This is a genomic window from Ruegeria sp. EL01, assembly GCF_900313035.1.
In the GTDB taxonomy this organism is placed as follows: domain Bacteria; phylum Pseudomonadota; class Alphaproteobacteria; order Rhodobacterales; family Rhodobacteraceae; genus Ruegeria.
Window position 1 is genome coordinate 57672 of the sequence record NZ_OMPS01000045.1, and the last position, 115105, is coordinate 172776.

Sequence of the window (115105 nt, forward strand, 5' to 3'; positions counted from 1 at the left end):
GCATCTTGGCCCGCTGCGTCAGCTATTGGAACGGTATCCAACGATGCGGGTCGTAATCGACCATGGCGCGAAACCGGCAATCCGCGATGGTCTGATTGATGACTGGGCGGATGGCATTGCCGCATTGGCCCATCAAACCGAAACCTATTGTAAGCTGTCGGGTCTGGTGACCGAGGCCCATCCCGACTGGCAGGCCGACGATCTGCGCCCTTACGTGCAGCATCTTCTAGAGACGTTCGGCCCATCCCGCCTGATCTGGGGCAGCGACTGGCCGGTTTGCACCCTGGCCAGCACCTATGAACGATGGCTGGACACCACAGACACGCTGTTGGGCGCTTTAACCAAAACCGAGCGCGATGCAATCCTTGGGGGGAATGCGGCGCGGGCTTATCATCTCAGGGATTGAACGAATGACTTTGAACCTCGATCCTGCCGGGCTGTGGCTCGGGCGTATTGAACGCTCGGGGATCGGCCCATGCGTTGTGGTGTTGCGCGACGGTCATTTGCTGGACATCACCTCAAAAACCGCGCCGACCACGCGTGATGTGCTTGAGCGTGATGATGCAGCGGACTACGTCAGCAGCGCGCCAGGTGAAGCCATTGGCGCACTTGAGGTCGGGCACCATTGGTTGGCGCCCTGTGATCTGCAACCGGTCAAAGCCTGCGGGGTCACCTTCGCCGGTTCGATGGTTGAGCGCGTGATAGAAGAACAGGCCGCCGGCGATCCTGCCAAGGCCGAGACCATTCGCGCCTGCATCGGTACACGGGTTGGTGACAGCTTGAACGACATTGTCCCCGGTTCGGACGCGGCCGCCGATGTGAAACAGGCGTTGATCGAAGAGGGGCTGTGGAGCCAGTATCTGGAAGTTGGCATTGGCCCGGATGCCGAGGTGTTTTCTAAAGCACAGGTGCTGTCTTCGGTGGGCTATGGTGCCGAAGTTGGCCTGCACCCGATCTCAACCTGGAACAACCCCGAGCCCGAAGTGGTTCTGGCGGTCAGTTCGCAAGGCATGATCAAAGGCGCCACCTTGGGCAACGACGTAAACCTGCGCGATGTCGAAGGGCGGTCCGCGTTGCTGCTGAGCAAGGCCAAGGATAACAACGCCTCGTGCGCGATCGGGCCAATGATCCGCCTGTTTGATGACAGGTTCACATTGGATGACGTGCGCAAGGCTGAACTGACGTTGACCGTCACTGGGCCAGATGGGTTTGTCCTGAACGGCCGATCATCGATGTCCCAGATCAGTCGCGATCCTGAGGATCTGGTGCAGCAGACCATCGGGCGTCATCACCAATATCCCGACGGGTTAATGCTGTTTCTGGGCACGCTTTTTGCGCCGACACAGGACAGGGATAAATCGGGCGGCGGGTTCACCCACAAGCTGGGTGATGTCGTAACGATTGCCAATGATCAGTTGGGCGCGTTGACCAATACCGTTCGCCTATCCACCGAATGCCCCGAATGGCGGTTTGGGGCGTCCCATCTGATGCGAAACCTGGCCCATCGTGGCCTGATTTGAGAGAGATCATTCTATGTTGACCGGGAAACACCTGATTTCTGGCGAATGGGTCGGCTCAGACGCCACCTTCGCGTCGGAACCTGCCCACGGCCCCAGCCACGACTTTGCCGTAGGTACACCCAAACTGGTGGATACTGCAGTTGACGCGGCCGAAGACGCCTTTGCGACGTTTGGATGGTCTAAGCGCACCGAACGTGCGGGTTTTCTGCGCCTGATTGCTGACGAGATTGACGCCCGGGGCGATGCGATCACCGAGATCGGAACGCAGGAAACCGGCCTGCCCGCAGCGCGCCTACAGGGCGAGCGTGGTCGCACCGTCGGTCAGCTGCGCCTGTTTGCCAATCACATTGAACAGGGTGATTATCTTGACATGCGTCACGACTCGGCGCTGCCGGACCGCGCCCCGATGCCGCGCCCCGACTTGCACATGATCCAGCGCCCTCTGGGCCCCGTCGCTGTGTTTGGTGCATCAAATTTCCCACTGGCCTTCTCGGTCGCAGGAGGCGACACCGCCGCAGCGCTGGCCGCAGGCTGCCCGGTCGTGGTCAAGGGTCACTCGGCCCATCCCGGCACCGGCGAGATTGTCGCGCAGGCCATAGATGCGGCAATCAAGGCGGCTGGCTTGCATCCGGGTGTGTTTTCATTGGTGCAAGGCGGCAAACGCGACGTCGGCACGCGGCTGGTACAACACCCTTTGATCCGCGCGGTGGGGTTCACCGGCAGTCTGGAGGGTGGTCGTGCACTATTTGATCTGTGTGCACAACGTGATGAGCCCATTCCCTTCTTTGGTGAGCTGGGTTCTGTCAATCCGATGTTCGTCCTGCCGAATGCAGCCGCTGCGCGCGGGGGTGATATTGGTGCGGGTTGGGCGGGATCGCTGACAATGGGCGCGGGTCAGTTCTGTACCAATCCCGGAATCGCCGTGGTGATCGACGGGCCGGATGCGGATAAATTCCAGTCTGCGGCGCAGGACGCGCTGTCGACTGTTGCCGCCCAGACGATGTTGACCGATGGCATTGCGGATGCATATCGCTATGGCGTGGCCCGCGTTGCAGCAGGCACTGGTGTCACGCAGGTCATCGGCACCAGCTGTGCCGCACGCGATGCAGCCCCCTACCTGTTTACGGTCTCGGGTGATGATTGGTTGGCCAATCACAAGCTGCAGGAAGAAGTTTTTGGACCGCTGGGGATTGTCGTTCGCGCTCGTGATTTTGAACAGATGCAGCAGATTGCCCGCGGCATCGAAGGCCAATTGACCTGTACCCTGCAACTGGACGACAGCGACAAAGTCCCGGCGCGGGTTTTGTTGCCGCTGCTGGAGCGCAAAGCAGGCCGTCTTCTGGCGAACAGTTTCCCGACCGGGGTCGAGGTTTGTGACAGCATGGTGCATGGCGGGCCGTATCCGGCATCAACCAATTTCGGCGCCACATCAGTCGGTACCCTGTCAATCCGCCGCTTTCTGCGGCCGGTCTGCTATCAGGATATCCCGATCGATTTGCTTCCGGAAAAAGTGTGAAGGACAAAACAGGTATGACACAGTTTACCCCCTCAAATCGCTTGTCGGGAAAGACCGCTTTGATCACGGCTGCGGGGCAAGGCATTGGCCGGGCAACCGCCGAGCTTTTTGCCGCCGAAGGTGTGCGGGTGATCGCGAGCGACATCAACGATGCATCACTGGCCGAACTGGAGGCTATCGACGGTGTCAGCGCGCTGAAACTGGATGTCACCAATGCGGCGGCGGTAGAGACCGCCGTGGCGAGCCTGCCCAATCTGGATATCCTCTTCAATTGCGCGGGCTACGTTGCGGGTGGGTCGATCCTGGACTGCGAAGAACAGGACTGGGATTTCAGTTTTGATCTGAACGTCAAAGCCATGTACCGGCTGATCCGGCTAACCCTGCCGGGGATGCTTGAAAATCGCGGCGGGTCGATCATCAACATGTCTTCGGTGGCGTCCTCCCTGAAAGGGGTGCCAAACCGGTTCGCCTATTGCGCCTCGAAGGCGGCCGTTATTGGCCTGACCAAATCGGTTGCCGCCGATTTCGTCACGCAAGGTATTCGCTGCAACGCGATCTGCCCCGGTACAGTCGACAGCCCCAGCTTGCATGGCCGTCTTCGGGCAACCGGCGACTATGAACAAGCGATGACCGATTTCATCGCCCGGCAACCGATGGGACGCATTGGAACTGCAGGCGAGATTGCAGAACTTGCGCTGTACCTCGGAAGCGACGCCAGCAAATACACATCCGGACAGCCCTTCGCCATCGATGGCGGCTGGACGATCTGAATTGAAAGGGACCACGATATGAAACTTCTACGCTATGGCGCACCAAGTGCGGAAAAGCCCGGCCTCTTGGATGATGACGGTGCGATCCGGGACCTGTCGGGCGTAATCGATGATCTTTCGGGTGATGTTCTAAGCGATGAGGGGTTGGAGAAGCTGCGCCAGCTTGACCCGAACAGCCTGCCCCTGGTCGAAGGAAACCCTCGACTTGGCGCCTGCGTGGGCCAGGTGGGCAAGTTCGTCTGCATTGGCCTGAACTATGCAGATCACGCCGCCGAGGCGGGTATGGACCTGCCAGCGGAGCCGGTGATTTTCTTCAAGGCGACCTCGTCGATCATGGGGCCGAACGACACAATCGAAATCCCGCGCGGGTCGGTTAAAACCGATTGGGAGGTTGAGCTGGGCGTCGTCATTGGGAAAGAGGCAAAATATGTTTCCGAGGCTGATGCCATTGATCATATTGCGGGGTATTGCGTGATCAATGACCTGTCTGAACGTGACTTTCAGCTGCATCGTTCGGGCCAATGGGTCAAGGGCAAGTCGGCGGACACGTTCGGCCCGATCGGGCCATGGCTGGTCACACGGGATGAGGTCAATGATCCACAGAACCTGCCAATGTATCTTGAGGTGAACGGCCACCGGTATCAGGATGGCTCGACCCGGACGATGCATTTCGGGGTCGCCACCGTGATTTCTCACCTGTCCCAGTTCATGTCCTTACAGCCGGGCGATATCATCTCAACCGGTACACCGCCGGGTGTTGGCATGGGTCAAACCCCGCAGACCTATTTGAAACCCGGTGACAAGGTGGAGTTGGGTATCGAGGGGCTCGGGGTCCAGCGACAAGGCGTTATCGCTGGCTGACAGTTCCGGTTCGCAGAGTTTTCTAGTCCTCTGCGAACCTGTATTGTTCCGTGTTCGGGCCGGGTTCATCGATTCATCCTTGGACCTCTCGAGCCGCATCGGTTTCTGAAAGCCCTGCAGTACGTTTGGTCCCGAACCGACTGTTGTTGATGGTGTTCTTCGCAGATGCCATGGGATGCCATATCAGGCGGCCGTTGTTTTCCTTCACGAAGTTCGAATCGATCATGGCGTGGTTTCAAGTGACTGTGGGTGTGTCAGGGAACTGGCCCAAGTGGCGTCGACATTGCTGGGTAAAGTGCCGCCCCAGTTGCGGCTGATCACACCTGCGCGCATGGATCGGCACGATCGAATGGGGTCAATCCTTGCAGAAAAGATATGCTCTGCAATTGATCAGGGTCGTTGTCCCGCGGTGGGCCGATCTAATAATGTCGTCAGGACAAAGGTCTTTGTGCAGGATCGAAGGCCCGAGGTCCGTTTTTGAAGCTTGTGGTCTGGGACTGTTTGGCCAATCATATCAGATCGATATCAATGAAAATCGACGACCAAAGTTCACCGTTCAGCAAATCCCGTCGCCCAGTTGATTTCATTAAGCCGAATACTTGTTTTGGGAATGCCGGATATCCACTGTTTCAAGCAAGACGCTCTTGATGGGTTTGGCATGCGCATGTTTGAATTTCTGTGCTTGGCAGGCAAACAGGCTGCAAGCAACAAACAAAAACAGAAAACACAAGTGTTTTCGACAAAACCAAAGCGCCTGGCGGTTCTGATCGACCGAAACTGAGCGCTACACAAGTCCAACGTGGAGAACTCGAATGAACAAAATTTCGATGCTATTGGGTGGCGCTTCTGTTGTGATCGCCATGCCGGCATTTGCGGCTGACATTGTTATTGGCGTGCCCAACTGGCCGTCCGTTAATGCGACCGCGCATATCCTCAAAGTCGCGATTGAAGAGAACCTCGGCCTGGAAGTAGAGCTTCAGAACGGCACGAACCCGATTGTTTTCGAAGCTATGGATTCGGGGCGATGCATGTGCACCCCGAGGTCTGGATGCCAAATCAGCAAAACCTGCACGATACCTATGTCAAAGACAAAGGCACAGTAACATTCAATGGCAACGGCGTTGAAGCATTCCAGGGCATGTGCGTGGACAAAGCCACTGCCGAGGCCAACGGGATCACATCGATTGATGACCTGACGAACCCGGATATTGCGGCTTTGTTCGACAGCAACGGGGACGGTCAGGGTGAGTTGTGGATTGGCGCGCCAGGATGGGCGTCGACCAATGTCGAAAAAATTCGCGCGAAATCCTATGGCTATGATCAGGTATTCGAACTTACTGAGATCGATGAAACGGTTGCTTATGCCAACCTCGACAATGCGATCAAAGCCGGGGATGCATGGGTCGGCTTTTGCTACACCCCGCACTACGTGTTCGAATTGCATGACCTGCAAGTCCTGGAAGAACCAGCATATGACGAGGCCAAGTGGACTGTGATTCAGCCAACGGACGATCCTGACTGGCTTGCCAAATCCGATGCGGGTGTCGCATGGGATCTGGCGTATCTGCATCTGCATTATGCGAAATCGCTGGAAGAAGAGTATCCGCAGGTTGCCACCATGTTGGCAAACATGAAGCTTGATACCGATACAGTGTCAGCCATGACCTACGCTCTGGTGATCGATGGCAAAGAACCATTGGCATATGCCCAGGAATGGGTCGGAGCAAACGAAGATGCCGTTCTGGGTTGGATGTCTGAGTGATCTTACCCGATCAGAACTGAAACAAATTCAGGCCGCCGGACGAAACCGGCGGCCTGTTGTGCATCAAAGGGACAAGTATGACCGAAACAGTCGTGAAGCTTACCGATGTCTGGAAGATATTCGGGGCGCGCACCGAAGAAGCCATGGCCGCCGTTCGAAGCGAAGGCATTGGAAAGCCCGAAGTTCTGGAAAGATTCAACTGTGTCGTTGGCGTACAGGGCGCGACATTCGAGGTGCCAAGGGGCGAGATTTTCTGCATCATGGGGTTGTCGGGTTCCGGCAAGTCCACCCTGGTCCGACATGTGAACCGGCTGATCGAGCCGACAGCGGGCAAGATCGAAATTCTCGGCCATGATGTCTCGAAAATATCCGAGGCAGAGCTACGACGTATTCGTGCCCAGCAGATCGGAATGGTGTTTCAACACATGGCGTTGATGCCGCATCGCTCGGTGCGGGACAATGTGGCGTATCCGCTTGAAATTCGTAAGGTTTCGAAATCGAAAAGATGGGCCGTTTCTGATCATGCGTTGGGATTGGTTGATCTGACGGGTTACGAGGATCGGCTGCCCAAGGAATTGTCTGGTGGGATGCAGCAGCGTGTGGGGATCGCACGTGCGCTGGCGTCGGATCCGGAAATTCTATTGATGGATGAACCCTTTTCAGCGCTTGATCCGTTGATCCGATTGCAACTGCAGGATCAGTTCAAGGCTCTGGTCGCTCAGCTAAAGAAGACGACGCTGTTTATCACGCACGATCTGGACGAAGCCATTCGCATTGGGCACCGGATTGCGATCATGAAGGACGGCGTCATTGTGCAGATAGGCACACCGGAAGACATCGTGATGAACCCGGCCGACGACTATGTTCGCGAATTTGTGCAGGGCATATCGAAGCTGAAGCTTGTGAAGGCACATTCGATCATGGCGCCGATGGACAGCTATTCCGGCTCGTTGGACGGTGCGACCCGTGCAGATGAAGGGGCCGATCTGGACCAGCTTATCGACCTCGCGGTTAATACAGACATGCCGGTGGTCATAACCGATGCAGGCCAGGATATAGGGGTTGTGACCAAACCACGTCTGCTGCGCGGAATCCAAGGGGGCAAAAATGACTGATACAGCAAGTGAAATCCAGGTCACAGCAGCCTCGGATATTGAAGTCGATCATGAAACGCTGGACCGTTCTATCCACGAATTCGCAGGCCCCAATGGGGATTACTACGTCAAGGCGTTTCACAAGATTCATGATGCCACCAGCGCGGTACCCAACACTTTCAACAAATGGGCCGCGGTTCTCGGGCCGTTTTGGTCTGCATCTCGGGCGATTTGGGGGATGTTCTGGACGTTCCTGATCCTTGAAATCATTGCGTGGGTTCAGATTGGGCGTGGCGCCTGGGGCAATCCCGGAGCCGATTTCGCCGAACGGGCTGCGCGTCAGCAAGACCGCGCAAATGAGCTATTGGCGCGGGCCACTGAAGCCACTGAAAAAGCGGACATCGATCGCTTTACCAAGCTGGCAGAAAACATCCAGAAGGCGGCGGATTCCAGCATGGAGAAGGCGCTGTCCGCGCAATCCGAAGCGGTTGGAATTCTGGTTACAGGGCTTCTGATGCTGTTGGTCTTCAAGTTGGTTCAAGGTTTCTATTCGGACAGGGTGTATGAAAAGCAGTACTCCAACTGGCGGACTGATCCCAAAAGCACGGAAAGCGGCCGCTCGATGCGAAACATGGTTCTTGGTGCTGTGTTGGTCGCTGCAATTGGCCCGCTGATTGTGTATAAATTCACCGTCAATTCTTCTATGGCCATGCTGGATGCGTTTCCCGAACTTGCGGTGTCAGAGCTGATTTTGGGCGAAGGGAATGGTACGTTGTTTTCTGCGCTGGCCTCTTGGATGGAAGCCCAGATCGATGCAGCCGCCGCCGCTGGCGGGGATGTTTTCGATGGCATCGTGGCTGGTGTGCGATCGGTTCTTGATGCCCTGACCATTGCCTTGATCGGATCACCATGGCCGGTTGTGATGCTTGTTATCTGCGTGACCGCATGGAGGGCTGCGGGTCCACGCGTGGCAATCTTCACGGCCTCTTCCTTGGCCTACATCGCGCTGTTGGGATATTGGGAAGTCGCCATGGAGACGGTCGCTTTGGTCGGAGCCGCGGTATTTTTATGTGTTGTCTTCGGAATCCCGCTGGGGATCTGGTTTGGCAAGTCCAAACGCGCGTACCGAGCAGCCGAGCCGGTGCTGGATCTGATGCAGACCCTTCCCGCCTTTGTGTATCTGATCCCGATTATCGCGTTTTTCGGAACCGGCAATCCACCCGGGATTTTGGCCACGATCATCTTCGGTATGCCACCGGTCATTCGATTGACCGCGTTGGGTATGCGCGGGGTCCCGGACAGCATCAAAGAGGCCGCCGTGGCCTTTGGCGCGTCCAAATGGCAGTTGCTGAAAGATGTCGAAATACCGCTTGCTTTGCCATCGATCATGACCGGTGTGAACCAGACCATTCTCATGTGTCTGTCGATGGTCGTTATCATCTCGCTGATTGGCGGCGGTGGGTTGGGCAAAGAGATCCTTGAAGCGCTGCAATATGCGGCCAAGGGACCGGGCCTGCTGGGTGGTTTTGCGATCCTCTTCCTCGCCATGGTGATGGATCGGATCGTACAAGGCGCATTCAGGCGCGAAGACGAGAAAATCTAAAACGTTCGGCGCCTCCGGGTTCTCCGGGGGCCCCTTTTTTGTTTTCTGCTGAGGCCAATCATGACAGACCGTTACGAAAAATCCATGATGGACAATCTTTATTGGTGGGGGGTGCCGACATTGTTCAGATGCCCTAATGTGGGGCCTGAGGATCAGGACATTGCGCTGGTTGGCGTTCCACATTCGACCGGAAACGGCACGACCGAGCGCGACCAGCATCTGGGACCCAGGGCTTTGCGACATGTCTCTGCCGTGCAGCGCCGGGTTCATTCGGTGTTCCAGATCGACCCTTGGAACAGTGCCCGGATTGCGGATGTAGGGGATGTCCCGTTTCCGCGCGCCAATGACAACGAAGATTGCATTAAACGGATCACAGCCTTCTACAAAGATATCGACACGGCAGGTGCACGCCCGGTTTCCATCGGTGGGGATCACTCGATTACGGGCGGGATTGTTCAGGCGCTTGGGGGCGGCAAGCTTGCTGGTGGTGAGCCGGTCAGCTTTCTGCATTTTGATGCCCACACGGATGTGTTTACCAAGGTCGACCACTTCCTGGGCGCCAAAAAATCTGCAGCGCATTGGGGGGCTTACCTGGCCGATCAGGGCCAGGTTGATCCAACCCGCTCGATGCAGATCGGACTAAGAGGTCACCCGCGCAGTCTGGATTGGCTGCAACCGTCATATGACTACGGTTACAACATCGTGACGATGCGGGAATTCCGTCAACGCGGTCTGGAAGATGTCGTTGCGCAAACGCGCGAGGTTCTGGGTGACCGCCCGGTGTATATCACGTTTGATCTGGATTGCCTTGATCCCACTGTCGCACCTGCGGTGTCAAATCTGGAACCCGGCGAGAAAGGCTTTGATATCGATGAAGCGGTTGGGTTGCTGCGCGCGGCGCGGGGTCTGAACATCGTCGGAGGAGATGTTGTGTGTATGATGCCGACCAAAGACAGCCCCAACAATATCACGGCGCTGACCGCTGCAGCCGTCATGTTCGAAATGATTTCGATGATCGCCGAGAATGTAAGCGCTAGGTAGATCGGCGCGCATCCACCGCCTGCGCCAGCACACACAGCAACTCGAACATTAACGAGATACCAAGCCACGCAGTGCCGCCATTGGGATCAAAAGGTGGGGACACCTCAACCAGATCGGCCCCGACAAGGTTTAGCGCGGACATCTTGCGAATAACCTGCTGGGCCTGAAAACTGTTGGGCCCACCAATCTCAGGCGTTCCGGTGCCCGGAGCGTAGGTCGGGTCGACAAAGTCGATATCATAGGTGCAGTAGCAAGGCGCAGACCCGACGATGCGGTGTACTTCCGCCATGACATCATCGATACCCCTGTCAAACAGCTCTTCAATACGGATGATGCGTATACCTTGGGCCTCACCCCATTCAATGTCTTCGGTATTGTAGGCGGTCCCGCGAATGCCAACCTGAACAAAGCGCTTGGGGTCAACCAGACCTTCCTCAACTGCGCGCCTGAACGGTGTCCCGTGGGTAAATTTGTGCCCGCCAAAGTAGCTGTCAAAGAGGTCTGTGTGACTGTCGAACTGGATCAGTCCCAATGGCCCCGATGCCGCCAATGCGCGCAGAACGGGCAGGGTTGTCAGATGGTCACCACCAGCGGTCAACGGAGTGATGCCCCTGTCGCACAGCCCGTTATAGAAAGCCGTGACACGCTCCAACGTATCGTCGATGTCCACCGGGTTCGGTGCGACGTCGCCCAGATCTGCGCAGTTGATCAGGTCGAACGGGCTGACACCTGTGACTGGGTTCATCGCCCGGATCATTGTCGAAAAGTCACGCAGTTGCCGTGGTCCGTGACGCGCACCTGGCCGGTTGGTCGTGCCCCCATCCCAGGGGATGCCGACAATCCCCAGATCAACCTCGTTGAACCGCTCATGATCCGGTGTCAGGGCGGGCAGGCGCATAAACGTTGGTACACCGGCAAAACGGGCAAGCTCCATCGCCGATACCGGTTGAAAGAAGGAATTGGCCATGCGTACCTCGTGCCCCTTTTTGCGTCGGCCGACCCTATCGGGTGAATTCCGCAAAGGGAATGATTTTGCGGGCGTCAGATCAGAATGCGGTACTTGCTGCGGATTTCTGCATCTTGCGAGGGGGTCAGATATTCGGGGCGATGGGTATCCAGAATTTCGCGCGCCCGGTCGCGTGCAGTGGTCCAGGCGTCCTTGGCGCCGTCCATTTCCCATGTCCTGGGTTCGCTGCGGTCTGCAAGAGACGGATAGAAATAGTCCCGCTCCATCGCAGCATAGGTATGTGTGCTGCCTAGAAAGTGACCGTCCCCCAAAACAGATTGGCAGATGGCTTCAAACCCCAGGTTTTCTGCACTCACTTCGATCCCGCGCAACGCGCGATAGGTATGTGAATGCATCTCATCATCCAGAACAAAGGCTTCGAAACTTGCCCCCAAAAGCGACGCGGTCATGCCCGAGCTTTCGTAGATCAGATTGCCGCCCGCCAGTGCCGCCGCCAATGACGTCATGCCTTTTTCCGCCCCGTATTGCGCGTCGATCGCCTTGGCGTCGGTCATCGATGAGGCGACGCCAGATGGCAGACCTAGCCAATTGATGATCTGTGCCGAAGCCGCGTTCAGAATAGCGGTTTCACCACTGCCCCCTGCAAAAGACCCGGTGCGCAGGTCCACGATGAACGGCCAATTTGAGAAAACCATCGGAAAGCCCGTTTTGATGGCGTTGACCATCACAAGGCTGGCCAGCGTCTCGGCCAGGGATTGCGCCAGGAATCCGGCCAGCGTTGCCGGTGCGGTCGCGCCGGCCTGAGCCGCAGTGATACAGGACATCGGGATGTTGTGCCTGACACACTCATAGACAACGTCCACCGCATCTTCCCCATACCGCAAAGGTGAGATGACCGGGCTGATGTGGGCTTTCAGAAAGGGGCGTTCCGAGAACTTGCCCGGGCCTCCGGCGACGATGTCCAGCATGTCCACGATGGGGGCGACGTGTTCCGCCAGCGTAAAGGATGTTGCGATCGGCTTGGTGGTATTTCTGACCAACGCGTAGACTGTATTCATATCCAGATCAAAAACGTCGGGCACATCCGTGGCGACGCAGCATCTGGTGAACCAACTTACGTTGCTAAGCGTGTCTTGCAGGCGCGTGAAATCGCGCAGATCCGCCAGCGTGGAAGGTCGATAAAGGCCGGTATCCAGATCCAGCGTTTGTACCGCGGCGCCCCCTGTTCCAAAGAACACACGATCACCACCAACCTCAATCGAACGACTTTCGTCCCGGCCATGCAGCACAAAGGTCTTCGCCGCCATGCGAACGGTGTCTTCGACCATGGCCCGCGGAAAAATGACTCGGTCCTGTTTGCCATCAAGCGCGCCTGCCGCCAGCAGGTCCTTGCGCAGCCTCTCGGGTACTTCGCCCATGCCCAGAGTCTCAAGTAGTCTCAACGCTGTGTCGTAGATCAGACCAATCTCGGCCTCGGTCAAAGGCTTGAAGGCTCCACCGATCTGACCGGGCGAGCACGGGTCAACTTCCGGTTTGGCTGCGCGCTGCACCAATCGGGCTTTGCGCCCGCTTCTCCGGCTATTGTCAGACGGCATTCTGTGGTCTCTCCTGCCTCGTTTCTGCCAATACGATAGGCGTGGTGTTGGCCGACCGGCAAAAGCCGCTGTGAAAATTTCGAAATCTAAAATCGCAGTTTCGATTTTCCGAAACCGGCATTTGCCGCGTTGCCGAAGGGTCGGGTTTGTTCCCAAGACTAAACAAAACAAACGGGGACGGTTTAGATGAAAACGCGTACTAAAGTTGTTGTCATCGGTGGGGGCATTGCCGGGTGTTCTACTTTGTACCACCTGACCCAAGAAGGGTGGACTGATGTGGTTCTGGTTGAACGCAACGAACTGACATCGGGTACCACTTGGCATTCAGCTGCGCAGGTGACCAATTTCGGTATGAACCAGACGATGGTCGGGCTGAAAACACACTCGATCCAACTGTATAGAGAGCTGGCCGAAGATCCGGACTATCCGATCAACTATCATCATGGGGATGGCGGAATCCGCTTGGCGAATACCGAGGCGCAGATGCAAGGCTACCACCATTTCGCGTCCATGGCTCGTGGAATGGATGTGCATTTCGAAGTGATCGACGCCGAAGAATGCGCCCGCCGTCATCCGCTGATTTCAACAGAAAACCTTATAGGCGGATTGTGGGATCCGTTGGACGGTGACATTGATCCGGCGCAACTGTGTCAGGCGCTGGCACGCCATGCGCGAAAGGCCGGGGCGGAAGTGTATCGCGACACCCCGGTCACGGGGTTGACGCAGCATAGCGATGACACCTGGACCGTTCAGACCGAGCATGGGGACATCGACTGCGACATTGTCGTCAATGCGGGCGGATACCGCGTGAACGAAGTGGGCGCGATGATGGGTGTGCATCATCCGGTCGCATCGATGGAACATCAGTATTTCCTGACCGAAGACATCCCCGCCATTCGTGATGCGGACCACCGGATTCCGCTGCTGAGATGCCCCATCAGCGACTATTATTGCCGTCAGGAAAAGAACGGCTTGCTGCTGGGGTTCTACGAACAGGATTGCAAAACCTGGGGTATGGACGGGATCAATCCGAATTTCGTCAATGCTTTGTGCCCAGACGATCTGGATCGGGTGACAGATGTTCTGGAAGGGGCCTTTGCCCGGATGCCCGCGTTGATGGAGGTTGGCATTCACACGGTGGTCAACGGGCCCATTACGTATACAATCGACGGGGCGCCCCTGGTTGGCCCGATCCCGGGTAAGCGCAACGCGTTTTGCATCATTGGATTGCGCGCGGGGCTTGGCGAGGGCGGTGGGCACGGATGGTTGTTGGCACAGCAGATCGTACACGGTGAAGCCTGCTATGACACCTGGTGCCTCGATCCCCGGCGGTTTGCCGGGCATGCCAATGTCGAACTGACGGCACTGAAAGCCATCGAGGATTACCAAAACGAATTTCGGTTCCACTTCCCTCATGAGCATCGCCCGGCTGGCCGGCCGGCGAAAACAACACCTTTGACACCGGTGCTGGCCGCGAAAGGTGCGGCATTCACTGTCGTCAACGGGTGGGAGCGGGTCGAATACATCAAGCCCCATCCGGATTTCACAACCTCTCTGAGTTTCGATTTTGACGAAGCTTTTGATCTTGTGGCTGCAGAAGTGCGGAATGTGCAGACAAATGTCGGGCTTGCTGAGGTCAACGGATTCAACAGGATCGAAATCACGGGTTCGGATCGCCACAGTTTTCTGGATCGGATGATGTGCGGAACCGTTCCCAAACGCGATGGCCGGATCGGGTTGGGATACCTATTGAACCACCATGGCATGGTTAAATCTGAGGCGACAGTCGCCAACATTCCAGCCAGCCATCGGGGTCAAGCGCGTGTTTGGTACGGCTCGGCTGCGGCCAGCGAAGGCCATGATATGGACTGGCTGTCACACCACCTGAAACCTGACGAAGACGCACAAATCCAAAGCCTGACAAACGATCAGACGGTCCTTGTTCTTGCAGGCCCCCAAGCCCGGAAAGTGTTGTCCGCGTGCGCGCGTGGCGACTGGTCGCGCGAGGCGTTCCCATGGCTCAGTGTTCGAGAGTGTTTCGTTGGTATCGCCCCAGCCACGGTGACGAATATCAGCTTTTCTGGTGAGCTGGCTTATGAAATCCATGTTCCAAATGCGTCACTGTACGCGGCCTATCTGGCGCTGGAAAAGGCTGGAGAGGCGTTCCAAATGGGTTTATTCGGTGCGCGCGCGGTCGAATCCATGCGGATGGAGAAAGGGTTTCTGCATTGGAAAGCGGACCTGATCACCGAGTATGATCCGTTTGAAACGGGTTTGGGGCGGTTCGTAAAACTGGAAAAGGGCGATTTTGTTGGTCGCCGGGCGCTTCTTCAGCGGCAGGAAAGCGGGTTACGAAAGCGTTTGGTCACACTGCACATTGATGCCACACACGCGCCTGCGTATCCCGGGGCGTCACTGATGAATGGGGCTGATGTAGTTGGCACAGTGACGTCTGGTGACTGGGGCCACCGAACCGGATTGAACTTGGCCTATGCTTTCGTAGACACGCCCTTTGCGGCCAAAGGAAACACATTAGAGATCGACATGTGTGGGCATCGTGCGCGCGCCGAGGTTATTGAACCGTCGCCGTATGATCCAAAGATGAGCAATGTACAAAGCTAGAACTGGTCAGAGGTTCCCTTACAGCGGAGGGGCAAATACAGACGGATTGCGACCGAAGAACCTGACCTGAAGGGTGGGTTTAGTAGATTTAGGATTGCCGCAACGAAGATAATCTGTTTCGATTTTTTCGAATATGTCGAAACATCAGGAAACGAGCAATTGCCAAAATCCCTGAGCCTCCGTTGGCTGGAAGTGTTCCAATTGATCGCCAAGTCCGGATCTATCCAAAAGGTCGCGTCCGAGACGGGGCTGTCGATCAGTACTGTGTCCAACCATATGCGCAGCCTGGAAACCGCCTTGGGTGTCGAATTGGTGGATCATAGCCGCCGCCCCATGGGTCTGACCCCGGCGGGTGAAGTCTTTTCCCGATATGTAAGAGAGGGGCTGACAGCGCTGAAACGTGGCGAGGCGGAAATTCGATCCGGGAACTGGCAACATGCGACCGCCCTCAGGCTGGCTTTGATCGATGAATTCGACAATCAGGTCGCGCCCGAGCTGTTTCGATTTCTGGCGCATGCCTTGCCGCGGTGTAACTTTCGCCACTTTACCCGCCCTAGTCATGAGATAACGGCCAAACTTCAGGAACATAAATTGGATGCCGGGGTGGCCTCGCGACCTGCTGGAAAAACGGAGGGGTTGGTTGAATATCCATTGTTGCGCGATCCGTTTATCGTGATCCTTCCCGAAAGCTTCCAAGGGGGCGCCGAGGATGTGGTGGCACCCGATCGGACCTGCCGTTCCTGCGCTATTCGCGAGACTATACAATCGGCAAGCAGATTGAGATACAGCTGACACGCAGTAAGTTCAGCCTGCCAAACCGGTTCGAACTGGAATGCAATCATTCGATTGTTGGACTTGTCGCCGAGGGCAGCGGTTGGGCCATAACCACGGCTGCCAGCTATCGGCGCGCTGAGCGGTTTCATAGCAACGTAAAGGCCCTGCCGTTTCCAGGAAGAAACTTCGTGCGCACAGTGTCGTTGTTTACAACAGACGTTTACCCGGCCTCCACCTCTTTGCTGATTCACAAGGTGCTGAGCCGTTTGATAAGGCAGAACTTTTGCGATCCAATGAACGCAAAGCTACCGTGGTTGGAAAACGATTTCCGTACATTGGAAAGTGGTTTGGCGTGACTACGAAATCGCTACTTAAGTTCGCTGGTTTTCCCCATGATCAAATGATGAATCCGCTTTTTGATGGGTGCGGGGAGGCCCGTGAAAGGGCGAAAAAACGCGATGATCAATCACGGCGCGGGCCGCGTCGCGCGTGATCGAGACACCAGAGCACCGACAAATTCTCCGCAGTCAGGGCTTTTGACCAAAAAGATCAAAGCTAATGATTGATTTTCTTTCCCCTCGACGGTTAAACACGCGCAAATCTTTTTGGGGAAGCAGATGACTGAACAACAAGGCGATCCGCGTCACCTTGAAACGCTGGACCGCGATCTGGCCCGCTTTTCCAATCTCGAGACGGCGACAAGCTATGTCGGCAGGCCACTGGTCGGGCCAGGGATTTCGCTGATCTTTGTTGTTTTGGCCGGTCTTGCTGCCGCGTTGTTCTTTGGACAAACCAATAACGCCATGATCGTCATCGTCGCCGCTTGCTTCGGTGCCTACATGGCGCTGAACATCGGTGCGAACGATGTCGCCAACAATATGGGCCCGGCAGTCGGTGCAAATGCGCTTAGCATGGGGGGCGCAATTGCCATCGCTATCGTGTTTGAAAGTGCCGGGGCACTGATCGCTGGCGGAGATGTCGTGTCTACCATCGCCAAAGGCATCATCGCGCCCGAAAGCATGGGCACCGCCGAGATCTTTATTTGGGCCATGATGTCCGCCCTTTTGTCGGCAGCTCTTTGGGTCAATCTCGCGACATGGGTCGGGGCGCCGGTATCGACCACGCATTCCGTTGTCGGCGGTGTGATGGGAGCCGGGATCGCTGCTGCTGGTTTTGCCGCCGTGAATTGGCCGACCATGGGCAAAATCGCAGCCAGCTGGGTGATTTCTCCGGTCTTGGGTGGTGCGGTTGCTGCTCTGTTCCTGTGGCTGATCAAATCCCGGATCATCTATCGCGAAGATAAGATCGCGGCGGCGCGCACCTGGGTGCCGGTGCTAGTTGGCATCATGGCTGGGGCTTTTGCCTCCTATCTCGCGCTGAAGGGGCTGAAGAAGATCATCAAGATTGATCTGCCAACCGCCCTTTTAATCGGCACGGCCATTGGAGGCCTGGTTTGGGTCACAATGATCCCGATCATTCGCAAGCAATCACAAGGGCTGGAGAACCGTAACAAATCGCTGAAGGTGCTTTTTGGCATCCCGCTGGTCGTCTCTGCTGCACTGCTGAGCTTTGCCCATGGCGCCAACGATGTTGCCAATGCCGTCGGTCCGCTTGCTGCAATCGTGCAGGCATCGCAATCCGGTAACTTTACCGAGGCTGTCAGCATTCCGTTCTGGGTCATGGTGATCGGGGCCTTCGGGATATCATTTGGCTTATTCCTGTTCGGACCCAAACTGATCCGCATGGTCGGGAGTCAGATTACCAAACTGAACCCAATGCGCGCTTACTGCGTGGCTCTGTCTGCCGCGATCACGGTGATCGTTGCAAGCTGGCTGGGGCTGCCAGTCAGTTCAACTCACATCGCGGTCGGAGGTGTGTTCGGCGTCGGGTTCTTCCGTGAATGGGATGCTGAACGCCGCATTCGAAACGCACGCATTACCATGCCGGACCGGCCCAATTACGCCCCGGAAGAACGCAGGCGTCGCAAGCTTGTACGTCGCTCTCACTTCATGACAATCATCGCGGCATGGGTCATTACGGTACCGGCAGCGGCCACATTGTCCGCGACAGTGTTTTTCCTGATCACCCTCGCCATGGGACCTGTCTAGACCACGTATTCATGTTGTTGAGTCAGTCACCAGTCAAGAGCTCATTGCGTTCTGAACGGTGAAGAAACTGGCCGCGAAGCCTTGATCACGGCAAGCTGGCGGTGTGGTGTCGATTTCTTCGGCAACACCGGGGTCGAGGACGATCTTCGTAGGCGGATCTGTATCTGGGATCTGATTTACGAGAATCTGGCAGGAAGCTGTGGTGTTAGGTCGTGCGTTGCCACCTAACAATCGGTACGATCCATCAAAGTGACCACTTTGGGCAGGCGCAGGCCGCTCATGTGTACTCGGAATCTTATGGTCGCAAGATGCGTGCCGGATGCAAGCCAGTTCTTCTCTAGATCCAGGATTTTACGGCCACGACCACTCGGCCGTTCGATCTTTCGCGTAGCTCGACACCTAATGCTTCGCCAACTACCACGGATCCAAGTCCGGCATCTTCAAGGATGTTGGCATGCAGGAAACAGTCTCGTTTGTCGTCAAAGACGTTCACAAATCCATATCGTTTTTCTAACGAGAACCACTTGACCCGCGCGGGTTCAAAGGAACTGGAAATCTCGGGTTTTGGGTCAACGACGATGTCAGAGGTTCGCTTGGCAGGCGGGGTTGAGTTCAAACTCAAAACCTCGACGATCTGCAGGCCTTTTGGTGTTATGCATGTGGTTGCATCAACAGAGCATCCGGCCGCAATGGAGTTTTGTCCAAAGTCATATACCGCGTTTTGATGCAACAACGCTTCTCGACCTGTGGTGTTGCAAACGACAAAGCCATATCCGCGATCAGGCGAGAACCATTTGAGTGTTCCCGAAATGTAGCCCTGAACGTCGCTACCAATTGTTGAACCATCCATTACCCAGCTTACCTACTACAACCAAAGCACTATTCTTGAAACAAACATCTAGAATGTGTTATTTTTTGGCTCGAGTTTTGGCAAATATATGAGAAGGCTATCGGGTGGCTGAAATGTTCATGGATGCCAGTTTCCAGCCTTTCTACCAGCATCCCACAGTCTTCGATTAACGTGTCGGATCAGGACGGTGGGCAGATCAGCTTAAACCAGTGCCGTTTCATTGCGGCCGTAACGATGCCGAGACGAAGTCTTTCACGCTTCCAATGATTTTTCGCATCGGAGTCTTTGAGAATACACTCCGCTCGGCACTGCTTTCCAGTATCTCAACGATCAACTGCGATACTTGGACGGCGTTGGGGACAGATCTGAAGTCACCTTCTACAACGCCGCGTTCGATCAGCGTGGTCAAGGTCGCAATCAGGTGCGCGCGGGTGTCCAGAAACAACTTTGCGATGTCCGGTTGGCGGATGGCTTCGCTGGTAATCTCCAAGCTTAAAATCACATTCTCTGGTGCAGATAGGTATTTTGCATAGGCACCTAAGAACTTGTCCAGTACCTTAGCTGCGGGCGACGGCTTCATCAGCATTTCAAGGAATGGGTCCACGTCTTTTCGTTCCAGTCGTGCGATTTCGACCAATACGTCGTGTTTGCTGGGAAAGTGGTTGTAAAGGTTCCCAAGGCTAACACCTGCACGGGCGGCGATGTCGCGCACACCGGTCTGATGATAGCCCTGTTCCAAAAAACATATGACGGCCGCTTCGAGGATTTGGTCTCGGCGTTTGGCCGTTGCTATGTCCCGGGCTGTCGCGGCACTGATTTCAGTCATTTTTACCAGAAAATATTGAATGAACGATCGTTCACAATATATAGCAAAAACCCACCGCCTGCAAGGCAAGGTGCGATACCGTCCGGAATAGAAAGGCCACCCAATGTCCGCGAACCCAGCCGAACCCAAAGCGAAACCACTTATGCGATGGGTTTGGATCGCAGGCGCGGTCGCGGTGTTGATTGCCGTCATTTTAGTTCTTCTGGAGGTAGAAGACACCGTCGACGTCGAGAAGTCCGACCTGCCGTCGCGACTGCCTACGGTTTCCGTTCTCATGGTCGCTTCGGCCGAGGTTCGTGCAGAGATATCGACATTTTCCGAGGTGCGACCTAGGTGGGATGCCGAGCTTCGATCTGCTGTGACTGGGCGCATAGTCGCAGTTCACGAACGCGCGCTAGCAGGATCAAAGGTTGCCAAGGGTGATCCTTTGTTCACGGTTGAAAAGGCCCAATATGAAAGCGCCGTCGCATCGGCGGAAATGGCGGTTGAAGAGGCTCAGCTTGCGCTGTTGCGGGCGCAAAACGATGTTACGGTCGCGCGTCGACAGTTCGAGAGGGATGGCATAGACCCACCGACCGAACTCTCGCTTCGGCTCCCACAATTGCGCATAGCTGAAAAGACGGTCGCGTCGGCACAATCAAGACTGGACGCGGCCCGGCGGGAATTGTCTGACACTGAGGTTACCGCTCCGTTTTCGGGTTTCGTGACACGTCGGGCCGCCAGCCTCGGCCAGACCGTGGCGCCGGGCGAGCCGCTGGTTCATCTTTCGGATGATCGTCAGTTTGAGCTTGTCGCAGCGTTCAGCCGGGCGGATTGGAAGTTATTGGAGCAACCGATTTCAGGGAAGATGGCGCGGCTTTATGATCGCGACGGTGAGGCCTTGGGACAGGCGCGCATTCGGCGCGGGGGTGGCTTTCTGGACCAGAACACGCGCCAGATGCGAGTGTTTCTGGAAGTCGCGGAACCGAACGATCAAATTTTGGCTGGCGACTATCTGCGCGTGTCTATTCCGGGTCGCCTGATTGACGAGACATTGACCCTGCCTGACAGCGCAATGACTCGCGCGGGCTTTGTGTGGTTGGTCGATGAAGATGATTTGTTGCGCCGGATAACGCCCAACATTCTATTTCGTTCAGACGGTACTGTGACAATTGCCGCCCCGCTTGGGGGCGGGCCATGGCGTGTCGCACGGACTCCTCTGGCATCGTTTTTGCCGGGTCAGCACGTGACGCCGCTGGAAGTCGAGGGTTGATTCATGCAGGCCCTAACCTCCTGGTTCATTCGCAACCCCGTCGCTGCCAATCTTATGATGGCGCTGATTTTGTTCCTTGGTGTTCAGACCCTTATGAATATCCGCATCGAAGGGTTTCCTCGGATTCCGCCTGAAAGCGTTACGATATCGATCGAATATCCGGATTCTACTGCTGAACAGGTGGATGAGCTGGTGACGCAGAAGGTCGAGCAAGCTCTTGAAGGGCTGGAAGGAGTCCGCAGTATTACATCACAGTCTGAAAATGGCCTGAGCACAATTTCCGTGCGCCGGGCCGGTGGCGCAAAACTTCAGGCCGTGCTGGATCGCGTTCGCATTCGCATTGATGGGCTGACGGATCTACCGGAAAAGTCCAAGCGCCCAGTGATTGAAGCCAACAGCTTTGACTTCCCCGCCCTCTATGTGAATCTGCACGGCGATGCAGATCCGGCCACGTTGCAGACTTTGGCGCAACGGCTCAAGGAAGACTTGCTGGCACAGCCCGAATTGTCGCGCCTTAATATTTGGGGGCTGATCCCGCGTGAGCTGCGGATCGAAATCGACCCGGAACAGTTGCGGCACTATGGTTTGACTGTCGCGGACGTCACCCGTGCCATTCGCGAAAATTCGTTGACGTTTCAGGCTGGTCGCTTGCGCACCGAAGGTGGCACGATTTTTCTGCGGGCGGACAGCCGGGCCAAATACGCCCCGGAATATGCCGCTTTGCCGGTTATCGAGCGCGATGATGGATCGAATGTGCCGCTTGGCGATCTGGCCACAATCGAAGACGGGTTTCTGGATGGAGAATTCCTGTTTCGCATGGACGGCGACCCAACTGTCGGTATGGAAGTTCTGATTGGCCAAAAAGAGAACCTGCTGGAGATAAGCCGCGTGGTGCGCAGCACAGTTGACGATTTCAGCCGTCAGCTGCCACCGCAGATCGAGGCCGAAATCTGGGGGGATAGCGCCGGTTACATAGCAGACCGGCTTGCGCTTTTGCGGTCAAATGGTGTGCAGGGTCTGATACTGGTCACCTTGTTGCTGTCAGTGTTCCTGAATGTCCGGCTGGCTTTTTGGGTCGCGATGGGCATCCCGATTTCCGTTATGGGGGCAATCGCTGTCTCGGGCTCGAAATGGATCGATTATTCGCTCAACGATGTAACCACCTTTGGCCTTATCATTGCCTTGGGGATTCTGGTGGATGACGCAGTTGTCGTTGGCGAAAGCGTCTTTGAAGAACGACGCAAAGAGAAAGACCCGATCAAAGGCACTGAACGTGGCGTGCACCGCGTGGCCGTCGCCACCGTGTTTGGTGTGTTGACCACAATTGCCGCTTTCTTCCCGATGATGCTGATCGACAATCCGCTGGGAAAAGTGCTGGCAGGGTTTTCAGGAATTGTCATCCTGACGTTGATCTTCTCATTGATTGAAAGCAAATTCATCCTGCCGGCCCATCTGGCGCATATCCCGTTGAATCAGGAGAGACGGTATTTGCTGACGCGGATCTGGGGCCGCCTTCAGGACGGGGCGCAAGGCGGTTTGATCTGGTTTAGGGATCGCATCTATTACCCGATCCTTGTGGCGTCGGTTCGTCAACGTTATGCGGTTCTGATCCTGTTCGTCGCGGCAGCGCTGCTTGGCGTTGGGCTGATGGTCAAAGGTAAGGTCAAAACGGTTTTCTTTCCCGATGTTCCCGGACAGGTCATTACCGTGAATCTTGAAATGGATGCGCGCGCGCCCTTTGCGCTCACCCGATCCAACATAGACCGGATTGAAGAAACGGTCGAGCAATTGAACATCGAGTTGGCGGACCGTGCTGGTATGCAAGACCCGCCTATCCAAACCATTTTCACGATCATCAGCAGCGCCGGAAGCGCCCAGATATTCGCGGAAATGCTGCCAGTGACCCAGCGCCCTAATGTGCAAATTCTTGATGTCGTGCGTGAATGGCGGTCACGCGTTGGCGAAGTTGAAGGCGCGACAGAGCTAGAGTTCACTGGATCAGAGTCCCTCGCCGGTGGGTTCCAGATCAGGCTGGTGTCGAAGGATGAAGATCTGTTGCGACGGGCCAGCGCCGATATGAAGACCTTCCTGTCCGAAATTGAGGGTGTGACGAACCTAAGGGACGGGCTTGTAGGTGGGCAGCCCGAGCTGAAATTGCGGCTGCGCCCAGATGCGCGCAACCTGGGATTCAATGCCGAAACCTTGGCCAGTCAGATAGGTTATGGCTTTGGCGGGTCCGAGGTCACCAAAGTTCGGCGCGAAGGGTCCGAAGTGCGCGTTGTTGTCCAGAACGCGCGTGAAAATCGGGACACGCTTGCGGACCTGATGCAGACCCGGCTGCGCAGTACCACCGGTGCATGGGTGCCTTTGGAAACAGTGGCGGACATCGAAGGCAGCTATGTTTCAGGGACGGTCAACCGTCGGGATGGTCGCCGTATGAACCTTGTTTCCGCATCGGTCGACCGAACAATTGTTGCTCCGGAAGAGGTCGGGCAGGCCGTGTTCCAGCAACTGATACCAGAGTTGAACGCGAACTATCCAAGCGTGAAAGTTCTGGCCGCGGGTGAGCTTGAGGAGATGGCGGAAATCAGCGGTGGGCTGAAACGCGCTTTGCTGCTGGCAGCGGTGTTGATCTATGTGCTGATGGCCGTGCCGTTAAAAAGCTATTGGCAGCCGTTCGTGATCCTCGCGATCGTGCCATTCGGCTTTGTTGCTGCAGCAGTCGGGCACCTGATTATGGGCGTGTCTTTGTCGATCTTTTCCTTCTTTGGAATGCTGGCGCTGACCGGGGTGGTGGTAAATGACAGCCTGGTGATGATCACACGCTACAATCAAGCGCGCGCAGAAGGAGAAACCGTAGATCGGTCGCTGCACAGCGCTGCCGTCGGGCGCTTTCGGGCGATATTTCTGACGACCGCGACAACCGTCATCGGATTGCTTCCCTTGATGACAGAAACGTCAGAACAAGCGCAGTATCTGATCCCGGCTGCGGTTTCTCTGGCATTTGGTGAATTGTTCGGAACGGCCCTGATGCTTGTTCTTGTGCCCGTACTTATAGCAATCACTGAAGATGTCATTTCCTTGCTGCGTCCTGGGTCAGCCCGGAACCAAGTTCAAAAGGCCGACACATGATTATGCGGTAATCCAGCTTGGTGAATCCGGATGCAGTGTGCATACTTGGGCCACATCTGAACACCGTATGAATACCCGCAGATTGCTGCCGTGAAGCTTGTTGGGATCTCCGACCTTCGGGGCCGGGTTAGCCAAGTTTTCATCTGCTGCAACTGGCCAAAGCCACATAGCCAAACTGACAGCAACAAGACCGTAGGTTCTGAGCTGCGAGGAGTGCCTCGTCTACGCGAATGTTTTGGCAAACACGTAAGGGGAGTAGCAAACGAGTTGACAATGGATAACGTATTTTGGATACAAAACGCAGAGTCCGAACTGAATCATTGCCCGCATACACCGCAAGGACCGTATGAACCGGTCGTGGATCAGGGCTTGGACCTATAAAACGGGAGGAACCAATGAAGTTTACAATGTTGGCTGCCACGGCAGTTGCAGCACTCACCGGGTTTGCCGCACAGGCAAATACGCTGGTGTATTGTTCAGAAGGGTCGCCGGAAGGCTTTGACCCCGCGCTGTTCACCGCAGGTACGACGTTCGATGCGTCTTCGCACCCGATCTACAATCGCCTTCTGGAGTTTGAAACCGGAACGACAAACGTGATCCCCGGACTGGCGGAAAGCGTTGAAGCCAGCGATGATGGTCTGGAATACACATTCAAGCTGCGTCAGGGTGTCAAATTCCATTCGAATGACGAGTTCACCCCGTCTCGTGATTTCAACGCGGATGATGTGATCTTTTCGTTTATGCGTCAGAAAGACGAAGCCCACGCCTATAATCAGGTGTCAGGTGGAACCTGGGAATACTTCCAAAGCATGGGCATGCCTGATCTGGTGGAGTCTATCGAGAAAGTCGACGACTACACGGTGAAATTCACACTGTCCAAACCTGAAGCTCCGTTCGTTGCCAACATGGCGATGGACTTTGCCTCGATCCTGTCGGCTGAATACGCCGATGCGATGATGGAAGCAGGTACACCTGAAAAGCTGAACACAGCGCCGATCGGAACGGGTCCGTTCTCATTCCTGGCCTACCAGAAGGACGCCGTTATCCGGTACGCCAACAATGGTGACTACTGGAGCGCCCCGGCCCAAGTGGACAACCTGATCTTTGCGATCACGCCGGATGCATCGGTGCGCTATCAAAAGCTGAAAGCGGGCGAATGCCACATCATGCCGTATCCGAACCCAGCCGATATTCAGGCGATGCAGGATGATGCCGACATCAACATGATGGAGCAGGAAGGCCTGAACGTTGGCTACCTTGCGTATAACACCACCATGGCGCCGTTCGACAATCCGAAGGTGCGTAAAGCGCTGAACATGGCGATCGACAAAAACGCGATCATCGATGTGGTTTTCCAGGGCTCGGGTCAAGTTGCCAAGAACCCAATTCCGCCGACCATGTGGGGCTATAACGAAGCAATCGTTGATGACGCCTATGATCCCGAAGCAGCCAAAGCGATGCTCGAAGCCGAAGGCGTCAAAGACCTGAAGATGAAGGTCTGGGCGATGCCGGTACAGCGTCCGTACAACCCGAACGCGCGTCGTATGGCGGAACTGATCCAGGCTGACTATGCCAAGGTCGGCGTCGATGTCGAGATCGTGTCGTACGAATGGGGCGAATACCTGTCGCGTTCGAAAGAACTGAACCGTGATGGCGCAGTTCTTTTGGGCTGGACTGGTGACAATGGCGATCCGGACAACTTCCTGGCGGTTCTGCTGGGGTGTGACGGACGCGAAGCGTCGAACCGCGCACAATGGTGCCATCAGCCGTTCGAGGATCTGATCCTCAAGGCTAAGCAATCCACGGACCAGGCTGAACGCGCCAAGCTTTACGAAGACGCTCAGGTTGTCTTCAAAGACCAGGCGCCTTGGGCAACGATCGCACACTCGGTCGTGTACATGCCGATGAGCAACAAGGTCAAAGGCTACAAGGTTCATCCCTTGGGCGGTCACATCTTCTACGGTGTAAGCGTCGAATAACCCACCACTCACTGGCCGGAGCCGCCTCAACTGGCGGCTCCGGTTTCTTTTGGAGAATAGTCTGAATGCCAGATTTGTCCGAGTACCGCCAACTGGCAAAGGACATGTCAGTCGATGCCGTGGCCCTTGTGCCCGGCCCGAATTTCACCCGTGCTATCGGCCACGCTTTCATGAGCCACGAGCGCCCCTTTGTGCTCGTGATCCCCGCTTCGGGCAAACCAGCCGCAATTGTTCCTAATCTTGAACTAGGGTCCTGGGACCTGGTCGGCTTTGACGGCGCAGTCTTCGATTGGCGTGATCAATCTGGCTATGATGGCGCCTTTGCAAAGCTTGCCGCACACTTGCCGTTGGCAACACTGGCCGTCGAAGGTCAAGTCATGCGCGTGTTTGTGTCCAACGCGCTGACAAAGGCCCTGCCGGATCTGCAGATCGTCGATGCGGAACGTGAGATTTCCGGTCTAAGGATCATCAAAACCGAAGATGACATTGCAGCCTTGCAGGCCGCCATTGATATCTCAGAGCGCGCTTTGGAGCGGGTCGTTGCTGATGTGCGCATCGGTCAGACGGAAAAAGAAATTGAGCAGGCGCTAATACAGGCGCTGTTCGCCGAAGGCGCCTCGTCACTCGCCTTTTCGCCGATTGTCGCGGCTGGTGATAACTCGGCACAACCGCATGGCAAAGCCCGGTCAGACTACAAGATACAGGCTGGCGATGCGCTGCTGTTTGACTTTGGCGCGCGCAAGCATGGATTTGCGGCGGATATCACGCGCACGTTTTTTGTTGGCGAAGCCTCGGATGAGGGCAGGGCGGTGTATGACATCGTATTGCGGGCCAATCAGGTCGGGTTTGAGATCTGCCGCCCTGGCGTTACCGCCCATGACATCGATGACGCTGTGATCAGCGTACTCGAAGCGTCGCCCTACGCCGATCGCATCCGCACCAAAACAGGCCACGGGCTGGGCCGCGATGTGCACGAGGCCCCGTATATCATGCGTGGGAACGATCAGGTTATCCGCGCCGGCATGGTCTGGACGAACGAGCCGGGTCTTTATGATCTGGGAAACTTCGGCATTCGCATCGAAGATGATGTATTGGTAACCGAGGATGGTTGCCGGTCTCTGACCAGCTTTCCCAAAGATCTCAGAATCATAGGTCGCTGATGTTTGGCTATTTCATATCCCGATTGGGCATGTTCATTCCGACGTTCCTCGGGGTGACCCTGATTTCTTTCATGTTCATCCGCGTGCTGCCCGGTGACCCGATTATCGTGATGGCCGGTGAACGCGGGATGACCGAAGAACGCTATCAGGAAATGGTCAAAAAGCTGGGCTTCGACAAACCCGTTCTGCAACAATACTGGGACTATCTAACCGGTGTCATGCAGGGTGATCTGGGCGAAAGCTTTGTCACCAAGAAACCGGTTTGGGACGAATTCTTCGCGCTGTTCCCGGCAACACTGGAGCTGTCGATCTGCGCGATGATTTTCGCGGTGGCTTTGGGGTTGCCTGCAGGTGTGATCGCGGCAGTGAATCGCGGCAAGTTCTTTGACCGGGCGCTGATGTCATCGGCGCTGATTGGATATTCCATGCCAATCTTCTGGTGGGCACTGCTGCTGATCATCGTGTTTTCCGGCAATCTGGGCTGGACGCCGGTCTCAGGTCGGATTGATCTGTTGTACTACTTCCCAAGTGTCACGGGCTTCATGCTGATCGACAGTTTGTTGTCAGGTCAGGCAGGCGCGTTTCAATCTGCCGTTCGGCACTTGATATTGCCCACGATTGTTCTTGGCACCATTCCTCTGGCCGTCATTGCGCGTCAGACCCGGTCCGCCATGCTTGAAGTTTTGGGAGAGGATTATATCCGAACAGCCCGTGCGAAAGGCCTGTCGCCAACGCGGATCAACGGGCTGCACGCGCTGCGCAATGCACTGATCCCGGTCATTACGGTTATTGGCCTGTCAGTTGGCACATTGCTGGCCGGGGCAATCCTGACCGAAACCATCTTTAGTTGGCCGGGGATCGGCAAGTGGATGGTGGATAGTATTTTCCGCCGGGACTACCCGGTGGTGCAGGGCGGTCTGCTGATGATTGCAGTGATCGTCATGCTGGTGAACCTGTTGGTCGATGTTCTTTACGGCATCATCAACCCGAAAATCCGGAGGCGGTGATGGCTGAACTATCTGCGAACGCACCCAAGACCGAAAACCGCCCCAGCGCGCTGCGCGAGTTCTGGTTTTACTTCAGCGAAAATCGTGGTGCTGTGATTGGCCTGTGGGTCTTTGCCGCCTTTGTCTTCTGCGCAGCCTTTGCGCCGCTGTTGGCCCCATATGACCCAACCGAGCAGTTTCGGACTCACATTCTGCAGCCGCCGGTGTGGCAAGAAGGTGGCAGCTGGGCGTTCCCACTGGGCACAGATCCGTTGGGTCGGGACATGCTGTCTCGTCTGATCATGGGCTCGCGTTATTCCTTCTTTGTCGGGATTGTCGTGGTGGTTGTGGCCGTGTCGGGTGGTGTGATCGTCGGCTTGTTGTCCGGCTTCGCACCCAAATGGGTCGATACGCTGATCATGCGCGTCATGGACATCATTCTCGCCTTCCCGTCCCTGTTGCTGGCTTTGGTGCTGGTTGCCATCCTTGGCCCGTCGCTGACCAATGCGATGATCGCCATCGCCATCGTGTTTCAACCGCATTACGTGCGTCTGACCCGCGCGTCGGTTCTAGCTGAACGGCAGAAGGACTATGTCACCTCGGCGCGGGTTGCAGGTGCCGGAAGATCGCGGTTGATGTTCATCACAGTGCTACCGAATTGTCTGGCGCCGATCATCGTGCAGGCGGCCCTGTCCTTTTCCACAGCCATTCTGGATGCGGCCGCACTTGGCTTTCTGGGTATGGGCGCGCAACCGCCCACACCGGAATGGGGCACGATGCTGGCCGAAGCGCGCGAGTTTATTCTGCGCGCCTGGTGGGTGGTGACCTTCCCCGGTCTGGCCATCCTGGTCACGGTGCTTGCCATCAATCTGATGGGCGACGGGCTGCGCGATGCGCTGGACCCGAAACTGAAGCGGAGCTGATTGCATGAGCCTTTTGGAGATCCGAAACCTTTCGGTTGAATTTGCCACTGCTTCCGGGGAATTCCGTGCAGTGGATGGGGTCGACCTGTCTGTCAACAAAGGCGAATTGCTGGCCATCGTTGGCGAAAGTGGCTCGGGCAAATCCGTGTCTATGCTGGCTATGATGGGTCTATTGCCCTGGACCGCCACCATCACCGCAGATGAGATGAGTTTTGAGGGGCGCGACCTGTCGCAAATCTCAGCAAAAGAGCGGCGCAAGATCATCGGCAAAGAAATGGCGATGATCTTTCAGGAACCGATGTCATCGCTCAATCCCTGTTTCACGGTTGGGTTCCAAATCAAGGAAGCCCTGCGCATTCACTTGGGTCTGAACCGAAAAGACCGGAATCAACGCGCAATTGAGCTGTTCGATCAGGTTGGTATTCCTGCGCCGGAAAGCCGTCTGAATACATTTCCGCATCAGATGTCAGGCGGCATGAACCAGCGCGTAATGATCGCCATGGCCATTGCCTGTAAACCCAAGCTGCTGATCGCGGATGAACCTACAACAGCGCTGGATGTGACCATTCAGGCGCAGATTCTGGATCTGCTGGTTCGGCTGCGCGATGAACAGGGTATGGGCCTGGTTCTGATTACTCACGACATGGGTGTGGTTGCTGAAACGGCAGAGCGCGTGCAGGTCCAATATGCAGGTCAAAAAGTCGAGGAGCAGACCGTCAGAGACCTGTTCCGCACGCCGCGCCATCCGTATACATCCGCTTTGCTCAGCGCATTGCCGGAACGGGCCACGTCAAAGCTGTTGCCGACCATTCCGGGCGTTGTACCAGGTCAGTTTGACCGGCCCAAGGGCTGCCTGTTCGGGCCACGATGCAGGTTCGCCGACGAAACCTGTGTAGAAACGCCGCCTGTTCCGCATGGCGAAGACTTTGGTAAGGCGCGCTGCCACCACGTCGAAAAGATAGCAGCCGGAGAATTGGCATGAGTGCACCTATCGTACAAGCGACTGCCTTGGCCCGGTTCTATACGGTCAAAAGCGGGCTGCTGTCGAAACCGGCCACAGTAAAGGCGTTGTCAGGCGTCGATTTCGATCTTCAGCCGGGCAAAACACTGGCGATTGTTGGTGAATCCGGCTGTGGTAAATCCACGCTTGCGCGGTTGGTGACAATGATCGAAGAGCCGACTTCGGGCAGTCTGACCATAGATGGGGTCGACATCACCCCATCAAAATGGAGCGATATGCGTGAAACTGTGCAGATCGTGTTTCAGGACCCCTATGGTTCACTGAACCCGCGCCAACGGATCGGGCAGATTCTGCAGGAACCTTTGATCATCAACCGCCCTGAGATGACAGCAGATGATCGCGAGGCGCGCGCGTGAGATGTTGGAATTGGTTGGCCTGCGCCCAGAACATTATGACCGCTATCCACATATGTTCTCGGGTGGTCAGCGGCAGCGGATCGCCATCGCGCGTGCGTTGATGCTGAACCCAAAAGTTTTGGTTTTGGACGAACCTGTCTCGGCTCTGGATGTTTCGATCCAGTCGCAGATTTTGAACCTGTTGGTGGAATTGCAGGAGCGGCTGAATCTGGCTTACCTGTTCATTTCCCATGACCTGTCCGTGGTGAAGCATTTTGCCGATGATGTGATTGTCATGTATCTGGGCCGCGCGGTGGAAAAAGCTGCGAAAGAAGATTTGTTTGCGGCCCCTCGACATCCATATTCCAAGGCACTGTTGTCCACCACTCCACGGGCAGACCCGGACGCCAAGAAAGATCGGATCAAGCTGGAGGGTGAATTGCCGTCGCCGATGAATGTTCCAAAGGGCTGTGCTTTTGCCCAAAGGTGCTGGCTGGCCACGGACGAGTGCCGTGCTGCACCGCCCGAGCTAAGCGGCACGACGCATCAGGTCGCGTGCCTGTATCCCTTATCATAGGGAAACGGATTGTCGGCCGCCACGTTTGGCGACAACCATTTCCAGCAGTTGATCCTTGGTACGTTGGATGTGCCGTGTCAGCAAATCACAAGCATCGTCGACTCGCCCGGCCTGTGCCAGCAACAATAGCTGACGATGATCTGCTTTCGCTGGCTCTCGTTGCTCCATCACGCTGAGGTGCATCCGGACATAGCGATCGGACTGAAGGTTGACCCGCTGTAGAATTTCGTTGGTCAACCGCCGGTCGGCGGCAGCATAAAGCGCCGAGTGGTATTCATAGTTCAGAGCACCCCAGCGCCCGACATCATCCGCGTCATACGAGTGTTCCATTTCGCCCAGAAGATGCGCGCATCGGTCGAAATCTCGTGTTGTCATATTGGGGATCGCGGATTTGAACAGATCCACTTCCAACAGAACGCGCAGATCAAAAATTTCTCCGATTTCGGACAAGGATCGTTTGGTTACCGATGCGCCGCGATTGTTGGTCAGTTGCACAAGACCTTCCGCGTCCAGCCGTTTCAATGCTTCGCGAATGGGCATGCGGGATACGTCGTAGTCGACGGCCAGCGCTTCCTGACGGATCGTTTCCCCTTCAATCAACTCACCGGCCAGAATCCGTTCACGAAGATCATCGGCAATGACGTCGGGCAGGCTTTGTCTGGGAATTGCGCGTTTACTTGACATTTTGACGTTCTGAGACCTGCTTTTACTTGTATCCAGAATACAAATTTTAACTTCGTTTTCCAAGACCTTTGCCAACTCTTGAACCAGCGGATCGCCGGTCAATCCTGTCGCAATCTACGGCTCGGGTGTCCTGTCAGGTCGTCGCGGACATGTCTTTTTTGTTCTCGCCGACGGGAAGAGACACCCAAATCCAGAAATTCGTGTAGTGCTGCAGTGGTCGTGCAGGCAACGACACACAGATTGAATTGAGCAAAAAAGGTTTTGAACAAATGCCGCAGAGTCAAAACAACAGACAATTGATTTTTAGGCGCAGAAAGCTGCGCGCCAGTTTTGATATGACGTCAAGAAAGACGATGTTGCTATTCCTGGCGATGCTTTTGGCAATTGGTATCGCCTCGGCGCAGCGCGCTTCCGCTGGCGATATCATACCGCAGACCGGAACGTGGCAGGGGCATTCTCAGGTCCGCGAAGTTTCCGGCTGTACCGCTGAAATACGCGCGGAAATAGAAGCAGAGCCGCAGGAGGAGATGTTATACTCCCAGCCTGTTGCGTTCAGCGCGCCTTTTGATCTTCGACAGTTCAACACCGCTTGGGAAACCGACGTGAACTGGGCCAGACGTGGGTTGAATTTTTGGTCCGGCACCATGGTCGAAACAGAACGCTCTCCGTTCGGGAGCGTGACCAGCACGACCGAAATTGAAACCTTCGTGCTTAATGACGTCAAAATCCTGCAGAAGGCAATTGTGACAGTGTCATTTTCACGCGCACTTGCCAAGCAGTTGGGTACGTCATCGCCCTGCGTTATTGATGCAGACATTACGCATCAACGGGTCGGGCCTTAGATGATCGGATGACTGTGCGGACCCGTATCGGAACGCATCGCACAGTCATCCAATGTGGCTTTGTGAATGGACGTCATTGATCATGCGCGCTAGCTTTCCTGTCCAAGAGGATTTGCATGCGGCGTCTTATTGTTCTGTTGCTCGTCACTATGTCTCTCGCAGGGGCAGGTCACGCGGAAAAGCGTGACTATATTGAACTTGCCCAACGCGGTTGGGGGTACGAGCTTCGGTCCACGATGGTGGGCCGCGATATGGCCATGCCGGTTCATATCAATGGCCGGGATCTTGCCGGGGCCTCACTGTGTCTGGTGGGTGAACCGCCGCATCCACAGACATTGGCCATTCTGAACGCGTTTCGCGCGTTGCTGAAGCACAGCTTTGGCTATCCCGCACCTATGCGATACGCAGGTCAGGCCGCGCGAAACTGTGGAACAGGCAGAACTGTGGTTCTGCGTTTGTATTCCGGATATCCTCCGAACCGCGAGGTGTCGTTGGATTTGGACTGGCTCAGCGAAATTCACCAGCTCGGTTTGCCCCGCGGACGCAGCTATATAGTGACGTCGCCGGCCATGGCACAAACCTTTTTTGGTCGTCGGGGGCAGGGGACACATATTGTGGTCAAACAACCCGCTCATGGTCGTCCCAACCTGTTGGAGACAGCGTTTCACAAGTCGATCCTTATCGAAGAATTGTTCCAATCTTACACGTTCGGGATGGACATACTCCTTTACGACAAAGCGGCCGGGTACCTGTCAAAACTGCAGGAGACGCCAGTGAACCTGCACAGATTCCAATGGAGTTCGCATGACTTTATGCGGGCCTTGTTGAATTCGAACCCCGAAGGTCTGTGCGCGTTTGACGTGTTCATGTTGCACGCTGTTGCGCAGGCGCCCGTGGATCAGACCATCGAACCGGGCTTCATCGACTACATCGACCGCCAGTACGATCATTTGTGGGCGCAGACCGATTCAACGCTGGCGGATCCGCAGTTTTCCGTTCTTCTCGACGAGGGCTGTGCAAAGTCCATTCAGGTTCAAAGGTAATACCATCGGGTATATTTTGCTGGAAGGACGCTCCGGTTAGCCTGTTTATGGGCAACGCGGCCCACAACCGGTCGCAGGGAGGACAAATGGACACCAGACCTGAGAACCCGCCGCGCGCTGTCGCTGGGTTGTCCGAATATCTTGCGCAAGGGTTGGTCGGGCATGAACATCTGGTCGAATGCCTGCTGATTGCCCTACTGGAAGGGGGCCACTTGCTGGTCGAAGGCCCGCCGGGACTGGCCAAAACCCGCGCAGTCAAGTGGTTGTCAAACGCCGTTGAGGGCAGCTTTGCCCGCATCCAATGTACCCCCGATCTGATGCCGTCAGACGTAACGGGGACACCGGTGTATCAGCCTCAGGATGGGCGGTTTGAATTTGTTGCGGGGCCGGTGTTTCACACTTTGGTTCTGGTCGATGAGATCAACCGGGCGCCGCCGAAAGTACAGTCGGCCTTGCTGGAGGCTATGGCCGAACATCAAGTCACCGTTGGAAATGAAACGCATCCGCTGCCGGATCCCTTTCTGGTCATTGCCACTCAGAATCCCATCGAGCATGACGGAACATTCCCGCTGCCAGAAGCTCAATTGGACCGGTTCCTTTTGCACGTGGTCCTGAGCTTGCCGGATCTGGAAACCGAGCGTCAGATTCTGGATCTGGTGATCGCCGAAACTCAGGACGGCCCGCCGGGCATCCAGCGCATGACACTGGACCAGCTGCGTCTGGCGCGTGCAGAGGCCCGCGCTGTCCATCTGGCGCCAGAGCTGCGGGACTATATCGTGCGGCTCGTCACTGCGACACGTGAAGGTCCTTTGGCCGATCATGTCGAACACGCTGTTTCCCCGCGTGGATCGCTGGCGCTGGCCTCGGCGGCGCGGGCGCGGGCATATCTAAGGGGTCGCGACTATGCTATGCCCGAGGATGTGGCAGCCGTCGCACCGGATGCTTTGGCGCACAGGATGGTCCTGACATGGCGGGCCGTCGCGGATGGTCGCAAACCGCGCGAACTGGTGGCGGATATCCTGAACACGGTCGAACCGTTGTGACCGAGGTTTTGTCACATGCGGGCGTAAGCCTGTCTTCCGAGGCTTTGATTGGCCTGCGTCGCGTCGCGTTGTCGGCCTACGCGAAGCCACCTGTCGCGGCCTTGCCCGGAGGGTTCCTGACCCGCAAACGAGGGCAGGGCGTCGAGGTCGCAGATGTCAGGGAATACGTTGCCGGCGACGACATACGCCATCTCGACCGTGGCACGACCGCGCGGACCGGGCGCCTGCATATCCGCCAGTTCCAAGAGGAACGAGACAGGGTGTCCTTGCTGGTCGCCGACTTTCGCGCGCCCATGTTTTGGGGCCTGCAAAGGGCCTTTCTTTCGGTTGCAGCGGCCGAAGCGTTGGTTCTGATCGGCTGGCATCTGATCGAAAGCGGCGGGCGCGTTGGCTTGTTGGCAATCACCGCGGATACGCCTGTCATAATCCCACCACGCGGTAGAACCCGAGGCATGCTGGACGTAATAGGCGGCTTGGTTCAGGCGCATGCCAGCAGCATGGTGGCCGTGCAGGCCGGGCTGGACGAAGGCCGCACATTGGAACAGGCGCTGAGCAGTGCAGAACGCCTGACACCGCCTGGTTCCGAAATCATCATCGCTTCGGGATTTGATCAGCCCGGTGGAGGCCTTTCGGATCGTCTGGATCAGCTTGCGCATCGCCGCAGCCCGCGGCTTGTTCTAATCACCGAGCGCAAGACCCACGAAATGCCGCGGGGTTGGTATCCGATACGGTTTTCCGATGGCCAGCAAAAGCGCGTTTATCTGGACGGAACCCAGCCGGAAGACAGCGATATCTACCAACAGATCGCTGCCCATCCGGCATTGGTTCTGAATGCAAGCGATCCCGTTGACACAACGGGGCGTCGTATTTCGGCGGCCTTCTCGGAAAGATATGCGGCATGAGCGAAACGGCACTGTCCGAAGCCACAATGCTGGCCAGCCTCAGGGACATTCGCTTGCCCCCGGATGCCGCTGGCGGGGTTTTGGCGGAACTGGCCTTGGCGGCGGGTATGGCCGCGCTGGCCGCCATGTGTGTGGTGGCCGTTTTGCGCTTACTGAGCGTCGAGCGCCAGCTGGATCAAACAATCGAAAGCGGTGACGCACACCCTGAAATGTCGGAATGGACCGAGGCGCGTCGCAGGATCGCCCTTTTGCACAAATTGCGCCAGCAAGATGCTGAGTGTTACGCGGCGCTGAAAGGTGACTTATACCGCCCTGATGGCGGGCCAAAGCTGAACCAGCTAGAGGAGGAGGTCGCGCGCCGTGTTTGAACTGGCCGATCCACTGGTGCTGGTGTTGCTGCCCTTACCTTGGTTGATCGCGCGTATCCTGACACAACGGCCTGTATTGGAGCGAGGATTTCCGGTGCCTGATCGCATCGGGGGGATGTTGATTGAAGCCAGCCCAAGGCGAGACCCGCGCCGCGCTATCGTCCTGGACAGGTTGATGCTTTGGGGCATCTGGGCTCTGACGGTTTTCGCCCTGTCTGGCCCTCGTGAGTTGACACCGGTCAGCGCCTTGAAAGTGTCGGGCCGGGATTTGGCCATCGTGTTGGATTTATCCGGGTCGATGGTGCGTGACGACTTTTTTCTTGATGGGCAGCCAATTACCCGGCTTGAAGCTGTAACAACAGTAGGTGCCGATTTTGCCCGGCGCAGAGGCGGCGACCGGGTAGCGTTGATCGTGTTCGGGTCCGAGGCGTATTATGCGACTCCTTTCACCTTTGATACCGAAGCCGTGGCGCGCCGGATCGAAGAGGCCAGCATCGGCATTTCGGGACGGGCAACGAATATCTCGGATGGCCTTGGCTTGGCGCTGAAACGATTGGACGACAGTCAAGCGGCGTCACGGGTTGTGATCTTGCTGTCGGACGGGGTCAACAATGCCGGGGCGACCAACCCCCGTGGCGTGGCAGAAATGGCCGCAACTATGGGCGTGCGTGTTCACACCATTGCGCTAGGCCCCAAGGATTTGGAAAGCGCCGAGGTCGGAGAGCGCGGCGTTGTGGATGCTACGACTTTGCGTGCAATTGCGCAGGTGTCAGATGGCGAGAGTTTTAGGGTTAAGACAACCGATAATCTGGTCGCCGTAACGCAAGCACTGGATCGGTTGGAAGCCACCGACAGTGCTGGTCTGTCTGCCGAGATCTACCGTGACTACTGGACCTGGTCCGCCGCACTGGCCGCCGCATTGGCCTTGCTGGCAATATGGAGGCAAGTGGCATGAACGATTGGGATGTCACCCTGCTGCGACCATTGTGGCTGATCTTGTTGCCGGGATTGGCTGCTATGGCGTGGTGGGTCCTGTCCCGTGTCCCGGGTTTTGGGAATTGGGACAAAGTGACAGATCCGGCGCTTATGAAAGCAATGGCGGCCATCGGACGGATTGAAGGGTCCTCTATCTCTTTGGCTCCGATTGCGTTTTTGGCGGCGGCAGGGATTTTTCTGATCGCTCTGGCGGGTCCGGCTGTTGAACGACGCGATGCCCAGACGTATCGCAACCTGGATGGCGTTTTGTTTTTGGTAGATGCGTCCGCGAGTGTGACCGACGATGATCGCTGGCCGCAGATGTTGACCATGGGCCGGTTTGGGGTGGGCGCACTGGGGTCCCGACCCGGCGGGATCATTGTCTTCGGTGGTGACGCCTATGTAGCAACTGACATGACGACGGATCACCGGCAATTGGGGCAAACCTTTTCGTTGATCAGTGCGGAAACCGTGCCCGACAAAGGTTCGCGTCCCGAGCGGGCTCTGGCTCTGGCCCGGCAACGGATTGAAGAGGCGGGCATACTGGCCGGTGACGTGGTGCTATTTACTGATGGCGCGGGCCTGGGTCCCGCGTCACTGCAGCAATCCGCTGCGCTGGCAGAGCGCGGAGCGCGGGTTTCCCTGGTCATGTTGGACGAGAATGATGCGCAGGCGGACACCCATTCCAAGGCAGGTGGCGGAGCCGTATTCACGTTAGACCAGACGGATGATCTGGGGCGGTGGCTGTCCGATGATACCTCGACACGGCTTGAGAAAGCCGACTATCCGGTTCTGTTCTGGCACGATCTGGGGCGATATCTGCTTGTACTGGCGCTGTTCCCGCTGCTGTTTTTGTTCTGGAGGGATCAGCCATGAAATGGTGCGCCATCTTTGGTGCGGTGCTGATCTTGTTGGCCTACGTCTTGGGTGGTGCGGCGCCCTTCGGACGGGTTGCTCTGGCGCTTGGGGTCAACACAGTTGCCGCGCGGGTGTTTCAGGACCCAGACTGGCAGGGCGTGGCGTTGTATCGTGCCCAGGATTTCGATGCTGCTGCTTTGGCTTTCAAAGAGGCGGGCGATCTTTATAATTTGGGCAACGCCGAGGTGCATGGCGGTCGTATTGCGGCGGGGCTTGAAGCCTACGATCAGGCCATACAGTCAGGTGACCCTGACGCGCAGGCAAATTTCGATGTGGTGGCCGCATACTATGCCGGTCTGCAGATCGACCCGGCTGCGCTCGGGTTGTTTCCTGAGCGAAAGGAAGGCCCCACGGCCGACAGTTTCATTGCGCGCGGGGATGCACGCGCGGCAGGAACCGGCAGCGATGTGACCAACTCCAACACGATGCTCGGGCTGGCAGAGCTGGACAGTCGCGGGCGCCTGGGCGTGCGTCGGATTTTTGATGACAAGTTTATGGTCGCAGACGAGCGTTGGCTGAACCAGTTGTCGGATGTGCCGGGTGAATTCATGGCAGCCAGGATTGCGCAGGAACATAAGCGCCGTGAGAAACTGGGTTTGTCACCCCCTGAGCCGGAGGATCCGCTATGAAGTGGATGGTCCTGGTCTGTATGATAATGCCCTTGGACGCGCTGGCGCAGTCAAAAACAGTACTTCCGTCCGAGCTGTCGATTGAAGTGTCGATAGAAGACAACACAGAACCTCGTTTCGCGCGCGAGATGATCTTGTTGACCATCCGCGGCGTTTACCGCCGGCACATCACAAGAGAACAGCTGATTCAGCCCGATTTTGATGGCTTTAGCTGGGCGCAGCTTGGTCCGGATAGCTGGTCCGAAGAACGGATCAATGGTCGGAAGTTCAAAGTGCTCACCAGGCGTATGGCGATCTATCCCGTGCGGTCGGGATCGCTGACGATTGGGCCGTTCAAGCATATGCTGACCCTGACAGACGAAAGTGATGATTGGTTCGAACATGAAATCCAATCGGAACCTCTAACCCTCGAAGTTTCGCAGGCCCCGGCAACAACAGACTGGTGGTTTCCGGTGCGAAACCTGAAGGTTTCGGACCAGTGGTCCAATGCACCAGATCAACTGTCACCCGGCGAAGGCGTTTTGCGAGTTGTCCGCCTGGAGGCATTGGGCGCTACGCCCGAAATGATCCCACCTATGCCAGACTTGCGATCACCTTCGGCCATGATCTTTGCGCATCCCGAGAAACGGCTGGTAGAGCTGACCCCGGAAGGCCCAGTCACCTACGCTTTTTGGCGGTGGACCATTCGGCCAACCAACGACACGTCCAGCATCGTGGAGCCTTTGCACTTCAGTTACTTTGACACAATTGCGCGCGAAGAAAGGGCGGTCACCATCACCGCGCAACGGATTGCCTATGGTTCGGTCAGCGGAAAGGCCAAAAATGCGGCGTCTCAGACGGCAGCTCCGCTGCCCGAAACTCGATTACCCGGCTGGCCGGCCACGTTACTGGCGGTTGTGGTGTTTGTCTTGGGCGTTGGGTTGGGTTTGTCTGGTCGTAAGGTGACGGGTTTTGGCGCTTTAGCACGCTTTGGCATGTTCGACCCCTTGGCACGTCGGTTGCGTCGATTTGCGACAAAGGGCCAGGCCGCTGGGTTGCGTCAGACGGCGGCAGCGATGACCCGACGCGATGGTCTGACATCACAGCGGCTGAAGCTGATCACGGATTTCGACCGTCACTACTTCGACCCCAAATCCGATGAACCCAATCTAACGAGCTTTGCGCATCAATTCCTGCGTGCGAGGCCGCAACGGTAAACAAGTTTTGAAGTTACAACGACCTGCTGGCATCCGGTTTCTTCGTGAAACAGTTGAAACGGTACAGAATTGCTGTACCTTTCCCTGCGGAGGAGAAGAAATGTATTCGGTGGGAGACCCCAAAACGGTGGACGGTGTGTCCAGCGTTTTGATCGTGGATGATCATCCGCTTTATGGCGACGCACTTGCGGCCGCGCTGCAGTTGAGTTTTGAGAACTGCCGCATTGAAAAAGCCAAAACTCTGAAACAGACCTTTGAAGTGCTGAGCAGCGGGTTCAAACCGGACCTGATCATGTTCGATCTGAAGCTGCCTGATGTGACAGGCATTTCCGGGTTCCAGCAACTGCGGCAACGTTGGCCTGCTGCGCCAGTGCTGGTGATTTCCTCCCTTGCCTCTAGCGAGCTGGTGCGTTCGCTGATTGACCATGGTGCGATGGGTTTTTTGCCCAAGGACGCTTCGGCGCAAACGCTGAAATTCGTCGTTAGCGAGATTGCCGCAGGGCGCAGATATGTACCCGCTGAATACAGCCGCGTTGATGAGGTGACCTCGCCGGAAAGCTGCGTGTACAAATCAAGCCCAGAACTCTCGACTCTGACGCCGCAGCAGGTGCGCATCCTGAAACTCATTTGTGTTGGCAAGTCGAACAAGCAGATCGCTTACGAGCTGACGCTGGCCGAAGCTACCGTCAAGGCCCATATCACTGCCTTGTTGCGCCGACTTGGTGTTCGCAACAGAACCCAGGCCGCCGTTTTGGTCGACTCGGTTCTGGCGCGGCAGACACGACATGAACCGGAGGTGAAAACCTTTCTGCAACATTAGGGGCTGCCAATGCGAGATCTGAAGCACGGACCACAAAGTATCGGTATCGGCCGCTCTCAGGCCTCGGATCCGAGTGCCGCCGTCAACGAAGCTTGTGCAGATTTCGACAGCAACCTGTCCTGTTTCGTGTTGGCTTTTGTTCCCAATGGACTTGATCCGGCTGCGGTAACCCATTGTTTGAATGGGAAGCTAGCCGGAGTGCCGGTGTTCGGCTGCACCACCGCAGGGCAGATTACGGAAAACGGGTACGAATCTGATGCGCTGTTGTTGCTTTCTTTTCCGAAGGCAAATTTCCGATGCTCATCAATCCTTTTCGAAAACATCAAGCCACTGAACTCCACCGAAATCGCGGCACAAGCGCAACGACAAGCGGATAAGTTTCGCCATACCGCAGGTTGGAACCGACTGGCACTGATGTTTTCGGATGGGTTGTCCAAACAGGAAGATTTGCTGGTATCCACGCTGGAAACCGTTCTGGACGGTTTGCCGATTTTTGGTGGGTCTGCTGGCGACGGGCTGCAATACGAAGAGACGTTTGTCTTGCACGGAGGCAAGGCGCGCACCAATGCCGCCGTATTATTGCTGGTCGAAACCAACCTGCATTTTCAGGGCATCGGGTTTGATCACTTCTTGCCAATCGGGTCGGAGATCATAATTACAGATGCTGACCCCGAAGAACGGCTGGTCTATGAAATCAACGGTACGCCTGCTGCATTGGAATACGCGCGGCTTGTCGGGTGTCCACCGGATCAGCTATCGCCGCAGGTTTTTGCGGAAAATCCCATGTTGCTGCGTCAGAACCTCAACTACTACGTGCGTGCGATCCGCGAAGTGACGGATGGCTGTGCTTTGTCCTTCATGGCTGCGATTGATGACGGTCTGATCATGACCCTTGGCCGCGGCAAAGAGATCATTGAGACACTCGAGGCTGGGCTGGATATTCATGATTCTTCCGGAAACTCGCCAGATTTTATCCTTGGATTTGACTGTGTACTGCGCAAATTGGAAATCGAACAAAAGCAGCTAAGCAGGCAGGTTTCCGATGTCTTGCAGTCAAGACGTGTGATTGGCTTCAATACATATGGCGAACAGCAAACCGGTGTTCACATGAATCAGACATTTGTGGGTGTTGCCTTTTTTGAACCCGAAAAGCGGGACCTGAGCTGACTATGCTGAATGCTGAAGATCCCGCCGAACTTCAGATTGCCAAACAGGCCAAGATCATTGACGCGCTGGTGCGACGCGCCAACCGCCAGAAGGATGTAGGCCCATCAGCGTTCCGTGCCTTTCAGTCCGCGATCGAATTGCGGCAACGGGTCATGGAGCAAAGCCGGGATCTGGAACGGGCGACGACCGAACTGGAAAGCGCCCGGTATGAACGAGAGCAAACCCGCAAAAGCCTGGTCAAAGCCCTGTCGTCAATGGAAGAAGGGTTTGCACTGTTCACAGACGGTCACTTGAACCTGTGTAACGATCTGTTTCAAACTATCTTTCCGGATGTTCCGGAACTTGTGTCACCAGGTCTGGATCTGGGGCAGTTTTTCACCTTGGTCCAAAACAGCGGGCAATTTGTATCATCGGATCGAGGAGTGTCTGACATGCTGGATACGCTCCTCAGCAATTGCCATACCGGCGTTGTGTCCAGCGAGGTGATCGAGCTATTGGGTGACCGCTGGTACAAGCTGAGCGCTCAATACACATCGACCGAAAATGTCGTCATTCTGCTAACTGATATTACTTCGGTCGTGCGTCGCAACCGCGACGAAAAAGAAACCCTGATCGACCGTCAGGAAGACTATCTTCAGGCGGTTTTTCAGAACATGAGCTCGGGCCTTTGCACATTTTCTGCAGACACCGAGATCATGATGCACAATGCACGGTTTCGCGAAATTCTGAACTTGCCGCACCCGTTGTTACGCCCCCGCATGCCGGTGCAGAACCTTCTGGACCTGATGCGCGCCCGGGGTCTGATCAAGGCGGATGATGAACTGAAGGTTGGGAAGTGGCAGCACGAGCTCAAAAGCAGAGGTTGGTTGCGCAAACGCGTCCGTGACGGGGCTGATCGTGTTCTGGACATTCAGGCCAACCAGCTGCCGGACGGTGGTTTTCTTGTTGAGTTGAAGGATGTTACGCTTGAGGCGCGCGCAACCCAGACGCTGGAAAACCGTGTTATGGAACGCACGGCCGAATTGACGCGGGCCAATGAAAAACTGATCCGCGAATACGAAGAAAAGGCCCGCGTCGAAGAAGCTTTACGGGTCGCCAAAGAGCGCGCCGAAGCGGCGGTTTCGTCAAAAACCCGGTTTCTGGCTGCCGCCAGCCATGACCTTTTGCAACCGATCAATGCAGCCAAGCTGATGATCTCGACACTGATGGAAATTACCCGGGATACCGATCTGCATGAAATGATGGATCGTCTGGATGGCGCTTTTGGGTCGGCTGAACAGCTGTTGCATTCACTGCTTGATATCTCGCGTCTGGAAACGGCCGATCCTGATACGGTTTCACCCACCAGTGTCAGCCTGGCCTCGGTGATCGCAGGCATTCATGGCGACCAAGCACTGGTTGCGGAAAAAAACAACGTGCGGCTGGATGTCGTATCTTGCTCGGAATTCGTGCACTCAGATTCCGTTTATCTGCTGCGCTCAATCCAGAACCTGGTGGTGAACGCCATTCAATATACCGAGCCTGGCGGCAGGGTGCTTGTGGGCTGTCGTCGTCGCGGTGACAAGATTGTCGTTCAGGTCTGGGATACTGGCATTGGCATCGCCCGAAAAGATCAGGCGCGTGTGTTTGAGGAATTTACCCGGGCCGACAATGTGCCGTTTGGATCCGGTATGGGGCTTGGGCTGTCGGTCGTGGATCGGGCGTGTCGCCTGTTGGGTCACAAACTGTCGTTGCGGTCAAAACCGGGCGTTGGATCGGTGTTCAGTATTGAAATGGACAGGGTAGAGGCGGACCGGGGTGCGATCGAGCCGCTGGACCTGCCGCCGCATACAGATGACATGCCCTTGGATCACATCGTTCTTGTCATCGAAAACGATAAGGACGTGCTGTTCGGTACGACGCTCTGGCTGGAACAAAACGGCGCAAGCGTTCTGCCGGCCCAATCCACCGAAGAAGCTATGCGGTTTGTGACCGACATGGGAATGCCACCAGATATTATTCTTGCCGATTATCAGCTTGATGATGGCGATACGGGCGTCAACGCCATACGCCAGATCCGAGAGAGAACTCACACCCACGTTCCGGCCATTCTGATTACTGCAGATCGGAGCGAAAACCTGCGCCATGCAGGGTTAAGGCATGACGTGTCAGTCATGACCAAACCCGTTAAACTGTCGCGATTGCGGTCGCTGATTGTCTGGAAAGTGCATCGTGACCTGACAGGTATGGCCTCGACACCGACAAAAGTCGGCGGTGACTCAGGCGGTTAAGGACGTACTCTCACAACAGGGAGGTAGAGACTCATGAGGACATTTCTATTTGGGTTGATCATTTCTGCCTTGAGTTTTTATCCGGTGCTTGCGGCCTCGGTAGATGGCGAGCAAGCTTATGATCTGCTGTTTCAGGAAGGCGTACTGGACACCATAGACCGGGATAAAGAGCTGATTTATCAGCGCACGGTTATCAACAACCTTAAGCCCGAAGCCGCGGAACGGGACACCGGCGATATTGCCCTTAGCTTTGACGATGATGGCAGTGAGACGGCCCGGCTAGAGTTTCGCCAGGATGAAAAACACCGCGCCATGGGTGTGTTTCCGGCCAGTGTCGGCAATCCGATGATCATGGTGTTTTATGAAAGCACCATTCGCGACATGGCTGAGGCGGCCGGAGGCAGCCCCTTCTACATTCGCAACCGTGTGAAGGACGCGCTGATTCAGCCTGCCGAAGTGGAGGCTGGTGAAGCAGTGGTTGACGGAGAAACCGTGCCTGTTCAAACCATCCGAATGCGGCCCTTTGCAGGAGATCCAAACAAGGACCGGATGCAGGGGTTTGGTGATCTCGTGCTGAGCGTGACGGTGTCAGAAGAGGTTCCCGGTTGGTATCTGCGGCTGGTGGCCGAAACTGGGCCAGAAGGTGGGGGCGATGCAGTCTATCGCTCTGAGATGAAGTTTGAGGGTTTGCAGGAGGGTCAGGAATGATCCAGGCAACGTCTTTCAGCCAGAATAGACTTGAGAGGCGCCGCTTAAGTTTGCGCAATGCCAGCTTCCCGCAGATGTTGAACCTCTTTCGACAAAGTGTATGTGCCCTTGCGATTGCGTGCGCTGGATGGCCGATCGCGGCGCAGGCCCAAAGCGTGGCCGAACGGCTAAACGACTACCCAACGGCGGCTCGCGCGGATTACGTTTTTGCCTGCATGGTCACCAATGGCCAGACCCGTGAAATGCTGGATCGGTGTTCCTGTTCCATTGATCTGATCGCATCGATCCTGCCCTATGAAAGATATGAACAAGCAGAAACGGTTCTTTCCATGCGGCGGGTTGGCGGTGAACGCATGGCGTTCTTCAAAAGTGCGATACTGGCCGAAAACATGGTGGCTGACCTGCGCCGCGCGCAGGCCGAAGCCGAGGTTGTTTGTTTCTGAGGTAATCTCAGGCTGTAGTGTCAGCTGGACGCTGATTTAGGCAGATCCGTTTCGAAACTGTTTCCTTCGGTATCCGTGGCTTTGACCGTGAACATCGTTGTTCCGTTGTCGTTATAGGCAAACCGGAACGCTGGGTTTTCAGAAATCGAAATGCCACCATCCATAGTGAACAGCAGTTCTTCCCCCTGCCACACTTCGATGTGGTCGATAAAATGCGCCGGAATAAACAACTGTGTCACCTGATCGCGTTGCAGCCCCGAGTAGTTCGGGTGTCGGATCATGATCTGAGCCTCGCGGCGTGGTGTCGAGATTTGCGCCGTCTCTCCAAAGCTGCGCAGCTTCATTTTTCCCATCGAGGCCAGCGCCACTTCTGGATCTCTGCTGGCAGGGGCTGAACATCCACCCGACGCTTTGACGAAGCGACCGGTCATATGCAGACCGTCGGGGGTTTCTGCGATGACGCGAATGTTGGAATACTGGTTCACACGGACCCGCATCTCAAAATCCAACTCTCCCATGGCTGGCGAAAATGAAAATACGCCGGCGACGGGGGCCGGGTTTTCATCGATCACAACTGTTGCTGCGGTGATCTTCGCATCGGGATCAAGTTGTTTCAGAACTATTGGCACGGTCGCCGCATCATGGGCACGGTAGGGGGCATCCAGCGACAAAAGTGCATCGGCTTCTCCAATTTGCGCGTCTCCTACGACGTCAAATTGCAGGTCCTGCCAGGTTTCGCTTTCTGTGAGTGGGTTCTTGACCGACTGGTCCGCCCAAACGGGCAGCGACATTGTCAATGAAAGCACCACGGCGGGTGCAAAAAGTCTGGCCATGTTGTCTCCTCCGGCAACCGGTTCAGGGAATATGCCACAAAACCCCAATAAAATATACGCCGACCAAAGGCTGTGTGGTGTTCACGATTGAGTGTGCCAAGGTCCAAAGCGGAGGATGAGCCATGTTTGAAGCCGTCATTGTGGTGTGCCTTGAGGTCACCGCCGGGCCCTGTCGAGAGCGACTTTTGCCGGGATACGAGGCGGAAACGCAGGCAATATGCGAACAGAGCCTTGCGACGGATCCACCTGACTTAGCGCTAGATCAGACAAAGGGTGCGGCGCGGTGCCAACCTGTTGGCAAAGCTTTGGATTTCTCTGAGGTCGCCCCGGGTGTTTATGTACATCGCGGACGCATAGAAGAGCCGGACACAGCCAATCTTGGGGATATCTCAAATATCGGGTTTGTGATTGGCGACGACAGCGTCGCGGTGATCGACACAGGCACGGCCCCCTGGATGGGCGAGGGGATTTGGCGTGCCATTCGGGAAAGAACGGAAAAGCCTGTCAGCCATGTGATCCTAACGCATATGCACCCCGATCATGTGTTGGGCACAGCGCCATTGGCGCAAGCAGGGGCGTTGGTCGTGGGCCATCCCGGGCTGGAACGTGCCTTGCTCGATCGGCGTCTCAACTATGTTGAAAGCCTGAGCAGTCTCATCGGAGCTGGTGAATTGATCGGAGTGGGGCCGATTACGGTTGATCAATCGGTAGAAACAGAGGGCGAGATTGATTTGGGGAACCGTGTTTTGACGCTGCGTACGTGGCCCAGTGCGCATACCGGAACCGATTTGACCGTATTGGATCAAGGGTCCGGCATTTTGTTCACTGGAGATCTAATTTTCCATCAACACACTCCGGCGCTGGATGGGCAGTTAATCGGTTGGAAACAGGTTCTGAGCGAAATGTCCGAGATGCGGGTGGAGCAGATTGTCCCCGGACATGGCGGCCCGGTATTGGACTGGCCAGACGGGGCAGCGGACATGCTGCGTTATCTAAACGTGCTCGAAACAGACACCCGCGCTGCCATCGAACAGGGTCAGAGATTGGGCGATGCAGTGGAAACGATCGCTGAAAGCGAAGCGGAACATTGGGACCTTTTTGAAGCGTATAACCCACGCAATGCAACAGTCGCTTTTACTGAACTTGAATGGGAATAGAAGTCTTACTGCAAGGCACGATCCAGATTTTTGGCGTCTTCCAGATTGGTCCGGTCAAGACCCTGCGCATCAACTAACCGGGTGGCTGTCAGGTCCGCATCCGTGAAGTCGGCCCCTGTCAATATCGCGCCGGACAGGTCCGCGCCGCCCAAAGTGGTCATCGACAAATCGGCGTCGGTGAAATTCGCTCTGGGCAGTTTGGCAAATTCCAGATCTGCCCGAGACATCAGGGCACCGGTGAAATCTACATCACTCCCACGCGCCGATGTTAGCACGCCGCGCATCAGCCCCATGGATTGATTTCGCATGTCAGCGGAGAAATCAGCGCCACGAAACACGGCACCGGTTAGGTTGGCTTTGGTAAAGTCGGCGGCGGTTCTGGCATTGGTGAAATCTGTACCGCTCAGGTCTGCCTTGCCAAGCTGTGTCTGAAACAGTTCCGCCCCAACCAACGATGCGCCCGTCAGGTTGGCACCGATCATCCACGCTTGGCTCAGGACCGCGCCATCAAAGTTCGACGCAGACAGGTTTGTACCGTTCATCGACGTCGCGCGCAGGATTGCATTGCTGAAATCCAGTTCTGAGAGATCGAGGTTGTTCATCCAGACGCGGGTGAAATCTGCGGGGCTGTCCGGGGTTGCTGCGTCCAGCTGTGAGATTACGTCGGCGCGGGTTAACTGCGCTTGCGTCATTTTGGGCAAGGTCATGTCAACGCCGCTCAGCACGCTTTGACTGAGTGTTGGCAGTGGCAAGAGCGCTAGGAAAGTCGCCTGAAGAACGATCAAGTATTTCATCTCAGTTCTCCTTCGAGTGTTTATCTTGGGTCTACCCCTGATCCGCCGTAAGCTGTTGCAACATCTGGGAAATGGCAAACAAGCGGCGTTCAATGATCTGAGGGGTTTCGCACAGATAGGTGATCGATCGTTGGCGGTCCGTATAGATCAACTGATCCCAATCCAATTGCTCTTCAAGCGCGTCGACCTTGTCGTAATCGAGGGTGTCGGCGGTCAGGGCCTGATCCATTTCGGCACGGGCGAGATCAATCTGGCTGGCGAGATCAATCTGCTTTAGCGAGAACTCTCCTATTCCGCCAATGATCCGTTTGCGCCGGTCCGACAGCGTATCGAATACGTGTTGAAACACCCATCCGAGAACTTCAGGGTTGCCTTTATGGCGTGCCGCAAAGGCGGCCACCTGCGGCTGTAACTCGCCCAGTTCGATCCGTCGTAAGGCAAGTAGGCCAGCGATTTCATCAATCTCGGGGTTCAGCGCAGAAATCTCGGCGTCGCTGATCGGGTGCGGCCACATCAGCCCCAGTGACAGATCCTCGACCTTGCGTTGCACGCACGGCCAGGCTGGGTCGGAAAAATCTGCGGCAAAGCCGGGACTTGCCACGCTGAACCAAGCCAACGCTATCACGATTTGCTTGCCGGTCGACATCGCGGGTCTCCTCCACACTGACACTATGCCCGAAACCTGCGCGTTTAGTCCATTCAACCCAATACACACCATTGTCTTAATTGTTTGAACGGCGTGCCAGCCGCCATACTCGGTTTAAGCACCCGGATTCTATTAGCGTCCGGGAATGGGAGGACAGATTAACATGAGAACACGCGCGGCAGTTGCTGTGGCGGCAGGGCATCCTCTTGAAATCATGGAGGTTGATCTGCAAGGTCCCAAGGCTGGTGAGGTCCTGATCGAGGTCAAGGCGACCGGGCTATGTCACACCGATGAATTTACCCGTTCCGGCGATGACCCCGAGGGTATTTTCCCCGCGATTTTGGGCCACGAAGGCGCAGGTGTTGTGCTTGAGGTCGGGGAAGGTGTCACCAGTCTTGAAGTTGGTGATCATGTTATTCCGCTCTACACGCCTGAGTGTCGCGAATGCGAATACTGCCTGAATCCAAAGACAAACCTGTGTCAGAAAGTGCGCGCTACACAGGGCGCGGGCTTGCTGCCGGATGGCACAACCAGGTTCAGCATGTTGGACGGAACGCCGATCCATCATTACATGGGATGTTCGACCTTCGCCAATCATACTGTCGTGCCCGAGATTGCGCTGGCAAAGGTGCGTAAGGATGCGCCGTTTGACAAGATTTGCTACATTGGATGTGGCGTCACAACCGGCATCGGCGCGGTGATCAATACCGCAAAAGTGGAAATAGGCTCGCGTTGTGTGGTCTTTGGTTTGGGCGGAATTGGCCTGAACGTTATTCAGGGCTGCCGCATGGCCGGCAGTGATCAAGTCGTTGGCGTTGACCTGAACGACGGCAAAGCTGAGATGGCGAAGCATTTCGGCATGACCGATTTCGTGAACCCTTCGACCGTTGACGGTGATCTGGTTGCGCATCTGGTTGAGCTGACGGGCGGTGGTGCAGACTATACGTTTGATGCGACGGGCAACGTTGGTGTGATGCGAACGGCCTTGGAATGCGCCCACAAAGGATGGGGTGAGAGCATCATCATTGGTGTCGCGCCTGCTGGTGCCGAAATCTCGACCCGCCCCTTCCAATTGGTGACTGGTCGGTCGTGGCGCGGAACGGCTTTTGGCGGTGCCAAGGGGCGAACCGATGTTCCCAAAATTGTCGATTGGTACATGGACGGCAAGATCGAGATTGATCCGATGATCACCCACAAGCTGAGCCTTGATGAGATAAACCACGGGTTTGATCTGATGCATGAAGGCAAATCGATCCGTGCGGTCGTGGAGTACTGATATGGATCTGAAGGTCATCACACAGAATCGCAGTTTCGGGGGGGAGCAGACCGTCTATTCCCACCAGTCGGAGACCTGCGATTGTGAGATGACCTTTGCCATTTACCTGCCCCCGCAGGCAAAGCAGGGGCCTGTTCCGCTATTGTGGTATTTGTCTGGCCTGACTTGCACCCACGAAAACGCCATGACCAAAGGCGGTTTTCAAGAGGCAGCCGCAGATTACGGTGTTGCGGTGATCTTCCCTGACACGTCCCCGCGGGGAAGTACCGTTGCAGATGATGACGCATATGACCTTGGGCAGGGGGCCGGGTTCTATGTCAACGCCACGCGCGACCCCTGGAAGTCGCATTTCCGAATGTATGATTACATTGTCGAGGAACTGCGCGATATCGTTCTGAAGACGTTTCCGTTGCAGGATCAGCAAGGCATCACCGGTCATTCCATGGGGGGGCACGGTGCGCTGACGATCGCCATGCGCAACGCGGATTTGTTCGGGTCACTGTCGGCCTTTGCTCCGATCGCGCATCCGACCCAATCTGATTGGGGTCGAAAGCAACTCAGCAGCTATCTAGGGGATGATGAAAGCACCTGGTCCGAGCACGACTCGACCTTGCTGCTGGAAGAGCACGGTTGGAAGGGAGACTTGTTGATCGACCAGGGCGCGGACGATCAGTTTCTGGACCTGCTCAAACCTGAAGCGCTGGCCAACATGATGGCAAAGCGTCGCCAGCCCGGACAGATCAGAATTCAACAGGGGTATGACCATTCGTACTTCTTCGTAAACAGCTTTGCGCGGGACCACGTCGCATGGCACGCCGAGCGTCTCAGCTAATGAAAATAGCAAGGAAAGATCCAGAGTGTTCAGAACAGTAATATCAGCAGCATGTCTGATGCTTGCACCGACAATTGCAAGCGCCGAAGGGGATGCCGAGGCAGGTAAAAAGGTGTTTCGCAAGTGCAAAGCTTGCCACGCCGTTGGCGAGGGTGCCGAGAACAAGGTTGGGCCCATGCTGAACGGGATAGTTGGCCGTCAGGCGGCGACTGTCGAAGACTTTGGGTATTCCCCAGCCTTGATGAAACTGTCCGAAGACGGGCTGGTCTGGACGCCGGAAGAACTGGACGTGTTTCTGACCAAACCGCGCGACTATGCCAAAGGCATCAAGATGACCTTTGCCGGTCTGCGCAAGGAAGACGACCGGGTCAACATAATCGCATATCTTGCGACCTTTGAAGGTGAAGGTTCGTAAGACACTGAGTTGTTCGCCTGTCGCGTTGCCTGAGGAGGGGCCTGACGGACGAGCAAGCGAAGACACCGAAGTCCGTAGGGGTGAGGTGTACCACAGCGGCGAAGACGCCGCACCAAAGGGAGGAAAATGAATGAAAAAGCTATCGCTTTTGACCTCCGGGATCGCCATCTGTCTGGCCTCAGCGGCTTTTGCAAATGACGACCTGGTTTCCCAGATGGAGAACTCAAAACAATGGGCGATCCAGACCGGTGACTACAAGAACCAACGCTATTCCGCACTAGATCAGATCACATCCGATAATGTAGGGGATCTGCAAGTTGCGTGGACATTTTCGACCGGTGTCCTGCGCGGGCACGAGGGTTCTCCGCTGGTGATCGGCGACATGATGTACGTCCACACACCGTTCCCGAACATCGTGTATGCGCTGGATCTGGCCAATGACGGCAAGATCGTTTGGAAATATGAACCCAAGCAGGACCCGGACGTTATCCCGGTGATGTGCTGTGACACCGTGAACCGCGGTGTGGCGTATGCCGATGGCAAGATCTTCCTGCACCAGGCTGACACCAAGCTTGTTGCTCTGGATGCCAAATCCGGCGACGTCGTTTGGGAAGTGCAAAATGGTGACCCTGCGATCGGTGAGACCAACACTGCTACGGTCCTGCCTGTCAAAGACAAGGTCATCGTTGGTATCTCTGGTGGTGAGTTCGGTGTGCGCGGGTCGGTTACGGCCTACGACATGAGCTCGGGCGAGCAGGTCTGGCGTGCGTATTCCATGGGTCCGGACTCGGACATCCTCGTTGATCCGGAAAACACAACTCATCTTGGCAAGCCCGTTGGTGCGGATTCCGGAACCAACACCTGGGAAGGTGACCAGTGGAAGATCGGTGGCGGTACCACCTGGGGTTGGTATTCAGCCGATCTGGACGAAAACCTGATGTACTACGGCACAGGGAACCCATCGACATGGAACCCAGGACAGCGTCCAGGCGACAATCGTTGGTCGATGACCATCATGGCCCGCGATATCGATACCGGCGTCGCACGCTGGTTCTACCAGATGACGCCGCATGATGAATGGGACTATGACGGCATCAATGAAATGATCCTGTCGGAACAGGAAATTGATGGCGAGCAGCGCAAGTTGCTGACCCATTTTGACCGGAACGGTCTGGGCTATACCATGGACCGTGTTACGGGTGAGTTGCTGGTGGCCGAGAAGTTCGATCCGGTGGTCAACTGGACCACAGGTGTCGATATGGACCCCAACAGCGAAACCTATGGTCGTCCGGCAGTCGTGGCGCAGTACTCGACTGAGCAGAATGGCGAGGACGTGAACTCGACCGGTATCTGCCCTGCGGCTCTGGGTACCAAAGACCAACAGCCTGCGGCGTATTCGCCAAAGACCGAGCTGATGTATGTGCCGACAAACCATGTCTGCATGGACTATGAGCCGTTCCGCGTGTCCTACACCGCTGGTCAGCCCTATGTGGGTGCAACGCTTGCGATGTATCCGGCACCGGACAGCCATGGCGGTATGGGTAACTTTATCGCTTGGGATAACACCGACGGTTCTATCAAGTGGTCGATCCCCGAGCAGTTCTCGGTCTGGTCGGGCGCATTGGCTACTGCAGGTGACATCGTGTTCTACGGTACGCTTGAAGGGTATCTGAAGGCTGTTCATGCTGAAACGGGTGAGGAACTCTATAAGTTCAAGACACCGTCAGGCATCATCGGCAACGTGATGACTTATGAGCGAGACGGCAAGCAGTACATCGGCATCCTGTCAGGTGTTGGTGGCTGGGCCGGAATTGGTCTTGCGGCTGGTCTGACCAACCCGAATGACGGTCTGGGCGCCGTGGGTGGCTATGCCGCTCTTAGCGACTATACTGCACTTGGTGGTCAGCTGACCGTGTTCGCACTGCCGAACTAAGCCAAAAAATGTCTGGTGCGATCCGTTCGGATCGCACCAGATTTTCAGCTACAGCAAACGAGGTTTTCATGATCCCAGCAGTACGTCTTTTGGCCCCCTTTGCGATCTTCTGCCTTCCTCTGGCCGTGGCAGCCGACAATCTGGCCGTCGCATATACCGAGGACGGCCGGTCTTATACGGATGACGATGTGCCGACCTACAATGTTGCAGAAGACGGAACAGTAGACTGGCCGACGTTTTCAGGATTTCGCCGCTACCATGCGGAATGTCATGTATGCCATGGCCCGGACGGGGAAGGTTCAACCTACGCACCTGCGCTGAAGCAATCCGCGCTGGACATGGACTATTATGACTTTGTGGACATTGTCACCAATGGCCGCCAAGTGATCAGCGCAGCCGAAAACTCGGTGATGCCCGGATTTGGCAACAACCCGAATGTGATGTGCTTTCTGGACGACATCTATGTTTATCTGAAAGCCCATGGATCAGGTACAATCCCGCGTGGACGCCCCCCGAAGAAAGAAGCAAAATCTGATGTGATACGCGAGGATGAAGATGCGTGCATGGGCTAATGCCTTACTGACAATGCTGGGGTTCGCGGTCTGGATCAGCCAGGCGCAGCCCGGTATCGCGCAAACATCCGATCTGGTCTCAAAAAACGCGTTTCGCGTCTGCGCAGACCCCGCAAATTCCCCGGTCTCATCAAAAGATGGGTCGGGATATGAAAACCAACTGGCCGAGTTGATCGCAGCAAAGCTGGAGCTTCCGGTTCAATATACCTGGTTCCCTCAAGCCACCGGTTTCATTCGAAACACCCTGACCGCCAAGCGTTGTGATGTTGTGATCGGATACGCGCAAGGGCACGATCTGGTACAAAACACCAATCATTATTACACCTCCGCCTATTCGCTGATCGTCCCGAAGGACAGTAATCTAGCAGGCGTCGACACTCTGAACGATCCCGCGCTCAAGGGTCGGCGGATTGGGATCATCGCGGGTACACCCCCGGCTGCTCACATGGCGCGCAACGGTCTGATCGGACAGGCCAAGCCTTACAATCTGTTCGTTGATCGCCGCGTTGAAAGCCCTGCAATAGACATGTTGAACGACTTGCAATCCGGTGAAATCGAAGCCGCCGTTTTATGGGGCCCGCTGGGTGGCCCGCTGGTCAAAGGGGATTATCCGGACTTCAAAGTGATCCCATTGGTCAAGGAAGAGCTGCCGCCGCGCCTGTTCTATCGCATTACTATGGGTGTGCGTCAGGGTGAGAAAGTGTGGCAGCGGCAGCTGAATTCTTTGATCCGGCGCAATCAGGATGAAATCAATGGCGTGCTGGCAAACGCCGGTGTTCCGCTGGTCAACGATCTTGGAACCGAGGTTTTGGAGCCGTCGCAATGATCCGCGCCCTTGCAGCATTGGTTTTCACGGCCTCTGCTGCGACCGCGCAAACTGTTCCAGAACCATCAGATTATCGAATGGATCACTACCGTGCGCCGGTGCCCGACCGCATAACCGGAGGCACGGCCATCGGTCCGGACGAGGCGTATGCGTTATGGCAGGATCAAAGCGCTGTCTTTGTCGACGTCCTGCCGCAAGCCCCGAAACCCGCCAACCTGCCCAAAGGCACGATCTGGCGGGACAAACCCCGCAACAGCATTCCCGGTGCAATCTGGTTGCCAAACGTAGGCTACGGGGCCATTGCCGACGTGACGGCTGACTATTTTCGCAAGGGTTTGGAAGAGGCGACCAACGGTGACACCAGCCGAGCAGTTGTCTTCTTCTGCCTGGAGGATTGCTGGATGAGCTGGAATGCTGCCCGGCGCGCCATCGAATGGGGTTATGACAGCGTCTATTGGCTGCCCGAAGGCACGGATGGTTGGGCCTTGTGGGACTACCCTCTCGAGAGGGTGAAACCCGAACCCGGTCAGCCAGTGGCCGAAGGCGGCTAATCTAAAACCCTGCCAGATCCTTGTGCAGATGGCTGACCGTGCCGTCTGTATCTGTCATGGTAACATCCACCGATTGCGCTTTGCTTGGCACGGAAATGCCGACCCGGGGATTCTCGGACAGGGAAATTGATCCGGTCATCTCGATATAACCCGCGCCATCAAGGTCGATATCCACCGTTTCCACGTAGCGCATTGGAATGAACAGCAGGGAAATCTGGTCCATTTGCATTCCGGAATGCGAGGGGTGGTCGATGTTCAGATCCATCTTGTTGGCGCGGTTTGCACCAAGGTTCGACAGCCGGGTGCGCGTATCCAACGCGGGAACACGCCCGACCAGTTCGGCCTCCATCGTACCTAAGTTCGCTATGGCCAGTTCCGGATCGGTTCCCGGAGGTGCGGAACAGGCACCCAACCCAGATGTTTTGACGAATGTCTCCGATACCCAAAGCCGTCCGTCGGTGGTTTCCGCGATGACATGCATGGGTGTTGGGCCGTTTACCCGCATTGTCACGTCAAAGTAGAAACTGGACAGAGGCTCCTCCAACTCGATCACGGCTGAGACCGGCATCGGGTTTTCATCCAGCACCAGAGTCACCTTGGCGACATTTGTGCCCTTGGGAGCCACAATCTGCGCGGCCAATTCAGCACGTCCATCATCCGGTGTGCGATAGGGCGCATCAATGGCGATCAGATCATCGCCGTTCAGCATGGCCCGGTCACCGTAAAGTAGCGCCCGCACATTCTCCCATGCTTCGTTCGACGCCCAGCCTGGCAGTGCCAGCACGCACAGCAGGGACGCGATCAGGCAAGAAGTCTTCATTGTCTTCCTCCTCCCAAAAATCTGCCAAAAGCGCGTGGCCCATCGCAGGTTTCCAATGTTCTTATCACGGACAGAGTGTCCGGGTCCACGAAGCTGACGGTGTTGTCGAACCAGTTGGCTATGACCAGCACGTCGCCTTCAGCTGTGACATCGATGCCTTCGGGATACTCTCCGACATCAATCGTGGCTTCGAGTTCGAGTGTGTCCAGCGAGATAACGGTGAGCGTATTGGCATACTGGTTGGTCACAAAGGCGCGGTTGTTGGCGAAGGCAATGCCATAGGGTCGTTCGCCAACCGGAACAGTGGCAAGTATTTTGCCGCTTTCTGCGTCTAGTAAACTGATGTCATTGCTGCCCACATTGCCCACGAAAAGCAGGCCATTCGGGGCAAAGCGCAGCCCAAAGGGGCGGATTCCAACGGCAATGCGGTGCAAGAGGTGCAGGGTTTCGGCATCGAACACCGACACCTGATCTGCATCTTTGTCAGCGGAGGCAACAAAGCGCCCGTCATCTGAGATGGCAATCCCTGCCGGAGAGGTCCCTGTTGGCAATTCGGCCTGAATTTCCAGCGTTGTGGTGCCCAACACCCACAATCGAGCATTGTACCAGTCCGATACAAACAGTCGCCCGCGCTGTGCATCCGCCGCGATCCCGATCGGTCCACCATCCAGTATGATCTGTGACAGTGTTTCCCCTGTTTTCATGGACAAGCGCCGCACAGTTTTGCTGTCCGCAGACACCGTGAACAGGTTGTTATTCGTGCCGACTGCGACACCGGCCGGTTTACCAGGCAGGGGCCAGCGGGCGGTTTCCTGCATTTCGGTCAGGTCGATCCGGCTCAACTCGTTACCGTTTTGGCAGGTTATATAGGCTGTATCCGCCAGCGCAGTGCCCGAGGACACAGCTAGAAACAGTGCCAAGCCGAGCTTAGCTTGCTGCGCCAAAGCGTTCGACCAGCGCATCCAGACCGGCTTGATAAACACCAGCCACAGCTGCCACAGCAGCTTCGTCATTCAGTTCGGCGGGTGGGTCGTTGTTGGGGTATCCGCGATAAAACGCGCCGCGCCATACTATGATCGATCCACCTCCGTCGCGGGGTTTCACCGTCAGGTGTGAGGAGTAATTGGTCACCGGCAGAACTTCGACTTCGACCGCCGTTATCCGGTAGGAATAGCTCATCTTCTCGGCGCTGTATTTATACAGGACCTCTGCAATGGTTGGTCCACTCTCCTGTCCGAGGGTCAGTAACCGTGTCGCGTCGATTTCGTTGCCACCTTCGCCTTCCGTGGAAAACACGGCAGGGTGCCAGGACAAATCGTCAAAGTTACCGATTACGGCCCAGACCTCCTCGGGTGGGGCGGCGACTTCGGTTGTCAGGGTCACTTTCTGCCGAGTCGGTCCATGCGCCCAAGCTGCTGCGGGCGCTATAATCGCTGCGGTTGTCGCAAGAAATGTTCGTCGATTCATTCTGCTTCCTCCTGGAAAGTGCATCGCCTGACCTTGTCTTGTCACAGATGTGTGATCGGCTGATGTTGCCACCTGAGCTCAACGTTGCCACCCTTCACCATCCGTTTCCGCGTTCTTGACGAAAGCCGCGAGAAACAGAAGCAAGATCAATTGTCTACGCACATTCTTAAAAAATAAGAATCGAGCTTGATGATGAAGCTGATAGGCTTGGATTTACAACACGGCCAAAAGTATCGGTTCCGTTTTGTAAGGCGATCCGCCTTTGTTAGGGGCCCGCTCTTAACCACGCGGGTCATGGGAGGAGATCTTGAACAATCGCTTGATACCGCTTTTCGCGGCATTGATCTGGTGCGTCTCGGCAGTCTCGGCTGTGGCGATTGACGTTAAGGCTGCGGTTCTGAGGATCGACTATCCAACGCTACTTCCGATTTCACGATACGACCTGAAACCCGATGACTTAGGTTTTGCCGGAGCTGTTTTGGGGGACGAGGACAACGGAACTACGGGAAGCTTTCTGGGCCACACCTATGAAACAGCTCACCTTGCCGTTCCGCCCGGGCAGGCGGATGCCGCAATGGATCAGCTTCTGGCCGATGGGGTTGATCTGTTTGTTGTTCTGGCCAATGCTCCGGATGTATTGCGCCTGACAGACAAGGCGGCTGAAGCTGGTGCGCTAGTGTTCAATGCGACCGCACCCGATGTTGACTTGCGGGACGCAAATTGTCGGCGCAACCTGCTGCACATTGCCCCGTCGCGCGCGATGAATACGGATGCTGTCGCGCAGTTTGCGGTCTGGAAAAAATGGCGGGATTGGTTCTTGTTGGCCGGTTCGAACCCCGATGACGTCAAGCTTGCGGATGCCTATCGACGTTCGGCAACCAAGTTTGGTGCAAAAGTCGCAGAAGATCGTACGTTTGAAGACACCGGCGGATCGCGACGGACAGATTCCGGTCACGTGTTGGTGCAGCGTCAGTTACCCCTTGATACCCAAGGTGCGCGTGATCATGACGTGGTGATCGCGGCGGATGAAAGCGACTATTTTGCCCGATACCTGTCCTATCACCTTTGGACGCCGCGCCCGGTTATGGGGTCCGGCGGCTTGCGCCCTGTGACATTCCATGGCGCGCATGAGGCCTGGGGTGCAACGCAATACCAAACCCGGTTCGAAGAGCTGACCGGTCGATATGTCAGACCCGAAGATTACAATGTCTGGCTGGCATTGCGGGTGATTGGCGAGGCGGTGACGCGGGCCAATACAGCTGACGCGGACGGTGTGCGCGATTATGCGGTGTCGGATGCGTTCGAACTGGCGGCTTTCAAGGGGCAAAAGGTGACATTTCGCGATTGGAACGGACAATTGCGCCAGCCGATCCTGCTGTATGATGGGTCAATTACTGTAAGTGTCAGCCCTCAGGACGGGTTTCTGCACCAGACCTCGCCGCTCGATACACTGGGTCTGGATCGGGCGGAATCTAAATGCACGGCTTTTGAGTAACCGGAGATGTTCATGAAACACATATTGTTATCCACCGCTCTTGCTGCATTGATTTCGGGTCCGGTTTTTGCGGGGAAGGCCTTTGTTTCGAATGAACGGGGCAACACAATCACGGTGGTCGATACCGATACGTGGGAGGTCATTACCGAGTTTCCGGGCGGCAACCGACCCCGTGGCATCACGGTCAGCCCGGATGGAAGCAAGCTGTATGTCTGCGCCTCGGATGACAATATCGTCCGGGTGTTTGACACCGAAACATACGAAGAATTGCCCAGCTTGCCATCTGGCCCCGACCCGGAACTGTTCATCCTCGAACCGTCGGGGAAACGGCTGTACATCGCCAATGAGGACGACAACCTTGTGACGGTGACCGACACGGAAACACGCACTGTTCTGGCCGAGGTTCCGGTTGGTGTCGAACCCGAAGGCATGGGGATGAGCCCGGATGCGAAGTTTGTGGTCAACACGTCCGAGACCACCAATATGGCGCACTTCATTTCGACCGAGGATTACACGATCAAGCACAATATTCTGGTCGATCAGCGCCCGCGCTACGCGCAATATTCGGCAGATGGGTCGCGTTTGTTTGTAACGTCAGAGATCGGGGGTACGGTGTCCGTCATGGACATCGCCGAAGACGGCACCCCCACGGTTATTGGCAAGATCAGTTTTGAAGTGGCCGGTGTACAGCCCGAATGGTTGCAGCCTGTCGGTGCCAAAGTCACGTCAGATGGAAAACGTCTTTTTGTTGCGTTGGGTCCGGCAAACCGCGTCGCCGTTGTCGACGCGCAAAGCCTTGAGGTTCTGGACTACATCCTTGTGGGTCAGCGCGTCTGGCAGTTGGATTTCACGCCTGACGAAAAATATCTACTGACGACGAACGGCAACTCCAACGACATAACCATAATCGATGTCGCGACAGAAAAAGCGATTAAGTCTGTACAGGTCGGCCAACAGCCTTGGGGCGTTGTGACGATTGACTGAAGTTCTGGGAGGAACGGAAATGAAGAAGCTATTGACCGCAGCCCTGGTTGCAACATTGAGCGGGCCGGTATCGGCCGCGCCGCTTTGTGATGATCTCGGGTTTGCAGGGCTCCTGGCAAAGTGCAATCGCGGGGAAACCATCCAACTGACACTCGCCTCGGGGCAACCGCTGGGTGAGGACGTCGTGCTGCAATCCGGCGCGTATTACAAGCTGGAGATTACGGCAGACGGTTCAGCTGAACTGGCCATCGAAGGCCCTTCGTTCTTTCGGGCAATCTGGATGAACGAAATCGTCATCAACAAGATCGAAATTCGCCCGATGGCTGTGGACAGTATCGAATTTGATAAGGCGGGTGTGGCCGAACTGTCATTCGTAGCGATTAAACCCGGCAGCCACGAAATTCGCATCCCCGGGTCCACTGGCGAAACTCAGAAAATGATCATCAGCATTCAATGACGAAAGGACAAAGTATGAATAAGATTGGCGTATTGGCGCTGGTGGCTTGTGTTGCCTCTCCGGCGCTGGCGGACGAAGTGGACGCAGAAACCGTTGGCAAGATCGAGGCGTATTTGGCCTCTGTCGACTGCCAGATGGATCCCGATGACATCGAGGTCGAAGAAGACGGGTATGACCTTGATGACGTGATCTGCAAAGGCGGCAACCAGTTCGACATCAAATTGGACAAGGACCTTAACGAAGTCAGCCGCAAGGCGGAATAGCGTGATTTGAAATCAGGATAGGGTCATGAAAACACTTTACGCCTTTTGCGCAGCTTTCGTCTTTGCGGCGGGCGTTGTGTCTGCCGACACACTGCCGACAATTCGGGCCGCTGTGCTGAAGATCGGCACAGTGAACTGGGAGTTGGAAACCATCCGGAAAAACGGGTTGGACAAGAAACATGGGTTTACGCTGGTGGTTCAACCCTTTGCCGATAATGGCGCGACACGTATCGCGGTCGAAGGTGGCGAGGCCGATCTGGCAGTGGCGGATTGGATTTGGGTGGCGCGCCAAAGGGCTGCTGGAAAAGATTATGTGTTCATTCCATATTCCAAGGCGGTCGGTGGCGTCGTGGTGCCTGCGGACAGCACGGCCAGCAGCCTGAAAGACCTGGCTGGTGGGAAGATTGGCATAGCGGGCGGGCCGCTGGACAAATCCTGGCTGATCCTGCGGGCATATGCGGCGCAGGAATACGGCATGGACCTCAAGGCAGACACCGAACAGGTGTTCGGGGCACCGCCGCTGATCTTTAAATCAGCATTGGGCGGTGACTACGCCGGGGCAATCAATTTCTGGCATTTCCTTGCCAAAATGAAAGCGTCCGGCATGAAAGAGCTGATCTCGGTCGAGCAGGCAGGAGAGGCATTGGGATTGGACACAGACACACCCTTGCTGGGGTATTATCTGAAAGAGAGCTTTCTGAACGACAATCCCGATCTGGCACAGGGCTTGTTTGCGGCAAGCCGAGACGCCAAGCAGCTTTTGGCGACCTCATCAGTCGCATGGGACGCGATCAGGCCACGGATGAATGCAAAGACTGATGCGCAGTTTGAGCAACTTAAATCTGATTGGGTTGCGGGCATCCCTGACCGGGGGCCGGTTGACGAAGACGCCGCCAACACGATGCTGGCGTTGATGGCAGAATTGGGTGGCGCCGAGCTGGTTGGCCAAGCCACGACGGTTCCGCAGGGTCTGTTTGCGGACGTGGAATAGCTCTGAATGCAAGACACGCGCCTTACGCCTATTCTGTCCATCGGGGGCCTCGTGGCGTTGTGGATCGTTGCGGGCTTTCTAACCGATGATCCGCAAATCCTGCCTCAACCTTGGGATTTAGTTCCCCGCTTTCAGCAGGAACTGGCGTCGGGCGAATTGCTGCGCAACCTGTGGGCGACGCTGCTGCGCGTGATCTGGGCATTCGCATTGGCTATGACGCTGGGCACGGCTATCGGCCTCGCCATGGGGCGCTCGCCAGCCGTCAATCGGTGGTTGGATCCGTGGCTTGTGATCTTTCTGAACTTGCCGGCGTTGGTCCTGATTGTGCTGTGCTATCTGTGGATCGGGTTGACAGAGGCCGCCGCGATCACGGCTGTCACACTGAACAAGATCCCCAATGTTGCAACGATCCTGCGGGAAGGCGGCAGGGCGCTGAACCCCGATCTGGATGCCATGGCGCAGGTCTACCGGATTCCTTGGCTTACACGCATGCGCCACGTCATTATTCCTCAGCTGGCACCGTTCATCGCCGCAGCATCACGGTCTGGCTTATCGTTGATTTGGAAGATCGTGCTGGTGGTCGAATTCCTGGGACGGTCGTCGGGTGTTGGCTTTCAAATTCACCTGTATTTCCAGCTATTTGATGTGGCGATGGTGCTGGTTTACGCGTTTTCTTTCATCGCGGTGATGCTGTTGGTGGAATGGCTGGTCCTGCAACCTTCCGAGCGTAAGGCCCGCCGGTGGAGGGCCGCATGATCCACATTGATATCAGGCAAAAGCAATTCGGAGACATATGTGTTCTGGGCCCAATTGTTTTTGACATTGCCCAGGGTGAAACAGTTGCCTTGACCGGACCTTCGGGCATCGGAAAAACCACCTTGTTGCGTTTGGTGGCAGGGATTGATGACGCGTTTGACGGGCAGATTACACGCCCCGAGCGATTGGCAATCGTGTTTCAAGAGCCGACATTGCTGCCCTGGCGGTCTGCCCTCGATAACTTGACGCTGGTGCATCCGGAGCTAACACATGCCCAGGCCGAAGCAGCCCTCAATTCTGTTGGGTTGTCGGGCAAAGGAGGGTTGTTTCCGGGCCAGTTGTCACTGGGCCAACAAAGGCGGCTGTCTCTGGCGCGGGCCTTTGCCGGGCGACCCGAGTTTCTGATTATGGACGAGCCGTTTGTTTCGCTGGATCGCGACACGGCCGAAACCATGCTGGCGTTAACCGAAGATTTGATATCACAACACCAGCCTTCTACGCTTTTCGTCACGCATTCCATGCCCGAGGCGGAGCGTCTTGCGGATCGCATCCTAGGCTTGCGAACTGGGCCGGGTGGGGCGGTACTGGACGAGGGCTAGCCTTTACTCAGCCGGTTCACGGGTTTTGCCGGGGGCCGTGCGATAGACAAATGGCGCGTCAATACTTGCCGCGTGCTGGTTCGCCTGCGACTGCAGGTCCTTGTGATGAGGGGATTTGATGCAAACCGGGTCCGTGGCGTTTGCGTCGCCAACAATCGCCATCGCCTGACAGCGACATCCGCCGAAATCGATGGTCTTGCGATCGCAGCTTTGGCACGGCTCAGACAACCACTCCGTTCCGCGATAGGCGTTGAAGGCGGAATTGTTGTGCCAGATATCGGCCAGAGGTTTGTCCTGGACATTGTCAAACTGAAGGTGCGGAATGGACTGGGCCGCATGGCACGGTAAAACCTGCCCGTCGGGTGTTACATTCAAACCTGTTGTTCCCCAGCCCCCCATACAGCGCTTGGGATAGTCATCGTGATAATCCGCAGAGACATAGTCGATGACCAATTCACCCTTCAGGGCCTGCCGCGCTTCGATAACATGCTGAGTGACTTGCCGGGCCTGGTCTCGCGTCGGCATCAGGGCATCGCGGTTTTGCAGGGCCCAACCGTGGAACTGCACTGTCGCCACCTCGATCCGTCGCGCACCCATTTCCTGAGCCAACTCAAGTGCGCGGGGCAGTTGGTGGGCGTTATGACGGTGCAGTACGAAATTAAGCGTCAAAGGAAAGCCGATGGCCTTAATCCATTCAACCGCCTTCATCTTGCGATCGAACCCTCCGCGATAGCCGCCGACTTTGTCGGCCATCACAGCATCGGTTCCCTGAAGGGACAGTTGGACATGATCAAGACCGGCCTCATCCAGTTCGTGCAAACGGCGCTCGGACAACCCAATGGCAGACGTGATCAGGTTGGTATACAGCCCGGCTTGCCGGGCGGCCTTCACAAGTGTGACCAGATCGCGCCGCGATGCCGGTTCGCCGCCGGATAGATGAAGTTGTAAAACACCCAGTGCAGCGGCCTCTTGGAACACACGAACCCAGATGTCGCTGTCCATTTCACTGTCTTGTTTGGCCATTTCGACCGGGTTTGAACAGTATGGGCAGGACAGAGGACAGCGATGCGTCAGCTCTGCCAACATGGCGATAGGGGGAGGAACAGCGTTATTCATCAAGTCACATCCAAAAATCGCCGGGCACGCAGCGCATCCAGGAAACCGCCACTGTCTTCGGCGATCTGATCCTGAGGGGCGTTGTATCTTTCGGACAGGGCGGTAGTGATCTGTAAAAAACTGCGTTGGCCGTCCACTTCGTTTAAAATCGCGTGCCCGATCTGGTCCAAAGTCACCGCGCGTTCGGGTGCAAGCAAAACCCACTTTTCGCGCACTTTGTCATAGTGCAGGCGAACACCGCGGGGCAGTGTGGGGATTTCCTGCGCCAACATCACGACGCCTGCCGCATCAGGATGCCTGTGCCAGGTTGCCAGGCACCGGGCGGGATTCGCGCGGGTTCAACATACGCTGCCCAGAGCGCATCCAATTGCGACCACAACACATCCGTCTTGAACATCAGCGCCTTGGCGGCTGCATCCTGCTTTTCTGCAGTGTCAGCGTTGTCCAGAACCCAGGCTAGGCCAAAGGCCACGTCCTTCGGCGCCTCTTTCAGCCGGTTTCTGAAGTAAGACAATGAACTGTCGTCAGCGAAGTCATAGTGTTGAAGCAGCCCTTCGATCCGATTTGCGTGAATCTTGGGCGCAAAGAGTTCGGTCAAAGATGCCGCCACCGCCTCAAGCAAAGTCTTTTCGCGCACGAACCTCACATATGCATCAACGGCAAACTTTGTAGCTGGCAGCACACCTTCGCACGAGGCTACATAATCGGGGTCAAGCCCAACGGCCTCAGCCAGCCGCAACCACCGGCGGATGCCGCCTTCGTTGTCATCTGTTCCATCATGGTCTTCGATGCGCGACCGCCATTGCCGACGCAGCGCGGGGTCTTCGACACGCGACATAAAGGCTGCGTCTTTCATGGGGATGGAGTGCTGGTAGTAGTATCGATTGATGACCCAGGCGCGGACTTCGTCTGCGGTGCATTTGCCGCCGTGCAAGCGGTGGTGAAACGGGTGGAGATCATGATAGCGCTCGGCACCGATCTGACGCAGGCGGGCTTCGAAAACATCGCGGCTTTGGGTCATAGCGTGATCTCCATTCCGTCTTGACCGATTGTCCAACCCGCGGCCTGCGCCTGGGACTTTTCGGCGCTGTCGGGACGTAAGACAGGGTTGGTATTGTTCATATGAACAAAGACTTTTCGCCCGATATTCATGTCTGCAAAACTTGCGATGGACCCGTCGGGCCCGTCCATTGACATGTGACCCATTCGCTTTCCGGTTTTCTGACCTAGACCGGCGCGCACCATCTCATCATCTTGCCAAAGCGTGCCGTCAAAAAACACCAGATCTGCGCCCTCTAGCTGCGCCCGCAAATCGGGTGTCAAAGCCGCGCAACCGGGAATGTAGTAGGCCGTTTTCCCATCGGCGCTCAGCGCAACGCCCACTGTTTGCTCACCGATCAGATCGGTTTGAACGGTTTCGCCTTCCAGATACAATGGGACTTTCCCCGGCACGGGGAACAGCGTCGCCTGAAGGTCAGGAACCAACTCGAACGGCTGGTCCAATGAAATCGAAGACCGGGTCACGACGGATGCGTTCAACGCATCGAAAATTGGGTTCTGACCAAGCACTTCATGGATGCTGCGCGTCGCAAACAGGGTGAAGGGCTGCATTTCCCGCAGTGTCAGCAATCCGGCCACATGATCGATATCGCCGTTGGTCACCAGAACGGACTGAATTGGCATCTGTCGAAGCCCTGAGGGGAATAGGGCGTGAGTGTTCGACAGCTGCACGCGTATGTCCGGAGACGCGTTTAGGACGGCCCAGTTCAGGCCGTCCGGGGAGATAGCAAGCGAAGACTGCGTCTGAGCAGGAATGTCTCCGGAACGTGCCAGATTGCAATTATCACACCCACAATTCCATTGCGGCAGGCCGCCTCCGGCGGCGGCCCCAAGTATGATTGCGCGCAACGTCATTTGAAAGTTAGCGCGCGGGCCGTGATCAGATCAGGCCGCCGCCGCGCTCATCATCATGATCGGGGCCATACATGTTGATTTCCATGCCGCATTCGATTTCGCGGATCACCGGTTTGTTCCATGCCATTTCGGGGTCCTCCTCCAAAAGTGTCCTTGACTTCAATTTGGCAGGTAACCGGCATCAGAGCGAATCTTAATTTATAAGAGCGTCTTAGACTTTGGTCGGTAGTCAATTGTCATTGGATTGCGGCGCACGGCCCTGCAAGCAGAAACCTTGGTTGCGCAATGTTTTGATTTCAAAACCAAAATCGTCTTCGCTAAGCTTCTTGCGCAGGTAACCTATATAGACGTCGACCACATTCTCATTACTGGAGCCTTCCTGCGACCACAGCGTGTCAAACAGGTCTCCGCGCGAGATTGGTGTGCCGACCTTGCTGTTGAGCAAGACCAGCAAATCGAATTCCCGCTCGGTCAGGGCGACGGCTGTATCGCGGATGCGGATGGTTCGGTCGTCCTGTGAAAGGCGCGCGGGCTCGGGGTGTTGTGTCTGGGCCCGTTGTTCCTGAACCTGCAGCCGCGCGACAAGCTCGTCAAAGCTGAAGGGTTTGACAACATAGTCATCAGCTCCAGCCTCAAGCCCTGCGGCGCGATGATCGACATCCGATAGTGCCGAAAGCATCAGAATGGGGATGGTCACACCGACCGACCGGGCGGACCTGACCAGTTCGATGCCACTGTCAGCCCCCAACATGACATCTACAATTGCGCCTGAAAACGTACCGCTTTGCAGACGCTTTAACCCCAAATCCGCGCGGTTCTCGGCCTCGGCCTTATAGCCATGCAGCGACAGGCCGCGCACAAGGGCCGAGGCAATTTGTGGATCGTCATCTATGATCAGCAATCGGGATGTCATGTGCTCATTCTAAGCCTGCGCAACAGGTAAACGAATGCAGACATTTGTACCGTTTGACGGTCCGATTGCCTGATCCTTTGGAACAGGACTGGTCAATGAGATTGCGCCGTGATGCGCTTCGATCACCCAGCGCGCCAAAGCGAGACCGACACCAAAGCCTTGGCTGTTGGCCGATCCGCCCTGAACAAACCGTCCAAAGATATCGCCCTGCGCGTCAACCGGGACGCCGGGCCCATTATCAACAATTGAGATTTCGACCGTGTCGGCGGTCAGTTTGGTCGTCATGGTGATCGTCTTACCGTCGCGCGCGTGACGGACTGCGTTCCGGATCAGGCTTAGCAGCACCTGCCGGATCCAGTTCGGATCGCAATTCAGTTCACAATCGGGGATTGGCCCGACGGTCAGCGTCATATTCGCACTGTCGATGTCCGGTTGGATGTCCCGTACCACGGTGTTCAATAGATCAGCCAGCTTAACCGGTTGCGGTTCCAACGCCAGTTCGCCGCTTTCCGACCGCGCCACGCGAAGCAGGTCGTCAATGCGCTGGTTCAGTTTGATCGCGCTGGTTTCGATGGCCTGCAATGCGTCGGGTGCGCTTTGTTTGTCTTGCTGTCCGATTTGGGCTTCCATCATGATCACGGTAAGCGGTGTGCGAAGCTCGTGACTGATATCCGCAAAAAAGCGCCGCCTGTTTTCATCAATTTTTGATAGAGTATTGTTGGCGGCGCTCAGCTCCTCGGTTCGCTGGGCAATTGTTTCGTTCAGTCTGGCCCATTCCGACTCGACCTGCGACTGATGCTGTTTGAGGGCTGCCGCCATGCGATTTGTTTCGCGATAAAGCTGACCGATCTCGTCACCCTGCATGGTTGGTAACTCGGGCGAGAATTCCGCCTGTCCAATCTGCATTGCAGCCCCGCGCAAGCGATCCAACCGTGCGAACTGTGGGCGGATCAGCCAGAAATAGAACCAGATCGTGCTGAGGATTGCGAACGTGGCAAATCCTAACGCGATCCAGGTCAGGGTACTGCGGGTTTCCTCGATCCCGGACAGGATGGTGTTGCGAAACAAGATTTCTGTATTCACGGCCTGGCTGAGCAAGGGATCAAACCCCGAGGCGAAATTGTCGATATAGGCCCTTAACCGCGCCTGATCCGCTTCGGAATTTGCAAGCCCGTCCAGCGTGTTTCCCAGCAACGCCTCCATCCGGGCGAGGCCGAGCGACTGCGTGCCATAGCGCGACTGCTCGTCTATCCCGAAGCCTTGCGCCGCCGTGACTGCGTCAGCGACATCGGCGTGCAGCTTGCCGAATGTGTCGCCGATTTGTCCTTGTATTGGGGTCAGGCGATCGATCCGAATGTCGACTGGCTGCCCCGTCTGCACGGATTCCGTTGCTATCACCAAAAACGTGGCCACCTGAGTGGACAGTGCCGCGTATCGCGCCATGCGCATTTCCGATGCCAGCGCTGTTTCCAGCCGCGAGGCCACAGTTTGCATCCCCAAATACAGGATCGCTGCTGTCAGCAACGTGCCCGACCCCAGAACAACAGCCCCCAGACCCAGACGGGTTTTCAGCAGCAAATGGCGCTTTGGTTTGTCGGCGGGTCCGTTCATGTTTTTCGTTTCATCAGGCCGCGCGCCGGATCGTATCCCCAGACCGCGGCGCCACACAACGCGGCCGTCCACACCAGCACCCAGAACAGCGCGATCCAGTTGATCTGCAGGTACAACAGAAACCGTATCAGTTCGACCACATGGGTAAACGGATTTAAGGCGCAGATGTCACGCAAAAGCGGTGAGCTTTCGGCCATTTTCCACAGCGGGTAGAGGGCCGAGGACAGAAAGAACATCGGGAAGATGACAAAATTCATCACCCCCGCAAAGTTTTCCAGCTGTTTAATGAAACTGGATAAGACCAATCCCAACGCACCCAACATCAGCCCACCCAGAACCAGCCCTGGAAGAACCGCAAAATAACCGGGCATCGGCAACACAATCCCGAACAATGCCGCCAGCGCCAGAAATGTATAGACCTGCAGGATGGAAATCGCCGTTGAGCCGAGCAACCTGCAAAACAAAAGCCACCAACGCGGGAATGAACTCGTCAGCAGCAGGCGCATAGATCCCATTTCGCGGTCGTACACGAGGCTGAGAGAGCTTTGCATCCCGTTGAACAGAAGGACCATCGCGCACAGGCCCGGCACAATATAGGTCTCATAGGTGATATATGTCTGGTAGGGTGGGATGATGGACAAGCCAAGCGCCGCACGAAACCCCGCAGCAAAGATCAGCAGCCAGACCATTGGGCGCACGAGTGCGGCCAGAAAGCGCTCGCGTTGATGAATAAAGCGCAGAAACTCGCGTCCGATGATGGCCTGTGCGACACCCCAAAAACCACTCATGCCGGCACCTCGGTCTGGGATAGGAACCAATTGGATAGCGTCTCCTCGCCGCGCAACTCTCCGGTCTGTCCTGCGGCGAGAATCTTACCATGATGCAGAACCAGCAATTGGTCGCCGTCGCGTACTTCATCGGTCAGATGTGTCGCCCATAATATGCAAAGCCCTTGGTCGGCCAGATCGTGAACATGATCGGTGATCGAGTGCCGTGCTGAGGCGTCCAAGCCGACGGTTGGTTCGTCCAACAGCAAAACCTTTGGGTCATGCAGCAGGGCGCGGGCCAGCTCCATCCGGCGGCGGTGCCCACCATTCAGCGCCCGAACCTTTTCACCAGCGCGTTCGCGCATCCCCAGCCGGTCCAGAGCAGCGTCAATGCGTTGAGGTGTTTCCTGTTTTGGCAGCCCATGCAGCGCGGCAAAATAGGCCATGTTTTGCTTGACCGTCAGGCTGAGGTCCAACGTCGGTTGTTGAAACACGACGCCCAGATCCCCAAGCGCTTTGCGTGGCGATCGCCTGAGATTGTGCCCGGCAACGGCGATCTCGCCCTCTGGGGCGACCAAAAGGCGTGTCAGCAGCGAGATTAAAGTGGATTTCCCGGCTCCGTTCGGCCCAAGTAATGCGCAGAAAGTCCCCGGCTCCACGTCGAATGAGACGGAATCCAGTGCCGTTTTAGGGCCGTAGTGAAAGCTCAGATTGCGGACGGTCAGGCCCCGCTTGGTCTCGTCCTGCAACTGCGCATCAGGCATCTATTCCTCCGCCCGGATTCCCGTTCTGACGGTCAGCTTGCCCGTTCGGGGCGCGTTTCTCAACCATGCAGAAAAGCACCGGACCGCGACTTAAGTCTACGTAACCTCGCAGATTTGTTGTGTGGAGAAGCGGGTGAAGCAGCGATACGCCTGTCGCAATCAAGATAGAAAAGCCACGATGAGCCTTGGGCGACGTGACGTGATGCAAAACAGCCTTGGGCGCTGTTGTGCCTAGTACCAACGCTATGCGCGCAGGATGTCCTGGCCCTGCTTGTACCGCGTGCGATCACTCATCGGGATCTGTGTATGTTCAAAAGTCACGCTGTTGTCGAACTGGAAACCGGACTCGGGATTTCAACGAACCCTTTTGACTTTGAGGCGACCGTTCCAAGCGCCGGGGTGTTCACCTTCGCTTGGTCCGACGATGACGGCGCGATTTACACTGACACTAAGGCGGTCACGGTTGCCTGGCCGAATTCAGGATGTGTTCAGGGAGGTCTGGGGCCAGCATTGCCCCGGTTCTACGGCCTATTCAAAACCCCCGCATAAGCATGTCGATCGCAACTGTAATATGTTCAAATTCTTCATTCAAATTGCAGACCTGAGACTTGAGGATACCAGCCGGGACAGCCGCTAAGAACTGGGTTACCATCACGACAGGCTCACCTTCGATTTCGAATATCGGGTTCAACCGCGTTGCTGGCTTCGGAGCTCGTGACTTTGGCAAAAGCGGCACAACGACACGCGTGTTCAGATCGCTGAGGAGATCGGTTTGAACATCCAGAAGAAAGCCATCACCGGATGGGTTCGGAAACACAGCGTATTTTGGCATCAGAACTGCCGAAGGCCTTCCAGCGGCAACCCGTGTCTTTCAACATACGAATTGGAGCTTCTGAGCGCGGCGGAGTTTTCTGCCTTCCACTGCTCCGCTTTTGCTGAGGCCACGGCCACGCGGATCCCTTCTTCAGCTGCACGGGATAGATTTACTTTCAGCGCCCTAGCTTCAGAAAGCAAGGCGCTGTCCAGCGACAAGTTGGTTGGTTTTCTGGATTGGGCATTCATTCTGCTGCCCCTCTTATGTGGCAAGGACATTGGTATTATATATGCGCGTAATTTATGCGTATGAAGCATACATAGGATTTATCTATCTCACAATACTGATGCCGTTCAATTCGGCAGTGTGAACGGGGCAACCAAATTCATTGGTACCCGGCCATTGCATTGGCCGGGTCTGGTCACGTGAAGCAGCACAACAATAGTAGCGACGAACCTGCGCGAGCTAGAACCGGTACCCTACCGCAAGCACCGCCGAGTAGTTTCCTTCGGATTTCACGACCGGGCTGTCCTTGGCATCGCCAAGCAATCTGGAATATTGCACGATCCCCGTCAAACCCCAGTTATTGCCAAGGGTTTGGCTGAACCCGATCTCGGCGTTAACGGATTTCAAGCCAGCGCCGGCGCTGTACTGCCTTAAGCCTGAAGAGGCGGATTGCGCCGCCGACACACCGAAGAAGCTTTGGTTGTAGTTGTCGTTGGCCCAGTCAACCGACACACCACCGACCAGCGCCAACCCTTGCTGACCGGCCACATCGTCATATCGCTTGCCCGTTGGCGACAATGCGCCGCGTATGACGCCGAACGGCACCTGGCTTTGCAGCCCAAGCGATACAACCGTGCCCTTGGAGCCTTTGAGGAAGGTGTTCACATCTGCTGTGGCCGTAACGCGTGGCCCCAGATCGAGCTGTGCGCCCAGCGAGACAACGGCGCCGTCCTCGATATCTCCTAGCCCTCGAAGATGACCACTGTCGCTTTCTTCGCGACCGCCACCGTATCCAAGGGCGGCCGACATCCGAAGGCCGTTCCTGTCATAAACAAACGCGCCTATTCCATTGCCGGAAACAACCAAAGTGTCGCGCCATACTGCTTCGAACGCCGGGAATGCGGAGGTTTCTTGTTTGTCTGATCCTTCGTATTCTGGGGCATATGCGACCCCGGCTCCCAGGTAGAAATCCCAGTCGTTCCATCCTCCTGTGCCGTCGGTGCCGTTGCCTGCACTCTGGGCTGTTGCCTGGCCGGCAAAAACTGCCAGACATGTTCCGACAACGGCCAAAGCCGCTCGATTGAGAGATTTCGAATTCATAAAAGTCCTCGGTTCTTTCATCAGTTAAAAGGCTGCTATGGGCCGTTTCTCGGTGCCAAATCCGTCTGTTTGGCGGCGGAAATGTCTTGCGCACGAAATGCCCGAGCAGACGCTCGCGCAACTTAGTGCCGGGTTTTGGTTAAAGGTTCCTAGCTGGCCGTCGCGGACAGCTTTTTGCTGTTGTTGCCGATGAGAAGAGACATCGTCGTTGGCCTTGAAGCCTTTTTGCTGAGTGAAGCGGGAGTCCGAGCGGCCCCTATCCCATTAGCGAAGCAAGTTTTTCAAAGCGTCTTTCAGCTTTGGGCACGCAGTTTTGTGCGCAGCTCTGACGGCGTTGTCCCCATTTCCCGTTTGAAGGCCTTGTAAAAAGACGATCGAGAGTTGAAGCCGACGTCATAGGTGATCACCAGTATCGTCTCGTCGGAATTTTGCAGCTGCTCGACGGCATCGCGAACACGCCAACTGTTAATATAGTCGAAAAAGTTCGACCCAATCGTCGTGTTCAGTGTTTGCGAGACATAAGCTGAGGTGACACCAATGTGTTTTGCCAGATCCCAAAGCGACAGATTTGGGTCCCGGTAAACAAGATCATTGGACATCGCACGCTCGATTTTGGAGGCGATCCTTTTTGCGCGATCTTCCGTCAACGCCGAGCGTTCATATTTTGGACCAGCGGCTTCCTCTTTTTCAGCAATGGCGTCAAAGGTCGGCTGTTCTCGGATCAGGCCGGGCTGCTGCCGCAGCCCCCACAGCGCAATGACCCAGACAATGGCAAAACTTGCCAGGCTATTTGCATGGTCGCTATCAAAGATCGGATGGATCGAGTTCTCCAGGTCAAAAAATGATGCGAGTGTCCCGACCATACCCAGCACAAGATAAATCCCGACAACGAATGCAATCCACCAGACCCACAGCAGTTCCCGGTCTTCGGTTGTCGCGAACAGATCCTTGAGGCGGTTGGTGTATGTTCTAAGTTGATTGACGATTAGCCAAAGATAAATCAACACCATGATTTGAAAGAAAAAATCTAGAAGCTCCAAAAATAGGAGGGGAAGAATCTGAAGCAGGTTCAGCGACTCGATATCAACGTCGGCTGTTCCAAACAGAACGTTAGGAAGGGACAACACAGATACAAGCGTCAAAACGGCAAGAACGAACGGCAAGTAGTGCAACCCGCGCGGTCTTAGTTTTTCGACACCATTCTCAGACGTCAAAACCTTAACGTAACTCCAGAACAGAAATGGCTCGAAAACCGATGCAGATGCAGCGAGGCCGATCCATAGTAAGTCGCGTCTTGTTAACTGGTCGCTGCCGGCAAATTCGATCAACAGATCAATCGCGCCGACGATGGATTCGGCAACAAAAAACAGGGCGAGTGGTAAAAAGAGAGCCCGGTGGTTTCGGTTAAGCAGCAAGAGATTTGCGCAAAACACCGTGGCCCCGAGCTGAAACAGCGTTAACGAAATTTCAAACGAGTTTTCGGGCAATGCGGTGTCTCCGAGTTGGGTTCTGAACTAGAGGGCATAACAGGAAAACTCCAGCGCGAACGAGCGAAGGCTCGTTTCGGTGTCCTTTCCGTCTGGGAAAGACAGGTCCGGGCGTTTTTTGGGGCTTGAGAGTTCAGGCGAGCCGCAAGTGTTCCACCGCCCGAACAGACGCTTGCCGGAACAAGTTGGCCATTGGTGAAAGTTCGCTTTCCGAGCGGGCCATGATGCCAATTGGACCTGCCGTCAGACCTGTATCTATCGGCAACGCCCTGAGTTGGCCGCTTGCGATATCTCCGGCGACAACACCCGTCGAGATCACCCAAAGTGCGTCACTTGCCAATGTCAGTCCTCGCCCAAACGTCGCCGATACCGACTCGATCTGCTTCGGGAAGCTGGTCATGCCATTGGCAATCATCATGCGATCAACCAGCGGCCGGATGGCGGAGTCTTCCGGCGGGTAAATGACCGGGTAATTTGCCGCCTCGGACAGATTGGACGCCTCGGCCAAGGGATGCCCCGGGGCGCACACGATGGCGACGCTTTCGACGTAGAGCTGCGTAAAAGAGATATCCTTCATTGCATCGGGCTTACCCAACCGACCTATCACAAGATCTAACTGGCCCGATTGCAGCCGATCAATCAGATACCCATGTGGTCCATCCTCGACCCGGGGAACGGTGTCGGGGGCAAGTTCCGAAAATATCGCAACGGCGCGCGGTAAAATGCGCGCGGCGACACTTGGCAGTGCGCCAATGGACACCGACCCTGTTTCCCCTTTGCGAACAGCCGTCACGCTGTTCACGGCCATGCCCAAAGCCGTCATGCCGCTGGTGGCATGCCTTAGAAAGACATCTCCTGCGACAGTCATCGTCACGCCGCCTCGGTTGCGTTCCAGCAGGGTGGCTCCGACAATCCCTTCAAGTTCTTTCAGGGTTTTGGAGATAGCGGGCTGAGTCAGATTCAGGGTTTCGGCGGCACGCTTCAGGCTTTTCTGCCGCGCGATTTCGACAAAGGCTTCGACATGACGAACTTTTAGTCGGCGATCAATCATTACTTTCCAATTAGGGCAACTAATGAGGGTAAAACATCATTTTACATAACCGAATTGGCAATGCAATCATACTGCGCATAAGGGAGGAAGGATCAGATGCGAACACAAGTCGTCGTCATCGGCGGAGGGCCGTCAGGTTTGCTTTTGTCGCAGCTGCTTCATGTCCATGGAATTGACAGCGTCGTTCTAGAGAGAAAAACCAAGGACTACGTCCTAAGCCGTATTCGCGCCGGCGTTCTGGAACAGGGATTTGTTAACCTGATGGAGCAAGCAGGGGTCGCTGATCGTCTGCACGCGGAAGGTTTCAAACACGACGGAACGCTGATCGCGTTTGAAGATGAGAGCTTTCGCATCGATTTTCACGAACACACAGGCACGCCGGTCTTGGTTTACGGCCAGACAGAAGTCACCCGTGACCTCTATGAGGTGCGAGAGGCTGCAGGTGGCAAGATCATCTTCAACACGGATGATGTCACAATACACAATGCGGATACAGATACACCCCATGTGACCTTTACCGTGGACGGGCAGCAACAGCGCATCGACACCGATTTTGTGGCCGGATGCGATGGGTTCCATGGTGTCAGCCGCCAAACGATCCCCTTGAGCGTGAGACGAGAATACGAAAAAGTGTACCCCTTCGGCTGGCTTGGAATCCTGTCCGAGACGCCTCCGGTTCATGATGAGCTGATCTATTCGTTGTCGCGACGTGGGTTTGCACTCTGTTCTATGCGCAATGAGAACCTCAGCCGCTACTACATCCAGTGTTCGCTGTCGGATAATCCCGACGATTGGACCGACAGTGCCTTTTGGAATGAACTAAAGCGCAGAATTCCACAGGAGTTTGCAGATCGCATTGTAACCGGGCCATCAATCGAGAAGTCGATCGCGCCCCTTAGATCATTTGTGACCGAGCCGATGCGTTGGGGGCGGCTCTTTCTGTGCGGGGACGCCGCGCATATTGTTCCGCCGACAGGTGCCAAAGGTCTGAACACCGCGGCGTCTGATGTGCACTATCTGCATAACGCGCTGCACGATTTCTACGAAACGGGATCAAGCGAGGGGATGGATAGTTACTCACAAAACGCGCTCGCCAGGATCTGGAAGGCCGAACGGTTTAGCTGGTGGTTCTCGTCTCTGTTGCATCGTTTTCCGGATCAATCCAACTTTGACCTAAAGATGCAACGCGCCGAGATCGATTTCTTGCGCACAAATAAAGCCGCACAAAAAGCGATGGCTGAAAACTATGTGGGATTGCCGTATTGATGGGTGCAACCAAGGAGATACCGATGATTGATCGCCATACGACGGGAATGTCTGTTCGGCGTCGCGTATTGGGTGATGCCCATGTGGATCGTGCCGAAGCGCAGAAATCCGCGTTCGATGCGCCATTTCAGGAGATGATCACAGAAACCGCATGGGGAACCCTGTGGGCAAACGACACAATCACGCTGCGGGAACGGTCGATGATCACGCTGGCTTTGCTGGCGGCCACCCGAAGCTTCGATGAAATCCCGATGCATCTGAAAGCCTGCGCCAATACGGGCACGTCGAAGGAAGACGTCATGCAGGCGTTCATGCATGCGGCGGTTTATGCCGGTGTTCCTTGTGCCAACCATGCGGTGAAGCTGGCCAAGCAGACATATGCAGAAATGGAAGGCGAGACCGAATGACCCAGCCACCAGACCTGTATCAGCGGGATCGCGAATGGCACCCGCCGGCTTATGTGCAGAACTACAAAACCAGCGTCTCGCGATCGCCGCAGAATGCTCTGCTGTCACTTGAGCCCACACTGAGTGAGGTGGCTGGTCCGACTTTCGGTCACAGCGATATCGCCTCCTTAGACAATGATCTGATCCGCAACTATGCAAAAACAGGCGATCCGATTGGCGAGCGTATTATTCTGCACGGTCGGGTGCAGGATGAAAACGGTAAGCCAGTGCCCAATACGCTGGTTGAAATCTGGCAGGCCAACGCCGGAGGCCGGTATCGCCACAAGAAAGACACCTATCTGGCTGCAATCGATCCGAATTTCGGGGGCTGTGGACGAACGCTGACGGACGAGAACGGCTTTTACAGATTCAGAACGATCAAACCGGGGGCCTATCCCTGGCGCAACTGGATCAACAGCTGGCGACCTGCGCATATCCACGTATCGGTATTCGGGTCCAGCTTTGCACAACGGCTGATCACACAGTTGTATTTCGAAGGGGATCCGCTGATTGCCAAATGTCCCATCGTCAACACCATCCCGGATCAGCGTGCGATTAAGCAATTGGTAGCTGCGCTTGATCTGAACACGACGGTTCCGCTGGACAGTATTGCGTATAAGTTTGACATCGTCCTTCGTGGGCATCGCTCCACTTATTTCGAAAACCGGCCCGAGGGGAACTGATCATGGTTCAAAAACTCGACTATCTGAAAGAAACTCCGTCCCAGACTGCCGGGCCCTACGTACATATTGGCCTTGCACCGGGGGACGCAGGGTTTGACATCTACCGACAGGAGCTTGGCCGGGATATTGCGGGGCCCGAGGCGACAGGCGAGCGGATCAAAATTCAGGGTCAGGTGCTGGATGGGACGGGCGCACCCGTCAAGGACGTTTTGATCGAAGTTTGGCAGGCTAACGCGGCAGGCATTTACCCGGGCATTGGCGATGTCGAAACCGGATTTCGCGGCTGGGGTCGGGTCATTCCAGATTTCGAAACAGGGGAATGGTCATTTGCAACCGTAAAACCCGCGCCTGTTCCGGGTCGCGGTCCAGGTCTGATGGCGCCTCACATCAACTTTTGGCTGGTTGCGCGCGGCATTAATGTCGGATTGAACACGCGCCTGTATTTTTCCGATGAAACAGCCGCAAACGAAACCGACCCGATCTTGAACCTGATCGAGCAGGCGGACCGGCGCGACACTCTGGTCGCCCGCCGGGATGGAAGCGTGTATCGCTTTGACATCCGGTTGCAGGGGGACAAAGAAACAGTGTTCTTCGATGTCTGAACAAATAAGCAAAAGCCCCTGTATCATTTGCGTGGCCATCACCGGATCTATCCCGACCAAAGCCGACAATCCGGCGGTCCCGATCAGTGTCTCTGAACAAGTGGAAAGCACACACGAAGCTTTTGAGGCCGGAGCGACGATTGCCCATTGCCACGTGCGCGATGATGACGGGAAACCAACGTCTGATGCGACGCGGTTTGCCGATCTGAAACGCGGCATTGAAACCCATTGCCCCGGAATGATTGTTCAATTGTCGACCGGTGGACGTTCAGGCGCTGGCGCGGCGCGCGGTGGCATGTTGCCTCTGGCGCCGGATATGGCGTCTTTGTCGGTGGGGTCGAACAATTTTCCGACCCGCGTGTATGAAAACCCTCCGGAGCTGGTCGAGTGGCTGGCCAGCGAGATGGTCAAATACGATGTGAAACCCGAGATTGAGGCCTTCGATCTGTCCCATATCTTCCGGGCAGCTGCGATGTATCGCAACGGGCAGATCAAAGATGTTCCCTACGTGCAGTTTGTTATGGGTGTGAAGAATGCAATGCCAGTCGATCGCGAGGTTTTTGATTTCTACGTGCACACCGTACAACGGCTGTTAGGCGAAGTGCCGTGGTGTGCAGCCGGGATTGGCGCAAACCAGATCGTTTTGAACCAATGGTCAGTTGCGGCAGGCGGGCATGTTCGGACGGGTCTTGAGGATAACGTGCGCCTGGATCGCGACACGCTGGCCCCATCCAATGCAGCACTGGTCAAGCGCGCCGTCGAGGTTTGCAACACGCACGACCGCCCGGTAGCCACCATAGCCGAGGCGCGCTCGATCCTCGGGCTGCGGAGGGTGGCCACCTGATGCCACGCTTCGCCAGCATTGATGGGACCCTTATTCATTATGAGGTTCAATCCGGCGGCGCTGGCAAAACGCCTGTTGTGTTCCTGAATTCCTTGGGGACGGATCTGCGGATTTGGCAAGAGGTCGCCGATGAGCTTGAGACTACGACTCGTTTGTTGATTGACAAACGCGGGCACGGTCTATCGGATTGCGGGGCAACATCTATCGCGGCTCTTGCCGATGACGTCGCAGGCCTGATCGACCATTTGGCATGGCAAAGGGCAATCATTTGTGGGGTATCGGTGGGAGGCATGATCGCGCAATCGCTGGCCCATCGCCGCCCTGACCTCGTCGCGGGTCTGGTTCTTTGCAACACGGGCACCAAAATCGGAGAGTCGAGCGCTTGGAACCAACGGATCGACATGGTGACTGACAGGGGGATGGACGCCATAGCGGATACCGTGATCAAGCGCTGGTTTTCGAATAATTTTCGCACCAAAGCGCCAGATACGGTTGCCGGTTACCGCAATATGCTGACGCGAACACCAGCCCAGGGCTATGTTGCGACATGCGCGGCCATTCGTGATGCAGATCTGACCGATACAACGAAATACATTAGGGTTCCCACCATCTGTATTGGTGGGACCGACGATCTGGCGACGCCGCCCGAATGCGTAAATGCGCTGTCAGATTTCGTAGAACGCTCGCAGTGTCACATTCTGTCTGGCGTAGGGCATTTGCCTTGCATTGAAGCTCCGGGGTTTGTTGCCTCGCAGATCCGGTCGTTGCAGGATGCGCTGTCATGAGCGACGTATTCGAACATCCTTGGCTCTCCGGTCTTTTTGGCGACTGCGACGCAGATGCGATCTGGTCAGCGCAACAATCACTGGCCCATATGCTTACATTTGAAGCCGCCTATTCCAGTGGGTTGGGGGCGATCGGCATCGTGTCGTTGCGAGACGCGCAATTGGCAGCGCAGCGGATAGAAGCCACAAATCCTGATCTCGAGATTTTGCGATCCGGAACGGTGCAGGATGGTTTGCCCGTGCCGGCGCTGGTTCGGTATCTGAAGTTGGAAGCGGGGCAATTCAAGAACGCGATCCACACCGGTGCAACCTCGCAAGATGTGATGGATACGGCGTTGGCGCTGACATTGCGCGCAAATTCTGATCTGCTGGCGGATCGCTTGTCCGAATTGGTTGATCTGTTGGGTCAGGTCACAAAGAGATTTGGGTCGAATATGATCATGGGGCGCACGCGCATGCAGGCTGCCCTTCCGGTGACAGTCGGGCACCGGCTTGAGACTTGGTGCGCGCCTTTGGCAGAACATCTGCGCCGCCTCGAACAGCTGCGTCCGCGTGCCGAATGTGTTCAACTGGGCGGCGCTGTCGGCGATGGCCAGGCCATCGGTATTAAGTATCGCGAATTGGCCGAGTTTCTGGCCAGCGCATTAGAATTGCATCTGCCAAACCGAAGCTGGCATGCAACCCGCGAGGGTATCACTGAATATGCCAGCTTTCTGTCTCTGATTTCGGGCTCTCTGGGGAAAATGGGTCAGGACATCTGCCTGATGGCCCAGCAGGGTGTGGATGAGATTAAGTTGTCTGGTGGCGGCGGATCATCGGCAATGCCCCACAAAAAGAATCCTGTTTTGGCCGAGCTTCTGGTCACGCTTGCCCGCTTCAACGCCACACGCGTATCCGGGATGCATCAAGCCCTTGTGCATGAGCAGGAACGGTCGGGCAGCGCCTGGTCCCTAGAGTGGATGATTTTACCAAGCATGGCGAAGGCGACGGCAAGATCCCTGTCGGCGGCCATCACCCTGTGCACCCAAATTGAGTCAATTGGTGAGGAGCGGAAATGATCGCACCGCTGCCACTGTCCCACGACATTGAAATCCAAACAATTTCAGTGCGATACATCGGAGGAGGAAAATCTATGTCTATCAGGAAGTCCCTGTTGGGTTCATTGGCCGCGCTGGCCCTTACGGCAACGGCCGGGCTGGCTCAGGACGTGACACTCACAATGCATCATTTCCTGCCACCTGTTGCAGCCGCTCATAAGGGCATGTTGCAGCCATGGGCGGACAAGGTCACCGAAGATAGCGATGGTCGTATCGCCATTGAAATCTTCCCAGCCATGTCAATGGGAGGTAAGCCACCTGAACTGTACAGTCAGGTTCGCGACGGGTCGGCCGATATCGTCTGGACGGTATTGGGCTACACTCCGGGGGTGTTCCCGCGCAGCGAAGTGTTTGAACTGCCGTTGGTTCATGCCGGTTCTGCCACCGACACAACCATCGCAATGAATGCCTCGATGGATCTGCTGGCCGAGGATTTCGATGATGTTCATGTGATCTTCCTGCACAGCCATGATGGCAATGTGATCCACTCTGCGACAGATCCAATTCGCAGCTTTGACGATGCGAAAGGTATGAAGCTGCGGACACCCAGCCGTACCGGTGCCTGGATCATCGAAGGAATGGGGGCCGAGCCTGTTGGTATGCCGGTCCCGGCCTTGCCCGAAGCAATGTCAAAGGGCGTAGTCGATGGCGCTTTGATTCCGCTCGAGATTGTTCCGCCGCTGAAGCTGCAGGAACTGGACAAATCCATCACCGAATTGCCCAATGGTGATCGCTTTGGAACTGCAGTCTTTATGGTGGCTATGAACCAGGATGCGTATGACGCCTTGCCTGACGACCTGAAGGCCGTGATTGACGCCAATTCAGGTGCGAGTGTTGCTGCGAATGTCGGCGCAATGTGGGAAGGCTTTGAAGCAGGCGGTGAAAAGGCGCTGGAGGCAGCTGGCGTCGAGCGCATTGTCCTGTCTGATGAAGAAGCGGCCAAGTTCAACGCAGCGAACGAGAAAATTGTTCAGCGCTGGATTGATGAGGTCAACGACAAAGGCATCGACGGGGCTGCACTGGTTGAAAGTGCTCGGGCGGCCATTGCGGCAGCCAACGCTGGCAACTGATCGGTCTTAGGGGAGGGGCAGATCTGCCCTTCCCAATTTCTCAGGGAAAACAGCAATGAGCATGGTTCTCAGGCGCCTCGCAGATGGTTTTGCATTGCTTGGCGGCCTCATTCTTCTGGCGATCGTGGCAGTCACCACGACAAATACCTTCGCCTTTATCTTCGACCGTGTGGCGGGAATTTTCGGCGCGGATGTGGCCGGACTGCCCGGATACGAGGATTTCGTGCAGCTTGCGATCAGCTGTGCTGCGTTGATGTTTTTTCCTTATTGTCAGGCCAATCGAGGCCATGTGTCCGTTGAGTTGCTGATGGATCGAATGCCGCGCACGCTGCAGCGCGCAATTGATTTGTTATGGCTGGCGGTCACGGTTTTGGTTGCGCTGTTTCTGGCTTATTGGATGGTCTTCGGCATGTTGGAGGTGCGCTCGGATCAAGTTGTCACCAGCGTCCTTGGCTGGCCGACCTGGCCCTTTTACATCCCTGGCCTTTTGTCCATGATCCTTTGGGCTTTGATTGCCGCATCTCAGGCGTTTGGGGATGTGGCTGATGCTTGATCCTATGACCATTGGTGTGATCGGTCTGGCCGTATTGTTTGTTTTGCTATTGCTGCGCATGCCCGTTGGCATCGCAATGATTGTGGTCGGGATAGGCGGTACATGGGTACTGAGCCACTCTGTCAGCTACATCCGGTTCGTTCCTTACTTGAAACAGTTCAAAAGTCTTCTTTGGGAGAATGTGGCCAATTACGATCTGTCCGTTGTGCCCTTGTTTGTCCTGATGGGCTACGTCGCCGCCGAGGCGAGGTTGTCCACTGACTTGTTCAAGGGGTTAGAGGCTCTGATGTCCCGACTGCGGGGCGGTGTTGCGATGGCGGCCGTCGCAGCCTGTGGTGGCTTTGGGGCCGTTTGCGGATCGTCCCTGGCAACTGCGGCCACGATGGGCCGGGTTTCCCTGCCCGAACTTAAGAAGCTTGGGTATGCTCCCAGTTTGGCATCAGGGTCTTTAGCCGCCGGAGGAACGTTGGGGATCCTGATCCCGCCATCTGTTGCTTTGGTGATCTACGCAATCATCGTCGAAGGTTCGATCCTGAGGATGTTCCAGGCAGCAATTGTGCCGGGAATCTTGGCCGTCCTTGGCTTTATTGCCGTGATTGCGATTCAAGTGCGTCTCAACCCATCTTTGGCGCCGGAACCCACACAAATGGATCCGGATGAGAAACGACAGGCTGTTCGCAGGCTGTGGCCGGTTATCCTGATTTTTGGCGCGATCATTTTAGGATTGGGGTTTGGTCTTTTCACGCCGACTCCAGCCGCGAGTATCGGCGTTTTTGCGATTACCGCGTATGGTTTTTTGCTGCGCGCGTTGACCGGTGAAGGCTTGACGATCTCCGGCGTTCTAAAGGCGATCCGCGCGACCGCGATCACCAGCGGGATGATCTACCTGATCCTGTTCGGTGCCGAAGTCTTAAAGGGATTTTTTGCGCGTACCCAGCTGCCTCAGGACCTGTCCGAGTGGGCGGCGACCAGCGGCATGGATCCAATGCTGATCCTTGTCATCATGCTTTGCATCTTCGTGGTTTTAGGCTGCTTTATGGAAAGTCTGGCGATGATCCTTGTGGTCGTCCCATTCTTCTGGCCCACATTGATTGCGTTGAATGGTGGTGACTATGTCACGGCAGAAACAGCAGCATTTGGAATGGACCCGGACAGCCTGAAAATCTGGTTTGGGATTCTGGCCCTCATCGTTGTGGAACTGGGGCTTATTACGCCTCCGGTCGGGCTGAATGTGTTCATTATCTCTTCGCTTGCACGCGATACGTCGATGGGAACAGTTTTCAGAGGCGTCATTCCGTTTCTGGGTGCAGAAGCCGTGCGCGTCGGGCTGATACTGATGATACCAGCCCTGACGCTTGCGGTTCCAAAGCTGATCGGCGGCTGACGGAACCTTCCCTCGCCCTAGGTTTGCGCGGCGCGAATTTGGCTGACCTGTCGACCCTCCATACCCCAATTGTCCAGCGGAACCTCATCGATCACCACAAACGTCGTGGCAGGGTTCTTGTTCAGGACCTGTTGCAAAAGGTCGGTGACCCCCGAAATAAGCTGGCGTTTTTCCTCTGGCGTTGGGCCTGTTCCATCCGGCCCGCCTTCGCGGGTCACTTTGATATTCACATAGGGCATGATGTTAGTCCTTTCGCTCGACGAATGAGAAGACTTTGGTCAGGACACGCCATCCCTCATCCGCATTGATCACAGTCAGCAGATCTTGATAGTTGCGCCCCATCATCGTCATGCGTGCCTCGACGATGCCAATCCGATCCCCTTTAAGCGCAATCCGTTCGATCACGTCGTCACGTGGGTCGCCTCGCGAAGACGGCGGAGTGCGGGCATCGATGCGCGCCATATAGTCGTCCAATCCCATGACCTCGTAGGTGCCAGAGGTCCCGTTCACATAGGCAAGATCCGCGTGAAACACTGAGCGCAGAGTTTCGCTGTCCGAGTGGTAAAGGCCGTCAAAATACCGTTTCATCAGGTCTTCGATCTCGGTTTGATCCGGGCACGTCATCATGCAAGACCCTCTGCGGCAAAGGCGGATTTGGTTGCTGGTCGGTTTGCGATCCGCACAGCGTAGGCCGCCAGCTTGGGCCAGGCCGCAAGGTCGATCGCCTTGAAATTGGTCCAGTTGACCAAAACGAATGTATACGCATCAGCCACCGAGAACTGGTTGCCAACCAGAAAATCCCGATCGTCCGCAAGAACCGTTTCAAGGTAGTCGAGTTTTGTCGCCACTTTTGCCTGCGCTGCTTGTTTTTCTGCATCAGACGAGCCGTCGGCAAACAGCGGGCCCCAGGCTTTGTGTAACTCGGCCGCCGCGAAATTCAGGAATTGCTGCAGCCGGGCACGATCGATGCTGCCGGGTGCCGGAGAGTAAGCGCTCTCAGGGTTGTTATCTGCAAGGAACTGCAAGATTGCGACGCCTTCGCTTAGATACGCATCGCCGTTGATTTCCAGAGACGGGACATAGCCATTTGCATTGATGTTCCGGTAGTTTTGTCCGCTTTCGGTCCGGCCAGCGACCGTGTCTACAGCCTCGATCTCAAAATCCGAACCGATTTCATACAGCATGATGTGGCTGGCGAGAGAACACGCTCCGGGTTTGTAGTAGAGTTTCATATCAGGCTCCTTTTCCTTGATTGCGTGCCTGTCGTAACAACGTGATCGAGCGATTGATAATATTGAGAATTCATGCTTATGATCGAAAAATCAGATCATATGAGCAACAAATGACCCTCGATCAACTCAACGCTTTGGATGCAATTGTTGCCACCGGAACCTTTCGTGCAGCCGCAGAACGTCTGAACAAGGCGCAGTCTGCGGTCAGCCATCAAATTCGAAAACTGGAAGCGGAACTGGGGTTTGATCTGTTTTCAAGGGATGCATATCGCCCCAGCCTGACCTCTGAAGGCGAAGTGTTTTTTCGCGAAACGGCACGCGTGCTGGAGCAGGTGCGCGGATTAAAATCGGTGGCCGCAGGACTGAGAAGCGAGCAAGAGCCAAAGGTCGCCATTGCCATGACCGCCACAATGTCGCTGGACCCGATACTGAAGGTGCTTGCAGATATCGGGCGAGTTTTCCCTGGAACCCATATTCAGGTTGCAACCGAAATGATGGGTGGACCCGTGGCGCGACTGATGGCGGGAGAGGCAGATTTGATTGTCGCCGGGTTGGACGGCGTTCCGATTGATGACGTCGAAACCCTGCCGGTCGGAACAGTAACTATCCGGCCGGTCGCAAGCCCTGACTTTCCAGCGTCACAACGATCGGGCGTAAAATCGAGACGTGAGATGCAGTCTTACACGCAGGTCATCGTATCTGGTACGGGCGGTCCGGAGTTTAAACAAAGCCGGGATTTGCTGAGGGGAGGGCAGCGCTGGACCGTTTCTGATTTTGAGGCAAAGAAGTCTGTTATCAAGGCTGGCATGGGATGGGGTGGTATCCCCGAACATATGATGCAGACAGAGCTTTCGAATGGCACGCTGATGCCACTAAGCGTTGAGGGTTTCCCGTCGCGGCACACAGAAATATTTGCAATCAGGAGACGTGACCAGCCTATGGGCAAAGTCATGTCGCAAATTTGGTCTGCTCTTGATGTGCGGTCGTCGGGCGACAACCAAACTCACTGAGCCATTGAAATGATTGTCGTGCGCCGTTGGTGTCAGCTGTTATGACTGAAGGTATGGGCTGATCGCGACAGGGATGTCCAACCATCTGGGAAGCCGACCAAATTCTTCGAATAATTCGTTTGATCGTATATAACCCATATGACTGGGGTTCTTGGGAACGGGGCGCACCAACATGATTGTCGACTACATCCGCATTGGCCATGCGGCGGACGATAACCTGAGCACCAAGCGTTTGAAATCCATGTCAGTGATCATCCTGACTGTCATTATGTGCATGGCCTCGGCGTTTTTCCTTGAACCGGAAAGGTCCATTATCTACCGCGCGCTTGATGTGACTGTCGTGGTCACCATTTTGGCCAGCCTCTATTTGCTGCATCACACGCGAAACGTCGAAACGGTGTTCTATTTTTTTGCGCCAGCCTTCCTGATTGTGCAACTGATTTTCATGCTGCTCAACGGGAATCGAGAAGGCGATGTGTTGCCATTTCTCGTGACGCCAGCTGCCGCAGTGGTTGTCCTTGGCCCCAAAAGGTCCCGGCCATGGTTTGGCGTATGTTTCCTTGTGATGTTGTTTCTGCCGTTCTTCGATGGCGCGCTACCAGAGACAAACCTGTCCATAAATCAAACGTCGACCAATCCGACCGGGTCCCTGTTTCAATCACCCCTTAAACAGCCGATGGAGACAGGCGAAGGCCTGGCGATGACACTTGGCGTGTTCTTTGTCTATTTCCTGATCTTTTCCGGCTATCGGCAGCTTGAAGCGGCACGAGAGCTCATTCTAGTGCAAAAGGCGCAGATCGAGCACGAATACGAGCGTTCAGAACGACTGTTGGAGAACATCTTGCCTGCGCCAATTGCCGAGCGGCTGAAGCGAGAGCCGGACAAGATAATTGCGGATGATTTGTTGCAGGTTACGATTCTGTTTGCGGACATTGTGGATTTCACGCCCCGGGCGACACGTATGCGCGCACCCGAGCTGGTGTCTTTTCTGAATCGCGTTTTTACACATTTTGATGATCTGGCAGACAAGCATCGGTTGGAAAAAATCAAAACCATTGGTGATGCCTATATGATTGCGGGTGGAATGCCTGAACCCCGGCCTGACCACGCATCGGCTGTTGCTGATATGGCGTTGGAAATGCTCACGATCACGAAGCAAATCAGCCAAGAGATGGGTGAAACACTGGCAGTACGGATCGGAATTCACACTGGTCCGGCCGTTGCTGGCGTGACCGGTACCCGTAAGTTCTTCTATGATGTTTGGGGCGATACGGTGAATACGGCTTCAAGACTGGAATCCTACGGATCGCCGGGCCGAATACAGGTGACCAAAGAGACCTGCGAGATATTATCCGACCACTACATATTCGAAGAACGAGGAATCATTGATATCAAGGGTAAGGGCAAGATTCAGGCATACTACCTGACGGGCGTTGGTACACGGGCACCGCAATAGCTCAGATCTCTACGGATGGGGGGTATGACTAGCTGACATTCGACATATGTCTGGATTCACCAATCTGCGTTTGAATCTTCTGTCAGGTTCCTCGGCGCTTGGGGTTCGCGCCTTGGCGATGAGCTATGGAAACATTACCAGCCTCACGGAAATTTTGTTTGTCGTGGCGACACAATGGCCGTAACGCGCAAACAGGGCGCACAGGTGAAATGACTTTCTGTTGGCTACTTCACTGCTCTATTTCTTGGAATTTCGGTTAATATCTCGAGGCGCGAACCCGATGTTTCTTGGAAAACCAACAGGGAGTCGCTACGCTCGTTAGCAGTAAACTGTTAGAGAATTGTTAACCCGTGCCCAAAACTAGTACACACACCGCTTCGCTGAGCAAAGCTCAACTCCTACTTACCTCTTCAATGGCGCTTGCTTTTGTAAGCGGATACGGGCGGGTCGCTTACGGCGGCAGCTGCGCGCCGATTGGCGGGGGAACCTATCAATGCTCCGGCGCCGCGTCACCGGGTGACGCGACGATAACGCTTAATTCTGGCGCCGCGCCGCTGACGGTTACGACACAACCGGGGTTTGGTCAGACGGTTTCAACCGGCCTTGGATTTAATCTGCGTTCGACAGACAGTATTTCTTTCACCGACAACAACAGTTCGACGATTTCCGGGTCGAGCATCGGCATCTATTCGCGAAACACTGGAACCGGAGCAACATCAATAACTGTTACTGGTGTGGTCACCGGAGTTGGAAACACGGCAATCTACTCGCAAAACGGCGCGACATCGACCGACCTGACGATATTGGCGGTCGATGTGAACGGTGCCGTTACCGGGATCAGCGGGCGCAATACCGGCACTGGTGCTCTGACAATAACATCGACAGGCACCGTTTCCGGAACTTCGCAGGATGGGATAAACGCCCGAAATTCAGGAACCGATTTGACCATCACAGCGGCCGCGGTCAGCGGTGGCAGAACGGCGATTTTCGCGGGAAACACAGGGTCTGGATCGATTTCAGTCACCACATCTGGTGCTGTGACCGGCGGTACGGGCGCGGGTATAGCCACTCAGGGTAATGCGGGCGCGGCGGTCCAGATCAATTTGAGTTCCGGCAGCACAGTTAGTGCGACTTCTGGCACCGCGATCACAAACGATGATTCCAACGCGACCGTCTCTGTAAAATCCGGCGCTGCGGTCAACGGCGCGATCAGCCTGGGTGATGGCAGCGATCTTCTGGACTTTTCCGGAGGCGATTTCAGCGGTGTCACGCTGTTCGACGGTGGTGATGATAACTCGAGCGGTGACGGTTTTGTCGACACACTGCGGTTTGGCAGCAGCGGGTCTTTGAACGGCGCTAATGTGAGAAACTTCGAAAAGTTCGAAGTTGTAAACAACGCGGTGGTGACGCTGACCGATAACACCCTGACAGCAGGCGATGGTGGTGCCGGAACCGGTATTTTCACGCAATCAGGCGGTGTCCTGCGACTGAACTCGGGTGCGACCAGTCTGAATGGCAACGTCAGCAATGGCGGCACGATTTCGGCGCAGAACGGATCGGTCGGGGACATGATCACGGTCAGCGGCGATTTCATCGGTAATGGTGGAACTGTTATGCTGGATGTTCAGCTTGGCGGTGACGGATCAACCACTGACATCCTCCAAATTGGTGGGGACACGTCTGGAACGACGTTTGTTTCGGTCAACAATATCGGCGGTGCTGGTGCTCAGACCATCAATGGTATCGAGATCATTCAGGTCAGCGGTACTTCGGGAGGGAGCTTTACCCTGAACGGCACGGCCCAGACTTCCAGCGGGGAACAGATCGTCGTCGCCGGTCCGTTTGGCTATCGCTTGGTTAAAACTGGCAGCGGCAACTTTGCTTTGTCCAGCCTGGACGCGTCAGGAAACCCGATCCTTGTCGGGGCCGGCGCGGCGGCCTTTGAAACGCTGCCGTCTGTTCTTCTGTCGATGAACCGCCTGCGCGGCTACCAGGCCCGCACTGCATCGCGTCTACCCGCCGGGCCTTCTGATGGTGGTACAGTAACCCGATTGACGGCCCCCTATGGCTCCGGCGGCGACGTGTTGGCCTATCCCAACAGCCCAGTGTGGATCGAACTGAGCGGCAAACGCAGCGATTTAACACCGGTAAGTTCCGAAGCGGGTATCACCAGTGTTAAAACAAACACTTATACTATCTCGGTTGGGGTCGACACGATCCTGTCTGAGCTGTCCAATGGTACATTGTATGGCGGAGTGGGCCTGATTTACGGCGATGCATCAAGCACTGTCAGAACAGATCAGGGCACCAGTAATATCGACACAGAATCACTCGGGCTGAACCTAAGCGCCACTTGGCTGGATGCGCGCGGCTTCTACCTGGATACGCAGCTTCAATACAACAACAACTCTAGCGATGTCACCGATCCGACAACCGGTTTGGCACAAGATGACATCGATTCTGATCAGTTTGCAGTATCACTTGAGGTTGGTCGCCCGATTGAGGTTAACCCCGGTCTGGTTCTGGTTCCTCAGGCGCAGCTTTCGTACACAACGTTGGACGTGGATGAATTCACCGACAGCTCTGGCAATCAGGTCCTGTTCGAGGATGCGGAAAGTGTTCTGGCGCGGGTGGGATTGTCTGCCAACAAGTGGTTCTCGAGTAGTCACGGCGCTGGCAGCTACTTTGGACTGATAAACCTGTATCACGAGTTTGACCCTGACACGCGGGTGTCTGTCGGTGGAATGGATTTTGACGAGGAAATTGACGACACCGGCATTGAACTAGGATTTGGCGCGCGTATGATCTTGAACGATAGGTACGAGCTTTCCGGTTCGCTAAACTACCTGACGGGTCTTGAGGACTTTGGGGAAAGTTATGAACTGGAGGCTGTTTTGGGTCTACAGGTCCGGTTTTGAATGATCACAAAAGTTAAGTCACTGGTACTGGGTGCAATCGCCCTTGGCGTCTCACTGAGTGCAGCCGTTGCGCAGACGAAAGAAACGACATCGACCCAGTTTCAAAGCTGGACGGTGAACTGCGCCGAAGAGGCGGGGCAAAAGCTGTGCGCGATGAGCCAAAGCCTCAATCTGCAAAATCAATCCGGTCTGCTATTGCGGATGGAGTTGCAGCGCGGCCAAGAAGATGGCGCATCTGGCGTTGTTATCGTTCCATTCGGTCTGGATATCGCCAAGGGCATTTCGCTGTCGATTGATGGTGGCCCGCGTTGGAATCTTCCAATGAGAACCTGTCAGAATTTCGGCTGCGTTATTCCAGTGACATTGGGTCCGGCGATCATTCAGGAATTGAAAGAAAGCGGATCAATTCAAATCTCACTTTATACTCTGGATGGGGGAAAAACCCTCGAGGTTCCAGTTTCTCTGGCAGGTTTCACAGCTGCATTCGATGCGCTTTGAACCTGTGACGGGACCATGAGCCAAGACCTTCCAAAATCAGAAAATCCAACCCAAAGCTCGGCGGATACGCAGGTCGCATATTCTGTTTCACCTGGCTTGCTTGGGCTTCTGGCGAAACATGACTTTTCATTCTGTCTAAGCTCATACCAATCCGGTCGATTTTACCTGATCGGGCGAAACCCAAATGGCGGGATCATGATCAATGAACAGGTTTTTGAAAAAGCCATGGGCATTGACGTCAAAAATGGTTCGATCACGCTGGCAACGCTGTTTCAGATTCATCGGTTCGAAAACGTCTTACGCGACGATCAAAGGATTGAAACACTTTTCGATGCTTGTTTCGTACCCCGCCAAAGCTATACGACTGGCGAGCTTGATGCACATGATGTGGCGGTCACTGATGATGATCAGATACTGTTCGTGAACACACGGTTCAATTGTGTTGCAACCGTTTCTGACAAGCACAGCTTCGAGCCGATCTGGAAGCCTTCGTTTATCTCAAAAATAGCCGACGAAGATCGATGTCATCTGAACGGGATGGCACTGGAAAGTGGTGAGCTGGCTTATGTTACGGCTGTCAGTAGATCGGACACAATTGACGGTTGGCGGGATCGTCGCAGCTATGGTGGCGTAGTGATCGACGCCAGGACGGACGAAATTGTTTGCGACGGCCTGTCTATGCCTCACTCGCCAAGAGTACATAACGGCAAACTTTATGTGCTGGATTCGGGTTCAGGACGCCTTGGAGAAATCGTCCGGGAGTCGGGTTTTGGTAAAGGCCGATTTGAAGAGATCGCATTTTGCCCGGGTTTCGTGCGCGGATTGGCGTTTCACGACAACTTCGCAATCGTGGGCCTTTCAAAGCCGCGGTACGAACGGTTCGAAGGCCTGCCGCTGGACGAAAAGCTGAGAGAGGCGGATAGCGAACCATGGTGTGGTGTTCAAATCATTGATTTGCAAAAGAAAGAGGTCGCCGCCTGGTTTCGCATCGATGGCGCAGTACAAGAACTGTACGATGTAGCGGCCTTACCAAACGTGGATTGCGGAATGTCCCTGAGTTTTGCAACAGACCACATTAGATCCTTTGTGACCTACGAAAAGAGCTAAAATCACAAAGAGCGCGAGCACCCCCGCCTAAGTGATTCAATCAAATAGGCAGGGCTAGATACAGCTTAACCCCTAGCGGCGTTTCGGTACAGAGTTTCCACCCTTGGCGCTTTTGGCAGCGGCCGCGCGGGCGCGGTTTTTCTTGCTGCTGGGTTTACTCTTCGGGGGCGGAGGACCTTTGGCGTCAGTGTTGCGAGGTTTAGACTGGCCGTCCTTGCCTGTTTCTTTTGGGACGCTCTTAGGTTTGCCTTTGATGCTCGCTGTTGATGGTTTCCGGCCCTTGAAAGGTGTCTGCAAAACCGCGTCTGTTTCCTGGGCTTTTGGCTTTGGACCAGCGGGTTTCCGGGGCTTGCGATCCTCGGGTTTTGGTTTGCGACGCCGCGGTTCGGGCGTGTCGTTCCAGTCAATCGGTGGAGTGTCACCTTTGCGATGACGCGGTTTTCCAGACGGCGCACGATCAGGTTTTGGTCGGCTAAAGGCCGGCAAGTCCGGGGCCTTGTCCAATCTTGCGATGTTCTTGGTCCCTTCAATCTTCATCTTAGGACCAATGGCCGCCAGAAAGCTGTCGACAACAGCTTTTCTGATTTCGACATAAGACAGATCATCAGCAATGCGGATCGCACCGATATCGTCTTTTGTAATGTTCCCCGCTTTGCACACCATTGGCAGCAAATGGCGCGGAGAGGCGTTTTGATTGCGCCCTTCTGACAGCGAAAACCAAACACTGGGGCCAAACTCCCCCCTAGGCTTGGGTTTTTCTACCTGAACCGCACCAAGCTCTTCCGGAGCTGAGTGGCGCTTTTTGTATTGCCGCAAATAGGCCGCCGCGATCTGTTGAGGGGTGAACTTCTCAACCAGCTGATCGATAGTCGAAACTTCGCTCTCAGCTATATCCGTCTGCCAGTCTTCTGCATCAAGCATACGAACCTGATCACGTTCGTTCACGTCGTCAGCGGAAGGTGCCGATCCCCAATCGGCGCTTAGCTTGGCGAATTTCAGAATACGTTCCGCCTTTTTGCGAGACGAGGGCACAACAACCAATGCACTTACACCTTTGCGCCCTGCGCGCCCTGTTCGACCAGAGCGATGCAAGAGGGTTTCGTGGCTGTTGGGCAATTCTGCATGGACCACCAGGTCAAGGTTGGGCAAGTCGATGCCCCGGGCGGCAACATCGGTCGCCACACAAACCCGTGCGCGCCCGTCGCGCATCGCTTGCAAAGCGTTGGAGCGCTCGCTTTGGGTCAACTCGCCCGACAAGGCCACAACCGAAAAGCCACGGTTCGACAGGCGGGCTGTCAGGCGCGATACCATCGCGCGAGTGTTGCAAAACACAATCGCGTTTGGTGCCTCGTAATAGCGCAGCACGTTAATGATCGCGTTTTCTCCATCACGCGCAGCGACTTGCATGGCACGGTATTCGATATCGGCATGCTGGGTTTGTTCGCTTACTGTCGAGATGCGTTCTGCATCGCGCTGATAGCTTTTGGCGAGTTTGGCAATCGCGGCGGGAACTGTTGCAGAAAACAGTAGGGTCTGCCGATCTTTTGGTGTTTCATCCAGAATGAATTCCAGATCTTCGCGAAAGCCCAGATCCAGCATTTCATCCGCTTCGTCCAAAACAACCGCGCGCACTTGGGTCAGATCGATCGATCCACGCATGATATGGTCGCGCAAGCGGCCCGGCGTAGCAACGACAACATGCGAACCGCGTGCCAAAGCGCGCCGTTCATCGCGCATATCCATACCGCCAACGCAGGACGCCAGAAAGGCCCCGGCATCGGCATAAAGCCAGCCAAGTTCGCGTTTCACCTGGAGGGCCAGTTCCCGCGTTGGAGCGATTACCAGCGCCAAGGGCGCGCCTGACGCACCGAATGTGTCATCATCACCCAGCAAAGTAGGGGCAATGGCCAAGCCAAAACCGATTGTCTTACCCGATCCGGTCTGGGCGGAGACCAAAAGGTCTCGGCCGTCCAGCTCGGGTTGGGTGACAGCTTGCTGAACAGGGGTCAAAGCATCATAACCCTTGCGGGCAAGTGCGTCGGCGATGGTTTTTTTCACGGCAGAAGTTCTTTGTATAAGACAGGTGGTGGGCCGTGCAGCGTGGCAAAAGGCGCATCATCCAAGGTTAAAGACAGTCCTCTAACGGTTGGCGCCCGGTTTGTATAGGCAAGGTTTTCCGGTTGCTGGCGAACCCGGCTGGTTTTGCCGAACCGAACTGCGTTCGCGATACTCTCCTGTCGACGAACAGGTCCAGTCTTCGGGAAACTGCAAAACCGACGCTGTGATGCCTAAGGCAGCACGTTCAAACAATTATCCAACACGAGGATTTAGCGCTGAACGGACCAGGGCACATCATTCAGCATGGTGAGTCGCCTTTTTTTGCAGAACAAGAAATGTCATCATCTTCATCGGTGGCAGCGCGTCTTTCTTGACGATTTCAAGGCTGGGCTCTTTCAGAACAGTGTTGATGTGAAAATCAGAATGCCAGCCCAGCACGTTGGCAAAAGGGGCTGAGAGCTTTTCGACGACCGACAAAACCCCCGTTTCGCGTGCAAAATGGTTGGTAATGATGATCTTTCCGCCCGGTTTGCACACCCGTGCCATTTCGGCGACCACACGCTCGGGTTCCGGAACGACCGAGACTATGTGCATCGCGGTTACGGCGTCAAAACTGTTGTCTGGAAAAGACAGATCGCGGGCGTCCATCTTTTGAAGGGCTTCAACCTGGGTCAAACCGAGATTTTGCACCTTCTTCTTTGCTTTTGCTAACATTTCGGCGCTGAAATCGACTCCGGTGACCTGAAGATCGGAGCGATAGTGCCGTAGGGCCAGCCCGGTTCCGACCCCAACCTCCAAGACTTTCGTGCCCTTTTGCGCGTTGATGTAATCGACCGCTGCCCGTCGCCCTGCTTTTGTCGCGGCGCCAAACGTTTTGTCATAAACCGGTGCCCACCGGGCATATGAGGTTTTGACGGCATGAATATCCAAGGGAACGTCCTCTTTTTAGGTGGATTTGCGTGCAGTGCGAAATGCCAGCGCCAGGCTCGCGATGTAGATGATCGACATGAGTGTGAGTGTCGCCCAAAGATAGATAAGCAATGCCGACAACAAGAGAACGAACCCCAACATCAAAAATTTGGCATATCCGGGTGAAACCGAGACATTTTTGAATGAAAATGTAGGAACCCGGCTGATCATCATATACCCGATTACCAACAGATAGATGGTCACAAACAGAGGTGGCGGCGAAGGCATGTCCGAAAACAAGAAAGACACGTACATCGGCAGCATTGCGAGTAATGCGCCTGCGGGCGAGGGTACGCCCTCAAAAAAGTTGTTTTCGGTTTCCGCTGCATCCGATTTACTCGTCACGTTGAACCGGGCGAGTCGCAAGACGCAGCAAATCGTATAGCCCAGCACTGCCAACCAACCCGCACTGAAATCCTGCAGGGCCCAAAAATATAGTATCAATCCTGGTGCCACTCCGAAATTGAGGAAGTCAGCCAAGGAATCCAATTCAGCGCCAAATGGGCTTTGGCAGTTCATCAAACGAGCGAGTCTTCCGTCCAGCCCATCGAGCACCATGGCCAAAAGCACCAACCTGACGGCCGTTTCGAAATCACCCTGAAACCCAAAGCGGATAGCGGTCAGACCGGCACAGATTGCGGTGATTGTCAGCAGGTTGGGCAATAGATGAACGACCGGCATGTCACGTTTGCTGTCTGGCGCAGGGTCTGACATCTATCAATCCGTCCGGGCCATTCGGGCAGATTCGTTTGAAGCCAGGTCAGCCAGAACAGTTTCACCTGCGATCATAGTTTGCCCTAAGCTGACCATGGGGTGCACGCCCTCTGGCAGATAGACATCCAATCGGGATCCAAAGCGGATCAAACCAAACCGCTCTCCGGTTGCGATTTTGTCCCCTTTCGCAACGAAACATACAATGCGCCGAGCAACGAGGCCGGCAATCTGCACCACTGCGATTTGGCGCCCGTCATCCATTTGAATACACAGGCTGTTGCGTTCGTTGTCTGCGCTGGCTTTATCAAGCGACGCGTTGAAGAATTTACCAGGGCGATACGCGATCTCAGTGATTTCCCCTGCAATCGGTGCACGGTTTACGTGGCAGTTGAACACACTCATGAAAACGCTGATGCGCGTCAGTTCATCTGCTGGCATGCCAAGTTCCGGTGGTGGCACTGCTTTTTCGATCAGAGACACAATACCGTCTGCCGGGCTGACGATCAGTCCTTCTGCTGTTGGTGTCGCCCGTTTGGGGTCTCGGAAAAAATAGTAACACCAGACCGATGCTCCGACACCAATCCACCCCAAAATCGATGAGATCAGAAAAAGTAAAACCGTTACAACGACAAAGATCGCGACAAACTTGCGACCTTCGGGGTGCATTGGCTTTAGGAAAGTGTCACGCATCCTCATTTGTGTCGCCCTTTAATAATAATTGGACGCTTCCTAACCCGGTTCAGGCTTGGTCTACAACTTGGTATATTCAACTTGGTGATATTGTGCCTAGATCCGGGACTTGTAAGTCTCGGATTCAAGAGAACTCAGTTGCTAAGGAAATGGTGGTGGATAAGCCTACTTCTGGGCACCTGCCATAGTGCATAACTAGCTGTCTTTCCCCCGGTTTTTCACAAATTTCGGGTTTTTTGCGGGAACCGAAGCCCAAAAGGTGACATCAATACAAAGTAGTCAGTCAGCCGCTTCTTCGTTAAGATAAGCGATCAGATTTACGATTTCTTCGTCTTTCTTCAGTCCCGGAAACTGCATTTTATTGCCAGGAACGGTGCCCTTGGGGTCGGTCAGGAACTGGGTCAATGTCTCTACGGTCCAAGTGACCCCGGATCCTTGCAATGCGGATGAAAACTTGAACCCGTCTGCCTGCCCGGCGGATGTACCAAAGACCCCGTGAAGGGATGGGCCGACCCCGTGGCGGCCTTCTTTCAACTGGTGGCACGCTCGGCATTTGCGAAAGACTTTTTTGCCTGCCTTTACATCTCCGTCAATAATCGCGGCGGCAACGGTGGTTGGAACACCGGCGGCCACCCCGGCTTTTTTGTCATCCATGGTAAAGATCAGCCGTGCGGTGATTGGCACGGTTCGGGTGATGCCCGGCAAATTGGCCAGTTCCATCAGTTTGTCCACACCGGCATTTAATCCTGCATCTTCGGTACTCAGGAATACCATGTCATTGGTCGATACCATCACCGAAGTTTCGGATAATCTCGCAACAAACATTTCGGCGTCGAATTCTACATCTGTACCAGCAAGCGACAGGACGGCATCGGCATCAACCGTGGTTGCCCCGCCAACGTTCAGGTCCGCGACGTCCTGCATGTCAAATTCAGCCGACAAGGTCGCGGTGCCGGTTTTGCGAAAGACATACTCGATCATCCTTTCGTTTCGGATGTCGATATTGGTTTCGACCGACGACAGGTCAATTTCGATTTCGACCTTGCCGTCTGGGCTGACATGACCGCTGAGGCTGCTAAAGCTGTTCACCTCGCCCACAGTATCTTTCTTGATTGAGCCGTAGGCCAGATGCGACCCTTCGGGATCGAGCGTCCAGCTCGTTGCCAAAGCCGGGCTTGCAACAATTGCCGACGCGATCGTGACTGCTTTCAACAGAAGTTTCATTTTAATCCTCCACGGTATATGTCAGTCCTGACCCCGCGGGCCCGGTCCGTAAAAAGCAAACACACACAGATCGCATTTTATTCGATGAGTGGCGAAATCAGTTCCGAACAAGCCGTGCGCAGTGCGGTGCAGACACATTCGAAACGTGTGTGGCGGTTTGCACTTGCGCTGTCGGGTGCACCGGATGTTGCGGATGATCTGTTACAAGCCACCTGCCTTCGCGCTCTGGAACGTCATCATCAGGTGACGTCGCACGAGCGGTTGGATTCCTGGCTGATGACAATTTGCCGGTCGATCTGGTTGAACGAAATACGATCGCGGTCCGTTCGTCGTGCCCAGGCTCTGTCGGTTACGCCCGAAGCGGATTTGGTTGCAATCGGACCGGATTCAGAAACGAATATTTTCGCGTCTGAAGTGTTTACCCAAGTGATGCACCTGCCAGAGGCGCAGCGAGAAACGGTAATGCTTGTTTTCGTCGAGGGATACAGCTACCGCGAAGCCGCTGCATTGCTGGAGGTTCCTATCGGTACGATCATGAGCCGGCTATCGAATGCCCGGCAGAAATTGAAAACCGTAATGCAGCATGATGCGACTGACCCCGCGCAACGGAGTGGCAAATGAAGTTTTCCGACGACACGCTGAAGGCGTATCTGGAAGGCAGCCTGGATGAGACCCAGTGCCGCGCCATTGAGGCTGCCGTCGAAGACGACGCCGAGCTTGAGCGCCGTCTGATGGCGCTGGACCCGTTTGCACCCGTTATCCACGACGTCTTCGAAGGATTGCCCGCACAGACGCCGCAGGTGGATCTGCCCGAAGCTACGGTGTCGGTGCCGCTTGGTTCCGGCGGGCCTTTGCGGTTGCTTGCTGTCGCTGCATCCGTGGCCGTTATTGCCGTCTCAGCGACGTTTTGGGCGACACGCCCTGCCGAATTGGGTTGGGCGCAGCAGGCAGCGCTCTATCAATCTTTATACGTGCCCGAGACGATTTCATCGTTGGATAGCTCACCCGAATCTCTGGATGCGCAATTCGCGCAGGCCGAGGAACAGTTGGGCCGTTCGCTGAACCGTGACGCGTTAGAGGCGCTACCGGGCCTTGATTTGAAACGGGCGCAAATACTTTCGTTCAAAGGCAAGCCGCTCGTTCAAATTGTCTTTGCCGATGAACAAGGTCGCCCCTTTGCGTTCTGTGTTATCCGGCAAGGTCCTGCCGCGCCAAGCAAAGAAGTCAAGCAAGCTGTTCTGAGCGGTCTGGCGACCGCGATATGGGCGCAGGACGGGTATGGGTACATGCTTTTGGGCAGTGACGCGCAGACCGATCTGGGTGGCGAGCTGGATGTTCTGACACAGACCTTTTCGGGCTAGAAGAAAACCTCTTGTGCCTGTCTGAGAATGCCCGAAGAATACCCAACATGAAGTCAAAAAAGGTCATGTCTGATCCGGATGACGAGGCTGCAGATCTGGGGCCTCCTAGTATCTATGACACGGACCCACCCGAAGATGACGATCTTTGGTTTTTGCCGCCCGAGGAAGAAGAGTCTCAGGATGTTTTTCTGCCACCCGGCCCACGTGTCGATCAGCGGATGCTGTTCGACCCGCGGGAATGGCGTGAAGCCCAGTCGGGCCTCTCATCTGAACTGGCCGAGCTGGCGGTAACATTTGGTGCTTTGGATGAACGTTTGCGAGCCGGACCAGAAGGGTGGACCCATCGTTTGGCGTTGATGGATGTGTCCGATCTGGGGTGGTGGACCGGGGATCGGATCAGCGTGGACCGCCTGGCTTTGTGGACCGGGCTCAGGATTGGCGCAACCAGTGATGATGTGCAGGCCTTGTTCCGGGCGGGATGGGCGGTACGCCGCCTGACCTCGGGCACCGCACCGTCGACTGGAGGGTGGGAGATCGGCCTGACCGCGTTTTTGGACCGAATGGCGCAAGGCATGGAGGACGTCCCCGAAGCAGTTGCGGATCTAGCCGAAGTGATGCGCAATGCAGAGGGGCTGCATCCTGTAACCCAATCCGCAATTGCCTTTCACGCATGGCGTGCCCTGTCTCAAAGCATCGGGCAGGACACCGAAGCGGCCATTGTGGCCGCCCGTCATGCGGCTTCGATGGGACGGGGCGGTGCATTGTTCATGCCGCTTGCGTTGTCAGGCCCCGGTGCTTTGCGTGGGGTCGGCGAACCGCATGAAAAACTTTCAGCGTGGATACGTGGAGCAGGGCAAGCGGCTTTGGCGGCTTTGTTGCATCTGGATCGGATAAGTGCGTGGGAGACGCGGGCGCGTGAAGTAACGGCCGACCTGAGCGGGCGCACACCGCCGCTGTTGGTCGACGCTTTGACGGCATGGCCGATGGTTTCGGCCCCATTGGCCGAGGAGTTGACGCAGGCGTCACGGGCGGCGGCGCAGCGTAACATTGACCGTTTCACGCGTCGCGGTTTGATCCGCGAAGTGACAGGGCAGGGGCGATATCGGGTTTGGACCGCCGCGCTGTAGCCTCACAGCGGTCGTAAATATCCATCGAGTTGGCTAGTTTGACAGCCTGAGGCAGACGCGTTTGATCGGGCGCCTAACGCCCGACACCAACATAAGTTTCAAAGCCGGATTTCAGAACCGTATTTTCGGAATAGATATTCCTCAGATCGACCATTCGGGCTGTGGTCATAGCGCCCGCCAACTCTGCCAGATTCAAGGCACGGAATTCGTTCCATTCGGTCAGCAATACAACAACGTCCGCATCTTTGGCGGCCGCGTAAGGGTCATCAGACCATTCAACGCCTGGCAGCAACGCTTCGCCTTCGGATTTGCCTTGCGGATCGACAACGCGGACTTTGGCCCCGCCCCCGATCAGCGCCGGAACGATGGTCAGCGATGGGGCGTCCCGCATGTCGTCAGTATTGGGTTTGAAAGTGACACCGAGTATTGCGACGGTCTTGCCATTGAATCGGTCATCACACGCTTCGCGAATTTTCTCGGTCATCCGTTTCTTGACCTCGTCGTTCACACGAATGACGGTTTCGGTGATCTGCATCGGGTGCGCGTGTTCCTGACCAATCCGGGCAAGGGCAGCGGTGTCCTTCGGAAAGCACGAGCCGCCGTAACCGGGACCCGCATGCAGGAATTTGTTGCCGATCCGCCCGTCCAGTCCGATGCCGCGCGCCACTTCCTTGACATCCCCACCGACGCGTTCGCACAGGCCGGCAATTTCGTTGATAAAGGTAATTTTGGTCGCCAGGAATGCGTTGGCGGCGTATTTGATCATTTCAGCGCTTTCCAGATCCGTGGTCAGGATTGGAAAGTCACGCAGATAAAGCGGGCGATAAATCTCCGCCATCACCTCGGCCGCGCGGTCACTTTCCACGCCAACCACAACGCGGTCAGGGCGCATGAAATCGTCGATGGCTGCACCTTCGCGCAAGAACTCGGGGTTCGAGGCGACATCGAAATCGGCATCTGGATTGGCGGCCGAGACCACCTGGTGCACTTTGCGGTTGGTGCCCACCGGTACAGTCGATTTTGTGACGATCACGGTATAGCCAGTTACGGCTTGTGCAATCTCTTCTGCGGCGGCCATGACATAGGTCAGGTCAGCATGCCCGTCACCGCGGCGGGTCGGCGTGCCAACGGCGATAAATACCGCATCCGCACCATCAACGGCGGCATCCAGATCGGTCGTAAAGCTAAGGCGTCCGGCCGCGACGTTTTTGGCCATCAGCACATCAAGACCCGGTTCGTAAATTGGCACGTCTCCGGCCTTGAGCATTTCAATCTTGTTTTCTGCCTTGTCGACGCAAATCACGTCGTGACCGAAATCCGAGAAACACACACCTGACACCAGGCCCACATATCCAGTGCCAATCATTGCAATACGCATTCTTTAAAATCCTTCTTACCAATTACCGCCTGCGGCGCGCATACATTCAAAGAAACTGCAGTGGGTTTCAATGCCTGACAGTCGCCTAAACGTGCATTCAACAGATTCTTGCTGTTTTTGAGACGACAAACAGGCGGATTGGGTTAGCGAGGCAAAGTTACGACCAAAACCGTACTGATTATCGGCGTCACAGGTGAGGATGGATCTTACTTGGCAGAACTCCTTTTGCAGAAAGGGTACGAAGTTCACGCTATCAGGCGCCGCGCATCATCATTTAACACCCAGCGCATCGACCACATCTACCGCGACCCCCACGACTCAAACCCGAAGCTGCACCTGCATTATGGCGACATAAGCGACATTGGAATTCTCGGGTCAGGGTACCGGAGGGATTGCCTCCGTTGTAGCGGTTAACGGAGAACAGGCATCTGCGTTGACGTTTGGTGACGTTGTTGCGCGGTTCGACTCTCAATACTTCCGCGCGGTTGAGGTTGAAACTCTGATAAGCGATCAAACCTAGGCCAAACAGACCCTGGGGTGGGAGCTGGAAGTAACGGCGCAGGACATGTGTTCCGAGATGGTTTTGGAGGACTTGAAAACGGCGAAACGCCACGCGCTGCTGAAGGAACATGAATTCCAGTTGCCTGTCAGCCTGGAGATCAGCTGAGGGGGGATATGCGCAAAGTTTTTGTAGCGGGGCATAGCGGCATGGTCGGGGCCGCAATCCTGCGTCAGCTTCAACAGCGAAAGAACAGAGGCGAGGCGTTGGATTTGACCGATCAGGCGGCGGTGCCTGAATTCATGCAAACTCAGCAACCTGTTGTTGTTCTGGCTGCGGCCAAGGTTGGTCGAATTCACGCTAACAAAACATACCCCGCTAATTTTGTTTATGAAAACTTGATGATCGAACGCAACGTGATCCATCAGGCCTTTGATGCAGGCGTAACGCGCCTGCTGTAACAGGGCGGTTCCTGTGTCTAACCTACGATGCGAGCAAGGCCGATGGTATATTGTCCAAGCGTTGGGCTCGAAGATGGCTTGCGCGCTACTTATGCCTGGTTTGTGGATCAGGCCGAGGCTGATTTGCGTGTGCTGTGATTGCCCGGACACGAGGCCCGGGCGATGTCGATCAGTACCACCGACCTATTGCGATGGCGGATGGCGGTATTGTTGTGGTGTCGGAAATTGACGACAAAACCTTGTAGGCTACCTGTGCGCTGGACGAGACATCAAACCCCATAAAACGGCTCGGCGCGCCGCCACTGCCGCTAACCATTGGCGTGGTTGCGAAGGTCGCTGGGAAGGCCCAACTTTCTGAATTACTTGCGAAAAGTGCACCCTCGGCAGTGGTGCAGCCGATAGCATTCAGCGCTGCGGAGCAGATTTGTGTGCCGTCTGCAAAGCGAACGTAGTCGCCATCCGCGGTGCTGCCGCGTTCGATCACCGCACCTGTGGGGGAGCCCGAGCTTTCTGAGACTGAGCCCAACAGATTACCCGGCCCATAGCCGTAATCGGCCCGCATCAGTCGCCCTGCAGTGGTGTCGTCGGCGCTGGCTTGCACTGCGGCACCGCTTGGGATCCCGGTCGCCGGATCAAATGTCAGGGCCTCGGTCCAGCTGCCACCATCGGGGGACAGTTTGATAGAGAAACCAGTGCTGCCCGACAGACCCATTTCAGCATGGCCGGTCCAGTTGGATTGGAACAACAATGAGGCCGTGTCACCCGCTCCGGCCTTGTTGATCTTAAGCTGGTGCCCGCCGCCTTCATGGCTTAGCAGAGTTGCCGAGCTGCGCACTGACAGGCGATTGGTGTTGTCATAGCTTGTGGCCACACCGATCCCGTCCAGATTTTGCGTCGCGACGGCGGGCGTGATCCACGCCGTCCCGTCCCATATCTTCAGTCCGTTGCTTGCAAGATCCCATGCGCGCCACCCGGTGCCGGGCGTCACGAAATGCCAGGCGTTGTCCAGCCACGCGGCAAGTGCGCTGCCGTGACCTGTCCAATCCCCGGTTGGGGCAGTCGCCAAAGCGTGAACCTCACCCTGTTCAGGGACGGGTGGCGGGTTTGATGCGTTGGTCGACTGGACGGTCAGTTGCACGGTCAGGTCGAGCTGTCGTAGTGCCTCATTATGGGTGACGTGTTTTTGCGCTTGTGACGGTTGCAAAAAGGGCAGGTTCAATCGCGGTGAAATCTGAGACACGGGCGTCCTCCTGTGGCTGTCGGTTCGACATTACTGTTGCGCGCCAACTTGCCGTCATGCGCGTAAATCCTGTCTGACCGGGCCGAACGCCCAAAAAACGTTTTGCTAACCATTGATTTCCAGATCGGAAACAATTTCGGGCAGGGGCTGGTTTCGTCCCCACGCTGCGGCCATCAGTGCACAAAACTGATTCTGTTGAGGCTGGAATCCCAGAAAGATCGGATGGCAAAACGATGTCTGCGCGACCGCGGATCTCAGCGCCGGGCGTAGATGTCTTCGTACCGAATGATGTCGTCCTCACCCAGATAGCTGCCGGTTTGGACTTCGATCAGTACCATGGGAACCTTGCCCGGGTTTTCCATCCGGTGAACTGCACCCAACGGAATGTAGACCGATTGGTTTTCCGACAAGAGCTGGACGTCATCGTCGATCGTAACCTTCGCCGTGCCTTCCACAACAATCCAGTGTTCGGACCGATGGTGATGGGATTGCAGGCTAAGCGATGCCCCTGGATGAACATGGATGCGTTTGACCTGAAACCTTTCGCCGATCACCAGACTTTCGAACCAACCCCATGGACGATGATCGACCGGCAGCAATTCTGCCTGTTTCGCACCTTTGGCTTTCAGTGCTGATACAGCCAGTTTAACGTCTTGCGCCCTGTCCATACTGGCAACCAGAACAGCATCCGGCATTGTAACCGCCACTATGTTTTCCAACCCCAACGCCACGACTTCTTGTGACGGAGACTCTGAGCGGATCAGAACATTGTTGCAGTCGATTGTGGTCACTTCGCCAGTTGTGGCAACGCCGTCGGCATCGGGATAGGTCAGTTCCTGTACAGCCGTCCAGCTGCCCACATCCGACCAACCCGCTGCGTAAGGGACAACGCTGAGGTTCTCGGCCTTTTCCATCACAGCATAGTCGATCGAGATATCGTCGACCCTGGACCAGGCTTCGGCATCTAACCGCAGAAAACCCAGATCCGTTTGAGCGTCGGCAACGGCTTGTTTCACAGGCTCCATCAGAGCTGCGGCATGCTGCTCAAAAGCGGCGATGATGTCGCGCACAGCAAACAGGAAAATACCTGAATTCCACAGGTAGCTGCCATCATTCAGCATGTCCTTGGCGCTGTCCAGATCAGGCTTTTCAACAAAGCGATCCAGAGGCACCGCCACACCTGATGCATCCGGTGCGTGGCTGAGTTTCAGGTAGCCATAACCCGTTTCCGGACGATCCGGAGTGATACCAAATGTAACAAGGTCGCTGCGGTCCTTGATGGCCCTTACGCCCTCGTCAACCGCCTGATGGAACGCTGGTTTATCCGGAACAACGTGGTCAGAAGGCGCAACCAGCATGATGGCGTTCGGGTCGATGGGTTCCAGATACAAGGCTGCCGCCAAAACAGCCGGCGCAGTGTTGCGCCCTTCTGGTTCGATCAGGATTGGGCCGGGGTCGACGCTGACGGCAGTAAGCTGTTCAGGGACAACAAAACGAAAGGCTTCGTTGGTTAAGATCAAAGGCTTGGCATAGGGTGCTTTCTTAGGCCCCCGCATTCGTTCGGCACAATCCTGCAGCAGGCTGGTCTCACCAATTAGCGGTACAAACTGCTTGGGATAGCTTTTCCGGGACAGGGGCCACAAACGGGTCCCCGACCCACCGCACAGAATGACAGGATAGACAGTGTTCATAACTTTGGTGCCTTTGAACTGCTATTGCCAAACGGTATCGCTTTAATTGCAGTCAAGGGAAAGAGCCGGTGATTACTGTGCCGCTTTCCCCGTGGCAACGATGTCATGCAGGTACGCGCTCAGATCACCGCGCAGGTCCTCACGGGCCAAAGCAAAGGCCACCGTGGCCTGCAAAAATCCTGATTTCGATCCGCAGTCAAACCGCTGACCTTCAAACTTGTACCCAAAGACCGGAACGCCGTTAATGATGTCTTCAGCAATGGCATCGGTCAGCTGAATTTCTCCGCCACTGCCTGCTTTCAGTTTGTTCAGGTTGTACAAGACCGAGGGGCCAAGAACATAACGCCCAATCACGGCAAGATTGGACGGGGCTTCGTCAGGCTTTGGCTTTTCGATCATCCCTTTGGCGCGGACAACCGTTCCAACGTTTGAACCCACGTCTAGAACACCATAAGAGCTGGTCTTTTCAGGCGGGACTTCCATTGCCGCAACCATGTTGCCGCCAGTTTCTTCGTAGGCCTCAATCATCTGTTGCAGGCAAGGCTTATCTGCCGCGATCACATCGTCTGGCAGCATCACCGCAAACGGTTCATCCCCGATCAGGCGACGTGCGCACCAGACGGCATGCCCCAGACCCAACGCCTTGTGCTGACGGATATAAGCAATCGCGCCGCTTTCCATGTTGGTCGCATTCAGCGTCTCAAGCAGCTCGTCCTTGCCTTTTGCCTTCAACTCCTGTTCCAAAACAAGGTTGTGGTCGAAGTAGTCTTCAAGCGCGGATTTCCCGCGCGACGTGACAAAGATGAATTCCTTGATCCCTGCAGCACGCGCTTCGTCGATCGCGTATTGCACCAAGGGGCGGTCGACCAGAGTCATGATCTCTTTCGGGACAGATTTGGTTGCAGGCAAAAACCGCGTGCCCAGCCCTGCTACGGGGAAAATCGCTTTGGTGACCTTGCGTGCCATGGTGCCTCTCAAATTCAAATTTTAGCCGGAAGATTTGAACCCCTCCGGAATGCCCTCATAAGCTTTGAGGTCAGATCAATCAATCATACCCGAAAAACCGGGCGCCAATCAGTCAAATCGTGCCACCTTGGGCAGACGGAGTCAAAACGAACCAACAGTTTGGCTTAAATGATGCACGCACGTTTGGTGAATGCTGGATCTCGTTGAGCTAAAGCCGCCAGTGTTTTGCCCGCAAGGTGGGGTGATTGACCGGGTACTCCCCGAAGCCAAAAAACTGACCTTGGGGCAGGGGATCAGGCTTTTGCCATGATGAAGTCCAGCGAATCATGTTCTGCCACGAAATGATCCGGGGCAACTTCGCTAAGCTTTGGGACGTAGTCTGTTTCACCGGCGGAAAGTCGGCTGGGCAGGAACCGCAATGCGGCCTTCGGGTCCATGGGCGAGGGCAGTTCGCCCGGCAGCTTCAGCCGCGTGCGGCTGCGTTCCACATCCGGATCCGGGATTGGTACGGCCGAAATCAGCGACTGCGTGTAGGGATGAACGGGTTTGGAACAGACCACCTCACCATCGCCCAGTTCAACGATGCGGCCCAGGTAAAGAACCATGATCCGGTTCGAAATCGCCCGCACAACAGACAAATCATGACTGATGAAGATCATCGACAACCCGAACTCCTGCTGCAATTCGCGCAGCAGCGCGACAATCTGCGCCTGAATCGAGACGTCCAGGGCCGAGACCGCTTCGTCGCAGATGATCAGTTTGGGCTTGTTGATCATCGCCCGTGCGATGCCGACCCGCTGGTTCTGCCCACCGGACAACTCATGCGGATACCGGTTGATCATGTTGGCCTTCAAGCCAACACGCTCCATCATCTCGGCGACCATCTCTTTGCGTTCCCGTTCAGTCAGGTCGGGGCGATAAGTTTTTAGCGGCTCGGCAATCGATGCCGAAATCGTCATGCGAGGGTCAAGACTGGCAAGTGGATCCTGGAACACGATCTGCAGGTCCTTGCGGTATTTGTTCAACTCGGCCCGCCTCAATCCCACGATCGGGTGGCCCAACCAACTGACATTGCCTGCGCTGGGTTCGATCAGCTGCAACACTGCCCGCGCTAAAGTAGATTTTCCACAGCCGGATTCGCCGACAACACCCAGTGTTTCGCCTTTGCGGATGTCAAAGCTGACGCCGTCTACCGCCTTGAGCGGAACTTTGTGCCCGAACAGCCCGCCTGAGACGTGGATGGGAAAATGAACCTTGACGTCGTCAACCTTAAGCATCGGCTCTTCGACATTAGCTAGGGCCTTAGGTGCATCGCCCGCGTCGATCCGGGGCATCGCCTCAAGCAGCGTCCGAGTGTAGTCGTGTTTTGGCGCCTGGAATATCTCGCGCGCGTCGCCGGCCTCCACAAATTCACCCAGTCGCATCACCTGAATACGATCGCACATCCGCGCCACAACACCCATGTCATGGGTGATCAGGGCAATCGCAGTGCCGTCGTCTTTTTGCAACCGAACCATAAGATCCAGAATGTCTGCCTGTACGGTTACATCCAGTGCGGTCGTCGGTTCGTCGGCGATCAGCAGCTTTGGATTACACAGCATCGACATGGCAATCATGACGCGCTGGCGCATTCCACCGGACAACTCGTGTGGATACTGATCCAGGCGCCGCTTGGCTTCCGGGATACGTACGCGATCCAGCCACTCCAGACACCGCGCGCGCGCTGCAGCGCCCTGCATACCTTCATGCACCTGCAACACTTCACGCATTTGCTGGCCGATCCGCAGATGCGGTGTCAGCGCCGTCAGTGGATCCTGAAAGATCATGCCCACATCATCCCCGCGAATCTGGTTCAGCTTGTTGACGGGCAGGTTTAGAATTTCCTGACCATTCAGCAGCGCCGAGCCAGTTGCATGACCAGCCGAAGGCAGCAGCCCCATGGCAGCCATGAAGGTCTGGCTTTTTCCTGACCCGCTTTCACCGACGATGCCCAGGCATTCACCCGGATTGATGTCAAAGCTAATGTTTTTAACAGCCTCGACAACACCATCGGCCGTATCGAATTTGACGCTTAGGTCCTTTACAGAAAACAGTGACATATCAGCGATCCTTCGGGTCCAGAGCGTCGCGCAAGCCATCCCCGATGAAGAACATCGTGATGATAATGGCGACGTAGAATGTCAGCGGGTACATCAATTGCCACAAAGTGCCATACCCCATGGTTCCGGCCCCTTCGGCGATCAGACGCCCCAACGAGGTAAAGGGTTCCGAAATCCCGAGACCGAGGAATGAGATAAAGCTTTCGGTCAGGATCATCTCGGGCACCAACAGCGAGGCGTAGACAATTACCACGCCCAAAAGGTTGGGCAAGATATGGCGGTACATGATGGTGAACTCACTGACACCAGCAGCGCGGGCGGCCTCGATAAACTCGCGGTTCTTCAGGGTCAGTGTCTGCCCCCGAACGATCCGCGCCATGGTCAGCCAACCTACAGCCCCAAGGGCGATGAACAGCATAAAGAACGACCGACCCGCCACAACCAGCAGCAAAATGATGATCAACGTGGCTGGGATCGCCAGCAGAATGTCGACAAAACGCATCATCGCGCCATCGACACGCCCGCCGATGTAACCGGCGGCGATGCCATAGCAGGTGCCGACGATTAGCGCCGTTGCAGCCCCAATCAGACCCACCAACAGCGACGTGGTCGTCGCCTGAATGACCCGGCTATACAGGTCGCGTCCCAGATCATCGACGCCGAAATAGTGTCCAGTTTCGATCGAAGGCGTGCCCATACCGCGCACGTCCCCCATGACGTTCCAGTCGATTTCCTCGTTGTTCCAAACGGCGAAATATGGACCAATGACCGTGAACAGGACGATCAGACCCAGAATGAAGACACTGGCCATTGCGGCCTTGTTGCGGACGAACCGCATACGCGCGTCCTGCCAGAGTGAACGCCCCTGAACGACCGTGAAATCGGTGATTTCTTCGGTCAGATGGGCGGCTTTTTGTGATTTTCCAAGCATTGCCAGCCCCTCAGTAGCGGATTTTCGGATCGAACCAGGCATAGGCCAGGTCGGTCAGCAGGTTCACGACGACAGTCAACGCGCCGTACAGGATCGTGACCCCCAACAGCACCGCATAGTCTCGGGACAGGGCCGAGCCGACATAGGCTTGCCCCAGACCACCGGTTGAGAAATAGATGTCGACGAAAACCGAGCCGGTCAGCACGTAAACAAAAACCGGACCCAGATAGGACACTACTGGCAGCAAGGTTGGCTTCAGCGCGTGGCGCCAGATTACGGTTCTGGTTGGCAGCCCTTTGGCCCGTGCGGTGCGAATGAAGTTCGAGTTCAGAACCTCCAGCATCGAAGACCGGGTGATCCGCGCGATCGAGCCCATGTAAGATGTCGCCAATGCGATGACCGGCATGATCAGATACTGCCACTGGCCGCCATTCCAGCCGCCGCCCGGCAGCCATCCCAGCCACAAGGTGAAGGTCAGGATCAGGATCGGACCCATGATGAAGTTCGGCAGTGCTTGCGCCGCGATCCCCAGACCCACAGCGAAATAGTCGATCCAGCTGTTGTGTTTGATCGCGGCTGCAATTCCCAGGCCGACGCCAATCACTGTTGCCACGAGGAACGACAATGACCCGTAGGTCAGCGAAATCGGAAAGCCCTGCGCGATGATGTCATTCACGTCCCGGTCCTTGAACTTGAAGGACGGGCCGAAATCGAAATGCACGACGATGTTGTACAGGTAATCCCAAAGCTGTTTCCACAGCGGTTGGTCCAGCCCGTATCGCGCCTCGATATTCGCCAAAACCGCAGGTGGCAGGGGCCGTTCCGAGGTAAATGGCCCACCAGGCGCGAAGTGCATCAGAAAGAAACAGGCGACGATCAGCAATAGAATCGTCGGAATGGCGATCAGCAATCGCCGCAAACTATAGGCAAGCATTTCATGCCCCCATTATTGGCGCTGCCCCGGGAAGTGTCCCGGGGCAGCGCGTGATCAAAGGATGATTAATCGGCGAGCTTGTACAGGTTCTTCGAGTACCAGTTTTGCTCGACATTGTTCACCGGCCAGTTCCCGACATCGCTGTCCATCATGTAGACACCAGCGTAGTGGTAGATCGGGATTACTGGCGTTTCCTGAGCGATGATACGCTCGACCTCGGTGTAAAGAGGTGCCGGATCGTCTGACGTTTTGGCCTCGGCCAGCAGTTCGTCAACACGGGCATTGGCGAATTTCCCGTCATTGTAGCCAGAGTCTGACTGCAGCAGATCCAGGAAGGTGGACGCTTCGTTGTAGTCGCCGCACCATGCGCCACGGGCCAGGTCAAAGTTCTGGTTGCCGCGTTCTTCCAGGAACACTTTCCATTCCATATTGGCCAGCTCGACCTGAACACCCAACTTTTGTTTCCACATTTGGCTTACAGCAACGGCGACCTTCTTGTGATCTTCATTGGTATTGTAGACCATTTCGAAGCTGAGTGGATTGTCCGGACCGTAACCCGCCTCGGCCAGAAGTTCTTTTGCGAGTTCATCCTGCTCGGCTTGGCTCATCGATGCCATTTCTACCGCTGGAACAGTGAAGCCTGCAGTTGCTTCGGGCGCGAAGGTGTAGGCTGGCGGCTGGCCGCCGGCCATTACTTTTTCGGTGATGATGTCGCGGTCCACGGCCAGTGACAACGCCTGACGAACGTTGGGATCTTTGAATGCCTCAGGTCCATCTTCAGTCATGTTGAATGTGTAGTAATAGTTGCATAGGCGTGGGAAGCTGATCGCTTCTGTGGGATGTTCCTGGCTCAGACGTGGGAACTGACCTGCGGGGATTTCGGTCCGATCCAGCTCGCCTGCAAGGTAACGTGTCAAAGCAACGTTTTCATCGTTGATGACCAACGTCACGACTTTGTCGAGGATGGTGTTGTCATTGTCCCAATACATTTCGTTGCGCTCTCGTGTCGAACGTTCCTGCGGTAGATGCTCGGTCCAGACATATGCACCGTTCGAAACGATGTTTTCCGGCTTGGTCCAAGCGTCGCCAAACTCTTCGACGACCTTCTGCGGTGCAGGGAAGGTGGTCGAATGCGTCGTCATTTGTGGGAAGTAGGGCAGTGGCGCGCTCAGGCGAACTTCGAGGGTTTTGTCGTCTATGGCTTTGACGCCCAGATCGTCGATAGGTGCATTGCCTGCAATGATGTCGGCGGCGTTCTCAATCGACATTAGCTCCATGAACCACGCATAGGGGGACGACAGTTCGGGATCGACGGCCCGTTTCCAGGCGAAGACAAAATCACCTGCGGTAACCGGATCACCATTCGACCACTTCGCATCGTCGCGCAGGGTAAATGTGTAAACGTCTTTGGTGTCGTTGGCCTCATAACCAGTCGCCACACCGGGAACCAGATTACCGTCTTCATCCTGATTCATCAGACCTTCAAATAGGTCGCGTACGATTTCGGCGCCGTATGTATCTTCGACGACCTGTGGGTCGACCGAGGTGTGTTCATCTCCAAGACGGTAGATAAATGTCTGATCATCTGCCAGTGCCTCGCCCGTTTCCGGGTGTGTGTCAGCCGCGAATGCGGCACCTGTCATAAAGGTCGAGGTCAAGAGACCAGCCAGCGATGTTCGGATAATTTTGTTCATGATTTTTCTCCCATTTTTTGGAGCCAGATAGGTGCCACCCGCAGGGGTGACATCCGGCAACCGGTTTTTGTCCGACATGGGCCGGGATACAGTCTTGATTGAGTTTGGCTTTGCCAAGTCGCAATAAGCACTGCGTCGCGGCCTTCCATTTTGCTGTCAGGAACGTAACTGCGAAAGTGTTCTTTCACTGCGCGGAAACGTTACATTTTTTTAGTAACGGTAAAAGCCTTGGTGTGTAGGTTGATCAACCGAAGGCTGAAAATTTCCGTTTTGCCGGGCCGCTCTGAAACTTTGTGATCAATCAGCGCCTTGCTTTAACATATCTGTTAAAGGTTAGCGGTTGGGGCAACGCGGGACATGGAACCTTCTGGTGTGCCAACGGTCAGGTGCAGCCCGAAATTTAGCGAATCACTGACAAAGGCGGGATGGGTTGATCCGAAAACCGGTGCGTGATTTCCCGACAAATGTCAGGGAACCAATATGGCCTTCATCTTCTTCTCGGGAAAGCATGTGGGTGTGCGACCCGTCGCTTCTTGCCAGCGCCCGATGGATCGGCGGGTTTTGAAACCTGGCAGCCCGTCGGCACCTCCGACGTCGTGCCCTTGCTCTTCCAAGGCCCGTTGCATAACGGCGACATCGGATCGATAGAGCCCGCCGATCTTTCCCCAACTGCTGCGGAAATCGCCGACGCCATATTGAATTCGATCGCCCACATGGCCGACGAACAGGGCATAGAGGTCACTCTTGTTGTATTCCTTGAGTACATAAAAGTTCGGTGTGACTAAAAAGGCGGGTCCGTTTCGCCCCGCAGGCATCATCAAATACCCCTCTCCGGTTCGCTCGTGCGCGGGGAAAGCTTTGCCTGAAACGCGCGTAATCCCCAGTGCTTCCCAGTCGCGAATGGGCCGCCCCTGATCCGGCCCTTCCAATGCGCAGGAGACGGACGTAGGCACGTTGACCTCGAACCCCCAATCCCGCCCTGCGACCCAGCCGTGCCGAGCCAGATAATTGGCGATTGATGCGATCGTGTCGTCTTCGGATCCCCAAATGTCTGCGCGCCCGTCGCCATTCCCATCTGCGGCAAAGGCCAGAAAACTTGATGGCATGAATTGCGGCTGTCCCAGTGCACCTGCCCAACTGCTTTTCATCGCGCGGCCCTGTACGTGCCCGTCGTCAGCAATCTGGAGCGCGGCTACTAGCTCATTAGTGAAATAGTCTGCGCGCGTGCTCATGAAGCCTTTGGTGGCTAGGACCTGAAAGGCGTCGTGACGGATGGGGACCTGGCCATAACCGCTTTCACGTCCCCAAATCGCCAATATGATGCGTGCCGGGACGCCAGTTTTGGCTTCGGCCTGCGAAAGCGCTGTAGCGTGGCGTTTTGCCATTTTCCGCCCCACCGCAGTGGCGCCCTGAACCGAGCCCGCGTTGAAGTACTTACCGGGTGAGCCAAACTCTGCCTGCCTTTGTGTCTTGGGCGTTTTTGCCTTGCTGCCTGGTGGCACAAGATCCGGAAGATCCCAATTTAGCGAAACCCCGGAAAAGGCCTGCGTCATCGTATGGCGCGATACACCTTTTGCGCGCGCTTGCGGCCAGATCGTTTCTTGCAGCCATGATTGAAATTGACGCTCAACAGCCACACGGTCTTGGGCCAAGACGCTGTGTGCTAGCAGTGCAAGACCGAGTGAAATAAGAAGCGTGCGCATGCTTGTAATGTGTGTCGCGGCCACGGTCCCAAGTCAACGGGAAGACGCGCCTTCTGAATACTAAGTTAGAGCTTACTGGCGGGGATATTGAAGTTTGACGGCTGTCGGTCAGGAAAAGCCTTGAGAAAACTGCTGTCTCTGCCGATAGTTGCACCAAGTTGAGTGCAGGAGAGGACCGTCAGTCATGACCACCACCAAAACGTCTCCCGCACCAGTTCCCATTTTGTTGGCCCTTGCGGTTTTGATGATTTCGACACAGATGGCCGCGGCGAGTGACAGTTTTATGGATCCGCAGGGGCCAATCGCCGCTGTGCAAAAAACCCATATGTTGCGGGCGACCGCTTTGATTCTGGTAGCGGTCATTCCTGTGTTGATTCTGGTGCCATTGATTGCCCTGCGGTATCGCCGCCGCAAGGATGGTAACGCAGCCTACACCCCCAATTGGGATTTCTCGGCCAAGCTCGAGTTTCTGATGTGGGGTGTGCCTGTTCTTATCGTGATCATTCTGTCCGTTTTTCTGTGGAAGTCGACGCATCGGCTCGACCCTTACGCCACTTCGTTTGGTGAGGAGCCTGCTCTGAAGGTGCAGGTTGTCGGTCTGGATTGGAAATGGCTGTTCATCTATCCCGATCTGGGTATCGCAAGCGTGGGTGAGCTGGGAATTCCGGTCAAGCAGCAGGTCGCGATGACGCTGACCACGGACACGGTCATGCAGTCTTTCATGGTCCCTGCGCTGGCTGGTCAGATTTATGCGATGCCCGGAATGACGACCGAGTTGCATTTGGTGGCGGACAGGCCGGAACAGATGCAGGGCGAGAACACCCAGTACAATGGCCGCGGGTTTACCAAACAGAAATTCGAAACACGCGCCATGCAACCGGATGATTTCAGTGCATGGGTCGAAGAGGTTCGCAAGAACGGTATCGTGCTTGATCAGTCGACGTATCAGATACTGGCGATGCGGACGGACCGGGATGAGGTTCAAAAAGCGCTTGGAACCGCCCAGATGCCTGACAACGCTCTGTACTTCAAACTCGACGATGGCGATCTGTTCCACTCCATTCTGCACCGATACCACAGCGGAGAGCCACTCTCGGTGGATCAACAACCCGGAACGGTCGAATTCGGACAGGAGACAAGCCAATGACATCACCCGAGTCAGGTTTCTTTGGTCGTCTGAACTGGGATGCATTGCCCATTGTTGGTTTGATTCAGGACCCCAACGCAAATGAGATCGTCGCCAATACTGCTGCGGGCATCGTGATTGTTGGTGTTGTGGCGGTGGTCAGCCTTCTGACGTGGTTTCGATTGTGGGGCCCGCTCTGGCGCGATTGGCTGACCAGCGCCGACCACAAAAAAATTGGAATTATGTACATCGTGTTTGCGATCGTGATGCTTGCGCGCGGAGTGCTTGAAGGCGTCGTGATGCGCGCGCAACAGGCGGCCGGTCCAGGCGATGGGTTTCTGGAGGCGGAACACTTTGCTGAACTGTTCAGCACCCATGGCACGATCATGATTTTCTTTGTCGCCGTACCTTTTGTGTTTGGTATCGCGAATTTTGTGGTTCCGCTGATGATCGGCGCGCGGGATGTTGCCTTTCCGGTCTTGAACCAGATCAGTCTTGGCCTGACAGTTTCCGCCGGCATGATGCTTATGGTGTCGCTGGTGGTCGGAGAGTTCTCGACCGGGGGTTGGACCGCCTA

At 55.8% G+C, this 115105-nt stretch carries 110 protein-coding genes and 4 pseudogenes (2 of these 114 only partly in view); 72 read left to right on the forward strand and 42 right to left on the reverse strand.

Annotation, left to right across the window (positions count from 1 at the left end):
* From D9K61_RS19730 to D9K61_RS19770, 9 genes and pseudogenes are all read left to right on the forward strand, one after another.
* Positions 1 to 406: the end of an amidohydrolase gene (locus tag D9K61_RS19730; protein WP_120634919.1), read on the forward strand. It extends 425 nt beyond the left edge of the window; only the last 406 of its 831 coding nucleotides appear in the window; the start codon falls outside the window, past its left edge; it ends in the stop codon at positions 404 to 406.
* 4 nt (positions 407 to 410) lie between these two features.
* Entirely contained in the window at positions 411 to 1520 is a 1110-nt protein-coding gene (locus D9K61_RS19735; RefSeq protein ID WP_120634920.1) for a fumarylacetoacetate hydrolase family protein, read from the forward strand.
* Between the two features lie 13 nt (positions 1521 to 1533).
* Positions 1534 to 3036 carry an aldehyde dehydrogenase (NADP(+)) gene (locus D9K61_RS19740; protein WP_120634921.1) on the forward strand — a complete coding sequence of 501 codons (1503 nt, stop codon included), beginning with the start codon at positions 1534 to 1536 and terminating at the stop codon, positions 3034 to 3036.
* A gap of 14 nt (positions 3037 to 3050) precedes the next feature.
* Positions 3051 to 3806 carry an SDR family oxidoreductase gene (locus D9K61_RS19745; protein WP_120635046.1) on the forward strand — a complete coding sequence of 252 codons (756 nt, stop codon included), beginning with the start codon at positions 3051 to 3053 and terminating at the stop codon, positions 3804 to 3806.
* Between the two features lie 18 nt (positions 3807 to 3824).
* Positions 3825 to 4667 (forward strand): fumarylacetoacetate hydrolase family protein, encoded by an 843-nt coding sequence (locus tag D9K61_RS19750; RefSeq protein ID WP_120634922.1) that lies wholly within the window; start codon positions 3825 to 3827, stop codon positions 4665 to 4667.
* Between the two features lie 860 nt (positions 4668 to 5527).
* A pseudogene (locus tag D9K61_RS19755) lies at positions 5528 to 6429 on the forward strand (glycine betaine ABC transporter substrate-binding protein).
* A gap of 77 nt (positions 6430 to 6506) precedes the next feature.
* Positions 6507 to 7544 carry a glycine betaine/L-proline ABC transporter ATP-binding protein gene (locus tag D9K61_RS19760; protein ID WP_120634923.1) on the forward strand — a complete coding sequence of 346 codons (1038 nt, stop codon included), beginning with the start codon at positions 6507 to 6509 and terminating at the stop codon, positions 7542 to 7544.
* A complete protein-coding gene (locus D9K61_RS19765; RefSeq protein WP_120634924.1) occupies positions 7537 to 9126 on the forward strand; it encodes a proline/glycine betaine ABC transporter permease in 1590 nt (529 codons plus the stop codon). The genes D9K61_RS19760 and D9K61_RS19765 overlap by 8 nt, the downstream gene beginning before the upstream one ends.
* 60 nt (positions 9127 to 9186) lie before the next feature.
* A complete protein-coding gene (locus D9K61_RS19770) occupies positions 9187 to 10167 on the forward strand; it encodes an arginase family protein (protein ID WP_120634925.1) in 981 nt (326 codons plus the stop codon).
* Here D9K61_RS19770 and D9K61_RS19775 read toward each other — a convergent pair.
* Together D9K61_RS19775 and D9K61_RS19780 are read right to left on the reverse strand one after the other, a co-directional pair.
* Positions 10160 to 11134, reverse strand: coding sequence for an agmatinase (locus D9K61_RS19775; protein WP_120634926.1), 975 nt, complete (start codon positions 11132 to 11134; stop codon positions 10160 to 10162). The two genes, D9K61_RS19770 and D9K61_RS19775, sit on opposite strands and share 8 nt — an antisense overlap.
* Positions 11135 to 11208: 74 nt before the next feature.
* A complete protein-coding gene (locus tag D9K61_RS19780) occupies positions 11209 to 12729 on the reverse strand; it encodes a trimethylamine methyltransferase family protein (RefSeq protein ID WP_120634927.1) in 1521 nt (506 codons plus the stop codon).
* A gap of 186 nt (positions 12730 to 12915) precedes the next feature.
* Here D9K61_RS19780 and D9K61_RS19785 point away from each other — a divergent pair, with 186 nt between their 5' ends.
* The 3 genes from D9K61_RS19785 (at position 12916) to D9K61_RS19795 (ending at position 18233) form a co-directional block, all read left to right on the forward strand.
* The gene (locus D9K61_RS19785) at positions 12916 to 15351 is read left to right on the forward strand and encodes an FAD-dependent oxidoreductase (RefSeq protein ID WP_120634928.1); all 2436 of its coding nucleotides are present in this window, start codon (positions 12916 to 12918) and stop codon (positions 15349 to 15351) included.
* 159 nt (positions 15352 to 15510) lie between these two features.
* On the forward strand, positions 15511 to 16143 hold the full coding sequence (locus D9K61_RS19790; RefSeq protein WP_254055829.1) for a LysR family transcriptional regulator: 633 nt from the start codon (positions 15511 to 15513) through the stop codon (positions 16141 to 16143).
* Between the two features lie 599 nt (positions 16144 to 16742).
* Positions 16743 to 18233: an inorganic phosphate transporter gene (locus tag D9K61_RS19795; RefSeq protein WP_120634929.1), complete on the forward strand. Its 1491-nt coding sequence runs from the start codon at positions 16743 to 16745 to the stop codon at positions 18231 to 18233.
* Positions 18234 to 18570: 337 nt separating this feature from the next.
* Here the strand turns inward: D9K61_RS19795 and D9K61_RS19800 are convergent, their stop codons facing one another.
* Both D9K61_RS19800 and D9K61_RS19805 read right to left on the reverse strand, forming a co-directional pair.
* Positions 18571 to 19083 (reverse strand): cold shock domain-containing protein, encoded by a 513-nt coding sequence (locus D9K61_RS19800; protein ID WP_120634930.1) that lies wholly within the window; start codon positions 19081 to 19083, stop codon positions 18571 to 18573.
* Between the two features lie 217 nt (positions 19084 to 19300).
* On the reverse strand, positions 19301 to 19909 hold the full coding sequence (locus tag D9K61_RS19805) for a TetR/AcrR family transcriptional regulator (protein WP_120634931.1): 609 nt from the start codon (positions 19907 to 19909) through the stop codon (positions 19301 to 19303).
* A gap of 103 nt (positions 19910 to 20012) precedes the next feature.
* Between D9K61_RS19805 and D9K61_RS19810 the strand changes: the two genes are divergently transcribed.
* The 8 genes and pseudogenes from D9K61_RS19810 to D9K61_RS19845 all read left to right on the forward strand — a co-directional run bounded on the left by D9K61_RS19810 (position 20013) and on the right by D9K61_RS19845 (position 31274).
* Positions 20013 to 21161: an efflux RND transporter periplasmic adaptor subunit gene (locus tag D9K61_RS19810; protein ID WP_120634932.1), complete on the forward strand. Its 1149-nt coding sequence runs from the start codon at positions 20013 to 20015 to the stop codon at positions 21159 to 21161.
* Between the two features lie 3 nt (positions 21162 to 21164).
* Complete coding sequence (locus D9K61_RS19815; RefSeq protein WP_120634933.1) at positions 21165 to 24293, forward strand: efflux RND transporter permease subunit; 3129 nt, start codon at positions 21165 to 21167, stop codon at positions 24291 to 24293.
* 395 nt (positions 24294 to 24688) lie between these two features.
* Entirely contained in the window at positions 24689 to 26272 is a 1584-nt protein-coding gene (locus D9K61_RS19820) for an ABC transporter substrate-binding protein (protein ID WP_120634934.1), read from the forward strand.
* Between the two features lie 65 nt (positions 26273 to 26337).
* On the forward strand, positions 26338 to 27432 hold the full coding sequence (locus D9K61_RS19825) for a Xaa-Pro peptidase family protein (protein WP_120634935.1): 1095 nt from the start codon (positions 26338 to 26340) through the stop codon (positions 27430 to 27432).
* Positions 27432 to 28439: an ABC transporter permease subunit gene (locus tag D9K61_RS19830; RefSeq protein ID WP_120634936.1), complete on the forward strand. Its 1008-nt coding sequence runs from the start codon at positions 27432 to 27434 to the stop codon at positions 28437 to 28439. The genes D9K61_RS19825 and D9K61_RS19830 overlap by 1 nt, the downstream gene beginning before the upstream one ends.
* Positions 28439 to 29341 (forward strand): ABC transporter permease subunit, encoded by a 903-nt coding sequence (locus tag D9K61_RS19835; protein ID WP_162946975.1) that lies wholly within the window; start codon positions 28439 to 28441, stop codon positions 29339 to 29341. The genes D9K61_RS19830 and D9K61_RS19835 overlap by 1 nt, the downstream gene beginning before the upstream one ends.
* A 4-nt stretch (positions 29342 to 29345) precedes the next feature.
* The gene (locus D9K61_RS19840) at positions 29346 to 30323 is read left to right on the forward strand and encodes an ABC transporter ATP-binding protein (protein ID WP_120634938.1); all 978 of its coding nucleotides are present in this window, start codon (positions 29346 to 29348) and stop codon (positions 30321 to 30323) included.
* Positions 30320 to 31274 (forward strand): annotated as a pseudogene (locus D9K61_RS19845) (ABC transporter ATP-binding protein). The gene D9K61_RS19840 and the pseudogene D9K61_RS19845 overlap by 4 nt, the downstream one beginning before the upstream one ends.
* Here the strand turns inward: D9K61_RS19845 and D9K61_RS19850 are convergent.
* Positions 31269 to 31958, reverse strand: a complete 690-nt coding sequence (locus D9K61_RS19850) for a GntR family transcriptional regulator (protein ID WP_120635047.1) — start codon at positions 31956 to 31958, stop codon at positions 31269 to 31271. The pseudogene D9K61_RS19845 and the gene D9K61_RS19850 overlap by 6 nt on opposite strands.
* Before the next feature lie 245 nt (positions 31959 to 32203).
* On the opposite strand from D9K61_RS19850, the gene D9K61_RS19855 reads away from it, so the two are divergent.
* The 14 genes from D9K61_RS19855 to D9K61_RS19920 all read left to right on the forward strand — a co-directional run bounded on the left by D9K61_RS19855 (position 32204) and on the right by D9K61_RS19920 (position 45282).
* Positions 32204 to 32800: a hypothetical protein gene (locus D9K61_RS19855; RefSeq protein WP_162946976.1), complete on the forward strand. Its 597-nt coding sequence runs from the start codon at positions 32204 to 32206 to the stop codon at positions 32798 to 32800.
* A 116-nt stretch (positions 32801 to 32916) separates the two neighbouring features.
* The gene (locus D9K61_RS19860) at positions 32917 to 33843 is read left to right on the forward strand and encodes a hypothetical protein (RefSeq protein WP_120634940.1); all 927 of its coding nucleotides are present in this window, start codon (positions 32917 to 32919) and stop codon (positions 33841 to 33843) included.
* An 86-nt stretch (positions 33844 to 33929) separates the two neighbouring features.
* Positions 33930 to 34886 carry a MoxR family ATPase gene (locus D9K61_RS19865; RefSeq protein ID WP_120635048.1) on the forward strand — a complete coding sequence of 319 codons (957 nt, stop codon included), beginning with the start codon at positions 33930 to 33932 and terminating at the stop codon, positions 34884 to 34886.
* Positions 34811 to 35788 (forward strand): DUF58 domain-containing protein, encoded by a 978-nt coding sequence (locus tag D9K61_RS19870; protein WP_120634941.1) that lies wholly within the window; start codon positions 34811 to 34813, stop codon positions 35786 to 35788. The genes D9K61_RS19865 and D9K61_RS19870 overlap by 76 nt, the downstream gene beginning before the upstream one ends.
* Positions 35785 to 36156 (forward strand): hypothetical protein, encoded by a 372-nt coding sequence (locus tag D9K61_RS19875; RefSeq protein WP_120634942.1) that lies wholly within the window; start codon positions 35785 to 35787, stop codon positions 36154 to 36156. Before D9K61_RS19870 ends, D9K61_RS19875 begins: the two co-directional genes overlap by 4 nt.
* On the forward strand, positions 36149 to 37111 hold the full coding sequence (locus D9K61_RS19880; RefSeq protein WP_120634943.1) for a VWA domain-containing protein: 963 nt from the start codon (positions 36149 to 36151) through the stop codon (positions 37109 to 37111). The genes D9K61_RS19875 and D9K61_RS19880 overlap by 8 nt, the downstream gene beginning before the upstream one ends.
* Positions 37108 to 38007, forward strand: a complete 900-nt coding sequence (locus tag D9K61_RS19885) for a VWA domain-containing protein (RefSeq protein WP_120635049.1) — start codon at positions 37108 to 37110, stop codon at positions 38005 to 38007. Before D9K61_RS19880 ends, D9K61_RS19885 begins: the two co-directional genes overlap by 4 nt.
* Positions 38004 to 38678 (forward strand): hypothetical protein, encoded by a 675-nt coding sequence (locus D9K61_RS19890; protein ID WP_120634944.1) that lies wholly within the window; start codon positions 38004 to 38006, stop codon positions 38676 to 38678. Before D9K61_RS19885 ends, D9K61_RS19890 begins: the two co-directional genes overlap by 4 nt.
* Positions 38675 to 39874, forward strand: coding sequence for a BatD family protein (locus D9K61_RS19895; RefSeq protein WP_120634945.1), 1200 nt, complete (start codon positions 38675 to 38677; stop codon positions 39872 to 39874). Before D9K61_RS19890 ends, D9K61_RS19895 begins: the two co-directional genes overlap by 4 nt.
* Positions 39875 to 39974: 100 nt before the next feature.
* Entirely contained in the window at positions 39975 to 40694 is a 720-nt protein-coding gene (locus D9K61_RS19900; protein WP_120634946.1) for a response regulator transcription factor, read from the forward strand.
* A 9-nt stretch (positions 40695 to 40703) separates the two neighbouring features.
* Positions 40704 to 41861, forward strand: a complete 1158-nt coding sequence (locus tag D9K61_RS19905; RefSeq protein ID WP_120634947.1) for an FIST N-terminal domain-containing protein — start codon at positions 40704 to 40706, stop codon at positions 41859 to 41861.
* 2 nt (positions 41862 to 41863) lie between these two features.
* Positions 41864 to 44131 carry a PAS-domain containing protein gene (locus tag D9K61_RS19910; protein ID WP_120634948.1) on the forward strand — a complete coding sequence of 756 codons (2268 nt, stop codon included), beginning with the start codon at positions 41864 to 41866 and terminating at the stop codon, positions 44129 to 44131.
* Positions 44132 to 44164: 33 nt separating this feature from the next.
* A complete protein-coding gene (locus D9K61_RS19915) occupies positions 44165 to 44839 on the forward strand; it encodes a hypothetical protein (RefSeq protein ID WP_120634949.1) in 675 nt (224 codons plus the stop codon).
* A 74-nt stretch (positions 44840 to 44913) separates the two neighbouring features.
* Entirely contained in the window at positions 44914 to 45282 is a 369-nt protein-coding gene (locus D9K61_RS19920) for a hypothetical protein (protein WP_174235118.1), read from the forward strand.
* 20 nt (positions 45283 to 45302) lie between these two features.
* Here the strand turns inward: D9K61_RS19920 and D9K61_RS19925 are convergent, their stop codons facing one another.
* Positions 45303 to 46115, reverse strand: a complete 813-nt coding sequence (locus tag D9K61_RS19925) for a quinoprotein dehydrogenase-associated SoxYZ-like carrier (RefSeq protein WP_120634950.1) — start codon at positions 46113 to 46115, stop codon at positions 45303 to 45305.
* A gap of 122 nt (positions 46116 to 46237) precedes the next feature.
* Between D9K61_RS19925 and D9K61_RS19930 the strand changes: the two genes are divergently transcribed.
* Positions 46238 to 47272 carry a quinoprotein relay system zinc metallohydrolase 2 gene (locus D9K61_RS19930; protein WP_120634951.1) on the forward strand — a complete coding sequence of 345 codons (1035 nt, stop codon included), beginning with the start codon at positions 46238 to 46240 and terminating at the stop codon, positions 47270 to 47272.
* A 5-nt stretch (positions 47273 to 47277) separates the two neighbouring features.
* On the opposite strand, the gene D9K61_RS19935 is transcribed toward D9K61_RS19930, so the two are convergent.
* A complete protein-coding gene (locus D9K61_RS19935; protein WP_120634952.1) occupies positions 47278 to 48066 on the reverse strand; it encodes a pentapeptide repeat-containing protein in 789 nt (262 codons plus the stop codon).
* A gap of 31 nt (positions 48067 to 48097) precedes the next feature.
* Positions 48098 to 48712, reverse strand: coding sequence for a hypothetical protein (locus D9K61_RS19940; protein ID WP_120634953.1), 615 nt, complete (start codon positions 48710 to 48712; stop codon positions 48098 to 48100).
* 163 nt (positions 48713 to 48875) lie between these two features.
* On the opposite strand from D9K61_RS19940, the gene D9K61_RS19945 reads away from it, so the two are divergent.
* The 7 genes from D9K61_RS19945 (at position 48876) to D9K61_RS19975 (ending at position 55117) form a co-directional block, all read left to right on the forward strand.
* Complete coding sequence (locus tag D9K61_RS19945) at positions 48876 to 49988, forward strand: S-(hydroxymethyl)glutathione dehydrogenase/class III alcohol dehydrogenase (RefSeq protein WP_120634954.1); 1113 nt, start codon at positions 48876 to 48878, stop codon at positions 49986 to 49988.
* 1 nt (position 49989) lies between these two features.
* Complete coding sequence (fghA, locus tag D9K61_RS19950; RefSeq protein WP_216825837.1) at positions 49990 to 50820, forward strand: S-formylglutathione hydrolase; 831 nt, start codon at positions 49990 to 49992, stop codon at positions 50818 to 50820.
* A gap of 58 nt (positions 50821 to 50878) precedes the next feature.
* Positions 50879 to 51235: a cytochrome c family protein gene (locus D9K61_RS19955; protein WP_120634955.1), complete on the forward strand. Its 357-nt coding sequence runs from the start codon at positions 50879 to 50881 to the stop codon at positions 51233 to 51235.
* 130 nt (positions 51236 to 51365) lie between these two features.
* Positions 51366 to 53168, forward strand: a complete 1803-nt coding sequence (xoxF5, locus tag D9K61_RS19960) for a lanthanide-dependent methanol dehydrogenase XoxF5 (RefSeq protein ID WP_120634956.1) — start codon at positions 51366 to 51368, stop codon at positions 53166 to 53168.
* 68 nt (positions 53169 to 53236) lie between these two features.
* Positions 53237 to 53740, forward strand: a complete 504-nt coding sequence (locus D9K61_RS19965; RefSeq protein WP_120635052.1) for a c-type cytochrome, methanol metabolism-related — start codon at positions 53237 to 53239, stop codon at positions 53738 to 53740.
* Positions 53724 to 54566, forward strand: coding sequence for a substrate-binding domain-containing protein (locus D9K61_RS19970; protein WP_120635053.1), 843 nt, complete (start codon positions 53724 to 53726; stop codon positions 54564 to 54566). The genes D9K61_RS19965 and D9K61_RS19970 overlap by 17 nt, the downstream gene beginning before the upstream one ends.
* Positions 54563 to 55117, forward strand: a complete 555-nt coding sequence (locus D9K61_RS19975; RefSeq protein ID WP_120634957.1) for a PQQ-dependent catabolism-associated CXXCW motif protein — start codon at positions 54563 to 54565, stop codon at positions 55115 to 55117. The genes D9K61_RS19970 and D9K61_RS19975 overlap by 4 nt, the downstream gene beginning before the upstream one ends.
* A 1-nt stretch (position 55118) precedes the next feature.
* Here the strand turns inward: D9K61_RS19975 and D9K61_RS19980 are convergent, their stop codons facing one another.
* Genes D9K61_RS19980 through D9K61_RS19990 form a run of 3 tightly spaced genes read right to left on the reverse strand, consistent with a single transcriptional unit; the run spans position 55119 to position 57404 of the window.
* Positions 55119 to 55937, reverse strand: a complete 819-nt coding sequence (locus D9K61_RS19980) for a quinoprotein dehydrogenase-associated SoxYZ-like carrier (protein ID WP_120634958.1) — start codon at positions 55935 to 55937, stop codon at positions 55119 to 55121.
* On the reverse strand, positions 55934 to 56950 hold the full coding sequence (locus tag D9K61_RS19985) for a YncE family protein (protein WP_254055830.1): 1017 nt from the start codon (positions 56948 to 56950) through the stop codon (positions 55934 to 55936). Before D9K61_RS19985 ends, D9K61_RS19980 begins: the two co-directional genes overlap by 4 nt.
* Positions 56865 to 57404 (reverse strand): SRPBCC family protein, encoded by a 540-nt coding sequence (locus D9K61_RS19990; protein ID WP_120634960.1) that lies wholly within the window; start codon positions 57402 to 57404, stop codon positions 56865 to 56867. The genes D9K61_RS19985 and D9K61_RS19990 overlap by 86 nt, the downstream gene beginning before the upstream one ends.
* A gap of 307 nt (positions 57405 to 57711) precedes the next feature.
* Between D9K61_RS19990 and D9K61_RS19995 the strand changes: the two genes are divergently transcribed.
* Genes D9K61_RS19995 through D9K61_RS20025 form a run of 7 tightly spaced genes read left to right on the forward strand, consistent with a single transcriptional unit; the run spans position 57712 to position 62949 of the window.
* The gene (locus tag D9K61_RS19995) at positions 57712 to 58899 is read left to right on the forward strand and encodes an ABC transporter substrate-binding protein (protein WP_371688488.1); all 1188 of its coding nucleotides are present in this window, start codon (positions 57712 to 57714) and stop codon (positions 58897 to 58899) included.
* 12 nt (positions 58900 to 58911) lie between these two features.
* Positions 58912 to 59883: a YVTN family beta-propeller repeat protein gene (locus D9K61_RS20000; RefSeq protein WP_120635055.1), complete on the forward strand. Its 972-nt coding sequence runs from the start codon at positions 58912 to 58914 to the stop codon at positions 59881 to 59883.
* Positions 59884 to 59902: 19 nt separating this feature from the next.
* Positions 59903 to 60340 carry a hypothetical protein gene (locus D9K61_RS20005; protein WP_120634961.1) on the forward strand — a complete coding sequence of 146 codons (438 nt, stop codon included), beginning with the start codon at positions 59903 to 59905 and terminating at the stop codon, positions 60338 to 60340.
* A 14-nt stretch (positions 60341 to 60354) separates the two neighbouring features.
* Complete coding sequence (locus D9K61_RS20010) at positions 60355 to 60603, forward strand: PepSY domain-containing protein (protein ID WP_120634962.1); 249 nt, start codon at positions 60355 to 60357, stop codon at positions 60601 to 60603.
* Positions 60604 to 60628: 25 nt separating this feature from the next.
* Entirely contained in the window at positions 60629 to 61594 is a 966-nt protein-coding gene (locus D9K61_RS20015) for an ABC transporter substrate-binding protein (RefSeq protein ID WP_120634963.1), read from the forward strand.
* A gap of 6 nt (positions 61595 to 61600) precedes the next feature.
* Positions 61601 to 62350: an ABC transporter permease gene (locus tag D9K61_RS20020; protein ID WP_120634964.1), complete on the forward strand. Its 750-nt coding sequence runs from the start codon at positions 61601 to 61603 to the stop codon at positions 62348 to 62350.
* Positions 62347 to 62949 carry an ABC transporter ATP-binding protein gene (locus D9K61_RS20025; protein ID WP_120634965.1) on the forward strand — a complete coding sequence of 201 codons (603 nt, stop codon included), beginning with the start codon at positions 62347 to 62349 and terminating at the stop codon, positions 62947 to 62949. The genes D9K61_RS20020 and D9K61_RS20025 overlap by 4 nt, the downstream gene beginning before the upstream one ends.
* 3 nt (positions 62950 to 62952) lie before the next feature.
* On the opposite strand, the gene pqqE is transcribed toward D9K61_RS20025, so the two are convergent.
* The 9 genes from pqqE to D9K61_RS20070 form a co-directional block, all read right to left on the reverse strand.
* A complete protein-coding gene (gene pqqE, locus D9K61_RS20030) occupies positions 62953 to 64065 on the reverse strand; it encodes a pyrroloquinoline quinone biosynthesis protein PqqE (RefSeq protein ID WP_120634966.1) in 1113 nt (370 codons plus the stop codon).
* Positions 64065 to 64337 (reverse strand): pyrroloquinoline quinone biosynthesis peptide chaperone PqqD, encoded by a 273-nt coding sequence (gene pqqD, locus D9K61_RS20035; protein WP_120634967.1) that lies wholly within the window; start codon positions 64335 to 64337, stop codon positions 64065 to 64067. Before pqqD ends, pqqE begins: the two co-directional genes overlap by 1 nt.
* Positions 64337 to 65086, reverse strand: a complete 750-nt coding sequence (pqqC, locus tag D9K61_RS20040; RefSeq protein WP_120634968.1) for a pyrroloquinoline-quinone synthase PqqC — start codon at positions 65084 to 65086, stop codon at positions 64337 to 64339. The genes pqqD and pqqC overlap by 1 nt, the downstream gene beginning before the upstream one ends.
* Positions 65083 to 65979, reverse strand: a complete 897-nt coding sequence (gene pqqB / locus D9K61_RS20045) for a pyrroloquinoline quinone biosynthesis protein PqqB (RefSeq protein WP_120634969.1) — start codon at positions 65977 to 65979, stop codon at positions 65083 to 65085. Before pqqB ends, pqqC begins: the two co-directional genes overlap by 4 nt.
* Before the next feature lie 25 nt (positions 65980 to 66004).
* Positions 66005 to 66106 (reverse strand): pyrroloquinoline quinone precursor peptide PqqA, encoded by a 102-nt coding sequence (gene pqqA / locus D9K61_RS20050; RefSeq protein WP_120634970.1) that lies wholly within the window; start codon positions 66104 to 66106, stop codon positions 66005 to 66007.
* Positions 66107 to 66208: 102 nt separating this feature from the next.
* A complete protein-coding gene (locus D9K61_RS20055) occupies positions 66209 to 66892 on the reverse strand; it encodes a response regulator transcription factor (protein WP_120634971.1) in 684 nt (227 codons plus the stop codon).
* Between the two features lie 9 nt (positions 66893 to 66901).
* Positions 66902 to 68503: a HAMP domain-containing sensor histidine kinase gene (locus tag D9K61_RS20060; protein ID WP_120634972.1), complete on the reverse strand. Its 1602-nt coding sequence runs from the start codon at positions 68501 to 68503 to the stop codon at positions 66902 to 66904.
* Positions 68500 to 69291, reverse strand: coding sequence for an ABC transporter permease (locus tag D9K61_RS20065; protein ID WP_120634973.1), 792 nt, complete (start codon positions 69289 to 69291; stop codon positions 68500 to 68502). The genes D9K61_RS20060 and D9K61_RS20065 overlap by 4 nt, the downstream gene beginning before the upstream one ends.
* Positions 69288 to 70034 (reverse strand): ABC transporter ATP-binding protein, encoded by a 747-nt coding sequence (locus D9K61_RS20070; protein ID WP_120634974.1) that lies wholly within the window; start codon positions 70032 to 70034, stop codon positions 69288 to 69290. The genes D9K61_RS20065 and D9K61_RS20070 overlap by 4 nt, the downstream gene beginning before the upstream one ends.
* Positions 70035 to 70340: 306 nt before the next feature.
* On the opposite strand from D9K61_RS20070, the gene D9K61_RS20075 reads away from it, so the two are divergent.
* Positions 70341 to 70583: a thiosulfate oxidation carrier complex protein SoxZ gene (locus tag D9K61_RS20075; protein ID WP_120634975.1), complete on the forward strand. Its 243-nt coding sequence runs from the start codon at positions 70341 to 70343 to the stop codon at positions 70581 to 70583.
* On the opposite strand, the gene D9K61_RS20080 is transcribed toward D9K61_RS20075, so the two are convergent.
* From D9K61_RS20080 to pcaQ, 5 genes are all read right to left on the reverse strand, one after another.
* Complete coding sequence (locus D9K61_RS20080; protein WP_120634976.1) at positions 70567 to 70866, reverse strand: CcdB family protein; 300 nt, start codon at positions 70864 to 70866, stop codon at positions 70567 to 70569. The two genes, D9K61_RS20075 and D9K61_RS20080, sit on opposite strands and share 17 nt — an antisense overlap.
* On the reverse strand, positions 70866 to 71096 hold the full coding sequence (locus D9K61_RS20085; protein WP_120634977.1) for a type II toxin-antitoxin system CcdA family antitoxin: 231 nt from the start codon (positions 71094 to 71096) through the stop codon (positions 70866 to 70868). The genes D9K61_RS20080 and D9K61_RS20085 overlap by 1 nt, the downstream gene beginning before the upstream one ends.
* Before the next feature lie 217 nt (positions 71097 to 71313).
* Positions 71314 to 72174: a MipA/OmpV family protein gene (locus D9K61_RS20090; protein ID WP_162946977.1), complete on the reverse strand. Its 861-nt coding sequence runs from the start codon at positions 72172 to 72174 to the stop codon at positions 71314 to 71316.
* Positions 72175 to 72467: 293 nt separating this feature from the next.
* Complete coding sequence (locus D9K61_RS20095; RefSeq protein ID WP_120634979.1) at positions 72468 to 73661, reverse strand: AraC family transcriptional regulator; 1194 nt, start codon at positions 73659 to 73661, stop codon at positions 72468 to 72470.
* A 133-nt stretch (positions 73662 to 73794) separates the two neighbouring features.
* On the reverse strand, positions 73795 to 74712 hold the full coding sequence (gene pcaQ / locus D9K61_RS20100) for a pca operon transcription factor PcaQ (protein ID WP_120634980.1): 918 nt from the start codon (positions 74710 to 74712) through the stop codon (positions 73795 to 73797).
* Positions 74713 to 74808: 96 nt separating this feature from the next.
* Between pcaQ and pobA the strand changes: the two genes are divergently transcribed.
* From pobA to D9K61_RS20150, 10 genes are all read left to right on the forward strand, one after another.
* Complete coding sequence (gene pobA / locus D9K61_RS20105; protein WP_120634981.1) at positions 74809 to 75978, forward strand: 4-hydroxybenzoate 3-monooxygenase; 1170 nt, start codon at positions 74809 to 74811, stop codon at positions 75976 to 75978.
* 23 nt (positions 75979 to 76001) lie between these two features.
* Positions 76002 to 76385, forward strand: a complete 384-nt coding sequence (pcaC, locus tag D9K61_RS20110; RefSeq protein WP_120635056.1) for a 4-carboxymuconolactone decarboxylase — start codon at positions 76002 to 76004, stop codon at positions 76383 to 76385.
* The gene (gene pcaH, locus D9K61_RS20115; RefSeq protein WP_120634982.1) at positions 76382 to 77107 is read left to right on the forward strand and encodes a protocatechuate 3,4-dioxygenase subunit beta; all 726 of its coding nucleotides are present in this window, start codon (positions 76382 to 76384) and stop codon (positions 77105 to 77107) included. The genes pcaC and pcaH overlap by 4 nt, the downstream gene beginning before the upstream one ends.
* 2 nt (positions 77108 to 77109) lie before the next feature.
* Positions 77110 to 77709, forward strand: coding sequence for a protocatechuate 3,4-dioxygenase subunit alpha (gene pcaG, locus D9K61_RS20120; protein WP_120634983.1), 600 nt, complete (start codon positions 77110 to 77112; stop codon positions 77707 to 77709).
* Complete coding sequence (locus D9K61_RS20125; protein ID WP_120634984.1) at positions 77702 to 78553, forward strand: 3-keto-5-aminohexanoate cleavage protein; 852 nt, start codon at positions 77702 to 77704, stop codon at positions 78551 to 78553. The genes pcaG and D9K61_RS20125 overlap by 8 nt, the downstream gene beginning before the upstream one ends.
* A complete protein-coding gene (pcaD, locus tag D9K61_RS20130; protein ID WP_120634985.1) occupies positions 78553 to 79338 on the forward strand; it encodes a 3-oxoadipate enol-lactonase in 786 nt (261 codons plus the stop codon). The genes D9K61_RS20125 and pcaD overlap by 1 nt, the downstream gene beginning before the upstream one ends.
* The gene (locus D9K61_RS20135) at positions 79335 to 80396 is read left to right on the forward strand and encodes a 3-carboxy-cis,cis-muconate cycloisomerase (RefSeq protein ID WP_120634986.1); all 1062 of its coding nucleotides are present in this window, start codon (positions 79335 to 79337) and stop codon (positions 80394 to 80396) included. Before pcaD ends, D9K61_RS20135 begins: the two co-directional genes overlap by 4 nt.
* Positions 80397 to 80470: 74 nt before the next feature.
* A complete protein-coding gene (locus D9K61_RS20140) occupies positions 80471 to 81505 on the forward strand; it encodes a TRAP transporter substrate-binding protein (protein WP_120635057.1) in 1035 nt (344 codons plus the stop codon).
* A gap of 55 nt (positions 81506 to 81560) precedes the next feature.
* Complete coding sequence (locus D9K61_RS20145) at positions 81561 to 82058, forward strand: TRAP transporter small permease (protein ID WP_120634987.1); 498 nt, start codon at positions 81561 to 81563, stop codon at positions 82056 to 82058.
* The gene (locus tag D9K61_RS20150; RefSeq protein WP_120634988.1) at positions 82051 to 83442 is read left to right on the forward strand and encodes a TRAP transporter large permease; all 1392 of its coding nucleotides are present in this window, start codon (positions 82051 to 82053) and stop codon (positions 83440 to 83442) included. Before D9K61_RS20145 ends, D9K61_RS20150 begins: the two co-directional genes overlap by 8 nt.
* Positions 83443 to 83459: 17 nt before the next feature.
* On the opposite strand, the gene D9K61_RS20155 is transcribed toward D9K61_RS20150, so the two are convergent.
* Genes D9K61_RS20155 through gstA form a run of 3 tightly spaced genes read right to left on the reverse strand, consistent with a single transcriptional unit; the run spans position 83460 to position 84674 of the window.
* Positions 83460 to 83681 carry a 4-oxalocrotonate tautomerase family protein gene (locus D9K61_RS20155; RefSeq protein WP_120634989.1) on the reverse strand — a complete coding sequence of 74 codons (222 nt, stop codon included), beginning with the start codon at positions 83679 to 83681 and terminating at the stop codon, positions 83460 to 83462.
* A 4-nt stretch (positions 83682 to 83685) separates the two neighbouring features.
* Positions 83686 to 84066, reverse strand: coding sequence for a nuclear transport factor 2 family protein (locus D9K61_RS20160; RefSeq protein ID WP_254055831.1), 381 nt, complete (start codon positions 84064 to 84066; stop codon positions 83686 to 83688).
* Positions 84066 to 84674: a glutathione transferase GstA gene (gene gstA, locus D9K61_RS20165; RefSeq protein WP_120634991.1), complete on the reverse strand. Its 609-nt coding sequence runs from the start codon at positions 84672 to 84674 to the stop codon at positions 84066 to 84068. Before gstA ends, D9K61_RS20160 begins: the two co-directional genes overlap by 1 nt.
* A 110-nt stretch (positions 84675 to 84784) precedes the next feature.
* Here gstA and D9K61_RS20170 point away from each other — a divergent pair, with 110 nt between their 5' ends.
* The 5 genes from D9K61_RS20170 (at position 84785) to D9K61_RS20190 (ending at position 91663) form a co-directional block, all read left to right on the forward strand.
* Complete coding sequence (locus tag D9K61_RS20170) at positions 84785 to 85684, forward strand: LysR family transcriptional regulator (protein ID WP_120634992.1); 900 nt, start codon at positions 84785 to 84787, stop codon at positions 85682 to 85684.
* A gap of 172 nt (positions 85685 to 85856) precedes the next feature.
* Positions 85857 to 87140, forward strand: a complete 1284-nt coding sequence (locus D9K61_RS20175) for an adenylate/guanylate cyclase domain-containing protein (protein ID WP_120634993.1) — start codon at positions 85857 to 85859, stop codon at positions 87138 to 87140.
* Between the two features lie 413 nt (positions 87141 to 87553).
* Positions 87554 to 90058: an autotransporter outer membrane beta-barrel domain-containing protein gene (locus tag D9K61_RS20180; RefSeq protein ID WP_120634994.1), complete on the forward strand. Its 2505-nt coding sequence runs from the start codon at positions 87554 to 87556 to the stop codon at positions 90056 to 90058.
* A complete protein-coding gene (locus D9K61_RS20185) occupies positions 90059 to 90556 on the forward strand; it encodes an invasion associated locus B family protein (RefSeq protein ID WP_120634995.1) in 498 nt (165 codons plus the stop codon).
* Between the two features lie 15 nt (positions 90557 to 90571).
* Positions 90572 to 91663 (forward strand): TIGR03032 family protein, encoded by a 1092-nt coding sequence (locus D9K61_RS20190; RefSeq protein WP_120634996.1) that lies wholly within the window; start codon positions 90572 to 90574, stop codon positions 91661 to 91663.
* Positions 91664 to 91735: 72 nt separating this feature from the next.
* Here D9K61_RS20190 and D9K61_RS20195 read toward each other — a convergent pair whose 3' ends face one another.
* The 5 genes from D9K61_RS20195 to D9K61_RS20215 all read right to left on the reverse strand — a co-directional run bounded on the left by D9K61_RS20195 (position 91736) and on the right by D9K61_RS20215 (position 97318).
* The gene (locus D9K61_RS20195; protein WP_120634997.1) at positions 91736 to 93721 is read right to left on the reverse strand and encodes a DEAD/DEAH box helicase; all 1986 of its coding nucleotides are present in this window, start codon (positions 93719 to 93721) and stop codon (positions 91736 to 91738) included.
* A gap of 294 nt (positions 93722 to 94015) precedes the next feature.
* Positions 94016 to 94651 (reverse strand): class I SAM-dependent methyltransferase, encoded by a 636-nt coding sequence (locus tag D9K61_RS20200; RefSeq protein ID WP_120634998.1) that lies wholly within the window; start codon positions 94649 to 94651, stop codon positions 94016 to 94018.
* Between the two features lie 15 nt (positions 94652 to 94666).
* The gene (pssA, locus tag D9K61_RS20205; protein ID WP_120634999.1) at positions 94667 to 95404 is read right to left on the reverse strand and encodes a CDP-diacylglycerol--serine O-phosphatidyltransferase; all 738 of its coding nucleotides are present in this window, start codon (positions 95402 to 95404) and stop codon (positions 94667 to 94669) included.
* 3 nt (positions 95405 to 95407) lie between these two features.
* Positions 95408 to 96100 (reverse strand): phosphatidylserine decarboxylase, encoded by a 693-nt coding sequence (locus D9K61_RS20210; protein ID WP_120635000.1) that lies wholly within the window; start codon positions 96098 to 96100, stop codon positions 95408 to 95410.
* 273 nt (positions 96101 to 96373) lie between these two features.
* Positions 96374 to 97318: a c-type cytochrome gene (locus tag D9K61_RS20215; RefSeq protein WP_120635001.1), complete on the reverse strand. Its 945-nt coding sequence runs from the start codon at positions 97316 to 97318 to the stop codon at positions 96374 to 96376.
* Positions 97319 to 97336: 18 nt separating this feature from the next.
* Between D9K61_RS20215 and D9K61_RS20220 the strand changes: the two genes are divergently transcribed.
* The 3 genes from D9K61_RS20220 to D9K61_RS20230 are packed head-to-tail and all read left to right on the forward strand — an operon-like array spanning position 97337 to position 99806.
* Positions 97337 to 97939: an RNA polymerase sigma factor gene (locus tag D9K61_RS20220; RefSeq protein ID WP_254055832.1), complete on the forward strand. Its 603-nt coding sequence runs from the start codon at positions 97337 to 97339 to the stop codon at positions 97937 to 97939.
* Positions 97936 to 98679, forward strand: a complete 744-nt coding sequence (locus tag D9K61_RS20225; RefSeq protein ID WP_120635002.1) for a hypothetical protein — start codon at positions 97936 to 97938, stop codon at positions 98677 to 98679. Before D9K61_RS20220 ends, D9K61_RS20225 begins: the two co-directional genes overlap by 4 nt.
* A 47-nt stretch (positions 98680 to 98726) precedes the next feature.
* Positions 98727 to 99806: a helix-turn-helix domain-containing protein gene (locus D9K61_RS20230; protein WP_254055833.1), complete on the forward strand. Its 1080-nt coding sequence runs from the start codon at positions 98727 to 98729 to the stop codon at positions 99804 to 99806.
* A 73-nt stretch (positions 99807 to 99879) separates the two neighbouring features.
* Here the strand turns inward: D9K61_RS20230 and D9K61_RS20235 are convergent, their stop codons facing one another.
* Entirely contained in the window at positions 99880 to 101184 is a 1305-nt protein-coding gene (locus D9K61_RS20235; protein WP_120635003.1) for a UDP-glucose/GDP-mannose dehydrogenase family protein, read from the reverse strand.
* 174 nt (positions 101185 to 101358) lie between these two features.
* On the opposite strand from D9K61_RS20235, the pseudogene D9K61_RS27190 reads away from it, so the two are divergent.
* A pseudogene (locus tag D9K61_RS27190) lies at positions 101359 to 101851 on the forward strand (GDP-mannose 4,6-dehydratase).
* 8 nt (positions 101852 to 101859) lie between these two features.
* Positions 101860 to 102141, forward strand: a pseudogene (locus D9K61_RS20245) (NAD-dependent epimerase/dehydratase family protein); the annotation flags it as partial.
* A gap of 172 nt (positions 102142 to 102313) precedes the next feature.
* Here D9K61_RS20245 and D9K61_RS20250 read toward each other — a convergent pair.
* The 8 genes from D9K61_RS20250 to D9K61_RS20285 all read right to left on the reverse strand — a co-directional run bounded on the left by D9K61_RS20250 (position 102314) and on the right by D9K61_RS20285 (position 113402).
* Positions 102314 to 103384, reverse strand: a complete 1071-nt coding sequence (locus D9K61_RS20250) for a DUF2793 domain-containing protein (protein ID WP_120635006.1) — start codon at positions 103382 to 103384, stop codon at positions 102314 to 102316.
* Positions 103385 to 103638: 254 nt separating this feature from the next.
* A complete protein-coding gene (locus D9K61_RS20255; RefSeq protein ID WP_120635007.1) occupies positions 103639 to 105075 on the reverse strand; it encodes a mannose-1-phosphate guanylyltransferase/mannose-6-phosphate isomerase in 1437 nt (478 codons plus the stop codon).
* Positions 105076 to 105147: 72 nt separating this feature from the next.
* Entirely contained in the window at positions 105148 to 106041 is an 894-nt protein-coding gene (gene galU, locus D9K61_RS20260) for a UTP--glucose-1-phosphate uridylyltransferase GalU (protein ID WP_120635008.1), read from the reverse strand.
* 293 nt (positions 106042 to 106334) lie between these two features.
* Positions 106335 to 108140 (reverse strand): ABC transporter ATP-binding protein, encoded by a 1806-nt coding sequence (locus D9K61_RS20265; RefSeq protein WP_120635009.1) that lies wholly within the window; start codon positions 108138 to 108140, stop codon positions 106335 to 106337.
* Position 108141: 1 nt separating this feature from the next.
* The gene (locus D9K61_RS20270; protein ID WP_120635010.1) at positions 108142 to 109071 is read right to left on the reverse strand and encodes an ABC transporter permease subunit; all 930 of its coding nucleotides are present in this window, start codon (positions 109069 to 109071) and stop codon (positions 108142 to 108144) included.
* A gap of 10 nt (positions 109072 to 109081) precedes the next feature.
* A complete protein-coding gene (oppB, locus tag D9K61_RS20275) occupies positions 109082 to 110005 on the reverse strand; it encodes an oligopeptide ABC transporter permease OppB (protein WP_120635011.1) in 924 nt (307 codons plus the stop codon).
* 65 nt (positions 110006 to 110070) lie between these two features.
* Positions 110071 to 111699, reverse strand: coding sequence for a peptide ABC transporter substrate-binding protein (locus D9K61_RS20280; RefSeq protein WP_120635060.1), 1629 nt, complete (start codon positions 111697 to 111699; stop codon positions 110071 to 110073).
* Positions 111700 to 112166: 467 nt separating this feature from the next.
* Positions 112167 to 113402, reverse strand: coding sequence for a lytic murein transglycosylase (locus tag D9K61_RS20285; RefSeq protein WP_120635012.1), 1236 nt, complete (start codon positions 113400 to 113402; stop codon positions 112167 to 112169).
* A 184-nt stretch (positions 113403 to 113586) separates the two neighbouring features.
* Here D9K61_RS20285 and D9K61_RS20290 point away from each other — a divergent pair, with 184 nt between their 5' ends.
* Both D9K61_RS20290 and D9K61_RS20295 read left to right on the forward strand, forming a co-directional pair.
* Entirely contained in the window at positions 113587 to 114549 is a 963-nt protein-coding gene (locus D9K61_RS20290; protein ID WP_162946978.1) for a cytochrome ubiquinol oxidase subunit II, read from the forward strand.
* Positions 114546 to 115105: the beginning of a cbb3-type cytochrome c oxidase subunit I gene (locus D9K61_RS20295; RefSeq protein WP_120635013.1), read on the forward strand. The gene runs 1531 nt beyond the window's last position; only the first 560 of its 2091 coding nucleotides appear in the window; its start codon is at positions 114546 to 114548; its stop codon lies beyond the right edge, outside the window. Before D9K61_RS20290 ends, D9K61_RS20295 begins: the two co-directional genes overlap by 4 nt.

Coding starts and splice junctions, on each gene's coding strand:
- D9K61_RS19820 (WP_120634934.1), top strand. CDS start 24,689: ATGAAGTTTACAATGTTGGCTGCCACGGCAGTTGCAGCACTCACCGGG.
- pssA (WP_120634999.1), bottom strand. CDS start 95,404: ATGTCAGACCCTGCGCCAGACAGCAAACGTGACATGCCGGTCGTTCAT.
- oppB (WP_120635011.1), bottom strand. CDS start 110,005: ATGCTTGCCTATAGTTTGCGGCGATTGCTGATCGCCATTCCGACGATT.
- D9K61_RS19735 (WP_120634920.1), top strand. CDS start 411: ATGACTTTGAACCTCGATCCTGCCGGGCTGTGGCTCGGGCGTATTGAA.
- D9K61_RS19805 (WP_120634931.1), bottom strand. CDS start 19,909: ATGACTGAAATCAGTGCCGCGACAGCCCGGGACATAGCAACGGCCAAA.
- pqqA (WP_120634970.1), bottom strand. CDS start 66,106: ATGGCATGGAACAAACCGGTGATCCGCGAAATCGAATGCGGCATGGAA.
- D9K61_RS20090 (WP_162946977.1), bottom strand. CDS start 72,174: ATGAATTCGAAATCTCTCAATCGAGCGGCTTTGGCCGTTGTCGGAACA.
- D9K61_RS19970 (WP_120635053.1), top strand. CDS start 53,724: ATGCGTGCATGGGCTAATGCCTTACTGACAATGCTGGGGTTCGCGGTC.
- D9K61_RS19890 (WP_120634944.1), top strand. CDS start 38,004: ATGAAATGGTGCGCCATCTTTGGTGCGGTGCTGATCTTGTTGGCCTAC.
- D9K61_RS20185 (WP_120634995.1), top strand. CDS start 90,059: ATGATCACAAAAGTTAAGTCACTGGTACTGGGTGCAATCGCCCTTGGC.
- D9K61_RS20235 (WP_120635003.1), bottom strand. CDS start 101,184: ATGCGTATTGCAATGATTGGCACTGGATATGTGGGCCTGGTGTCAGGT.
- pqqB (WP_120634969.1), bottom strand. CDS start 65,979: ATGACGTTGCGCGCAATCATACTTGGGGCCGCCGCCGGAGGCGGCCTG.
- D9K61_RS19865 (WP_120635048.1), top strand. CDS start 33,930: ATGGACACCAGACCTGAGAACCCGCCGCGCGCTGTCGCTGGGTTGTCC.
- D9K61_RS19795 (WP_120634929.1), top strand. CDS start 16,743: ATGACTGAACAACAAGGCGATCCGCGTCACCTTGAAACGCTGGACCGC.
- D9K61_RS19885 (WP_120635049.1), top strand. CDS start 37,108: ATGAACGATTGGGATGTCACCCTGCTGCGACCATTGTGGCTGATCTTG.
- D9K61_RS20055 (WP_120634971.1), bottom strand. CDS start 66,892: ATGACATCCCGATTGCTGATCATAGATGACGATCCACAAATTGCCTCG.
- D9K61_RS20255 (WP_120635007.1), bottom strand. CDS start 105,075: ATGAACACTGTCTATCCTGTCATTCTGTGCGGTGGGTCGGGGACCCGT.
- D9K61_RS20190 (WP_120634996.1), top strand. CDS start 90,572: ATGAGCCAAGACCTTCCAAAATCAGAAAATCCAACCCAAAGCTCGGCG.
- D9K61_RS20270 (WP_120635010.1), bottom strand. CDS start 109,071: ATGCTTGGAAAATCACAAAAAGCCGCCCATCTGACCGAAGAAATCACC.
- D9K61_RS20020 (WP_120634964.1), top strand. CDS start 61,601: ATGCAAGACACGCGCCTTACGCCTATTCTGTCCATCGGGGGCCTCGTG.
- D9K61_RS20285 (WP_120635012.1), bottom strand. CDS start 113,402: ATGCGCACGCTTCTTATTTCACTCGGTCTTGCACTGCTAGCACACAGC.
- D9K61_RS19765 (WP_120634924.1), top strand. CDS start 7,537: ATGACTGATACAGCAAGTGAAATCCAGGTCACAGCAGCCTCGGATATT.
- D9K61_RS20290 (WP_162946978.1), top strand. CDS start 113,587: ATGACCACCACCAAAACGTCTCCCGCACCAGTTCCCATTTTGTTGGCC.
- D9K61_RS19750 (WP_120634922.1), top strand. CDS start 3,825: ATGAAACTTCTACGCTATGGCGCACCAAGTGCGGAAAAGCCCGGCCTC.
- D9K61_RS19990 (WP_120634960.1), bottom strand. CDS start 57,404: ATGAATCGACGAACATTTCTTGCGACAACCGCAGCGATTATAGCGCCC.
- D9K61_RS20125 (WP_120634984.1), top strand. CDS start 77,702: ATGTCTGAACAAATAAGCAAAAGCCCCTGTATCATTTGCGTGGCCATC.
- D9K61_RS20070 (WP_120634974.1), bottom strand. CDS start 70,034: ATGCCTGATGCGCAGTTGCAGGACGAGACCAAGCGGGGCCTGACCGTC.
- D9K61_RS19770 (WP_120634925.1), top strand. CDS start 9,187: ATGACAGACCGTTACGAAAAATCCATGATGGACAATCTTTATTGGTGG.
- D9K61_RS20155 (WP_120634989.1), bottom strand. CDS start 83,681: ATGCCCTATGTGAATATCAAAGTGACCCGCGAAGGCGGGCCGGATGGA.
- pcaQ (WP_120634980.1), bottom strand. CDS start 74,712: ATGATTGATCGCCGACTAAAAGTTCGTCATGTCGAAGCCTTTGTCGAA.
- D9K61_RS19940 (WP_120634953.1), bottom strand. CDS start 48,712: ATGTCGACCGGCAAGCAAATCGTGATAGCGTTGGCTTGGTTCAGCGTG.
- D9K61_RS19760 (WP_120634923.1), top strand. CDS start 6,507: ATGACCGAAACAGTCGTGAAGCTTACCGATGTCTGGAAGATATTCGGG.
- D9K61_RS19810 (WP_120634932.1), top strand. CDS start 20,013: ATGTCCGCGAACCCAGCCGAACCCAAAGCGAAACCACTTATGCGATGG.
- D9K61_RS20060 (WP_120634972.1), bottom strand. CDS start 68,503: ATGAACGGACCCGCCGACAAACCAAAGCGCCATTTGCTGCTGAAAACC.
- D9K61_RS20210 (WP_120635000.1), bottom strand. CDS start 96,100: ATGAGGATGCGTGACACTTTCCTAAAGCCAATGCACCCCGAAGGTCGC.
- D9K61_RS19825 (WP_120634935.1), top strand. CDS start 26,338: ATGCCAGATTTGTCCGAGTACCGCCAACTGGCAAAGGACATGTCAGTC.
- pcaD (WP_120634985.1), top strand. CDS start 78,553: ATGCCACGCTTCGCCAGCATTGATGGGACCCTTATTCATTATGAGGTT.
- D9K61_RS20010 (WP_120634962.1), top strand. CDS start 60,355: ATGAATAAGATTGGCGTATTGGCGCTGGTGGCTTGTGTTGCCTCTCCG.
- pcaG (WP_120634983.1), top strand. CDS start 77,110: ATGGTTCAAAAACTCGACTATCTGAAAGAAACTCCGTCCCAGACTGCC.
- pcaC (WP_120635056.1), top strand. CDS start 76,002: ATGATTGATCGCCATACGACGGGAATGTCTGTTCGGCGTCGCGTATTG.
- D9K61_RS19965 (WP_120635052.1), top strand. CDS start 53,237: ATGATCCCAGCAGTACGTCTTTTGGCCCCCTTTGCGATCTTCTGCCTT.
- D9K61_RS20135 (WP_120634986.1), top strand. CDS start 79,335: ATGAGCGACGTATTCGAACATCCTTGGCTCTCCGGTCTTTTTGGCGAC.
- xoxF5 (WP_120634956.1), top strand. CDS start 51,366: ATGAAAAAGCTATCGCTTTTGACCTCCGGGATCGCCATCTGTCTGGCC.
- fghA (WP_216825837.1), top strand. CDS start 49,990: ATGGATCTGAAGGTCATCACACAGAATCGCAGTTTCGGGGGGGAGCAG.
- D9K61_RS20065 (WP_120634973.1), bottom strand. CDS start 69,291: ATGAGTGGTTTTTGGGGTGTCGCACAGGCCATCATCGGACGCGAGTTT.
- D9K61_RS19815 (WP_120634933.1), top strand. CDS start 21,165: ATGCAGGCCCTAACCTCCTGGTTCATTCGCAACCCCGTCGCTGCCAAT.
- D9K61_RS20265 (WP_120635009.1), bottom strand. CDS start 108,140: ATGTCACTGTTTTCTGTAAAGGACCTAAGCGTCAAATTCGATACGGCC.
- D9K61_RS19800 (WP_120634930.1), bottom strand. CDS start 19,083: ATGGATGGTTCAACAATTGGTAGCGACGTTCAGGGCTACATTTCGGGA.
- D9K61_RS20170 (WP_120634992.1), top strand. CDS start 84,785: ATGACCCTCGATCAACTCAACGCTTTGGATGCAATTGTTGCCACCGGA.
- D9K61_RS19740 (WP_120634921.1), top strand. CDS start 1,534: ATGTTGACCGGGAAACACCTGATTTCTGGCGAATGGGTCGGCTCAGAC.
- D9K61_RS19875 (WP_120634942.1), top strand. CDS start 35,785: ATGAGCGAAACGGCACTGTCCGAAGCCACAATGCTGGCCAGCCTCAGG.
- D9K61_RS19850 (WP_120635047.1), bottom strand. CDS start 31,958: ATGTCAAGTAAACGCGCAATTCCCAGACAAAGCCTGCCCGACGTCATT.
- pqqE (WP_120634966.1), bottom strand. CDS start 64,065: ATGAATAACGCTGTTCCTCCCCCTATCGCCATGTTGGCAGAGCTGACG.
- D9K61_RS20180 (WP_120634994.1), top strand. CDS start 87,554: ATGGCGCTTGCTTTTGTAAGCGGATACGGGCGGGTCGCTTACGGCGGC.
- D9K61_RS20140 (WP_120635057.1), top strand. CDS start 80,471: ATGTCTATCAGGAAGTCCCTGTTGGGTTCATTGGCCGCGCTGGCCCTT.
- pobA (WP_120634981.1), top strand. CDS start 74,809: ATGCGAACACAAGTCGTCGTCATCGGCGGAGGGCCGTCAGGTTTGCTT.
- D9K61_RS19830 (WP_120634936.1), top strand. CDS start 27,432: ATGTTTGGCTATTTCATATCCCGATTGGGCATGTTCATTCCGACGTTC.
- D9K61_RS20080 (WP_120634976.1), bottom strand. CDS start 70,866: ATGCCAAAATACGCTGTGTTTCCGAACCCATCCGGTGATGGCTTTCTT.
- pqqD (WP_120634967.1), bottom strand. CDS start 64,337: ATGTTGGCGCAGGAAATCCCCACACTGCCCCGCGGTGTTCGCCTGCAC.
- D9K61_RS20215 (WP_120635001.1), bottom strand. CDS start 97,318: ATGAAACTTCTGTTGAAAGCAGTCACGATCGCGTCGGCAATTGTTGCA.
- D9K61_RS19745 (WP_120635046.1), top strand. CDS start 3,051: ATGACACAGTTTACCCCCTCAAATCGCTTGTCGGGAAAGACCGCTTTG.
- D9K61_RS19980 (WP_120634958.1), bottom strand. CDS start 55,937: ATGAAGACTTCTTGCCTGATCGCGTCCCTGCTGTGCGTGCTGGCACTG.
- D9K61_RS19935 (WP_120634952.1), bottom strand. CDS start 48,066: ATGAAATACTTGATCGTTCTTCAGGCGACTTTCCTAGCGCTCTTGCCA.
- D9K61_RS19955 (WP_120634955.1), top strand. CDS start 50,879: ATGCTTGCACCGACAATTGCAAGCGCCGAAGGGGATGCCGAGGCAGGT.
- D9K61_RS19895 (WP_120634945.1), top strand. CDS start 38,675: ATGAAGTGGATGGTCCTGGTCTGTATGATAATGCCCTTGGACGCGCTG.
- D9K61_RS19915 (WP_120634949.1), top strand. CDS start 44,165: ATGAGGACATTTCTATTTGGGTTGATCATTTCTGCCTTGAGTTTTTAT.
- D9K61_RS19840 (WP_120634938.1), top strand. CDS start 29,346: ATGAGCCTTTTGGAGATCCGAAACCTTTCGGTTGAATTTGCCACTGCT.
- D9K61_RS20015 (WP_120634963.1), top strand. CDS start 60,629: ATGAAAACACTTTACGCCTTTTGCGCAGCTTTCGTCTTTGCGGCGGGC.
- D9K61_RS19900 (WP_120634946.1), top strand. CDS start 39,975: ATGTATTCGGTGGGAGACCCCAAAACGGTGGACGGTGTGTCCAGCGTT.
- D9K61_RS19985 (WP_254055830.1), bottom strand. CDS start 56,950: ATGACGAAGCTGCTGTGGCAGCTGTGGCTGGTGTTTATCAAGCCGGTC.
- D9K61_RS19835 (WP_162946975.1), top strand. CDS start 28,439: ATGGCTGAACTATCTGCGAACGCACCCAAGACCGAAAACCGCCCCAGC.
- D9K61_RS20150 (WP_120634988.1), top strand. CDS start 82,051: ATGCTTGATCCTATGACCATTGGTGTGATCGGTCTGGCCGTATTGTTT.
- D9K61_RS20225 (WP_120635002.1), top strand. CDS start 97,936: ATGAAGTTTTCCGACGACACGCTGAAGGCGTATCTGGAAGGCAGCCTG.
- D9K61_RS20160 (WP_254055831.1), bottom strand. CDS start 84,066: ATGACGTGCCCGGATCAAACCGAGATCGAAGACCTGATGAAACGGTAT.
- D9K61_RS20230 (WP_254055833.1), top strand. CDS start 98,727: ATGAAGTCAAAAAAGGTCATGTCTGATCCGGATGACGAGGCTGCAGAT.
- D9K61_RS20220 (WP_254055832.1), top strand. CDS start 97,337: ATGTCAGTCCTGACCCCGCGGGCCCGGTCCGTAAAAAGCAAACACACA.
- D9K61_RS19910 (WP_120634948.1), top strand. CDS start 41,864: ATGCTGAATGCTGAAGATCCCGCCGAACTTCAGATTGCCAAACAGGCC.
- D9K61_RS20005 (WP_120634961.1), top strand. CDS start 59,903: ATGAAGAAGCTATTGACCGCAGCCCTGGTTGCAACATTGAGCGGGCCG.
- D9K61_RS19930 (WP_120634951.1), top strand. CDS start 46,238: ATGTTTGAAGCCGTCATTGTGGTGTGCCTTGAGGTCACCGCCGGGCCC.
- galU (WP_120635008.1), bottom strand. CDS start 106,041: ATGGCACGCAAGGTCACCAAAGCGATTTTCCCCGTAGCAGGGCTGGGC.
- pqqC (WP_120634968.1), bottom strand. CDS start 65,086: ATGACCCAAAGCCGCGATGTTTTCGAAGCCCGCCTGCGTCAGATCGGT.
- D9K61_RS19905 (WP_120634947.1), top strand. CDS start 40,704: ATGCGAGATCTGAAGCACGGACCACAAAGTATCGGTATCGGCCGCTCT.
- D9K61_RS19870 (WP_120634941.1), top strand. CDS start 34,811: ATGGCGGGCCGTCGCGGATGGTCGCAAACCGCGCGAACTGGTGGCGGA.
- D9K61_RS20075 (WP_120634975.1), top strand. CDS start 70,341: ATGTTCAAAAGTCACGCTGTTGTCGAACTGGAAACCGGACTCGGGATT.
- D9K61_RS20280 (WP_120635060.1), bottom strand. CDS start 111,699: ATGAACAAAATTATCCGAACATCGCTGGCTGGTCTCTTGACCTCGACC.
- D9K61_RS19775 (WP_120634926.1), bottom strand. CDS start 11,134: ATGGCCAATTCCTTCTTTCAACCGGTATCGGCGATGGAGCTTGCCCGT.
- D9K61_RS19780 (WP_120634927.1), bottom strand. CDS start 12,729: ATGCCGTCTGACAATAGCCGGAGAAGCGGGCGCAAAGCCCGATTGGTG.
- gstA (WP_120634991.1), bottom strand. CDS start 84,674: ATGAAACTCTACTACAAACCCGGAGCGTGTTCTCTCGCCAGCCACATC.
- D9K61_RS20175 (WP_120634993.1), top strand. CDS start 85,857: ATGATTGTCGACTACATCCGCATTGGCCATGCGGCGGACGATAACCTG.
- D9K61_RS19975 (WP_120634957.1), top strand. CDS start 54,563: ATGATCCGCGCCCTTGCAGCATTGGTTTTCACGGCCTCTGCTGCGACC.
- D9K61_RS20000 (WP_120635055.1), top strand. CDS start 58,912: ATGAAACACATATTGTTATCCACCGCTCTTGCTGCATTGATTTCGGGT.
- pcaH (WP_120634982.1), top strand. CDS start 76,382: ATGACCCAGCCACCAGACCTGTATCAGCGGGATCGCGAATGGCACCCG.
- D9K61_RS19785 (WP_120634928.1), top strand. CDS start 12,916: ATGAAAACGCGTACTAAAGTTGTTGTCATCGGTGGGGGCATTGCCGGG.
- D9K61_RS20145 (WP_120634987.1), top strand. CDS start 81,561: ATGAGCATGGTTCTCAGGCGCCTCGCAGATGGTTTTGCATTGCTTGGC.
- D9K61_RS20025 (WP_120634965.1), top strand. CDS start 62,347: ATGATCCACATTGATATCAGGCAAAAGCAATTCGGAGACATATGTGTT.
- D9K61_RS19860 (WP_120634940.1), top strand. CDS start 32,917: ATGCGGCGTCTTATTGTTCTGTTGCTCGTCACTATGTCTCTCGCAGGG.
- D9K61_RS19945 (WP_120634954.1), top strand. CDS start 48,876: ATGAGAACACGCGCGGCAGTTGCTGTGGCGGCAGGGCATCCTCTTGAA.
- D9K61_RS19925 (WP_120634950.1), bottom strand. CDS start 46,115: ATGGCCAGACTTTTTGCACCCGCCGTGGTGCTTTCATTGACAATGTCG.
- D9K61_RS20085 (WP_120634977.1), bottom strand. CDS start 71,096: ATGAATGCCCAATCCAGAAAACCAACCAACTTGTCGCTGGACAGCGCC.
- D9K61_RS19920 (WP_174235118.1), top strand. CDS start 44,914: ATGTTGAACCTCTTTCGACAAAGTGTATGTGCCCTTGCGATTGCGTGC.